We start from the raw sequence: 115,343 nt of genomic DNA, 5'->3' as shown, positions 1-115,343 counted from the left end.
CTTTTACTGGCACCCCGATCCACCAGCCAACCGCGCACTTCGACCCTGTCCTTAGGTCGTAATCGGATACGCGCAGCATCATCAAATCGTGCCAGCACCTTGGTATCGATACGCAGCACCACACGGTCGTCCAGTTCGACATACCAGGCACGGCGTCCTTTACTGACCTTGGTGATTTCACCATGCAGCAACGAAAAGCCGGTGTGTCCCGACGGTAGGGCCGATACGGCAACGGGCCCGCGCTGCCCGAACCAGATCCCGCGTTGTGCGTTACGAGCTCGATTTTCAGCCTGGCGCAAGCAGTCGCTCAGTTGGGTATTGGGTGGAATGGAAATAAAGAAGCCAAAGCCGCGTTCCAGCAATGCCTCTTCAACACTCTTGCCGCTGGAGAAATAGAGGTGAGCCAGCGTGCGACCGTAGCGATCACGTGGATCCCTACCCAGCTGCAGTTGTGTGATTTCACTGGCATGTTGAACAAGAAAAGCTGTCGCCTCTTCTGCTCCCGGTTCAGGCTTGCCGATGTCGTAGCGCATCTCGGGTGTATTTACACCGATTAGCCGCACCGACGTGCCGCTATAAAGGCGGACGGTGTCCCCGTCGAAGACTTTTTCCACCCGTACCGTCTTTACCTTGGTTGGTGGCGGGCATGCTGCCAGTACCGGCAACGCGCCCAAAAACAAAAAGGCACCCCAGAGGAGTGCCTTTTTTGAACTTGCTCGAAGCATCGATTACTTCTTGAGAGAGCGAGCACCGAAGCGCTTGTTGAAGCGGTCAACACGACCACCAGTAGTCGCTTCTTTCTGCTTACCAGTGTAGAACGGGTGGCAAGCGGAGCATACGTCCAGGTGCATGTCCTGACCCAGGGTAGAACGCGTTTTCACTACGTTACCGCAAGAGCAAGTTGCAGAAATATCTTTGTATTCTGGGTGGATACCAGCTTTCATTGTCAAAAACCTCAATTGGCGTGCCGCCACTTGGTCAACATTTGCCAAGCACCGCACCGGTTATTTTAGCGCAAACGTACAGCCTACGCCGAGAGTAGGCCGCGCATTATACGCACACTCAAGACCCTCCGCAATCATCCGCACCATTTATTCTTACCCCAAAAGCCCCTAGACTAAGCCGTCTATTCCAGCGCCTCCATTACCGGGAAAACTGATCCAATGGTCGTTCTCAGACTTGCCCTGCCTACCCCTATGCGCCGCCTGTTCGACTACCTGCCGCCGGCCGGTGTCGACTGCAACGCACTAAAGCCCGGCGTGCGATTACGGGTACCGTTTGGCAACCGTCAATTGGTTGGCCTGTTGATCGAGGTCAGCGATCACTCCGAGTTTCCCGAACACAAGCTCAAGGTAGCACTGGAACTGTTGGATCACACGCCACCCTTGCCACAACACCTGTTTGATCTGGCGCGCTGGGCGGCGAACTACTATCAACACCCAATAGGCGATGCGCTCGCCCAGGCCCTACCGGTGATGCTTCGGAAGGGCAACGCCTGCGAGTATCTGCACGAACACCTGTGGCGAGCCTGTGCAAACGTTGTTCCCGAAGATGCTGGCTCACGCGCCAAGAAACAGCAGGCTTTGCTGGCACTGTTAATCAAGCACCCCCACGGCATCAGCAACGATGCCATTCGCGCCGAGGGCTATAAGACGGAGTACTTGCGCCCACTGGAAGAGAAAGGCTTGGCCGAGCGTTTTACCCACCATCCCCATCGGGCGAATGCAGAGCGCACGGAAAACCTGTTGCACGAAGCGCCGCTGACTCTGAACGAACAACAGCAGGGCGCACTGGATGAGATCAACGACAGCATTGGCTTTGCGCCGATCCTGCTGGAAGGGATTACCGGTTCAGGCAAAACCGAGATCTACCTGCAGGCGATTGAGCGCCAACTGGGGATGGGCAATCAGGCCCTGGTCCTGGTACCCGAAATCGGCCTGACCCCACAGACAGTGACCCGCTTTAAGCAGCGTTTTAACGTGCCCGTGGTTGCTCTACACTCCAACATGACCGACCGCCAGCGCCTCGACGCCTGGCTGGACGCCCGCGAAGGCGAAGCACGCATCATCATCGGCACCCGCTCGGCAATTTTCACCCCGATGAAGGCACCAGGCATCATTATTGTGGATGAGGAGCATGACCCATCCTTCAAGCAACAGGACGGTTACCGTTATTCGGCGCGCGATCTGGCGGTCTTTCGTGCCCAGAAAGAGGATGTCGCAGTGGTACTGGGCAGCGCCACCCCCTCTCTGGAAACTTTGCACAACGCCCAACAGGGGCGCTATCAATGGATGCGGGTCACCCAACGTGCGGGCAACGCCAAGGCACCAACCTTCGAACTGCTCGACACCCGCAACATTCCAGTGCAGGCTGGTTTATCCACACCTCTGGTACAGCGTATTCGCCAAACCCTGGACCAGGGCACCCAGGTATTGGTATTTATCAACCGGCGCGGTTTTTCCCCAGCGCTAAGCTGTCATGATTGTGGCTGGATAGCCGACTGTAACCGCTGCGATGCTCATATGACGCTGCACCGTTCGCCACCGCATCTACACTGCCACCACTGCGACAAGCAGACACCGATTCCGGCCCGTTGTGGTCACTGCGGCAGCGACCAACTCAAGCCAGTGGGTGCGGGTACCGAGCGTACCGAAGACACCTTGCAGAAGCTGTTCCCGGACGTGCCGGTACTGCGTATCGACCGTGATACCACCCAGCGTAAGGACGCCATGGCGCAGATGATGCAGCAGATCCACACCGGCGAGCCCTGTATCCTGGTCGGCACCCAAATGCTTGCCAAGGGCCACCACTTCCCCAAAGTCACCCTTGTCGCAATTTTGAATGCGGACAGCGGCCTTTTTAGTGCAGACTTCAGAGGGATGGAGCGCACCGCGCAGTTGATTTTGCAGGTAGCAGGCCGGGCAGGCCGGGCGGATCATCCCGGCACGGTGATCATGCAGACCCACCATGCCGACCATCCGACCCTGCAACATCTGGTGCAGGTCGGCTATTACGCCTTTGCCCAGCAGGAGCTGATTCAACGCCAGCAAGCCCAGCTGCCACCGTTCACCCACTACGCCCTGGTACGGGCCGAGGCGAACGGCAACGGCCGTGCCGAAGCCTTTTTACGCGCTATTCGGGAACAACTGGAGAGTGACATCCTCCTGCCCGCTGGCGTACGCTGGCTAGGACCGTTTCCATCACCCATGGAAAAACGGGCAGGCATGCATCGGGCACAATTGCTGATCCAGGGTGACAATCGCCGTCACCTGCACCAACTGCTGGAAAGCCTGACCTATTATCTGGAACTATCGAAGGAAGCCCGTCAGGTACGCTGGTCCATCGACGTCGATCCGGTTGATACATTTTAATCATCCGGCGCTAAACCTTTCAGCCGATTGACCGATAGACCATAGATAGGGGTAAATCCTTAACGCTTTAGTTTACATTTTTGCAGAACTGTAACTATGCTTGGCTCTACCCAAAAGTAGAATAATAAATGACGAGGAAGACTATGAGGCTGAGTATTACCCAGAAAATCGCTCTGGGTTTCGCCGTAATGGTGCTGTTTATCGCCGTTGTTGGCAGTGGCGGGCTACTGAGCAACAACAACATCTATGAACGTCTACACAACGTCACGGACGAGGCATTGCCAACGTTGTCGGCCAGCTTTGAGCAGATGGTCAACCTGCAGGAAGCCAATCAAGCACTGTACAACGCCCTCGCCCAGCAAAGCGCGAAGCAGTTGAACAACCAGCGCAAGGTATTCGAAGAGCAGATGACGCGTTTCAACGAAGATCTTCATCAGATGCGTCCGATGATCGAACAGGATCCCGAACTGCGCAGCTCCTTCGAGCAGATTGAAGGGCTGAGCCAGGAATTCGCCCAGGTTGCGAGCAGCGTAATCAAAGAGCAGAAAGAACGCCTCATCCTTGATCGCCGCATCGTCGAAGCCCAGATCAAATTCCAGGGCCTGAGCGACGCACTGACCTCCTGGACCCAGCGTTACCTCAGCAAAAGCGATAACTTCGACGGCATGATTCAGGCACGTATGATGACCCGCGCACTGAGTGCCCATAAGTTCCAGTTGATCAACTACCAGCGTACCCGCGACCTGTCGGCCCTCAATACCGATCTGGAAGGCACCAAGGGCGATCTGCTGAAATCCCACGAGAAGTTTGTCTCCAAGGAACAGAAAGCCAGCCAGGTACAGACTCTGGTGGATGACTTGGATAAAAACCTCTACGGCGACAGCGGCCTGGTGGCCTTCTATCGTGATCGTGTTGCGGTGGGCAAACGCCTGGATCAGGATCTGATCCGCACCGCAGACCTGATCAATGAAACCCGTGGTGCGGTCGACAGCTTTATCCAGAATGCGCGCAGCCGCGCCGAAACTGCACGTAGCGATGCCAAGGACACTATCGCCTTCAGCCGTACACTGATTCTTGGTCTGATGGCCGGTTCCATTGTCGTCGCGGTTATGGTTGCCCTGTTTACCATCAACACACTACGTCGACCGTTGGACGAGATCCGCACCCGTCTGGCACAACTGCAGCAAGGAGACCTGCGCGTTAGCTTCGATCAGGAGCGCAAGGATGAATTTGGTGATCTGGGCACCTCGCTCAACGCGGTAACCCTGGGACTGAAAGAGATCCTCGAGCAGATATCTACCGGCTCCAAACGTTTGGCAGATGTAGCTCAGCAAAATGCGACCATCAGTCAACAGACCACTGCATCGATGAACAACCAGAGTTCCCAGCTGGATCTGACTGCAGCAGCGGCAACCGAGCTGGAAAGCAGCGTCTCTGAAGTGGCCGGTCACAGCAACACCACCCTGGAAGCCGTGCGTCAGTGTGAAGACCTGACCCGCAACGTCAACCTGCAGGTGTCCAATACGCTTACCAGCATCGAAACCCAGGCCAAAGGGATCGACCAAGCCAAGAGCGCCAGCAATGAATTGGCCGGATTCAGCAATGAGATCGAATCGATCCTGACCACCATCGAGAACATCGCCGAACGTACCAATCTGCTGGCACTGAACGCGGCGATCGAAGCCGCCCGTGCCGGAGAGCATGGCCGTGGTTTTGCCGTGGTCGCCGACGAGGTGCGCGAACTGGCCAGCCGCACCCAAAACTCGGTGCAGGAGATCCAGACCATGGTGGATAATATGCAGTCCAGCATCGGTCGTGTGGTCCATGTGATGAACGACAGTTATTCACAGGCCCAGAAGTGCGTTGAACACGCCAACACTTCGCAGGAAGCGCTGGATGCAATGAACAACGCCATCTCCTACATTCGCGAGCTGAACACCCAGATCGCCGAAGCAGCACAGCAACAAACCTCTGCCGTAGAGGAGGTGAGCCAGACACTCACCGAGATCAACACTGCCGCCGCAGAAACCGCACAGGGTGCGGATAAGGCCGCCAGCGGCAGCAGCGAACTGCTCAACTTCGCCCAGCAACAGCAGCAACTGCTGGGGCGTTTCTCCGTCTGAATCAGGCACCCGCGGGAGTGGTTGGCAATGACCACTCCCGCCCTTCTCCAAGGGCTTAACAATTCCCATCGATCCGGGGATAATGAGACCGCTTTGCACGTCCCGCATACACAATGCCAGTTTCCGTTGTCTCCGCTGTATGCAGGTTGTTCCTGTAACAATTAACCCGGTATCCTGACGCTCAATGAACACAGCGACCGCACCCCAGCACCTGCTCATCCACACTGCATCGGAGCAGGTATAACCCATGGCTGCACGCAAAGATTACGCGTCCAAAAAACGCAATGGGAAAACAGCCACCCGCAATACGTCAAAGAAACCGGCACCGCCGCGCAAAAAAGCGCCGGTAAAGGCGAAGAAACCGTTTCCAATTAAACTGCTGCTGGTGACCGTGCTGATGACCGGTGCACTCGGCTACCTGCTCTATAGCCTGGTTCAGGTAAAACCTGGCAGCGGCACGGTGACCACGGTCAGCAAACCGACCCCAAAACCGAAAGCCGAGGCTAAACCTGCTGCCCAAACACAGGAAAAAGCCAGACCTGCGAAGCAACCACAGCAAACCGCCAAAGACGAGAAACGTTTCGAATTTTACGAAATGCTGCCCAAGAGCGAGGTGACCACCTCCGACCCGACGGTGTATAAGTCCACGCCTAAAACCGCCGTGGCGCAGCAGCAATACCTGTTGCAGGCGGGCTCCTTCCGCAGTGCGCAGGATGCCGATCGCATGCGCGCGCAACTGATCCTGTTGGGTCTGCCCAATGTACGGAGCGAGAAGACCTCCAGCGGCAACGGTATCTGGTACCGTGTGCGCACCGGCCCGTTTAAGAACCGCACCGAACTGAGTGCCGCGACCAACAAGCTGGCCAAGCAGAATATTTTCCCGCTCAAGATCAAGGCCAACTGATCCCAACAGTCACAAAATACCCTGCATGCAACAAAGCGTGCAGGGTACCCCTTGAAAAAGTCCCAAGCGCATCCATATCTTAGGGAAGGTGCGAACACGTCCTGTTTGGCTCTGGCTTTCGGGAAGGTTCACAATCAAGGAAGCGTTTTGCAGTAATGTCTAGACCTTACAAAAAGCGCTGACACCGAGTGTGTATCTTCCCGAAAGCCCCAAAGGGCAAGCCCTTAAGCCTGCATCTGCGGTGTTGCAGTTTTTGCTAAGGGCTACGGCCATTACCTGCAAACTGCGCCTAGCATCTACAGGCTTAAGGACTTGCAGAGCAGTCACAGGACGTAATCGCACCTTCCTTATCATTCGAACATTAACCAAAAGGTTCAGCGCTTAATGACTACCATTGTTTCAGTACGCCGCGGTGACAAAGTTGTTGTCGGCGGTGATGGTCAGGTATCCCTGGGCAACACCGTAATGAAAGGCAGTGCCAAGAAAGTAAACCGCCTGCCCAAACACGATGTGGTAACCGGGTTTGCCGGTTCTACTGCCGACGCCATCACCCTGCGAGACCTGTTTGAGCAGCAGCTGGACAAACATCAGGGCAACATCGTGAATGCCGTGATCCACCTGGCACGCGAATGGCGTAGCGACCGCGTACTGCGCCGCCTGGAAGCACTGATGCTGGTGGCTAACAGTGAAAAAACTTACCTGATCTCCGGTAACGGCGATGTAATTGAACCGGAAGACGGCGTCATTGCTATAGGTTCCGGCGGTAACTTCGCCCTGGCTGCAGCCCGAGCACTGAACGACAACACCGAGCTGAGCGCCCGCGATATCGTAGAGAAAAGTCTGCACATCGCCGCTGGCATCTGTGTATTCACCAACGACAACCTGACCATCGAAGAACTGGATTCAGTAGCCTGATTCCAACGGGAGTTTTGAATGTCTGATATGACCCCTCGCGAAATCGTCCACGAACTGGATCGCCACATTGTCGGCCAGGATGACGCTAAACGCTCCGTTGCCAACGCCCTGCGTAACCGCTGGCGCCGTATGCAGCTGAACGAAGAGCTGCGTGTTGAAGTTACGCCAAAAAACATTCTGATGATCGGTCCAACCGGTGTCGGCAAAACCGAGATCGCCCGCCGTCTGGCAAAGCTGGCCAATGCGCCGTTCATCAAGGTCGAAGCGACCAAGTTCACCGAGGTGGGCTATGTGGGCCGCGATGTGGAAACCATCATCCGCGACCTGGTCGATATGGCGATCAAGATGCTGCGCGAAACCGAGATGGAGAAGGTCCGCTTCCGCGCTGAGGAAGCCGCAGAAGAACGTATTCTGGATGCCCTGCTGCCACCTGCCCGTGAAACCAGCATGGGATTCAGCAACGAACCGGCTGAACCATCCCGCACCGACAGCGCGACTCGCCAGATCTTCCGCAAGAAACTGCGTGAAGGCCAGCTGGACGATAAAGAGATCGATATCGAAGTGGCTGAGCCGCAGATGGGTGTCGAGATCATGGCACCTCCGGGCATGGAAGAGATGACCAGCCAGCTGCAGAACATGTTTGCCGGAATGGGCAACCAGCGTAAGCAGAGCCGTCGTCTGAAGGTGAAAGACGCTTTTAAGCTGCTGACCGACGAAGAAGCGGCCAGCATGATCAAAGAGGACGACCTGAAGCAAAAAGCCGTGGAAGCGGTGGAGCAGAACGGTATCGTGTTCCTGGATGAGATTGACAAGGTCTGCAAGCGCACCGAGAACACCGGCGGCGATGTGTCCCGCGAAGGGGTACAGCGTGACCTGCTACCGCTGATCGAAGGCTGTACCGTCAGCACCAAGTACGGCATGGTGAAAACCGACCACATCCTGTTTATCGCCTCTGGTGCGTTCCACCTGGCACGCCCATCCGACCTGATTCCGGAACTGCAGGGCCGTCTGCCGATCCGTGTAGAGCTGAATGCACTGACCCCGGAAGACTTCCGTCGCATCCTGACCGAGCCGAATGCCTCCCTGACCGAACAGTACCAGGCGCTGCTGAAGACCGAAGGGGTGGACCTGGAGTTTACCGAAGAGGGCATTGAGCGTATTGCCGAACTGGCGTTCCAGGTGAACGAGTCGACCGAAAACATCGGTGCCCGCCGTCTGCACACCATGATGGAACGCCTGCTGGAGGAACTCTCCTTCAACGCGGCCGACCTGAACGGTCAGACCATCACTGTGGATAAACCGTTTGTAAACAAATATCTGGATGAACTGAGCCAGGACGAAGACCTGAGCCACTATATCCTGTAACGGCAGATCCAAACTACTCAACGGGCGTATACTTTAGGTGTGGAATAACTCAGCACCCAAAGTTACGCCCGTTTGTTTTTCAGCCCCCATAACAAGGCAACGATCATGAGTCACACGCTTCCTTCAGACATCCGCCTGCACAAAAAGTCCCGTACCCTGGAGCTGGTCTACCCGGATGCCGCTTTTGAACTGACCGCCGAATTCCTGCGCGTACACTCTCCGTCAGCGGAAGTGCGCGGCCACGGTATCGGCAACGCGGTACTGCAGACCGGCAAGCAGTTCGTGGGGATCACGGGTGTGCAGCCATCAGGCAACTATGCGATCAAGATCATCTTTGATGACGGCCACGACAGTGGTTTGTACACCTGGGACTATCTGCGCGACCTGTGCCAGAACCACGACCAGTACTGGCAAACCTACCTGCAGAAGCTGCAGGAAGCGGGTGAAACCCGCAACAATGGCCTGCTCGCCCGGGGCTAAAGGGAGCCTCAGTTGGCGCACTGGAGTTACAAGACCCATTCTCACCGACCCGACTTGACGTCGGTTCGGGACAAACCCCGCAGGGGCCGGTACAATGCGTGCAATTTTATCGTTAAGCGATCTCCAGAATCATGACTGATCAGAATAAAGACCAGACCACCCATTTCGGCTACGAAACCGTTGACGTAAACGACAAGCAGAAGAAAGTAGCGGACGTTTTCCACAGCGTGGCGTCCAAGTACGATGTGATGAACGACCTGATGTCCGGTGGTATTCACCGCATCTGGAAACGTCTCACCATCGAGCAGAGCGGCGTGCGTGCCGGTGGCACCGTGCTGGATATCGCAGGCGGTACCGGTGACCTGACCATGCGTTTCTCCCGTCTGGTTGGCCCTACCGGCAAAGTGGTTCTGGCGGATATCAACGATTCCATGCTGAAAGTGGGTCGTGATCGTCTGTACGACCGTGGTGTTACCGGCAACGTTGAATTTGTGCAGGCCAACGCCCAGTCCCTGCCGTTCCCGGACAATACCTTCGACGTGATCACCATCGCCTTTGGTCTGCGTAACGTGACTTATAAAGACCAGGCACTGGCGTCCATGGCACGCGTACTGAAGCCAGGCGGCAAACTGATGGTGCTGGAGTTTTCCAAAACTGATAACCCGGTACTGACCAAACTGTACGACTTCTACTCCTTCAACATTCTGCCGCAGATGGGCCAGTTGATCGCAGGTGATGCCGAGAGCTACAAATACCTGGCAGAGTCGATCCGTATGCATCCGGATCAGGACACCCTGAAAGGCATGATGGAAGACGCAGGCCTGACCAACTGTAAGTATCAGAACATGACCGGCGGCATCGTTGCCCTGCACACCGGCATCAAACCTTAAAGATCACTCCCTTCAAGATCACTATAAGGACCCAGGCTGATGATCGAGCTGCTCAACGCCACTGCCTTCACCGTTGCTGAAGAAACCGTGAATACCCTGCTGCAGCGGGACCCGGTTACGCTGGGGCATCTGGAGCGCCTCAGCGGCAAGGTGATTGCCATCGAACTCAGCCTGCCTGCGATCTGTATCTACATTCTGCCCAACGCCACCGGTTTGCAGCTGCAGTCCCATATTGAGGATGACGCAGATGTGGTACTGAATGGCAGTCCAGCCGACTTCATCAAGCTGCTGACCAGCAAAGATGCGGCGGATGCGATGTTTGGTAAAGGCATCACGGTGACGGGTGACAGCGGTCTGGCGACCCGTTTCCAGGAGATCATGGCGGATACACGCATCGACTGGGAAGGCGCCCTGGGTGATATCGTGGGTGACCTGCCCGCCCACCAGTTAGCAAACTTCTTCAACTGGAAAGTAGACAGCACCAAACGCACCGGCAGCAGCTTTATCCACAATCTGGAAGAGTACCTCACCGAGGAAGCGCGTATGCTGCCAACCCGTCCGGAAGTGGATAACTTCCTACGCAACGTGGATCAGATACGTGATTCTGTGGACCGACTCGAAGCCCGTATCCAGCAGCTGCAGCATAAGCTGCACGCTTAAGTGATTCTCAGCTGATCATCGGCTCATCGCTAAAGGTGAGCCGCCCCTCTGACTCCAGCTCACGGGCTGCAGTCACAATGCGCGCCTGCGCATCCTCGACCTCCCGCTTTGGTACCGGTGCCATGTTTTTCAGCTCATCCAGCAATATCTGCGCCCGACGCTTGGAAATACCTGACAGCACGGTCTGCTTATCTCCATGAGAGAGTCCACGCATTGCCAACAGCAGATCGCGGTCGGTCAGTTGCCCAATCAACAGTGCCAATTGAACCTGTGGCAGTTTGAGAATCTGTTGGAAGGAGATCCGTTGTGCCATCAGCCAATCGGCCAGCGCCGGATCATCGCCGCGGATCTGTTCAATCATGCGTTCCGCAGCACGGGGAGTCATCCCGGCCAGCATTAGCGCCAAGCGCTGCCAGCCGGGTTTGGTCGATGGCGTGGTCATGGCCAGCTTAGAACGGCTTCACCACAACAAAGATCAGGATCGGGATAAAGATCAGCAGCGGCAGCTCATTAAAGAGGCGGAAGTACCGCCCGCTGCGATCCAGTGTGCCAGCCTGCATCTTGTTCAGGTAGAGCTTGCACCAGTAGTGGTAACCGATCAGCAACCCCACGAACGTCAGTTTGGCGTGCAACCAGGCACCGCTGAAGCCGTACCCCAGCCACAACCAAAGGCCCAATACCAGGGTAAACACCGCCATGATGGTCATAAATCCGAACAGCTTGCGCGCCATAATCTCCAGACGTGCCACATCCTGGCCGGCCTCACGACCTTCCACATAATGCACGAAGATGCGTGGCAGATAGAAGATTCCTGCCATCCAACTGGTCATCGCCAGAATATGAAAGGTTTTTACCCACAACATTGAATACGTTTCCTCACGTTCATCCTATCACCGGCCCTCCTGGGCACAGTTAATTACTTCGCGGTGGTCTCCACCGTCAGCAGGTCCACCAGCTCCACCTGTAGCTGGTCGCCCGGCTCCACCGGCCCAACACCGGCAGGGGTACCGGTCAGCACCACATCACCCGGTTCCAGGGTAAAGTAGGCACTGATATAACTGATCAGCGGCAGCACCTGATTCAGCATATGGCTGCTGTTACCGTCCTGGCGCAGCTCGCCGTTGACCCGTAAACGGATCTGCTGGTCCTGCAGATCGGCCACCAGGTCCGGTTTGACAAAGGCCGACAGCGGACAGGCACCATCAAATGCCTTGGCCTTCTCCCACGGGTGGCCTTTTGCTTTCAGCTTGTCCTGCACATCGCGCAGGGTCAGGTCCAGTCCCAGTCCAACACCTGCGATAGCAGCCTTGGCGGCACTCAGATCAGCGTGCTGCAGGCGCTCACCGATCAGGATCGACATCTCGGTTTCAAAGTGCACAGAGCCCAGTCCCTGCGGCACGACAAACGGCTGCTCCATCGGCACCACACTGCTGGCCGGTTTGATAAACAACATTGGCTCGGTGGGAATTGGGTTGTTGAGTTCAGCGGCATGGTCGGCATAGTTGCGCCCTACACAAACCACCTTACCTAAAGGCAGGTTGGTTTCGCTGTTGTCCTTAAATCGGTGTGTGTACTGCATGGTACCTCCGCTCTCTGTTCAGCTGCTGCGCCATCTTAGCTTGCAGCACGGTTGTGGAAAAGTCGGAAACGCAAAAAGGCCCGCTCGATCTGAATCGCAACGGGCCTGGATTAAATAGATGGGATCACGCAGGCTGTGCCTGTAAATGGCGCTTATCCTGTAGCAGCAACCAGAGTGACAAGCTCAAGGTTATCCCCAAGACGATAATCGACCCGGCCACTACACCAGACCACCCAGCCCATTGCCAGAACGGATCCAGGTAAAAACCGCCGCTACTGGCTCCCAGGTAATAAAACACCAGATACAGGGAATTGGCACTGGCTCGCGCATGAGGTGCAGCCCGGCTTACCCAGCCACTGGCCGACGAGTGCGCCAGGAAAAAGCCGAAACTGTTCAACAGGAAACCGGCAATGATGCCAATCAGACTTGGCAGCAAGGTCACCAGTGAGCCGCAGATCAGCACACAGATTCCTAGCGCAATCACCATCGGCTGCGGCATATGCTGTGCTATTTTGCCTGAAAACGCAGAGCCCAACGTGCCACTCAGGTAGGTCAGGAACAGCATTCCCAAAAGGGATGCGGGCAGGTTGTAGGGGGCATCAGACAACACAAAGGTGATATAGCTGTACTGGTTGATAAAGATAAAGAAATTAAAACCACCGATCAGGTACGCCGCCAGTAGCAGTGGATTGCGCAGGTGCCCGGCCAAATCGCGCCCCATCGCTATCGGGTGCAGCAACTTGGCTTTAAAGCGGCGTGATGGCGGTAACAGCAACGCAAACAACACCAGGCCCACCACGCTCAGTAGCGTCATCACTTCAAACGCCGCCGACCAGCCCAGCCAATCCCCTACAAACCCACCTATCAGACGACCGCTGATCCCTCCCAGCGTATTGCCGCTGATATAAACGCCCACTGCAATCATCAGCGCTTTTTTGCTGTACTCATCACCCATATACGCAATCGCAATGGCAGGCAGCCCCCCCATCAGAAAGCCTTGCAACCCCCGCAAAATGAGCAACGTGGTGTAATCATGGCTCTGGGAGAGCAGCAGAGTGATCAGAGCGGTGCCGCCGATGCTGAGGATCATCAAGCCGCGTCGGCCGATCGCATCCGACAACGGCCCGTATACAAGCAGCGATAATCCCAGCATCAGGGTAGAGACGGTAAAACTCCAACCCGCTTCCAGCGCGCTGACGTCAAATTCCTGTGCCAGCATCGGTAGCAGCGGCTGGGTCAGGTAGAGGTTAGCGAAGATAATGTAGGAGCCTATGCACAAGGCCAGTGTCGCGCGCCAGAACAGGCCGCTGCCGCTTTTGATCGCAGTGTCGTTTTGCTGTGACATATATCCTCCCAAGTTCTGGCGGAAAGATTAGCAACACCCTCTTCATCATAAAAATATATACTTCTTATCAATCTGATAACTTTTGTTGATGAACCATGGATATCAAACCGCTCCGTTACTTTCTGGCCATCGCCGAAGCCAACAGCTTTACTAAAGCGGCGGAAAAGCTGCATGTGGCGCAACCGGCCATCAGCATGGCGATCAAGAAACTGGAGGCGGAACTGGATCTCACGCTCTTCCACCGCCACGAACGCCAGATCAGCCTGACCGACGAAGGCCGGGTGCTGCTGCAGCACAGCCGCCGAATTCTGCAGGCGATCGACGATGCCCGCTTGGAGATGGAGGAACTGAAGGGCCTGACCAAGGGAGAGGTACGTGTGGGGATTCCCAGCATGCTGGGCTCCTACCACTTCCCACCGATCCTGATGGCGTTCCGCCACCGTTACCCGGATCTGGACCTGGTGGTCATCGAGGGGGGCACCTGGCAGCTGCAACAGATGCTGGAACGCGGCGAGCTGGACCTGGCGATCATCGTGGCGGAGTTTCTCCCCGAGGAGCTGCAGGCAATCACCTTCCTGCGCGAGCAGATGTTGGTCACGGTCGCCCGCGATCACCCCTTGGCGACCCAAGAGAGCGTCAGCTTCGGTGACTTTTTCAATGAAGAGCTGGTGATGTTCAAAGAGGGCTACTTCCACCGTAAAATCGTGGACCGAGTGGCGGCCACCGCCGGTCGCGAACCCAACATCAGTTTTGAAACCAACCTGATTCCGCTGATCAAGGCGATCGTAAAGCAGGGCTTTGGCATCAGCACCCTGCTGGGCATGGTGATCGAAGAGGACCCGGAGCTGGTCGGCCTGCCGTTCAGCGATCCGGTCTGGCTCGACCTCTCCATCGCCTGGCGCCGGGACGGTTACCTCTCCCGCGCCAACCAGGCCTTCGTCGATTTTCTGCTGGAACAGAGCCGGTAGCCGCTCTATTATGCTGGCCAGCATTATTAGAGGACGGAAGAAATGAACGTAAACGAATACTTCGACGGCAACGTCAAATCGATCGGTTTTGAGAACAGCGAAGGTCGCGTCACTGCAGGAGTCATGGCGCCGGGCGAATACGAGTTCGGCACCAGCGAAAACGAACTGATGAAAGTGGTCTCCGGCGAGCTGATCGTTAAGCTGCCAGGCGAAGAGGAATTCAAAGCGTACCCTACCGGTACCGAATTCAACGTCGCGGCTAACCAGAGCTTCCAGCTGAAGGTTGAACAGGCAACTGCGTACCTGTGCTTCTACGGCTGATCGGCCACTCGCTGATCACCGTCTATCAGGCCAGCGCTCTGCTGGCCTGATTACTATTTGAACCAATCCCTTCTCAGATTCCCGCCTGCAATTCAGGATTTCCTGTAGCTTATCTCACCTTATCTTGAATATTTTTCCAGCAAATCCAGACTTAGCCGCGACCTTTTCATGTAACGCTGTGCTAATATTACTGCCCTGATTTTTAGGCCGATTGACCCCGGCGGACGAAGCACTACAGCCACTCCGCCCACATACGAGAGTAAGCAGAAGATGAGCCCAATTACTTCTCTTGAAAAGAGCAAGATTAAAATTCTGCTGCTGGAAGGTGTGCACCAGTCTGCGGTTGATACCCTCAACGCGCAAGGCTACAGCAACATTGAATACCTGAAAGGCGCCCTGCCTGAAGAAGAACTGATCGAAAAGATCAAAGACGTTCACTTCATCGGTATTCGTTCCCGCAGTCAGCTGACAGAAAAAGTATTCGACGCAGCCGAAAAACTGGTTGCTGTGGGTTGTTTCTGCATTGGCACCAACCAGGTGAACCTGGCCGCAGCCACAGAGCGCGGTGTAGCAGTATTTAATGCCCCATACTCCAACACCCGTTCCGTAGCTGAGCTGGTACTAGCAGAAGCGATCCTGCTGCTGCGTGGCGTTGCCGAGAAGAACGCTAAAGCGCACCGTGGTGAGTGGCAGAAATCCGCTGTAAAATCCTACGAAATCCGTGGCAAAAAGCTGGGCATCGTGGGTTACGGCAGCATCGGTTCCCAGTTGAGTGTTCTGGCTGAATCCCTGGGGATGGAAGTTTTCTTCTACGATGTTGTTACCAAACTGCCTCTGGGTAACGCATCTCAGGTAGCGTCCATGCAGGAGCTGCTGAACATGTGTGACGTGATCTCTCTGCACGTCCCGGAAACAGCATCCACCAAGGACCTGATGGGCGCAGAAGAGTTCTCTCAGATGAAAGAGGGTTCTATCTTCCTGAACGCCGCTCGCGGTACCGTGGTAGACATCGACGCCCTGTGTGGCGCGCTTGCTTCCGGTCGCCTGCTGGGTGCAGCGGTTGACGTATTCCCGGTTGAGCCACGCACCAACAAGGATGAGTTCATCTCTCCTCTGCGTGAGTTCGACAACGTGATCCTGACCCCACACGTGGGTGGTTCCACTATGGAAGCTCAGGAAAACATCGGTTACGAAGTGGCAGAAAAGCTGGCGAAGTACAGCGACAACGGTACCTCCATCACTTCCGTGAACTTCCCGGAAGTGGCGCTGCCGGAGCACGCCAACGCGCACCGTCTGCTGCACGTCCACCGCAACGTACCGGGTGTACTGACTGCAATCAACACCATCTTCTCCGAGAACAACATCAACATCTCTGGTCAGTACCTGCAGACCAACGACAAGGTGGGTTATGTTGTTATCGACGTGGAAGCTGAACGCTCCCAGATCGCGATCGATAAGATCCGTGAGGTTGAAGGTACCATCCGCGTACGTCGCCTGTTCTGATCCGCTCCCCTATGAGCAGTCCGCCCGGGCTGCTCATGCTTCCTCCGTCCCGCACGACTATACTTTTCACAGGCATTCACTGTTCTCCGACGCCCAGTTGGACGCTCAGTTCGGGCCGACAGGTTCGTTACTGAAACTCCGTGATTAACCCTCCCCGTCATAGCAGGAGGTTTGTTATGAACAACACTTGGGTACTCGTGGCCGATAAAGGCCATGCTCGCTTCTTTTCCGTGGATGGCCCGACCAGTCCTTTGATCGAGGAAGAAGACCTGATCCATCAGCAAAGCAGGATGCGTGAACGCGAACTGATCAGCGACTCTCCCGGTAAGAGCTCCGGTGTCGCCGGAATGGGGCGCCACCCTATGACTAAAGAAAACGAAGCGCGCAATCAGGAGGCAATTCACTTTGCCCGCGAGATCAGCGATAAACTCGCCGATGCTCAGCAGCAAGGACTCAGAAAGCTGTATGTTGTCAGTGATCCGGGATTTCTCGGTACCCTCCGTCGGAAAATGCCTAGCCAGCTGCGCCGTCTGGTAACTGCAGAGATCGATAAAAACCTGGCAGGTCTGGCCACTGACGAAATCAGGCAACATCTGCCCCGATACTTATAAATAGAAACGGCAATTAAAAAGAAACTCGCCTGCGTCAGAGAACAGTGATCCCTATACGTTAGCCGGGCTTTCCAGCAAGCCCGACAATACCTGATTGATCACCGCAAACGCCTGAGCCCGGTATTCCGGACTTTCATTCACCAGATGGTGACGCGCGCCTTCGATCAGCTCCACTTTCAGTTGTGGATAAGCCTGCATCAGCACCCGCAGGTTGTGGTGCCAGTCCACCGTACCGTCGCTCATCCCCTGAATACAGGTCACTGCGCCCAAACGGGGCTGCGCAGATTCAATGTAATCCGCCCAGTTTTGCATCGCCGCGATCCAGCTCAGGGGAATCTCGCCATGTTGCATCGGATCACTTTTACGCAGAAAGCGCAGAAACGCGGCATCGTGGGAGTTGGCGGTATACCGTCGGGGCACCTGATTTAGAAAGTGCTTAAGCATATGAAACTGACGCCGGATCGCACGCCACAGGGCAGGCCGTACCAGCGGTGCCAGGAAAATGCGCTGATCGACCATGCGCTTGCTTTCAAGCAACCACTGATGGGCGCTGATCACGGCGGCGCCGGTACTCTGGCCAATCAGAATGAGCGGCAGGTCGCTATCCGGCACCCGTTGCAGCACCGCATCCAGTTGATGGGCATACACATCAAAGTTATCCACCGCTAAGGGTTCACCGCCCGAAAGCCCATGGCCGGCCAAATCGAAGATATACACCTCTACGTGCTGATCCACCAGGTGCCTGACCAGATGGCCATACAACCCCATGTGGTCCATATAACCGTGACACACAACGGCGGTTGCCAGCGCGCCCGACAACGGTCGATAGTGCTGCAAACAGAAGTCATAGCCGGGCATCAATACACGGCCGATACGGTGATACGTGTGGGCGAGTAGATCCTGCTGCTGATACTGGCGCAGATAGGTCAGGAGAAGGTCGTGAGGCACCGGCTTTTCTGCCGCCATCTCCCAGTGCGGGAGCCGGCTGATAAAGTATTCCCTGTTAAACATTTAGATACCTCCCTGAACGCAACACCTTCCTAAGTCTAGTCCACCCTACGTTTGGCACATTCCACCGCATTGAAAAAGCACGTATGTTGAAGTCCATAGAACTAACAGTGATTCACGGAGCACCACGATGTCAGAAATTCATGGAAACAAGATCTACAGCTGTCAGATTCCGGTACGCTGGGGCGATATGGACGCCTACGGCCATGTGAACAACGCCCTGTATATGCGTTATCTGGAGGAAGCCCGTGTGCAACTGCTGGCGGAACTGGGCGCCCGAATGGACGGTAACGGCATTGATCCGGTGGTGATCAATGTGGGCTGCACCTTCCTCAAACCGGTCACCTACCCGGATTCCCTGCGCATCGACTGCTATGTGGCGGATCCGGGCCGTTCCAGCTTCATGACCTACTATCAGCTGTTTTCCGAGCATGATCCGGAAACTCCGGTCAGCGAAGGCTACTCCAAGGTGGTATGGATGGACCATAACAGCGGCCGCTCCGTGCCCCTGCCAGACTATATCCGTAAACACCTGGATTAGGCTGACAGGCCCGCCACATCGGGCATACAGCCGGGTACGACTAAACTTCTATCTTTCTCATACTTTAGGTGGGAAAGGGGCGACAGCGCGACTTTTTTCCGTTACTGTTGCAATGCACAATGCTCACTGAGCAAATTATCCACACAATACGGTTCACGGCTGCCTCGCTCCGGGACCGATACATATACAATTGAGGCAATACATTATGAGTCAAAGGGTACAGACCGGTGGCCTTCAGGTCGCAGAGGATCTATACAACTTCATCAACAACGAAGCACTGCCTGAAACCGGCGTGGATGCAGACCAGTACTGGGCAGCATTCGATGCGATCGTTCACGACCTGGCACCGCGCAACCGCGAGCTGCTGGCGAAACGTGACGATATTCAGGCACAGATCGACAACTGGCACAAAGAACGTAAGGGCCAGGCGTTTGATCTGCAAGCATACAAAGCATTCCTGACCGAGATCGGCTACCTGTTGCCGGAAGGTCCGGACTTCACTGCAGAAACCAGCAACGTTGACCCGGAAATGGCTACCATGGCCGGTCCACAGCTGGTAGTACCAGTGATGAACGCACGTTTTGCACTGAACGCGGCAAACGCGCGCTGGGGCAGCCTGTATGATGCCCTGTACGGCACCGATGCAGTCTCCGAAGAGGGTGGCGCAGAGAAAACCGGCGGTTACAACCCTGCCCGTGGTGCCAAGGTAATTGAATTCGCGCGCAACTTCCTCGACGAAGCAGCGCCGCTGGCCAACGGTTCCCACAAGGATTCCGCAGGTTACAGTATCAAAGATGGCGCTCTGGTTGTTGCCATGCGCGACGGTGGTGAAACCACCCTGGCAGACAGCGACAAGCTGGTTGGCTACACCGGCAACGAAGCGTCTCCAACGTCCATCCTGTTCAAGAACAACGGACTGCATTTTGAACTGCAGATCGATCGCGACAGCCAGATCGGCAAAGACGATGCTGCGGGCGTGAAAGACATCCAGATGGAATCCGCGCTGACCACCATCATGGACTGCGAAGACTCCGTGGCAGCGGTAGACGCACCAGACAAGGTACTGGCGTACCGCAACTGGCTGGGCCTGATCAAGGGCACCCTGAGCGAAGAGGTCTCCAAAGGCGGCAAATCGTTCACCCGTACCATCAACGGTGACCGCGAATTTACCGCACTGGACGGTTCCGATCTGGCACTGAAAGGTCGCAGCCTGATGTTCGTGCGTAACGTTGGCCACCTGATGACCAACCCGGCGATCCTGGACAAAGACGGCAACGAAGTACCGGAAGGCATCATGGATGCGCTGGTAACCACGCTGATCTCGATCCACGATCTGAAGGGCAACGGCAAGTTCAGCAACACCACCACCGGTTCTGTGTACATCGTTAAGCCGAAGATGCACGGTCCGGAAGAAGTGGCGTTCGCCAACGAACTGTTCGGTCGCGTTGAAGACGGTCTGGGTCTGGAGCGCTTCACCGTGAAGCTGGGCATCATGGACGAAGAACGCCGTACCACCGTGAACCTGAAAGAGTGTATCCGCGCGGCTAAACAGCGTGTGGTATTCATCAACACCGGCTTCCTGGACCGTACCGGCGACGAGATCCACACCTCCATGGAAGCAGGCCCGATGATCCGCAAAGGCGACATGAAAGCCTCTGCCTGGATTGCAGCCTACGAGAACTGGAACGTGGACAACGGCCTGGCCTGTGGCCTGAGCGGTCGTGCCCAGATCGGTAAAGGTATGTGGCCAATCCCGGATCAGATGGCGAACATGCTGGAAGCTAAGATCGGTCACCCGATGTCCGGCGCCAACACCGCATGGGTTCCGTCTCCGACTGCCGCTACTCTGCACGCTCTGCACTACCACAAGGTAGACGTGTTTGCCCGTCAGGGTGAGATCAAGTCCCGCGACCGCGCGTCTCTGGACGACATCCTGACCATTCCGGTTGAGCCAAATCCAAGCTGGACTGCAGAAGAGATTCAGAACGAGTTGGACAACAATGCCCAGGGTATCCTGGGATACGTTGTACGCTGGGTAGACCAGGGTGTAGGTTGCTCCAAAGTGCCTGACATCAACGATGTAGGCCTGATGGAAGACCGTGCGACCCTGCGCATCTCCAGCCAGCACATCGCCAACTGGTTGCACCACGGCATCTGCTCTAAAGAGCAGGTGATGGAAACCATGCAGCGTATGGCGGCTGTGGTAGACCGTCAGAACGAAGGTGATGCACTGTACCGCCCAATGGCAGCAGACTTCGATGGCAGCGTGGCCTTCCAGGCTGCTTGCGAGCTGGTATTCGAAGGCTGTGCTCAGCCAAGCGGCTACACCGAACCGGTGCTGCACCGTCGCCGCTTGGAAGCAAAAGCCAAATTCGGAGCATAAAGAGTTCGGCGTTTAATCGCCAACCCCTCTTATAAACCGCGCTCCGGCGCGGTTTTTTATGCCCGTTAAAAACCAGCCCAATAGCCCCCTGAACTATGCTTGGAGTAGGCGTAACAACGTTTATGGCAATATGCTTAGCACATCAGACATGCTTGCCTGGCTACTGCAGGCAATGGAAGAAGCCGCAGCGCAGAAGCAGTTCTTGCAACTGGAGCCCCCTCTTTTTCTCTACCACCGCGGTGTTTACAGCAATGCCGCAAGCGTCTGGAGCCAAAACCCCAAAGCACTTCAGGCACAAACGGGCCGTTTTGATATCTGCGCCCAACTCAGCGAGAACCTTTGTCTCCTGATACTCAACAACCAGCAGTGGCAGGATCTGTGTCAGCACCTGGCGATCGACGTCAGCAATACAGCTAAAACCCTGAACCAATTGTGCGAGCTGCTCAACAACAGCAACCTGGAGATGCCAGCACAGCTACAGGGCCTTACCTGCAATACAGATAACTCAACAACAGCGCCGTTTATGCTGCTGTTCAAGCCTCTGCGGAATCTGCAGCTGTACGATATCCAGGACCTTTTACCTGACAGCTGATCGCCTGCTGGTTATCATGGACGCCATGAACAGCAACAAGCGCTCTGCCTCACTCGCCCAGTTTATCGAACAGCACCCACGCCTGTTTGTATTGACCGGTGCCGGTATCAGCACCGACTCCGGCATCCCGGACTACCGTGACAAAGAGGGCAACTGGAAGCGCAAGCAACCGGTGCAGCATAAGGCGTTTATGGACGAACACGCCGTCCGCCAGCGTTACTGGGCACGCAGCCTGATCGGCTGGCCGGTGATTCGTGATGCTCAACCGGGCAGCGCACACCATGCCCTGGTTCAAATGGAAAAGCGCGGACATATCCACCAATTGGTTACCCAGAACGTTGACCGCCTTCACCAAAACGCAGGCAGCCAACGGGTGATCGATCTGCACGGCCGCTCCGACCAAGTGCGCTGCATGAGCTGTGGCCAGCTTTCTCCCCGTGACGAGATCCATCAGCGCTCGGCTGAGGAAAACCCCCACTTCGCCACATTGACCGCCACCGCCGCACCGGATGGTGATGCCGACCTGGAGGATGTCGACTTTAGCCAGTTCCAGGTCCCGGACTGCCAAGCCTGTGGCGGCATCCTCAAACCCGATGTGGTGTTTTTTGGTGATAACGTCCCAAAGGAGCGGGTGCTGAGTGCCCTGGATAAACTCCGTCAATCCGACGGACTGCTGGTGATCGGCTCCTCCCTGATGGTCTATTCCGGCTTTCGCTTCTGCCGCCGTGCCGACGAATGGAACATCCCTATCTGCGCCCTCAACCAAGGCAAAACCCGCGCTGACGACCTGCTGAGCCTGAAGCTGGACCTGCCCATTGCCCCCACACTTAACGCATTGTTCTAAACCCACAGAAATCAAACCAGCTTAGCGGCAAGTTACCCAACAGCTCCTCAACCAATTCTGGTTATTCCCTGTACAACAGCCTGCTTTTTCGTCTACGCTAGCTAGGGGCTTTTGTCGGCAGTCTATTCCAGTTGGCAAATGGCAATGCGCATACAAGGGAGGAGATGTATGGCAGCCGATCGCAAGGGAGCATTGATGCTCCTGATTGTACCGGTACTCAGCAGCCTGCTCATTACGCTGGCCGTCGCTGCGGCGCTGTTCAGCTACGAGCTGGAGATACGCAAGGAGTTGCGCCGCACCGCATTGGCGCAAAAAGCGATCACACTCGCCGAACACCTCGATCAGAATTTTACCGACGTGAACTTCGCACTGATCGACAGCGCAAACCAACCCATAGAGTGCGACACGACCCAATTTCTCAACGCCCAGCGTACGCTGCTTACCCTTCCTCAGATCTCTGACCTGCGCTACGTTGACCGCTACAACAACGTTCGCTGCAACAGCTGGCACAGCTTTGATCCCCCGCTGAAACTGGACAGTCCCAGAAGCCATAAAGGCCTTAATTTTGTTGGCCCACTGCTCATCGACGAACATCCAGGCCCTGGCTTCCAGCTCTATCGCCACCACAAAGACGGCGGTAAGGTGCAGGCGATTATCCGGACTGCATGGCTGAAGAGCGAAATAAAGTTCTTCCTCAATCCGTTGGGCTTCATGGCTATTATCGACAGCGACAGCGGCGTGCCGTTGGTGATCAATGGCAAATACTCATTACCTCTCGCGTCCAACGCCATTCAGCTACCCATCAACGAATCCCAAAGCCACGAAGGTTTGCTCGACAACGGTCGCAATCATTTCACCTATGCCCAACCCCTACTGACACAACCTCAGCTCAGTGTGATTGTCAGCCAGGATTTGGAGAGCCTCTATCTGGGCATTTACGGTTTTAACACCGAATGGCTGGTCACCGGCTGCGCCGCTTTTGTCCTACTGGCTTTGATCAGCTTCCGCGTGCAGCGCCATATCGTTGACCCGATCCGTCAGATCAAATCGGCCCAGAAACGTAACGAGTTCTTTAACCTGTACCAGCCGTTGGTCTGCTCCAGCAGCGGTCGCACGGTGGGCTGTGAGGTACTGATGCGCTGGCGTCATCCATTTAAAGGCATGCTGCCTCCCATGACCTTTATCCCACTGGCCGAGCAATCCGGTTTGATTAAAGCGATGACGCTGCGCCAGATCGACCAGACGATCCGAGAGCTTGGACCGGTATTGAAACACGACCCTGACTTCAAGATCAGCTTCAACATCTGCGCCAGTCACCTGACTGACCACCGGACGATTGATGGCATTCTGGAGCGCGCTGCCTTTATCCCCGGTATGGTGCTGGAGATTACCGAGCATCAGGTGGTCGAACACAAGGACGAACAGATTCAGCAGGCCCTGCAACAGCTGCGCAGCGCCGGCATAAAAATCGCCATCGACGACTTCGGCACCGGTTATTGCGGGCTAAATTACCTGAGCAGCCTGCCGATCGATATTCTGAAGGCCGACCGCAGCTTTGTCGCTGCGCTTGGCACCGACTCCATCAATGCCGATGTACTGAGAACCATCTTCGATCTGACACGCAAACTGGGTATGTCTGCAATCGCCGAAGGTGTAGAGAAAGAGGAGCAGGCGCTCATCCTGAGCGAGATGGGGTTCGACCTGCAGCAGGGCTGGTTACACGGCTATCCAATGAACGGGCACGACTTTGTTCAGTGGTGCAGCAAGCTGAAATACTGTCCCAGCGAGCACCTACCGGCGGCAAACGTACACTGCGAACACAAATGCAGGCAACCTGCAGAAACAGAACCGGTTTAAACACCGCTGAACAACCACAAAAAAGGCAGCCCATGGGCTGCCTTTATTATTCGAAGAAACTAAACCGGGTTTAGTTCACTTTCGGATCCAGCGCACCGGACTCGTACTGAGTCGCCATGTTCTCCAGGGAGATCGCTTTGATCTTATCCGCATGACCTGCCGTACCAAACGCTTCGTAACGCGCGATACAGATCTCGCTCATCGCGTCGATGGTCTTCTTCAGGAATTTACGCGGATCGAACTCAGCTGGGTTCTCCGCCATGAAACGACGCACCGCACCGGTGGATGCCAGACGCAGGTCGGTATCGATGTTGACCTTACGCACACCGTGCTTGATGCCTTCCACGATCTGCTCAACCGGTACACCGTAGGTTTCTGGGATCTCACCGCCGAATTCGTTGATCACTGCCAGCCACTCCTGCGGCACGGAGGAGGAACCGTGCATTACCAGGTGGGTATTCGGAATGCGTTCGTGGATCTCTTTGATGCGGTTGATCGCCAGAATGTCACCGGTTGGTGGGCGGGTGAACTTGTATGCACCGTGAGAAGTACCGCAGGCGATCGCCAGGGCGTCTACGCCGGTCTTGGATACGAAGTCCGCCGCCTCTTCCGGATCAGTCAGCAGCTGATCTTCAGACAGGGTACCTTCAGCGCCGATACCGTCTTCTTCGCCCGCCTGTCCGGTTTCCAGGGAACCCAGAACACCCAGCTCACCCTCTACGGATACACCACACGCATGTGCCATCTCTACCACGCGACGGGTCACGTCAACGTTGTACTCGTAAGTGGATGGCGTCTTACCGTCTTCCATCAGGGAACCGTCCATCATTACGGAGGAGAAGCCCATGGCGATGGAACGCTGGTTTACCGCTGGAGAGGTACCGTGGTCCTGGTGCATGCAGATCGGAATGTGTGGGAACTCGTCGATGGCCGCCAGAATCATGTGACGCAGGAAGTTAGAACCGGCGTACTTACGTGCACCTGCAGATGCCTGAACAATAACCGGAGAGTTGGTTTTGTCCGCGGCTTCCATGATAGCGCGCATCTGTTCCAGGTTGTTTACGTTAAATGCTGGGATGCCGTAACCGTATTCGGCTGCGTGGTCCAGCAGCTGACGCATAGAGATCAAAGCCATTTTTTGAACCTCAAAAATTTTTTAGCTGTTGTTATATCACCCGCGTTTGACAGCAGCGTGACCTGCACACCACTGCCGGCGCATACGCGGGTTAGCAACGTAAATTACTGAGCTGCGCGCTCTTCCAGTACCGCCACTGCCGGCAGTTTCTTACCTTCCACGAATTCGAGGAATGCACCACCGCCGGTAGAGATGTAGGACACCTGCTCAGCGATATCGTATTTATCCACAGCTGCCAGCGTATCACCGCCACCCGCAATGGAGAAACCTTTGTTGTCAGCGATGGCCATGGACAAGGCCTTGGTACCTTCACCGAACTGGTCAAATTCGAATACGCCGACAGGGCCGTTCCAGATGATGGTGCCCGCATCTTTCAGCAGCTCCGCCAGAACCTTGGCAGACTCAGGACCGATATCCAGGATCATGTCATCTTCAGCCACGTCGTCTGCAGACTTGATCACTGCTTCTGCGTCTTCAGCAAACTCTTTCGCCACAACCACATCGGTTGGTACCGGCACGTTTACCTTTTCCATCAGCGCTTTCGCCTGTGGGATCAGGTCTTTTTCATACAGAGACTTACCGACTGGCTTGCCTGCAGCTGCCAGGAAGGTGTTGGCGATACCGCCACCCACGATCAGCTGATCAACTTTATCGGACAGCGCTTCCAGCACAGTCAGCTTGGTGGATACCTTGGAGCCACCTACGATCGCCGTCAGTGGCTTAGCCGGCGTTTCCAGCGCCTGTGCAAGAGCATCCAGTTCGCCTGCCAGCAGCGGACCTGCACACGCAACCGGGGCGAACTGCGCAACACCGTGCGTAGAGGCCTGGGCACGGTGAGCAGTACCAAACGCGTCCATCACGTAAACATCACACAACGCAGCCATCTGCTTGGACAGCGCTTCGTCGTTTTTCTTCTCACCCGCGTTGAAACGTACGTTCTCCAGCAGGACCAGTTCGCCTTCGGCCACGTCGAAACCGCCATCCAGCCAGTCTTTAACCAGTGGTACCGGACGCTCCAGCAACTTGGAGATGTAATCGGCAACGGGCGCCAGGGAGAATTCCTCCGCGTATTCACCTTCAGTAGGGCGGCCCAGGTGGGACATCACCATCACTTTTGCGCCGGCTTTCAGTGCCAGTTCAATGGTTGGCAGAGATGCGCGGATACGGGCATCAGAGGTTACCTGGCCATCCTTGACAGGGACATTGAGATCTTCACGGATCAGAACGCGTTTGCCGCTCAGATCCAGATCAGTCATCTTCAGTACGCTCATTGACGTGTCCTAACTCTTTCTAAATAAAGTAATTGAAATTAGCTTTTAAGCTGCAACCAATGCTGGCCCACATCCAGCATACGGTTGGCAAAGCCCCATTCGTTATCAAACCAGCACAGCATTTTCACCAGCGTACCGCCGGAAACCCGGGTCTGGGTGCCGTCGACGATGCCGGAACGCGGATCGCGGTTAAAGTCTACCGAAGCGTGCGGCTCATCGGTATAGCCCAAAAGTCCGTTTAGCTCGCCATGCGCCGCCAGCTTGAAGATCGCATTGATCTGCTCGCGCTCAGCCGGCCGCTTCAGGTTCAGCGACAGGTCCATCGCAGAGACATTGATCGTGGGCACCCGCAGGTGCAGACATTCGAAGCGCTCTGCCAGGTGAGGCAGCAAACGATCGATACCACGATTCAGCCCGGTATCCACCGGGATAATGGAGTGCAGCGCACTGCGCGTCAGGCGCAGGTCGGTCTGGTGATAGCTGTCGATCACCGGCTGGTCATTCATCGCCGAGTGGATGGTAGTGGTCACACCGTTCTCGATCCCAAAGGCCTTATCCAGCAGATACAACACCGGCACCACACAGTTGGTGGTACAGGATGCTGCCGATACAACCGTATGGTGTGCCTGCAACAGCTTCTCATTCAGGCCATACACGATGGTGGAATCCACCTCGTCGGTGGCGGGTTGAGAGAACAACAGCCGTTTAGCACCAGCCTGCAGATGGATCTCAGCAGTGGCACGATCCTTAAACGACCCGGAACACTCCAGTACCAGATCGATGCCCAGTTCATCCCAAGGCAGCTTGGCAGGATCGGATTCGTTCAGAACCAGAATCTGGTCACCGTTAACCTGCAGGTGGGTACCGTTATGGTCAACCGCCACCGGGAAACGTCCGTGGGTGGTATCGTAGCGGGTCAGATAGGTTACGGTATCAATGTCAGAGAGTTCATTGATCGCCACAACTTCCAGGATATCGCGATAGCCGTTCTCGTAGATGGCGCGCAGAACACACTGGCCGATACGGCCGTAACCATTGATAGCGACGCGGTAGGTCATCAACAGGGCTCAAAACAACAGGGGCAGGTTAATAAAGCTGCCCCTTTTTACGGATCAGAGCAGAGATTTAACAGTCTCTGCTACGTTTTCGGTGGTGAAACCGAAGTGCCTGAACAGGTCGCCTGCGGGTGCAGACTCACCGAAGGTGGTCATACCCACGATCTTGCCATTCAGGCCAACATACTTGTACCAGAAGTCAGCCTGCAGGGCTTCAACCGCTACACGCGCAGTCACTGCAGATGGCAGTACCGCTTCACGGTATTCCGCATCCTGCTGGTCGAACAAACGGGTTTCCGGCATGGAAACAACACGGACCTGCTTGCCTTCTGCCGCCAGCATTTCAGCCGCGTCCATTGCCAGAGAGACTTCGGATCCGGTTGCGATCAGGATCGCATCTGGCTGACCGTCGGTGTCACGCAGAATGTAACCACCACGTTTGATGTTGGCAATCTGCTCAGCTGTACGCGCCTGGTGTGGCAAACCCTGACGGGAGAATACCATTGCCGTCGGGCCGTCGTTACGCTCCAGTGCAGATTTCCATGCTACCGCGGATTCAACCGCGTCACATGGACGCCAGCAGCTCAGGTTCGGCGTGTGGCGCATGTTGGCTACCTGCTCAATTGGCTGGTGAGTCGGACCGTCTTCGCCCAGACCGATGGAATCGTGGGTGTAAACGTGGATTGCACGCTGCTTCATCAGTGCAGCCATACGCAGGGCGTTACGTGCGTACTCCATGAATACCAGGAAGGTCGCACCGTACGGTACGAAACCACCGTGCAGAGCGATCCCGTTCATCATCGCGCTCATACCGAATTCACGTACACCGTAGAACAGGTAGTTGCCGGATGCGTCGTCAGCGCTCACACCTTTAGCACCGGACCACAGAGTCAGGTTGGAGCCCGCCAGGTCAGCGGAACCACCCAGCAGTTCAGGCAGTAGAGGACCGTATGCGTTCAGTGCATTCTGGGATGCTTTACGGGACGCGATAGTTTCGCCTTTCTCAGCCACTTCAGCGATGTACGCTTCCGCCTGCTCGGAGAAGTCAGCTGGCAACTCACCGCTGATACGACGCAGCAGCTCTTCAGCCAGTTCAGGGTATGCTTCACGGTATGCAGACAGACGCTCGTTCCACTCGTTTTCAGCGTGGGTGCCAGCTTCTGCGGCATTCCAGTCAGCGTAGATCTCTTCCGGTACTTCGAATGGGCCGTGTGCCCAACCCAGACGCTCACGGGTCAGTGCAATCTCGTCGTCACCCAGTGGTGCGCCGTGGCAGTCCTCTTTACCTTCTTTGTTCGGGGAACCAAAACCGATGATGGTTTTGCAGCAGATCAGGGTTGGCTGATCGGTGTTCTCTTTCGCCTGCTCGATCGCTGCGCGGATCTGATCCGGATCGTGACCGTCAACACCCGGGATTACCTGCCAGCCGTAAGATTCGAAACGCTTCACGTTGTCGTCGGTGTACCAGCCTTCAACTTCACCGTCGATGGAGATACCGTTGTCATCCCAGAACGCGATCAGTTTGCCCAGCCCCAGCGTGCCTGCCAGGGAGCATGCTTCGTGGGAGATGCCCTCCATCATGCAGCCGTCACCCAGGAACACGTAAGTGTTGTGGTCAACGATGTCGTGGCCTTCGCGGTTGAACTGCGCCGCCAGGATCTTTTCTGCCGCTGCCATACCCACGGCGTTGGTAATGCCCTGACCCAGTGGACCGGTGGTGGTTTCTACACCCGGGCAGTAGCCGTATTCAGGGTGACCCGCTGTTTTGGAGTGCAGCTGACGGAAGCTCTTCAGATCATCAACAGAAACGTCGTAACCGCTCAGGTGCAACAGAGAGTAGATCAGCATAGAACCGTGGCCGTTAGACAGCACGAAACGGTCGCGATCAAACCACATTGGGTTGGTCGGGTTGTGCTTCAGAAAATCGTTCCACAGCACCTCGGCGATATCCGCCATACCCATTGGTGCACCCGGGTGACCGGATTTTGCTTTCTGAACCGCGTCCATGCTCAACGCGCGAATCGCGTTGGCCAGTTCTCTGCGAGAGGACATTCAATCTGCTCCTGGGGGTTGAACCCATTAAATTACGAAAGGATAGGACCCAAATAAGCCGCAATTTTCTCGCAGATAGAATTTTGCTTCAAATAGGAAATCACTGTTTTCAGAAAAAATGAGGCAATTTCATATGAAAATATGAAAATTTCATGAAAAACCCGAACCCGAATCATGCAAATTTGCCGACAGAGAGATAGAATATCGCGCAAATCACCTTTCAAACGAGTCTGCCCCCAGCCATAAAGTGGGAATCTGCGGCTCAGGTTTACCCTTAACTGATGAGGATACTTAGCTGAAATGAGCGAATACGGCTTGTTCACTTCCGAATCCGTGTCCGAAGGTCACCCGGATAAGATTGCGGATCAGATCTCCGATGCTGTGCTGGATGCGATTATCGCTGAAGATAAGTACGCACGCGTAGCTTGTGAAACCATGGTAAAAACCGGTGTTGCGATCATCTCTGGTGAGATCAGCACCTCTGCCTGGATCGACCTGGAAGAGCTGACCCGTAACGTGATCTGCGAGATCGGTTACAACTCCTCCGATGTAGGTTACGACGGCGAAACCTGTGGTGTAATCAACATCATTGGCAAACAGTCTGTGGATATCGCTCAGGGTGTTGACCGCTCCAAGCCTGAAGATCAGGGCGCAGGCGACCAGGGCCTGATGTTCGGTTACGCCTCCAACGAAACCGACGTTCTGATGCCAGCTCCGATCACCTACTCTCACCGTCTGGTTGAACGTCAGGCCGAAGCACGTAAATCCGGCCTGCTGCCATGGCTGCGTCCGGATGCAAAGTCCCAGCTGTCTTTCCGTTACGAAAACGGCAAGCCAGTGGGTATCGACGCGGTGGTACTGTCTACCCAGCACGATCCGGATGTGAAGCTGAGCGACCTGCGCGAAGCGGTTATGGAGCTGATCATCAAGCACACCCTGCCAGCAGAGTGGATCAACAAAGACACCAAGTTCCACATCAACCCAACCGGTAACTTCGTGATCGGCGGTCCTGTGGGCGACTGTGGTCTGACCGGCCGTAAGATCATCGTAGATACCTACGGTGGTATGGCCCGTCACGGTGGCGGTGCATTCTCCGGTAAGGACCCATCCAAGGTGGACCGTTCCGCAGCCTACGCGGGTCGTTACGTTGCGAAGAACATCGTTGCTGCAGGCCTGGCGGATCGTTGTGAGATTCAGGTGTCCTACGCCATTGGTGTAGCACAGCCGACCTCCGTATCCATCAACACCTTCGGTACCGGCAAGATCTCCGATGACAAGATCATCGAACTGGTGCGCGAGCACTTCGATCTGCGTCCTTACGCAATCACCAAGATGCTGGACCTGCTGCACCCGATGTACAAGGCAACTGCAGCCTACGGCCACTTCGGTCGCGACCCGTACGAGATGACTGTGGGTGATGACACCTTCACCGCATTCACCTGGGAACGCACCGACAAAGCAGACGCCCTGCGCGCGGCGGCTGGCCTGTAATTCAGGCCTACAGGAAAAAGCACCTTCGGGTGCTTTTTTTTTGGTCAAATCCCTTCAGAATTTGACACTTATAGCGCTAACCTATAGAAATCAATAAAACTTATTCTTCTCTGGCTAGCTATGCGCCTTAGCGACATCACGATACACCGCAAACTCTTTCTGCTGGTGCTGATACTGGTCTGTGGGACGCTGATCACAGCCGGCTTTGCCCTGAATTTTAATAAGTCCGATATCCTGGAAGGTCGCAAAGCGCGTATCCAGAGTGTTGTTCAAGCCGGCCTCAGCCAGATTCAGGCACTGAGCGCCCATCTCGACAAAGGCACTATCAGCCAGCAGCAATACGATCGCCAGTTGCTGGAGCTGATCCATGCCACCCGTTTCTCCGGCAGTGAATACCTCTACCTGTTCAATCTGGATGGCATCAACGTCGCTCATCCACTGATGCCCGAGCTGCGCGGCACCAACCAGATGGATATGCAGGATGAAGACGGCACCTATATCACCCGTGAAATGCTCGAAGGAGTCAAAGCCAACGGCTCTGTTTTCTGGCAATTCCGCTGGCCAAAACCCGAGGGGGGCCCTGCCGTATCAAAACTCGGTTACGCCGAACAGGTCCCGGGGACTGAGCTGGTGTTGGGTTCAGGCGTCTATCTGGATGACCTGGAAGCAATTTTCCAGGCCCGCACCAACACCTACCTGGGCATCACGCTGGCCGTGTTATTGGCGGCTTTGATTGGCACTTACTGTATAGCCCGCAACATCACAAAACCGGTGGGGCGCCTGGCGCGCCAGATGAATACCCTTGCGCAGGGTGAGCTGGACGTTGAGCTGATCGACACCACCCGTCGCGACGAAGTGGGCGATATCGCCTGCGCGGTACAGGTGTTCCGCGATCACCTGATTGAAAATCACCGCCTGCGACTGATTCAGGAACAGGTCATCTTTCTGGAAACCTTTGACCCGGTCACACGCCTGCACAACCGCCAGGCGCTCGGCGAAGCGATCAACAAAGAGATAGCGCGCCACGACCGCGATCACAAACAACTCGCCGTTATTGTCATCCGCCTAGATCTGCTACACGAGATCACTATCGAAAAAGGCAGCGAAACACGTGACGAGGTACTGATTGCACTGGCAGCCCGCATCCACGACAAACTGCACGCGGATGATATTCTGGCACGCCTGTCGGAAAATACCTTTGGCCTGCTGCTGCCTAACGTGGAAAGCCGCGAATCCCTGGAAAGCAATTGCCGTCAGCTGCTGGAAACCATCGCCCAACCGATCCCACTGGAGTCACACCATATTCAGCTCTCTGGCCGCCTCGGTATCAGCGTCTTCCCAGATGACGGCGGTTATGATTTCCAACTGATCGGCCGCGCCGAATCCACCGCATCCCTGGCTAAGCGCCAGGAGCGCGATCTGATGTTCTACGATCCCCGTGCCCTGAACGAAACCGATCACAGCATTGAACTGTGGCAAGAGATGCAAAAAGCTTTGGAGCAGGATCAGTTCTACCTGGTGTTCCAGCCGCTGTTTGATCTAAAGGACAACACCCTGATCTCCGCCGAGGTCCTGATCCGTTGGGAACACCCGGAAAAAGGCTTTATCTCCCCGGCCCAGTTCATCCCGTTGGCTGAGCAGAGCGGCCTGATCTCCCGATTGGACGCCTGGGTACTGGAAGCAGTCGCCAAGCAGATCCGCAACTGGCAGGACCGTCAGCTCACGCCTCCGCGTATTGCAGTCAACCTGTCAGGCATCAGCTTCCTGCGTCCTGACTTCATCGACACCCTGACCCGCATCTACGGCAGGTACAATGTGTCACTGGACCATCTGGAACTGGAGTTAACCGAAGGCGTACTGATCGACGACCTGGACCGTATCAGCGACCAGCTCAACAGCATCCGAGCCACCGGTGTCAGTATCTCCATCGATGACTTCGGTACCGGATACTCCTCACTGAGCCGTATCAAAAACCTGGCGATCGACAACGTGAAGATCGACCGCTCCTTTATCGACGATCTGGATAACTGCGCCCAGGACCTGAAGATCGTTGAAGCGATCATCCTCATGGCCCAGGGCCTCAACCTCAGTGTCATTGCCGAGGGTGTGGAAACCCAGGAGCAGCTCACCATCCTGCGCCAGCAGGGCTGCGATACGGTACAGGGCTTCTTCCTCAGCCGTCCGCTCAAGGTAGACGCGTTTGAAGAGTTGCTGGAGCAGGATCTGGTGATTGAAGTAGACTAGGGTCTGGTAACACTAAGGCTTCCGCTGAACTTCGAGAGATCCCATGCGCATCCCCCGCTTTTACGATGACCAGCCCCTGGCTGCCGAGCAAGTTGTTGAACTGAGTGACGCTGTTGTCCAGCATGTCTGCCGTGCCCTGCGCATGCGCGTGGGTGACCCGATCGTTCTGTTTAATGGTGACGGTAACGAGTACCACGCACAGCTGGAAAGCGTTGAAAAACGCCGTGCCAGCGTGCGCATCCTGAAGGTCACCCAGCCTGCCGTCGAATCGCCTCTGCAGATCCGTATCGGCCAGAGCCTCTCCCGCGGGGAGCGTATGGACTACGCAGTACAAAAGGCAACCGAGATGGGTATGCAGCGGATGTTCCCGCTGTTCTCTGAGCGCTGCGAAGTAAAACTGAACAACGAGCGCCAGGACAAGCGCATCCGACACTGGCAGCAGGTTGCAATCAGCGCCTGTGAACAAAGTGGTCGCTGCGCGGTCCCAACCATCAATGCACCACAAACGCTGGAGCAGTGGGTTCAGCAGGAAGATGCGGAGCTAAAACTGGTATTACACCACCATACCGCCACCCCACTCGGCGCTTTCACCCCACCACAATCCGTTGCCCTGCTGATCGGTCCTGAAGGCGGACTGACCGAGGAGGAGGTGGAGCTGGCGCGGGATCATGGCTTCCAGCCCGTTGCGTTCGGCCCACGCGTGATGCGTACCGAAACTGCGCCGGTAGCAGCCCTCGCCCTTTTGCAGCACCTGTGGGGCGACTGGCGATAAACTGCGCCAATACTTGAATTGTGCAGCAATGCCCGCATAAATGAGAACGGGCACAGCAGATTGCAGCCACCCCAAATTACGGACAGAGACGCACCCGCAGCGGCGTTGACTCGCAACCGATAGAGGTTTACAGCTTTTATGACGATCAAGATCGGCATCGTGATGGACCCGATTGAGGACATCACCTTCAAGAAAGACAGCTCTCTGGCCATGCTCTGGGCGGCACAGCAGAAAGGCTGGGAACTCTGGTATATGGAACAGCAGGACCTGTTTTCCCGCGACGGCAAGGTAAAGGCGATGATGGCGCCACTTAGCGTGAAGATGGACCCGGAAGACTGGTTCTACCGCGGCGAATACCAGGAACGCAACCTATCCGATCTGAACGTGATCCTGATGCGCAAGGACCCACCGTTCAACAACGAATTTATCTACAGCACCCACCTGCTGGAGATGGCCGAAAAAGAAGGCACACTGATCGTCAACAAACCGCAGGCATTGCGCGACTACAACGAGAAGCTGTTTGCCACCGAATTCCCTCAGTGCTGCCCACCGGTACTGGTGTCCCGTCGCGAAGACTTGCTGCGTGCGTTCCATGCCGAGCATAGCGACGTGATCTTTAAACCGCTGGATGGCATGGGCGGTTCCCAGATCTTCCGTATCCGTGAGGACGGCAACAACCTGGGGGTGATCATCGAGACGCTGACCAAGTACGGCACCGAAACCATCATGGCGCAGAAATACATCCCGGAGATCAAGGATGGCGACAAACGCATCCTGATTGTGGATGGTGAGCCGGTCCCTTACGCCCTGGCCCGCATCCCGATGGCAGGTGAGACCCGCGGCAACCTGGCTGCGGGCGGCACCGGCGAAGGCCGTCCTCTGTCCGAGCGTGACCGCTGGATCTGCGACCAGATCACCCCGGTATTGAAAGAGCGTGGCCTGATGTTTGTTGGCCTGGATGTCATCGGCGACTATCTCACCGAGATCAACGTCACCAGCCCAACCTGCATCCGCGAACTGGATACCCAGTTCAACCTGGATATAGGCATGCGCCTGATGGATGCGATTGAGCGCAAGCTCACTAGCAACTAAGGTCCTGACGGGTGGACAGTTCCCGACGTACCCAAGCGTTGCTTAGGCTACTGTTCACCCTGATTCTGGCTGCCGGCCTACACCTGGCGCTGTTTGCCACCCTGCCTCTTGATCCGGTTACCGCCCCACCAACAGGCAACACCCTGCACCTGACTCTCACTGCACAGCCCTCTGAGCCTGAGCCTGAGCCTGAGCCTGAGCCTGAGCCTGAGCCTGAGCCTGAGCCTGAGCAACAGGCTACGCCGGTGACGCCGGCAAGACCACACGTCTCGCCTGTTAAAACCAACGAACCGACGGTAAAGGCACCGGCAATCGAAAAAACCGCGGCACCCAAGGTTGCCCCCGCAGCACCCCGTGTGCGGACAAAGCCGAACGCAACATCAGCAAAACCGAAGGCATCAGCTCCAGTGGTTAAAGCCACGCCTAAACCCGCAGCGGCTCAGAAAACCCTCGAAAGTAATGTTCAGTCTCCAGCAGTTGCAAAGAGCGAACCCACACAGATACCCAACGCACCCACAGGCAGCTTGATCGCGCGCAGTCTCACACTGGCTCGTAGCAACAACCTGGGTGACTTTAGCGCTGCGCCGGTGGGTCAGCGCACCAAGCGGCTGGTCGCAGGTAAAAAAGCGTCCCTGGAAGAAAACAGCTACTTGCGTCACTGGCGCGAAAAGGTACAGCGTATAGGAGCCCGCAACTATCCAGAATCGGCCCGCAACGAGAAACTCAGCGGCAGCCTGCGCCTGCTGGTCACTCTGCGCTCGGACGGTTCACTGGAGGAAGCGGTCATACTTATCTCATCGGGCAACCGCGCGCTGGACAACGCAGCTGTTCGCATTGTTAAGCTGGCCGCGCCGTTCCGACCGTTCCCGGTGGAGATGAAAAAAAAGATCGACCGGCTGGAAATTGTCCGCACCTGGAAATTTGAGAACAATACTGTCGTATACTGAAGCAAGGCACCTGTTGGATCTGGAGTTCATGCGGGTTGCATAAAACACATGGACGCCCGGCGCATAATCATCTGACTAGCGGGAGTAGTAATGTCACAGACCACCGCCAACCTTCGCGGGCACTTTCTGATCTCCATGCCCCACATGCAGGACCGCTATTTTGCGCAGTCACTCATCTATCTATGTGAACACAGCGAATCCGGCTCCATGGGCCTGATTATCAACCGCGCCATCCCCATGGACCTGCAGGAGCTGTTCAGCCATCTTGAGATGCCCTGTACCGAAACCGTCCGCCAGGCCCCAGTCTTCTTTGGCGGCCCGGTGCAAACCGAACGCGGTTTTATTTTACACCCGGCTCTCTCCGGGCACTGGAACACCACCTGCGACATCGACTCGATCGCCTGCCTGACCACCTCCATCGACATCCTGGAAGACATTGCCGCGGGCAAAGGCCCGGACGAATGTATCGTGGCCCTAGGATATGCCGGATGGGGTGGCGGTCAGCTGGAGCAGGAGATCAGCGACAACGCCTGGTTAAGCTGTCCGGCGAATTCAGATATAATGTTCCGCACTCCGATCGAGGAACGCCTGAACGCAGCCGCCGCGCTGCTGGGTATCAACCTCGATCTCCTGACAGCAGACACCGGACACGCCTGAGCCGCCATGAGCGACGACTTTCAACAGGTGCTGGGGTTCGACTTCGGTACATCCCGCATGGGGATCGCCTATGGCCAGTCGATAACCGGCACAGCAACTGCACTGCCCCCACTGGCAGCCCGCGATGGTATTCCCGATTGGGACAAACTCTCCGCCGTAATTGACGAATGGAAACCCCAGGCCATCGTGGTGGGCATCCCGCTGAATATGGATGGCACCATCAGTGACATGGCGCGCCGTGCACGTAAGTTTGCCAACCGTCTGCACGAGCGTTACAAGGTACCGGTCTTCCTGATGGACGAACGTCTGAGTACGTCGGAAGCCAAAGAAATTCATTTTGCTGCAGGTGGCAGCAGTAACTTTCGCAAGGAATCCGTGGACGGAATCGCGGCACAGCTGATTCTGGAGAGCTGGTTTAACAGCGGCTCCCGTATTCCAAGCCATACCCGATTGGAGGACCTCTATGATGTCGGGCAGTCCTAGTGTTGACGCACTGCTGGATAAGATGGGTCAGGAGCTCAGCGCCCTGATCAGCCAGCGCAAAATCGACGATCCGTTAATGATCGGCATTCACACCGGTGGCGTGTGGCTGGCCGAGCGCCTGCACAAGCAACTGGGCCTGGAAGGTCCGATGGGCGTATTGGATATCTCTTTTTACCGTGATGACTTCACCAAGATGGGCCTCAACCCGAAGGTGAAACCGTCCCAGCTACCGACCTCCACTGAAGGTCGCCATATCCTGCTGGTTGATGACGTCATCATGTCCGGCCGCACCATCCGTGCCGCCATGAACGAACTGTTTGACTACGGCCGTCCGGCCTCCATCACTCTGATCACCCTGCTGGATCTGCAGCGCCGCGAGCTGCCGATCCAGGCAGATGTAGTTGGCGGCACCCTGACCCTGGGTGACAACCAGCTGATCAAGCTGACCGGCCCGGACCCACTGACCCTCGAAATCCGCGAACGTCCCTGAGACAGTATTTGAGCGAGCGCTATGTTTGAGCAAACCGATCCAAACCAGATCCAACTCAATTGCGAAGGACAGCTGAAGCACTACCTGACCACTGAAGGTCTGTCCCGTGAGATCCTCACCGAGATCCTCGATACCGCGGATTCCTTCGTGGATATGAGCGAACAGGAAGTTAAAAAGGTCCCGCTGCTGCGCGGTAAGACCGTGGTTAACCTGTTCTTCGAGTCCAGTACCCGCACCTTGTCTACCTTCGAGTTGGCAGCCAAGCGCCTGTCGGCGGACGTACTGAATCTGAACATCAGTACCTCCTCTACCTCCAAAGGCGAGACGCTGAAAGACACGCTGATGACCCTGGAAGCGATGCATTCCGACATGTTCGTAGTGCGTCATTCCGACAGCGGTGCGGCCCACTTCATCGCCGAGCACGTGACGCCGAAGGTGGCCGTGATCAACGCCGGTGACGGCCGTCACGCACACCCGACCCAGGCGATGCTGGATATGTTGACCATCCGCCGTCACAAGGGCGACTTTGCGCCACTGACCGTAGCGATTGTGGGCGACATCCTGCACAGCCGTGTGGCCCGCTCCCAGATCCACGCCCTGCGTACTCTGGGTGCAGCTGAGATCCGCGTAATCGCACCACAAACCCTGCTGCCACGTCACATCGAGGCACTGGGCGTCCGTGTATTTACCAACATGGAACAGGGCCTGAAAGACGTGGACGTGGTGATGATGCTGCGCCTGCAGAAAGAACGCATGAACAGCGCTCTGCTACCAAGCGAATCAGAGTTCTACAAGCTCTATGGTCTGAGTGAAGAGAAACTGGCACTGGCAAAACCAGATGCCGTGGTGATGCACCCAGGTCCGATCAACCGTGGTGTTGAAATCGCTTCCTCGGTAGCAGACGGCCCCCGCTCTCTGATCCTCAATCAGGTGACCAACGGTATCGCCGTACGTATGGCGGTGATGTCGATGTCCATGAGCGGACAGGCTACCGAGAAACAGAAGCAGGCAGCGAGCGGAGAGTAACGCAGATGAATATCAAAATTCAGGGTGGTCGCGTTATTGATCCGGCCCAGCAGATTGATCAGGTCACCGACCTCTACATCAGCGGTGGCGAAATCGCCGCGATTGGCGACAAACCAACCGGATTCAGCGCCGACCAGGTGATCGATGCCAGCGGCAAAGTGGTCAGCCCGGGCTTTATCGACATGTGCGCCCACGTACGTGAGCCGGGTTACACTATCAAAGGCACCATTGCCTCTGAAACCCAGGCGGCAGTCGCCGGTGGTATCACCACTATGATCACGCCACCGACCACCAAACCGGTAATCGACACCACTGCGGTGGCTGAGCTGATTCTGGAACGTTGTGAAGACCTGGGCAAAGCCAAGGTCCTGCCGATGGGTGCCCTCACCCAAGGCTTGGAAGGTCAGATGCTGGCGCCGATGCACGGCCTGGCCAGTTCCGGTTGTATCGCCTTCAGTAATGCGCGCGAGCCTATCGCCAGCTCGCTGATCCTGATGCGCTGCCTGGAATACGCCGCAACCCACGATCTGTTGGTACAGTTCCAGCCACAGGACGCATCCCTGACCGCCGGTGGTCACATGCACGAGGACACCACCTCCACCCGTCTGGGCCTGAACGGCATCCCGGAAGCAGCAGAAACCATCGAGGTGGCCCGCGCTCTGACGCTGATAGAACAGACCGGTGTCCGTGCACACTTCGGCCAGCTCTCCTGCGAACGCTCCGTGCGCATGGTGATGGACGCGCGCGAGCGCGGCCTGAACGTGAGCGCCGACGTTGCGATCCACCACCTGCTGCTGACCGACGAGAACGTAAACGGCTTCAACAGTGACTTCCACCTGATTCCGCCTCTACGCAGTCAGCTGGACCGCGCCGGCCTGCGGCAGGCGCTGATTGCTGACGGCATCCAGGCACTGTGTTCCGACCACCAGCCCCACGAAGCTGCCGCCAAGGATGCACCGTTTGCAGCTACCGAGCCGGGTATGACCGGCCTGGAAACCCTGCTACCACTGTCCCTGATGCTGGTTGACCAGGGCCTGCTGGAGCTACCGCAGCTGCTGGCAAAACTGACCAGCCTACCAGCGAAAATTCTGGGTCTGGACAACGGCAATCTGCAACCGGGTACGGTGGCGGATGTATGTATCTTTGATCCGGACGCCACCTGGAAACTGACCGAAGAGACCAGTTTCTCCAAGGGCAAGAACACCCCGTTCATGAACTTTGAGCTGAAGGGCCAGGTGACCCACACGCTGGTTAACGGCAAGCTGGTGTACAGCCGCGACTAAGCCTGAATCCACCGCCACAAAAAAGGCCGCATTCAGCGGCCTTTTTTATTCCACAAGCAAAGCTTACAACCTAACCGGCGTTAGGGTTTCTTACCCATATTCGGCATGATCGGATGACCACCCAGGTCGTCGATATAGTCGTCTTCGCCCTGCAGGGAGAACTCCGCCTCGTCGATCTTCTCCAGTTCCGGATTGGTTTTCGCGTCCAGCTTGATCATCAGGCGCAGGTCGTTGGCGGAGTCTGCATGGCTCAGCGCGACGTCATATTCGATCACGCCCCCCTTGTAGAGAGTAAACAGCGCCTGGTCGAAGGTCTGCATACCGAGGTTGGTGGACTTCTTCATCACCTCTTTAATCTCATGGACATTGCCCTTGCGGATCAGGTCCTGGATCAGCGGTGTATTGATCAGTACTTCAATCGCCGCACGGCGCCCCTTACCATCTTTGGTTGGCAGCAGTTGCTGCGCCACAATCGCTTTTAGGTTAAGGGAGAGATCCATCCACAACTGGTCGTGATGTTCCGGCGGGAAGAAACTGATGATGCGGTCCAATGCCTGGTTGGCGTTGTTGGCGTGCAGAGTCGCCAGACAGAGGTGACCGGTTTCAGCAAAGGTCAGGCCGTACTGCATGGTTTCCTTGGTCCGGATCTCACCCATCAGGATCACATCCGGCGCCTGACGCAGGGTATTTTTCAGCGCCACCTCGAACGAGTCGGTATCGATCCCCACTTCGCGTTGGGTCACGATGCATTGCTTGTGCGGATGCATAAACTCGATCGGGTCTTCAATGGTGATGATATGGCCGCGGCTGTTGCTGTTGCGGTAGTCGATCATCGATGCCAGAGAGGTGGATTTACCGGTGGAGGTACCGCCGACAAACAGGATCAAACCGCGTTTGGTCATCGACAGGGTTTTCAGCACTTCAGGCAGGTTCAGCTCGTCAAAGCTTGGGATATAGTCGTTGATACGACGCAACACCATACCCGGCACATCGCGCTGATAAAACGCGGACACACGAAAACGTCCCATAGTCGGAATAGAGATGGCAAAGTTGCACTCGCGGGTGCCTTCAAACTCCGACAGCTGCTTGTCGTTCATGGTGCTAAGCACCAGCGCACGCGACTGTTCGCCACTGATCGGTTCACGTGTCAGCGGCTTCAGCGTGCCATCCACCTTGATGGTGGGACGGGCATCGGCGGTTACAAAAAGGTCTGACGCATCCCTGTCGACCATCACTTTAAGTAGCTGAGTAAAATCCACAGCTTGCTCCTTACAGCATCATTAGAACGCAGTTGGGTTCTGCGCTTTCTCTCGAGCAGCTTCGCGGCCGATCAGGCCTTTCTGCAACAGTTCACCCAGGCTCTGGTCCAGCGTTTTCATCCCAAACGAGGCACCAGTCTGGATCGCGGAGTACATCTGCGCCACCTTGTCTTCCCGGATCAGGTTGCGTATCGCAGGCGTACCGATCATGATCTCATGAGCCGCCACTCGACCGCCACCACTCTTCTTCAGCAGCGTCTGCGCAATAACCCCCTGCAGGGATTCCGACAGCATGGAGCGCACCATCGCTTTCTCTGCCGCCGGGAATACGTCGATAATACGGTCGATGGTTTTGGCCGCCGAGGTGGTGTGCAGGGTGCCAAACACCAGGTGACCGGTTTCCGCAGCGGTCAACGCCAGCCGGATGGTCTCCAGGTCACGCATCTCCCCCACCAGGATAATATCCGGGTCTTCACGCAGGGCCGAGCGCAGAGCGTTGGCAAAGCCGTGGGTATCGCGGTGCACCTCGCGCTGGTTGATCAGCGACTTTTTGCTCTCGTGTACGAATTCTATCGGGTCCTCGATGGTGAGGATATGATCGGCGCGGGTTTCGTTGATGTAGTCGATCATCGCCGCCAGGGTGGTACTCTTACCGGAACCGGTCGGACCGGTCACCAGCACCAAGCCGCGGTTCTTTTCTGACAGGTCACGGAACACTCCTCCCATGCCCAGCTCTTCCATGCTCAGCACTTTACTAGGGATGGTTCGAAATACCGCTGCAGCACCGCGGTTCTGGTTAAAGGCGTTGACACGGAAACGCGCCAGCCCCGGCACCTCGAAGGAAAAATCCACTTCCAGGTTCTCTTCGTACTCTTTTCGCTGCTTGTCGTTCATAATCTCATAAACGAGCGAGTGAACCGCTTTGTGGTCCATCGCAGGCAGCTTGATGCGGCGAACATCGCCGTCAACACGGATCAGCGGCGGCATCCCAGCCGTCACATGAAGGTCAGATGCATTCTGCTGTACAGCAAAAGCCAAAAGTTCAGTAATATCCATCGTGTGTTGTGTTCCAATACCACTTCAACGTAGTGGTTAGTTCTAGCAGAATAGGCGCTGCAATCCAATCGGATAGGTTAGTTACCCCATGCCCTGTATCAACGATAACCTGAATAAGGTTCAGCAGCAGATAGATGAAGCTGCAAAATCGTCCGGCCGTGCAACATCGGACATCACCCTGCTGGCGGTCAGCAAGACCCGCAGTGCGGATGAGTTGCGTCTGGCCTACGACTGCGGTCAACGCCATTTCGGCGAAAACTATCTGCAGGAGAGTCTAGAAAAGATAGACGCTTTATCGACATTAGACGAGCTTTGTTGGCACTTTATCGGACCGATCCAATCCAATAAAACCCGTCCCATCGCAGAGAGTTTTCACTGGGTGCACAGTGTCGATCGCCTGAAGATTGCCCGGCGCCTTTCAGAGCAGCGCCCGGAGCATCTACCACCGCTGAACATCTGCCTGCAGGTCAACATCAGCCGTGAAGAGAGCAAGGCAGGTTGCCTACCGGAAGAGACCGCAGCCCTGGTAGATGAGATCGCAGCGCTGCCCCGCATCCAGCTACGCGGCCTGATGGCGATCCCAAAAGCCACCGACGATCCGGAAGAGCAACGCAACGCATTCCACCGCATGCAGCAACTGTTCAGTGATCTGCAACAGAAACACCCAACTCTGGACACCCTGTCGATGGGCATGTCCGGCGACATGGCAATGGCCATTGCCGAAGGCGCCACCATCGTGCGTATCGGCACCGCTATTTTCGGCCCGCGCGATTACAGCAATAAGAATTGAGGACAGAATTTTGAGTAAACAACCTACCCTGGCGTTTATCGGTGCCGGAAACATGGCCCGCGCAATCATCGGCGGTTTGATCAACAACGGTTACCCGGCTGAGCAGATCTGGGCCACCGAACCCAATGAAGCCGCACTGGCCGATCTGGCGATGCAGGGCCTGAAAACCTCCAGCGATAACAATGAAGCGGTCAGCCAGGCGGATATCGTGATCCTGGCCGTTAAACCCCAGATCCTGAAAACCGTATGCGAAGGCATTGTTGATGCAGTACAAACACAGCAGCCGCTGATCGTCTCGATTGCGGCGGGCATTATGTCCCCAACCCTGGACCACTGGTTGGGCACCAACAACGCCATCGTGCGCTGCATGCCAAACACCCCGGCCCTGGTACAAACCGGCGCCAGCGGCCTGTTTGCCAACGATTTTGTAAACGCTGACCAGCGCCAACAGGCCGAAGAGATTCTGGCCGCGATCGGTATCGCAGTCTGGGTTGACGAAGAAACCCAGTTGGATGCGGTTACCGCAGTGTCCGGTTCCGGCCCTGCGTATTACTTCCTGATGATGGAAAGCATGATTGAAGCGGGTAAAAAGCTGGGACTGAGCGAAGAAGTGGCCACCCAACTAACCCTGCAGACCGCATTGGGCGCAGCCAAAATGGCCAGCAGTAGCGACGTGGACCCTGCTGAACTGCGCCGTCGCGTAACCTCGCCAAACGGCACCACCGAGCAGGCGATCAAACGCTTTATCGAAGGCGGCCTGCCAGAGCTGGTCGATACCGCACTGCAGGCATGTAACGACCGCTCCGTCGAGCTGGCAAAAGAGCTGGATCAGTAAAAAACAACCTAGGTATCGCCTTACGCAAACAGCTTGTCGGTTCAACATACCCGCGTAAGGCTCTATACTTCCAGCAATTATGCGTTTAAACCCCATGCAGTAACTGCACTATTGCCGAAACAGGAAAAGAGATGGGACAGGATCCGATAACGCTCATAATCGCCACCGTGGGTGGGCTCTACTTCTTCATCGTGCTGCTGCGCTTCATGCTGCAACTGGCACGGGCCGACTACTACAACCCGATCTCCCAAGCGGTTGTAAGACTAACCAACAAGCCGCTGGCACCGCTGCAGAAGGCAATCCCCAGGGCAGGTCGTTTTGATTTCTCTGCGTTGCTGCTGGCCTTTATTGTCAAACTGGCGATCATCGCCCTGATCGTATACTTCAAAGGCGGCAATCTACCGATACCAACAATGCTGATTGTCTCAGCCGTGTCCGTGCTGGACAGCATTCTGGCGATCTACTTCTGGGCGGTATTGGGCTCTGTGATAATCAGCTGGATTGCGCCGGGCAGTTACCATCCGGGTCCGCAACTGATTCAACAGCTGGTTGAGCCGATCATGGAACTGGCACGCAAGGTGATCCCTCCGATTGGCGGCCTCGACCTGTCTCCGATTCTGATCTTTCTGGTCATCCAGATCGTTCGGGCGCAGCTGGCACCGTTTGCCATGTGATGTACTACCAATGGCAAAACAAGGATCTGATCCTAAGCTGTCACCTGCAACCCAAGGCAACGAAAGACGAAATCGTGGGCCTGCACGGTGACAGCCTGAAGATCCGCATTACGGCACCACCCATCGACGGGCGGGCCAACACCCATCTGATCAAGTTTCTGGCGAAAACCTTCGGCGTCACCAAGCGTGATATAACCATTCTCAGCGGTGAACTGGGACGCCAGAAGCGGATCAAAATAAAACAACCAACAAAGATTCCGGATATTCTGCAGATAGATCCCGAATGACCCTGTAACACCGGCATTCAGCTTCCTGCCCTATACTTGATGTAAAACGCCCAACATTCACTGTGCACTTTTCACGATATCCGAAGAGCGCTGTAAGAGATGGAAGGTCAATATCATGGAGCGTGTGGTAGTGAATAGTTAGCCGCACCACGGCAGGATTTTCCAGCGGTGGTCGGGAAAGGGTGGGACCGCAATCTATCGCATATCCCGATATGAGGCTAAGCAGGTTATGAAAACAGGTTACACACTTTTTACTCGCCTACTGAGTACTGCAGTATTCAGCGTTCTGTTCTTTGCACTGCCAGCACAGGCTGCCCAGTTCATCTCTTACGGTGATTACGAAATTCACTACAACGCCTTCAACAGCAGTTTCGTTGAACCCGACGTTGCCAAGACCTATGGCCTGCAACGTGGTAAGCGCCGCGCCATGGTAAACATCTCTGTCCTGAAGAAAGCGGAAGACGGCAGCAAAAAGCCGATCTCGGCCCTGATCTCCGGTTCTGCCGCCAACCTGCTGCAGCAAACTCAGGACCTGGACTTTAAGAAGATCGATGAAGGCAATGCGGTGTATTACATCGGTCAGTTTGGCTTTAGCGATGACATGCTGATGCGTATCTCTGTCAGCGTGCAGCCCGATCCCAACAAACCTTCTTACGACCTGCAGTTTGAGCAACGTTTTTACGCCGACTAACAGACTCACCCCACTTAACACCATGCGCGCCTGCCACTGTGGTAAGCGCGCATTTTATTTGTAGGACCTTTGCAGATGATCAACAAAATTGTTCTCGCCAGCGGTAACAAAGGCAAACTTCGCGAATTCAATCAGGTATTGGGCCGGATGGATGTGGAGGTGGTTCCGCAGTCCGACTTCAACGTCAGCGATGCAGATGAAACCGGCCTGAGCTTTGTCGAGAACGCCATCATCAAAGCACGCCACGCGGCACAGATCACCGGTCTGCCAGCACTGGCGGATGATTCCGGCCTGGAAGTGGATGCGCTGCAGGGTGCACCGGGTATCTACTCCGCCCGCTTTGCCGGCGACGGCGCGAATGACGCTGACAACAACGCCAAACTGCTGGACCTGCTCAAGGGCCTGCCGGAAGAGAAGCGCACCGCACGCTTCCGCTGCCTGCTGGTGTTTATGCGTCACGCTGAAGATCCAACGCCACTGATCTGCCAGGGTACCTGGGAAGGCCGCATTCTACTGGAAGCACGTGGTGACAACGGCTTTGGTTACGACCCGCTGTTCCTGGTGCCAGAGCTGGACCAAGCGTCTGCCGAGCTACCGCCCGAGCAGAAAAACAAGCTTAGCCACCGCGGTCAGGCCGTTGCAGAGCTGATCGAACGCATTAAACCCTACCTGCAGGTATAACCCACAGTGACACCCATCGCGCAGCCCCCTTTGAGCCTCTATATCCACATCCCCTGGTGTGTTCGTAAGTGCCCGTACTGCGATTTCAACTCGCATGCCGTGCGTGAGGAGATCCCGGAAGAAGCCTACGTGGCTGCGCTGTTGGCTGACCTTGAGCAGGAGCTGTCTGGCATTGAAGCACGACCGCTGCAGAGCATCTTTATCGGTGGTGGCACACCCAGCCTGTTTTCGGCAGCGATGATCAAGCACTTGCTGGCGGAGGTAGAGAGCCGGATAAGCTTTACACCGGATATTGAGATCACCATGGAAGCCAACCCCGGCACCTTTGAACAGGAGAAGTTCCGGGGCTACCGCGATGCGGGGGTAAACCGCCTCTCACTCGGTATTCAAAGCTTTGCCGACGAACAACTTAACGCGCTTGGACGTATCCATAGCGGTGACGAAGCGGTGAAAGCAGCAGGCCTGGCGCGCGAACTGTTTGACAATATGAACCTGGACCTGATGCACGGCTTGCCGGGTCAGAGCACAGCACAGGCACTGGCAGATCTGCGCATCGCCGCCGATCTAAAGCCGGACCACATCTCCTGGTACCAACTCACCATCGAGCCCAACACCGAGTTCCACTCACGCCCGCCGTCACTGCCCGTGGATGAAACATTGTGGGATATTCAGGAACAGGGTCAGCAGTTTCTGGCTGAAGCCGGTTACCGACAATACGAGATCTCCGCTTACGCCCAGCCGGGTAAACGTGCGCGCCATAACCTCAACTACTGGCAGTTCGGCGACTATATCGGCATCGGTGCCGGTGCCCACGGCAAGATCACCGGCGCTGACGGCACCATCCTGCGCCGTTGGAAGCAGAAGCAACCTAAAGCCTACATGAATCCGGAAAAACGTTTGGGAGCCTGTGAAGCGATCGAGGTGGACGCGTTACCGTTCGAGTTTATGCTAAATGCACTGCGCCTGACCGACGGCGTTGAAAACCGCTTGTTTGCCGACCGCACCGGCCTGAACCTGGACGTTATCCAGCCTCAGCTGGAGAGGGCACAAAAGATGGGGCTGCTGGAAACAGATCCAAAGAAACTGGCACCCACTCAGCAGGGACGCCTGTTTCTCAACAACCTGTTGGAGATGTTCCTGGAGGAGTAATCCTCCAGGGTATACTTATTCATCCGCAGCCAGCTGCCAGGCAACCAGTCGGTTATCCATCATCATAGGTGCGTACAGGTAGCGGCCGGAAACGGCAATATCGGCCAAGCCCGCGCCGGGTGCCATCACCTTACGTCGCTCTTTGCCCTGAAGCTTGAACAGCTCACCACTGATCCAGTCACTGATGTACAGTGCATCGCCACGCACCTCGACCCCGTCCAGGTTACCCAATTGATATCCCGACGCCACCGCGCTTAATGCTTTGCTCGACGGGTCAAGTCGGTACAGAGTTCCCGGGGTATCCGTAGAAAAATCGTTGTTCATTGATTTGCCCCAACCCGCGATAAGCAGATAGTTCTCATCCCAGTACAGCCCGTTCGGATGTGGCAGCTGCTCGGCACTAAACCAGCGTTCTATGGAATCGGCCGTTACACGGTAGATGCCGCCACCCATCATATCGGATACATACACTGAGCCATCCGGCGCAGCGGTCACATCGTTCAGCATCTTGGCGTCTGTCGCTTGGAACCGCTTAATGATCTTCCCACTGTTCAGATCAACAACATGCACCCGCTGCATATCCGCTACGTAGAGCCGATCTTCCACAACTGCCAGACCTTTGGGTGCATCCATCCCTTCGGCCCACACCTGCTTCAGCATCTTGCCATCCTTGCTGGCCATACTGATGTATCCTTTGCCATTCAACTCCAGCGGCGCACCGTTGATGTTGCTGATAAACAGTCGCCCGCTATTCGGATCAACAGCGACCGACTCAGGCTGGTCCAGATTCTCGATACTCCAGCGTTGATGGGGTGTCTCTTCAGCCTGCGCAGTCGCAGCAAGCAGCCCCGTCACCAGAGCAACGCTTGGCAATGAAAAAGAGACAAATGAACGCAACACATTTTTTCGGATCAACATAAGTAACTCCTTTTAATCAACAGGAGTAAAGTTATTATATTGATTCTTGTGATCAATTATTTTCCAATCAAGCATCATATTTCGATACTAAATTTCAAATCAGGGATCAGATCATGGAAAGCCAGCGCGAGCGTTCCAGCCTGTTTAGCACGCTGAAGCAAGTTCTCAAAACACAAGGTATCCAGTACAAGGAACTGGCTGAGATGATTGGCATGTCGGAGCCAACTGTGAAGCGCCTGTTTCAGGAGCAGGACTGTAAGCTAAGTCGCCTGCTCGAGATTTGCGACAAGATCGGCCTGAGTTTTTCACAACTGGTGGAGATCAACGGTAGCAATCCACCACCGCCGACCCTGTTACCGCTGGAGACGGAGCAAAAGATCGCAGCAGAACCCGGACTGTTCGCGTTTTTTATTCTGCTGATCAATCATTTTGAAGTGGATCAGATTGCGCACCAAAACAACCTGGATGAGGTGGATTGTTACCAGTATTTGCGGGTATTGGAGCAGCTGGATTTGATCAGACTGGGGCGGGGGAACACCGTGCACTTTTTAACCCCGCGCCCGATACGCTGGCGACTGGATGGCCCGTTGCACCAGATGCTGGTCACAGTGAACCGGGAGTTCATCGCGACCTCAATGGAGAACCATCACAAGCAAGGCCATTCGTTCTACTCAACTAGCCGCATGCTCAGCGAACCGAGTATCAAACAGCTGCAAGACGATATCGACGCGCTTTACCAAAACTTCCATAAGCAGGCGACACTGGACCAAATGCACTACGTACCCGACCAGTTGCAACCCTACAAACTGGTGCTGGCCGCCTCCCCGTTCGCACTAAACCGGTATTTCGCAGTACCCAAATTCAGCGTTCGCAGCGGCCAACGTAGCCGGGCAGGATCAGATGGTGGTGCGGTGCTTCGCCAGTTCGGCGATCTCCGCGATCGCTGACGGAATATCACTGAGACAGGTCACCGTGCGGGTCGCAGCAACCTGCTCGGTTTTTCCTTCCAAATTCACCCAGATCGACCAGATACCCACGTTGTTCGCACCCTCGACATCGTGCGCTGGGTTGTCTCCGATGTGGATAACCTGTTCCGGCCGCAGCCCGACGTGGTGCAGCATCTGCTCAAACATAAGCGGATGCGGCTTCTCCTGACCTACCTTATCGGCGCTGAACTGGAAATCGAACAGCTCACCCAAGCCCACACGCTGGATATCGGCATTGCCGTTGCTCAGTGCACCTAATTTATAGCCCTGGTTATGCAATGCCTTCAGCATGCCCATGGCATGTTCGAAGAAGGTCACCTGCTGACGCGCTTCCAGGAATACCTCGAACGCTTTCAGTGCTAACGCTTCGATCTCCGCCTCACCGTATCCGGCCGCCCGCAAACCATGTTCCAGCTGCTTGATACGGATCTGGGTGACGCTGTGTGAAATCTCCGGGTGCTTCGCCAGCACTTCGCTACGCAGGCGTGGGAAATCACGCACGGTATACAGCCGAGTAAACGCCTCAGCGTTTTGCTGCAACCACTCGTAAAGGGTGTGATTGGCCTGATCCACCACCGGGTTTACAGCCCAGAGGGTATCGTCCAGATCGAAGGTTATGCACTTAATCATCTTTTTTATGGGCTCTGGGATGCGCCTTTTCATACACATCCATCAAATGCTGAAAGTCTAAATGAGTATATATCTGGGTGGTGGAGATGTCTGAATGCCCCAGCAACTCCTGAACCGCCCGCAGGTCACCGCTGGATTCCAGCATATGACTGGCAAAACTATGACGCAAACGGTGCGGATACACTTGCCCCTCAACGCCAAGACGTTTGCCCCAGTACTCCATGCGCTGTTCGACACTGCGTACGCTGATGCGGTTACCCCGGTTGCTGACAAACAACGCGGACTCGATATAGGACGCCATCTGGTCGCGGTAGCGAAGCCAACGATCGAGAGCCTCCAGTGCTTTACCGCCAATTGGCAGCATACGGCTTTTGTTGCCCTTACCGGTAACCACCAAGGAGGCATCGTGATAATCCAGATCACTCAGATCCAGGCTAACCAACTCGGAAACACGCAGGCCGGAGGAATAGATCAACTCCATCATCGCCTTGTCCCGTGCCGAGATCGGATCGGTGACCGGAATCTCCATCAACCCGTCGATCTGGTCCACATCCAGGGTTTGTGGCAATTTACGCGGGGATTTGGGTGCCTGAACACCCAATGCGGGATTGTGTTCCACCAACTGCTCACGAGAGAGAAACTTATAGAAGGTTCGCACGGCGGATAGCGTCCGCTGAATGCTGGCACCGGATTGCCCCTTGCGGTGCTGACGCGCCGCAAACTGACGCACAGCAGCAGCGTCCAACGCACTCCAGGCATGGATATGGCTTTCATCCATAAACGTCTGCAGGGCATCGAGATCGCGCTGATAGTTTTTTTGGGTGTGAACGGAGAGCTGGCGTTCAGTGGCCAGGTAGCGAAAGAAATCTTCCAGCCAATGGCTTTCTGCATGATTCATCCGCGCTCTCCGTTAGAGACAGGCGTTAAGGTTCGAGATGGTGCAACACTCGGGACAGAACCAGGCTCAAGACTTCACCTACGTAGCTCAGGAACACGGTGCCCTGCCCACTGTGGAAGTATCCCGCTTCAAAACTGCCAATGGCCAGCAACCCCAACGCTTCGCCTTTCACCAGCGGCACCACGGCAGCTGACTGCACACGGATCGCCATTTCATCAAAGATGAAGGCGTTCTGTTCACGAGTCAGCTGACCACAGCTTGGCAGATTGCTATCTACCAACGGGGTGATCGGCCCCAACTGACGCGGATCGATAACCCGCAGGTTGTTGGCATCCACCTGCTGCTGACTGAACAGGAGCAACGCTGTAGTGTCTCCGTGGAAGTCATCACACAGGCTCTCTTTTATCGCGATGGCGATCTCGTCCAGAGTCATGCAATCCAGCAACGACAGCACCATGCGTTTGGTCTTCTCAAACTGCAGGTCGTTGTAACGCGCCGCTTCGATCAGATCAGACAGGTGCTCGTTGAGGCGCTCGTTCTTTTCGCGCAGCAGTGAAGTCTGGCGTTCCACCAAGGAGATCGCACGCCCACTTTCGTGGGGTACGTTCAGCTTCGCCAGCAAATTGCTGTGGCGACAGAAAAAGTCCGGGTTATGCGCCAGAAATTCGGCCACTTCCGTTTCGCTGAGGGTGTTACTCATTTCAACTACCGCCTCATCACTCATAGAAAGATCTGCCCTTCAAACACGGTGGTGGCAGGACCTGTCATAATGACCGGCGCATCGCCACCGGCCCAGTGAATCTCAAGATCACCACCCGGAAGCGTTACTTTGACCCGGTCATTCAGTACACCGCGCAGGATGCCGGCAACCACGGCAGCACAAGCACCGGTACCGCAGGCTTTGGTTTCGCCCGCGCCGCGTTCGTACACGCGCAGTCGCACCTCATCGCGGGAGACAACCTGCATAAAACCGATATTGGCTTTCTGCGGGAAACGCGCGTGAGGCTCCAGTTTAGGCCCCAGAGTTTCCACCGGTGCAGTATCTACGTCGTCCACCAGCAGTACACCGTGTGGATTGCCCATGGACACCGCTGAGATCTGGTACTCGTCACCGTCAACGTTGATCGGGTAGGTTGCGGCTTGTGCATCTGCATCGAACGGCACATCTGCCGGATCCAGGCGCGGTGCACCCATATCCACTTCCACCTGACGATCTTCACGGATCTTCAGTACAGCCCGGCCGTTGGCGGTTTCGACGGCGATCTCATCCTTGCCGGTCAAACGCTTGTCACGTACAAACTTGGCAAAGCAACGCGCACCGTTACCGCAGTTCTCCACTTCAGAACCGTCTGAATTGTAGATCCGGTAACGGAAGTCGACATCGGGTGAACCCGGTGGCTCTACGATCAGCAGCTGATCGAAGCCCACGCCAAAGTTACGGTCACCCAATTTTTTAACGATCTTCGGGGTCAACTTCAAGCGCTGAGTCACCAGATCCAGCACCATGAAGTCGTTACCCAGACCGTGCATTTTGGTAAAACGAACCAACATGACGGTCTCCTCAGCGATGATCGCGTGGAATCAGCTTCTCACCGTGCATCAGGTCCGCCAGGTTTTCGCGCTTGCGGATCACATGAAACTGATTGTCATCCACCATCACTTCAGCGGCACGGGGACGGCTGTTGTAGTTGGAGGCCATGGTGAAACCGTAAGCACCGGCAGAACATACCGCAAGGAGATCGCCCGCTTCGATGTTCAGCTCGCGGTCCTTACCCAGGAAGTCACCGGTTTCACATACCGGACCCACCAGATCCCACAGTTTCGCTTCGCCTTCTTCACGTACCTCAACCGGGATAATCTCCTGATAGGCGCTGTACAGGGATGGGCGAATCAGATCGTTCATTGCCGCATCAATGATGGCGAAGTTCTTATTCCCGGTTGGCTTCAGGAACTCAACCTCGGTTACCAGGATACCTGCGTTAGCCGCGATAGAGCGACCCGGCTCGAAAATCAACCCCAGCTCACGGTCACCCAGGCGCTCCAGGATCGCTGCAATATATTCCTGTGGCTGCGGTGGCTGCTCGTCGGTGTAGCACACCCCCAGACCACCACCCAGATCCAGGTGTTTGATCTGAATGCCTTCTTCCGCCAGACGGTCAACCTGGACCAGCAGACGGTCCAGCGCATCCAGGAACGGATCGATCTCGGTCAACTGGCTGCCGATGTGGCAGTCCATACCGATCACGTTCAGGTTTTCCATGGCGTTGGCTTTTTTGTAGATACGTACCGCTTCGTCGATATCTACACCGAACTTGTTCTCTTTCAGACCGGTGGAGATATACGGATGCGTACCTGCATCTACATCCGGATTCACACGCAGGGAGATCGGTGCCACTTTGCCCATCTCAGCCGCCACAGCGTTGATACGATCCAGCTCCGGCTCGGATTCCACGTTAAAGCAGTGAATACCCACTTCCAGTGCACGTTCGATCTCTTCCGGCTTTTTGCCCACCCCGGAGAACACGATCTTGCCAGGCTCGCCACCGGCTTTCAGCGCACGCTCCAGCTCACCGATCGATACGATGTCAAAACCGGCGCCGGAACGGGCCAGTACGTTCAGTACACCGATATTGGAGTTGGCTTTTACGGCGTAACACACCAGCGCATTACGGCCTTCCAGTGCCTGCGCATAGTTCTGGTATGAACGTTCCAGCGCGTCGCGGGAATAGATATAAACCGGAGTACCCAGTTCTTCGGCAATACGGCCTACCTGTACTTCTTCGCAGTGCAGGCGACCGTTACGGTATTCAAAGCTGTCCATCTACTGTCTCGTTAATTCTGCTGTGTCTGTTGTGAACCTTCTTCCGGCAGGTACAGAGGGCCTTTTTGCCCACAGCCTGTCAGCAACATCACGCTTACGAAGAATGCAAATCCAATCTTTTTCACGGTCATTTCCACAGCCAGGTCGGCACTCCGTGCGGAATTATGCAGATATCTGCTTGTAACAGAGCACCATGGTTAATTTATGGGCCAAGTATACCCTTCCACAGGAATGATGAGTACAGGCGTGAAGTCGGATATACTGCGGCCACATTTATCCGGATAACCTGTGGAGTCCACCTGTGACCGAAAGCGAATTTAATGACAAGGTTGATGCGACGCTGGAAGCGATCGAAGAGATGCTGGACGAAGCTGAAACCGACCTGGATTTCATGACCAGTGGCGGCGTTTTGACCGTGATCTGTGAAAATCAGACCCAGATCATCTTTACCCGTCAGGCACCGGTTAAACAGCTTTGGGTGGCAACCCGCAGTGGCGGCTTCCACTTCGACTTTGATGAAGCGCAGGATACCTGGGTACTGGACAGTGACCAGACCCCTATCTCCGTTTTTCTGAACCAGGCATTTGCAGAGCAGGCCGGCGAAAACTTCGATTTCGACCTGTAATTACTAAAGGTCAGTTATTTGGGCGCGCCCAGACAGATCGACTCTACCTGTTGGTACAGTCGCTCAAGTGCGCCCTGATTCTCCTTCACAAAGGCAGCGGCCGCTGTCCCGAGCTGCGCCGCCCGTTGAGGATCTTTCAGTACACTGAGGCTGTGCTGCTCAAGCTCATCCAACGAGCCGACCAACACCAGACCGCCCGCCTCTTTCAACGCTTCGCAGATCACCGCAAAGTTGAACACGTACTCGCCCATGATCACCGGTTTCGCCAATGCAGCAGGCTCCAATGGATTATGGCCGCCACGCTCTACAAGACTGCCTCCGACAAAGGCCAAATCGGCGGAAGCGTACAGCATCAACAGATCGCCCATGGTGTCTCCCACGTAGATCTGGGTTTCGGCATTGGGATCACCACCGCTGCGACGGGTGACTTTAAAGCCGCGTTTGGAGGTCAGTGTATTCACCCCATCGAAACGTTCCGGATGACGGGGCACCAATACCATCAGCAGATCGGGGATCTTGTCGAGCAGGCGGGCATACAGATCAAGCAGCATTGACTCTTCGCCCTCATGGGTACTGCCCGCGACGATCACAGGACGCTCGATTCCCCACTGCTTTCGAAGACCTGCAGCTTCCTTCTTGGCGCTCTCTGGTACCGAGATATCAAACTTCACACTACCGGTCACAACAAGCTTTTCCGGTGGCAGACCCAGTTCAACAAAGCGGTTACCGTCGGTCTGGTTTTGCGCAGCCACCCGCGACAGGCTTTTTAGCATCGGGCGCGTTAACGCAGAGAACTTCGCATATCCTTTTGCGGAACGTGCTGAAAGACGGGCATTGGCCAGCAGCACCGGTACATTGCGTGACCTGCAGGCTGCCACCACGTTAGGCCAGAGTTCGGTTTCCACCACAATCAACGCACGCGGGTTGATCCGCTGCATAAAACGACTTAACGCATGGGGGAGATCGTACGGACAGTAGAGGTGCTGCACCTGATCCCCAAACAGATCGCGTACGCGCTCGGCACCGGTGGGGGTCATCGTGGTCATCAGGATAGGCAATTCAGGCTGACGCTTCAGCAGCAGTTTGACTAACGGAGCGATAGCCACGGTTTCACCAACAGAGACAGAATGGATCCATAACGGCTTATCGTCTCGGACTGGCACCTTACCGAAGCGCTCCCCCACCCGCTCACCATAGGCAGGTGCTTTCTGTGCACGTTTGCGCAGTCGTCGCAGCACCAGTGGCAACGCCAGATACCAGACAGCGGAATAGAGCCATCGAGCCATGATACCAGTCTCCTAGATCGCTTATTCAGCCACGCGCTGATACTGCAGGCTGTGCAGCTGAGCGTAGATACCGTTTTTCGCCAACAGCTCATCATGACTGCCAACTTCCGCAATCTGCCCTTCGTCCAGCACAACAATTCGGTCCACATCCTCAATAGTGGACAGACGGTGTGCGATAATAAAGGTAGTGCGCCCCCGCATTACATTGTGCATCGCATCCTGAATATGACGCTCGGATTCAGAATCGAGCGCTGAAGTCGCTTCATCAAGGATCAGGATCGGCGCATCCTTAAGCAGTGCGCGGGCAATCGCCACACGCTGACGCTGACCACCAGACAGGCTGATACCCTCTGACCCGATTACTGTATCCAGGCCATCCGGCAGTTTGTCTGTAAATTCAACGACATGTGCCGCTTTAGCTGCCGCGCGAATCTCGTTAGGGCTTCGACCTGCCAACGCACCGTAGGCGATGTTGTCGGCTATGGTGCCGTCAAACAGCACCACATTTTGATTCACGATGGCGATCTGCTCACGCAGGGAATCCAGGGTGTATTCCTGCAGCGGCACGCCGTCCAAGAGGATTTCACCCGAGGTAGGCTCGTTAAAGCGGGGCAGCAAACTCACCAATGTAGATTTACCACTGCCGGAGCGGCCTACAAAGGCGATGGATTCTCCAGATCGAACATCTAAATCGATACCTTTGAGTACAACTTCACATGCTTCACCGTAACGGAACTGAACCTGGTTTAGCGCCACATGTCCTTTTGCAATAGACAGAGCTCTCGTACCGGTATCTTGTTCAGGCGTCTGATCCATAACCTCAAAGAGACTGGCGGCTGCCGCAATCCCTTTCTGGATAATGCCATTTATCTCGGTAAGCTGACGCAACGGTTTGGCAATCATGCCTGCCGCAGTAATAAAGGATATGAACTGGCCTGCTGTCATATGTGCCATCAACGACGGGTGCATTGCCACATACACAAGAAAAGCCAATGCGGATGCGACAATCAATTGAACCAGCGGTGTACTTACCGCTTCGGTCACCACCTGTTTCATAAACTGACGACGGTTGTTCTCGCTCGCCTCATGGAAACGCTCTTTCTCGCGTTCGCGCCCACCGAACACCCGAACCACATCTATACCGTCGATGGTTTCAGCTGCCACGTGGGCAACATCTCCGACACTTTGCTGTATGCGATTACTGATCTTGCGAAAGCGCTTCGCCGCGAAACTGACAACGATACCCACAATAGGCATAACAACCAGGAATATCATGGTCAGCTTCCAGTTCAGGTACAGCAGATAACCGAACAACCCGATAACAGTTAGACCCTCGCGTAGAATAATACGCAGTGCAATGGTGACCGAATCGGTAACCTGCTCAACATTGTAAGTGAAGCGCGATAACAGCTGCCCGGATGACTGGCTGTGAAAGTAACTGCTTGGCAGGATCACCATATGATCAAACAGGTCTATTCGCAGCTTGTTGACCACATGGCGGGCGGCGTAGGCAACACTATACATACCAAGGAAGCTACCGATTCCACGCACCACGAATAACCCAACCACCGACGTTGCCAGCCAGGTTCGCTGATCCAGCTGTCCTTCGCTGACACTATCAACCACAAACTCCAGCCACTTGGCAAAGCCTGCCTGTGTCGCAGCGTAAAGACCAAAGCCCAAGACACTGACTAAAAAAGCTAACCAATAGGGCTTCACGTAATTCAGCAAACGCAGATAAATAAGCCAGGCTGAGAACTGTTGAGCGGGTTTCGGGTCTGTCATTATCAAGATATGAGGGGGGGCAACCGATGGAGGGTGCAGTATAACGTTATTCATGGACACGGTCATATCCGCAGCACTGTCATGGAATTATTCTAGTGAGTACAATAACGACCGGTAATATTTGATGGAAAATAATGTGTCTGAGAATTCCTTCCTAGCACCTCGCTACTGGCCCACATGGCTGGGCATCCTGTCGTTGCGATTAATCTGCCTTTTGCCGATGAAGTTTCAGTATCTGCTTGGTCGTATGCTTGGACGCATTCTCTACAAAGCAGTAAAGAAACGGCGCCATATAGTTGAGGTAAACCTGTCTCTTTGTTTTCCGGAAAAATCGGAAACAGAACGCAAAACGATGGCCGTAGAGGTGTTTGAAAACAATGCCATTGGTATTTTTGAAACAGCAATGGCGTGGTGGTCTAAACCGGAACGTTTCGAAAACAGGTGCATTATCGAAGGTTTAGAGCACCTTCAACAAGCACAGGCGGACGGAAACGGAGTACTCCTTACCGGAGCCCACTACTCCACACTCGATCTAGGCGGCTTTCTACTCGGACAACACCTTAAGTTCGATACGGTTTACCGTCCCCACAACAACCCTCTGTTTGATAAGTTCATCTGCCAGGGGCGTTCGCGCTTTGTAGGAAAGCTCATCGATAACGAAAATAGTCGCGCCATTGTTAAAGAACTGCGTGGCGGTGGGATAGTGTGGTTTGCGCCCGATCAGGACATGGGCCCCAAACAGTCTGTCTACGTCCCGTTTTTTGGTGTCACTGCGGCAACTGTGCCGGCAACATCTAAGCTGGCCCGTTTGGGGAAAGCCAAAGTGATGATCTTTGGGCAATACAGGCTACCGCACGGAGGTTATAAACTAACCATCTCTCCTGCCCTTGAGCCTTTCCCAACCAAAGACGAAGAAAACGACACCGCTCACGTCAATTCAATGCTAGAAAAAGCGATCAGGGAATTCCCAACACAGTATATGTGGGTACATCGCCGCTTTAAAACGCACCCAGAACGGAAAGGCATTCTTTATGAAAAGAGCGGAAGTTAGACTCCCGCTCTTTCGACATCTCGCTTTTCGTAAAATACTGCGGCGATCGTGGCAGCAAACAAAAACCAACAAGCTTGAGCCCAATATGACGAGTAAAATGAAAGGTGAGAGTTCAGTGGCATTAACACTCCAACCACTGAAGCCAAGTATCCAAGTGCCAGAAGGTTTTTTCGTTCAGTTGCTTCCCGCGCAAGCCATACAAATATACCAAGTGCAATAATATACCCCACAAGACCAAGAATGCCCGTATCAGCCAACAACTCGATGACGATCTGATGCGCATGATAAGCACCAACCCCACCATCTACATAGCGATCGCCATCTGGTGCGTAATCTGGATAAGCATAACGAAACCCCCTAACTCCCACGCCATTGGTTGGATTGTCTGCGACAATCTTCACCGCAGTACTCCAGAGAGTTAGTCGACGCGATGTAGCTTTATCCCATGCTTCATACCCACCACCTTCAAGAACCGCGGTAGTTTTCTCAAATCGTTCAGCAACCTGCGGCACCTGAAAGGCACTTACGCAAGCAACAGCAACAACTCCGATTCCAATCAATAAATTTTTCAGCCTTACCCGGTGACCTAGAATAAAGCCAAATAATGCCAACGCTGACACAGCCCAAAAAACAGCAATAATTGCGCCTCGATCACCACTCAAAATGATCGCTATAAATACGACAACGGTGAACACCAGCGCTAAAGGCCGTCGAAATTGTTGCCAAAAATACAATGCAGATACAAATGCTATAGGTATAAGCATCCAACCAGAACGTGGTGAATCACCAAAGATACCAGGGATTCGCCCTTTTACGGGCGGTCTGCCAAAGAAGTCAAAACCAGTTACAGCCTGAAAAATATTGTCAACAGCCCAAAATAGAGCAATAAAGGCAATGCCCCCCACTATAGCTCTAATGCTTTCCGGTGTACCCAAGCGGGACAAGATAAAGATACCCGCCAAATAGAAGCGCAAGATCCCAAGCCATGTTGCAAACGACTTTTCAAAATGCACAGCATCCGGAAGAGAGAATAACGCGGGCAACCAAAAACAAAGAAACAGGGCGCTTAAGATTTTAAAAGAGCGCTGCATTCGTATCGAGCCAGTGTTTCTGATTACATCATGCAAACCAACCAAGGCCATCACTAGGACAGGCAGCTCAACTACACGGCCAAACGGCTGCAGAAAGATCGCAAGCAAGGCCAATACTACCGGCCAATAAAGTCTCAGGCTCACAGTTACACCAATCAATTCAGGATTTGAGGGCTATAAAACAAAAGCGTTAGCAACTGTCGCCCAGCTTTATCTTACGAACAAACTTCTTCATGGAGTCGTTACCGCTTACCATTATGCGCTTCAATCGGAATCTAGCATCCGCTCGATTCAAATCCGTACCGTAGTCCGTAGTACAAGCGTTTTTAAAACCTGCTCGTTCGACAGCAGATACGCATTCATCGTCGTAAAAACCGAAAGGGTAAGCAAAACTTGTGCATTGCACATCGTACAATCGCTCAATTTCTAACTTCGATGCCAAAATTTGTTCAAATGCTTCACTTCCTGACACGCAGGTCAGGCGGGCATGATCTAACGTATGCCCCCCTAATTCCACTAAACCACTATTAACCATTTCAATGACTTGCTCATGGGATAGCATATCCTGATCATTTAACTCCGCCGACTCTAGTGAAGTTGCACGATCAGTGGACCAGTTTCGCTCAAAACGATTGGTCACTAAATACACAGTCGCACTTACATTGTGTTTTTTCAGAATTGGGAAAGCGTGTAGATAGTTGTCTGCAAAACCATCATCAAACGTTAAAAACACAGAACGCTCTGGAAGGTCTTCACGAAGTACGTCAGACATAGTAAAGAAGCTAAAGCCGTTGTCTTTGAGCCAAATCACTTGTGCTTCGAAGGCTTCAGGTTCAACACGAAGGAAGTTTTTTACTTTTTGACCATCGCTGTAGTATCGCCGAGGCAATCTTTCAGCGATCATGTGGTACATCAGAATCCTTGGGGCTTGGTAGCATTCCTTAGCTCCTAGCCTCAATCCCGTTATCATGCGCGTCCAATTCAAAACAACTTCCTTGCAATCCGACTTTTCATATTCTCCAGGCTCTGAACGCAGCAAAGTTTGTAAATAAAGTGTTATTGACAGGAAATGAAACCAGACATCAAATCTCTAACCAGCAACACTATCTCATGACGTCACAGAACCGGTTAGCTATTATATAGCCGTTGCATTAATCATTCAGCTTCCGAGAGAACCATTATCTATACCTTCGACCGGTGACCAAATGAAAAATAATCATTCAAACTCTCTCCGCAATGCTCGCGACATAGAAGCTCTTAACATTCTGGCTATCGGCGACTGTAATACCTGCGGCATAGGCAACCAGAATGTACCAGACATGCTCAGCCAGCATCTACGCACCTATCGGAACATGGAAATTAATGTCACTAACCTCGGCGCAGCAATGCACACAAGCCGAGAAGGAATGGAAAGAGTTCAAGAAGCCACCAGCTCTGGCACAAGGCTACTTTTACTGAGTTTTGGATTGGTAGATGCCTGGATCACATCAATTCCCAAGCTCTACATCAGCTACTATCCGGATAATCCGATAAAACGCCAAGGGAGAAAGCTCCTCAAATCCCTAAAGAAAAAACTCCGCAGCCAAACACTACGAAAGCTAATACCTGTGGGCCCAGTTGTAGAAGAACATGAGTTCAGGGCAAATGTATCTCAGATTATTGAAGAACTGCTCACCACCACCCCCCAGCTTAAAATTTTAATTTGGGGAGCAGCTCCTACTCAGGACGAAGCGCGTAACGCTATATTAAACCGCTACGACGAGATTCTCAGAGACACCGCAACACGCTACAACGGACGGTATTTGGATACTAAAGAGATCGTAAAACCTTTCCCACGGGAGCGGATGTTCGACGACGCTGTCCATCTTTCAGAAGAAGCATGCCAACTTGTGGCAAAAGCAATGCTTCCACTTGCAGAAGAACTACTGAAGCAATAAATAACAAGGCTCTACTTGTCTCGCCCCTTCAACTCCAACTCATACAGCTTCGCTTCCTTCAAAAACGCATAAAACGCATTGATCATGCTGCCAATAAAGCCCCGACGACCGTTGTAACAGTTGCGCCGCAGGAAGTATGACTTCAGGAAGGTCACCGGCATTACCAACAACAATTTCGCCAAGCTGCTTTTCTTGCCCTTATCGAACTTATCCAGTGCTTTACCAGAAGAATAGCGATTGATCTTGTCGACCTTCACCTCAACCGACACTTCTCCGTAGTGGTTAATCGCTCCGTCCAGCTCGACGATGTTGCCCTTCACAATCGGGCTTTCATGGAAACGCTCTTTCCCGTATGCCCCCTGGCTCTGGCGGAAGAATCGAATGTGGCGATTCTTTTTGGTCTTGGCGTGGACCGCTTTGCCGATAAAGTGTTCCTGGATTGGGATGTTCGCGCCGCTCACATTCGCCTGCTTCGCAACCTCAAAGATCTGCGCACGCAATGTATCTGTCAGCTCTTCATCTGCATCCAGGTTCAGTACCCAATCGTGCTTACACAGACTCTTGGCGTACTCTTTCTGTTCCGCCATGCCGGCCCACTCGTGAAAAAAGAGGCGATCGGTGTAGTTAGCTGCCAGCTCCATGGTACGGTCGGTGCTGCCGCTATCCACAACGACAATATCGTCGAAGTCGCGCACACTTTTCAGCACGCGTTCAATATTGTGTTCTTCGTTTTTAACTACCAGATAAACACTGATCATACGCGGTAACGACCCCGGGTAATGGCTAGATGGAACTGAAGTGAGTTAGTACTCCCCAACACGGAAATACGCTTGATGCGGAACGGATCAGTGACCTGCTCGATCCCTTTTTTCACACTAACCGCGCTGCTTAGTCCAGCTTTCTTAACCTGTTCGACCGTCTCATCGTTAAATCGACCAAACGGGTAGGCGAAGGCTTTGCATGCGAGCCCTGTGAGCTGCTCAACGACTGCTTTTGACTCGTTAATCTCTGCAAACGCCACACCAGATTCAGCCTTATCCAGGTTCACATGGTGCATGGTGTGGGCGCCGAACTCCACCAATCCGGAGTCTCGCATATGGATAATCTGATGTTGGTCCAGACGCTCTATGCCCTCAATGTCAGGAGCAAGATAGATAGTTGCTTTTGCATTGTGACGCTTCAGGACCGGAAACATTTCGGTGAAGTTGTCCCGAAAGCCGTCGTCAAAGGTCAGTACAACGGCCTTGCCGGTGGACTTGGCTTCGAGCAGTTCTGAAATAGTGTAAAACTTATACCCGTTTTTATTCAGATACTGCAGCTGAGTCTCGAAAGCCTCTGGGCTAACCACCAGATCCGGAGCAATGCCCTCCACCGATCTGTTGATGCTGTGATACATCAGTACCCTCGGATAATTCTCATCTACTTTCGGTCGCCACCAGTTGTAATGCGCCGACAGGTAAAGAGCGATCAGCAGAAACGCGATGATCGCGATTGCAATCCACATCTGATTCAGTTCCTTTGCTCAGTCAAACGCGAGCGGTAATATTCAATATAACGGTCTGCAACCGAGGGCATCTCAAACTGACTTGCCTGTTCGCTCACAAACGCATTGTAACTGCCCTGCATCTGGTCATATTCAGCAGCCACTTGCTGCAGCTTATCAGCTAACTGCCCCTCTTTGACCAGCAGCGCATCCGGCAACAATTCGGGCGCGGCCCCCACCTCGGTAGAGATAAACAGATTTGCATAAAACAGCGCTTCCACCATCACCAAGCTGAAGCCTTCACTGCGCGAAGCGATCACAACCAGGTGCTTCTGCGTCATCCTTTGCGCCACATCACTTTGATGGCCCAATAGTTTGACCCTGTCTGCCAGATCCAGCTCTTTGATCAAGCCTTCCAACTCACCACGCTGCGGCCCATCACCAACAATATCAAGCGTACAATCGATACCAGACGCCGCAACCTCACGAATCAACCAGTCAAATCGCTTGATTGGATCCAACCGCCCCACCGCCAGTATCGACAGCGCACCGCCCTGTTTAACCGGCTTTAGCGTTGTATCACGCTGCACACCGTTATAAATCACAGTCGCCGGCTGCCTGATCGAATCAGCCACCTTGCCGGAAACGGCTGTCACATGAGCCAGACCGTTAAACACCTTCCCTTTACGTGAATTGTGCTTCGTCGCTACTTGCCGCAACGACGTCAATTTGGACAAGCGCAGAATGATCTTGGACGCCTTTGCTCCGTGGGAATGGACAACATCAGGCTGTTCAGACTTCACAATACTGCGCAGCTGTAGATACAACCGCGGATCGTACCACTCTTCACTGCTGGTCAGCTCTTGGATACGCACCTTCTCGGACAGGCGCTTCAGCCAGAGGCTGCCTCTAAACGCGGCGACGACAACATCAATTCCCTGCCTCGCCAGTTCGTTACTGAGATCAGCAACGACCTTTTCAGCCCCACCATCCAGGCTGGAGGCGATAAACATCATCACCTTCACGCGCACAGTTCCTCATACACAGCCAGGGTCTTGTCCAGCATGGTGGTTTTCAGGAACACTTGATTACCTTCCGGTCGCACTCCTGATTCCAGGACATCACTGACTGTTTGCACCAACCGATCCGCATCTTTCAGCGGCGTTTTTCCCTGAGGGTACAATGCGGTGAGGATCTCACCCACACCACCGTGATCATAACCCACCACCGGCACCCCCTGACCAATCGCTTCTGCCACCGTGCGACCAAAAGACTCCGGCTTAGTGGACAAGGACAGCACTAGGTCCGAAACGGAGTAGATATCACGGATATCCGAACGCGTACCGGTAAACGTAATGTGCTCGCTTAAGCCTTCGTCATTCACCCGGCTGTACAGTTCTTCTGCATACGCTTTGCGTTTCGCATCTTCACCACCTACGATCAGAGCGTGTACCGGCATTCCTTGGGCAACCAGCACCTTTATCAAATCGATCAGATCGTTGTGGCCTTTGAGGCGGGTCAGACGCCCAGCCAAGGTGATAACCTTTTTACCTTCAAGCTGCGGGAAGTCTGCACGCCATTGCGCTAACCACTCTTCCGAAGCCTGATAGCCCAGCGGGAACTCCTGTGGATCGATGCCACGGTACACTAACCGCACATTACCCATATCCGTTTCCGGATAGTTGTCGCGTATATAGGCTTCGACGGTTTTGGACACGGCGATCACCCGTTCTCCTTTGCACATGACACCGCTGTATTTGGAGACGGAATAAAGCCCATGTACAGTAGTTACCAAACGCGGTCGGTCGCTTGGATTCATTCCCCTCCAGGCAAACCAAGCCACCCAGGCAGGAAGGCGGGAACGCACGTGCAGGATGTCGGGCTTTTCCTGTTTCAGCCAACGGCGAAGCGACCAGATATGGCGGAAGGTCCAGAGCGATTTGGTACCCAAATCCCAGGTCACGTGACGGGATCCTTCGGCTTCCAGTTGCTCGACCATACGGCCACCTGCCGAGATCACGATTGACTCGTGGCCACGCCTCACCAGCGCTTGTGCGACCTCCAGCGTACCACGTTCAACGCCACCACCGTCCAGATCCGGCAATAACTGTACAACCTTCATGACAACAACCTCGTACGGACCAGTTCTGCGCAGCGCTCTGCTTCGTTAAATGGGATTTCAGGCAAAGGCAACGTGCGACTTTCCTGCCAGCGACTAAACGGCGTGACCTTGTGATCATCAATCAACAGCTGCAACCCGCGGGTAATACGATTGCTCGCCTTCGGTGGAAGTTCCAAAATGCCTACGGCAGATCCGGCGGTGAGCGATTCAAACACCATCGATACGCTATCCCCACTCACCCAACACTGCGCCATTTGAGGCAGATGCTCCCCCAACCAACCAGGACCGGTCTGTTCGAAGGGTACAACTTCCAGGTCCGGTAACCCTGCCTGCTGTAACAACGGTAAGAAACTCTCCGGCGTGCGGCGTGATGTGGTCAGTAACCAGGGCGTTGAGCCATCTACGACCACTTTGAGCTGATCCACCACACGCTGGTCATCCCAGCCAAAATGCTTGGATGGGCCACCAATCAGGATCATACCTTTAGCACCAGCACCGGACTGACGTTCGGCCAATGGCTGCATCCGGTTCAGCGCCCCATCGGTCAGCACCACATTTGTGCGTTCACCCGGCTCGTCGTGTTTCGGAATCAGACAGAGATCAAACCACCCCATCGGCAACGACGGCTTCATCATCAACACCGCAGGTGCACCCGTCGCACGCTTATAGGCCAGTAAACTCAGATGCGTGCTATGCCCCGCGCCTATCAACAGGTCGGGCTGACCATCCACACCACCCAGACACAGCAACTTTAGCGCTGCGGCTCGGCTCAATGCGGGTTTGGTTTCAATGTGCACATTGGGGATCTGGCGCTGCAGCGCCTCCGCCAGTCCGAGACTTTGGTTCAGATGTCCCGGTTTTCCATCACTGATAATCCAGATCTGTGTCAAAGCGGACCTGCTTGGCAAATAGTGGGGCTGGGATTGGTTACAGCGGCGCTGCGACCGTTTTCATTGCGGCAATCATACTAAAATCCCCACAAAACACCCAGTAATCGCACTGGACGTAACGATTTTCTGCATCTGGGAATTCCATTTTTTGCCAAGATGCTTAAAATCAACAGGCTTGGGCGAGAACCGCTAAGTTTCTCCCGTTCCGATTCATCTGGAACGTTTTCACCTAACCCGCTTTTAGTAGGACGCTTCACATGACAGCATTTGGTTCCGTGTTTATGCCAGAAATGGCAATTTCCTGGTTTGATGGCTCTAACTGGAGCGAGACCGAAGTCGTCTCCAGCGACAGCATCCAGTTGCACCCAGGCGCCCATGTGTTGCACTACTCCAGCACCTGCTTTGAAGGGCTGAAAGCGTTCCGCCATAAAGATGGTTCCATCAAGATCTTCCGGATGGACAAAAACGTTGAGCGTTTTGCCCAGAGTTCCCAGTTGCTGGGCCTGCCGGAGATCAACAAAGACGTCACGGCGAAGATGATCCGCGACATCGTAGCTCGCTTCACAGATGAAGTACCGGAAGCGCCGGGCTCCATGTACATCCGCCCGACCCACTTTGGCACTGAACCTGCAATCGGTAAAGCCGCGGTGCCTTCCCTGACGTCCTGCCAGTATGTTCTGCTGTCTCCGGTGGGCGACTACTTTGCCGGCGGCGATAAGGCCCTGCGCCTGCTGATCGAAGACCAGAACATGCGTTGCCCACCACACATGGGCATGGTTAAGAGCGGTGGTAACTACGCCGCAGCCCTGCAGCCAATCATGCACGCGCGCGCTGAAGTCCAGGCAGACCAGGTGCTGTTCTGCCCGAATGGCGACGTACAGGAAACCGGCGCAGCGAACTTCCTGCTGATCGACGGCAATGAATTGATCACTAAAGCACTGGATGCCAGCTTCCTACACGGTGTAACCCGTGACTCCATCCTGACCATCGCCCGTGATATGGGTATGGACGTGCAGGAGCGCGAGCTGACCGTAGACGAGCTGCTGGAACGCGCGAAGAAACCAGGCTGCGAAGCTGCATTGTCCGGTACCGCGGCAGTACTGGCACCGGTTGGCACCCTGATCCACCACGGACAGGAGATCGACGTAGGCAACGGCGGTATCGGCGAGACCACGGTAAAACTGCGTACCGCGCTGAACGCAATCCAGTGGGGCGAAGCCGAAGATACCCACGGCTGGCTGACCAGCGTTTAATTCCCTCAATTCAAACATTTTTGCCTGAACCCAAGGGCTGAGATATAAAAAAGCCAGACGTAAGTCTGGCTTTTTTGTTTTTGGAGAAGCACTACTGATCAGCCCAACAATCGGTCCCAGCTGGCCGCCACCAGTTCGCGGCTGTCGAGCAGTTCATCACCGCTGATCTCGTTGGAACGCCCCTGCAGCGTCAGACTGTGCCCCACAGAGCGGAACTCAATGTAAGCCTCGCGCAATTGTTGCGCCTCCTCGGCAGGCATCAGCCCACAGGTCTCCACACCTTCGAGGATCCGGATATTGTCGGTGAACTCGGTGAGGGACGGGTATTTATGGGCATTTGCCAACACGCAGTACTGGGTCATAAACTCGATATCGACAATGCCGCCGCGATCCTGCTTAAGGTGGAACACCGGATTCTCAGTATTCTCGGTGTTCTTGCTGCCCAGGTGGTCACGCATCTTCTGGCGCATTTCCACCACCTCTTTCTTCAGCTCGGTTCTGTCGCGCTCTGCCGATAGAATCTCAGCACGTACCGCTTCAAATTCCTGCTGCAGTTTAGGATCACCTGCCACCACACGGGCACGCACCAAAGCCTGATGCTCCCAGGTCCAGGCCTCTTTCTGCTGGTAGTCGGTAAACGCCTTCAGCGAACTGACCAGCAACCCGGAGTTACCGGACGGACGCAGGCGCATATCCACTTCGTACAACTGACCGGACGGTGTGAAGGTGTTGAGGATATGAATAATGCGCTGCCCCAGACGGGTGAAGAACACCGAGTTGGCAATCTGCTTGTCGCCGTCGGTGAACAGGTTCGGGTCGGCATTGTGGATAAACACCAGATCCAGGTCGGAGCCGTAGGAAAGCTCGATACCGCCCACTTTGCCGTAACCGATAATGATGAAGTTCGGATCGCACGGTACACCCTGCGATTGCATCGGTACGCCGTGCTTCTCAGACAGGTTACGCCAGGCGATGTCCAACACCACATTTAAGATGGCCTCTGCAGTCCAGGTGAGGTAGTCACTCACTTTCATCAGAGGCAATGCACCGGTGATCTCAGATGCGGCCACACGCAGGGTGACTGCATTCTTGAAGTAACGCAGCGCTTCCATCAACTGCTCGGTATCCTCCTCGGGGATGCGCAGCAGTTGCTGACGCAGTTCGTTACGGATCTGCTCCTTATCCGGTGGGGTATACAGGGTACGCTGATCAATCAGCTCGTCCAGCAGGATCGGCTGTTTTGCCAGTTGCTCGGAGAACCAGGCACTGGCCGAGCAAAGACGTACCAGCTGCCTCAGGGCCCCCGGATTCTCCGCCAACAACACCAGGTATGCGGAGCGGCGCAGAACGGCGCTTACCAGCTTCAATACACGGGCGAGGGTTTCAGAAGCGTTATCGGTGTGCGAGACCTGTTCCAGCAACGCCGGCAGTACGGCCCGCAGACGCTCCAGGCCAATTTGCTGCAACATCACTACAGTACGCGATTGACGCAGGTCCACCAGTTGTTTGTAGGCGGCGTCTGCGTCGTCGAAACCGGCTTCGCTCAGGTAAGACAGCGCTTGCTCATCCTCCAGCGTGCCGTCCCAGAGTTCAAGCCACTCGGCGGAGTGATCGTCTTCCTGTTCCTCATCTTGCTCGGCCGGGGCAACAACATCAGCAAAGTGACGACGCACATCGGCGCGGTGCATTTCCAGCCGGCTGTAGAAACTGTCCCAATCCTCAAAGCCCATGCTGAACGCCAGTCGCAACTGCTCCGTTGTATCCATTGGCAGTTCCTGAGTCTGGCGGTCCGCTACCGCCTGGATCGCATGCTCAGCATTACGCAGGAACTCGTACGCCCTCATCAAATCGTCAACGGCTTCCTCGGGCATTCCCACGGAATCGGGCAGTACTGGCAGGATGTTGCACAGTTCTCGCTGTTGCAGGCGGCTATCACGGCCACCACGGATCAGTTGGAACGCCTGAGCAATAAACTCCACCTCTCGGATACCGCCAGAGCCGAGTTTTACGTTCTGCTCACGGCCTTTGCGTCGCACTTCGCGATTGATCATCTCCTTCATATCGCGCAGGGACTCAAATGCACTGAAGTCGATGTATTTGCGGTATACAAATGGACGCAGGCGCGCCATGAGTTCAGCACCGGCCTCTTTATCACCGGCCACCACTCGCGCCTTGATCATGGCGTAACGCTCCCAGTCGCGCCCCTGCTCCTGATAGTAAAGTTCCATCGCGTCGAAGCTGGCCGCCAGCGGTGACGCTGAGCCAAACGGACGCAGGCGCATATCCACACGGAACACAAAACCGTCGACAGTCATGTTGTCCAACGCCTGAATCAGCTTTTTACCCAAGCGGATAAAGAAATCCTGATTCTCCAGGCACTTTTTCTCACCGTCGGTCTGACCGTTTTCCGGGAAACAGAAGATCAGATCGATATCTGAGCTGAGGTTCAGCTCGTACGCACCCAGCTTGCCCATCCCCAGCACGACCAGGCGCTGCGGTTCACGCTCGCCATTAGCACCAATGCCCTGTGGCGTACCAAAACGCTCACACGCGGAACCATAAAGCCAGTTCAGTGCACCATCGATACAGGCGTCAGCCATATTGGAAAGGTCACGGGTGGTTTCGCGCATATCCGCCCGTCGGGTCAGGTCACGCCAGATGATGCGCACCTGTTCACGGTTACGGAACTGACGCAACACGCGGTGCAGGGTATTCTCATCCTCCACCGCTGCCAGACGATTATTCAGTTCAGTGTGGTAGTAATCATCGTCATAACTGCGTAACAGATCGTCTCCGCTCAGCAGATCCTGCAGCAATACCGGAGAGCGACTCAGCTGATCCGTCACAAAATCACTGCCGACAACCACGCGCGCCAGATCGGCCAACAATTCCGGGGCGATCCCTTCAACCTCGTTTAATTTATCTCCGATTCTCTGCCAGTTCTGTTGCAATAGCGGGTGGAGGGGCTCGATAACCAGGTCGGTATTGGGTGTGTACATGTTCCGTGTGCTCTCCAGTATGGGCTCTATCAGGTCAACGCCCGGTGTCATCTGCAGATCCGGTGCTTAGAAAGGGTGCGCTGAACACACCGGATATGCACCCAGCCTACCAGAGTTCGACAGGCCGGGTCATGAGCTTCGTCATCAGTTTAGCGGCAGCTGTGCTCGCGCCTGATGCTCTTCGGTCCAGCGTTCGCGCCAGCTCAGCGAAACCAGTTGATGGGCTATTTTCAGAGCGATCTGCCCCAACCCTACCGTTTGCAACAACACCAACATACGGTCTTCGGCACGCTTCTGCGCTTCCGCCTGCCATGCCTTTCCGTTTCCGGCCATCAGGCCAGCGGTACGGTGCCAGGCATCCACATCACGCAGTTGGCGGATCAGTTTGGTGAGCAGCTGGTCCAGATCACCTTCTGGATCGGCGGGAATGATGTCACTGAAGCTCTCGTACAAACCGCCGATGTTGCGCAGGGATTCCAGCGCAGCGGTCACATATTTCCAGTCACGGGTGAACTGCCAGGCTTCCAGATACTGAGGCCACAACATCAGTTCGTGCTGCAACATCTGGCAAAACGCCAGCTCCATCGTCGCCTCGTCCATAAAGCTGATCTCTGGTTCACGCACCTGATAAGCTTCTGGATTGCAGAGACGGTAGCCTCGCTGTGCCTTGCTGATATCGGAGCTCAGCAGCGGTATCTGTTTGCCCAGTTCCAGGGCCACCTCAAACAATCGCGCCGGGTTGCCATCCATCAGCTCAAGCTCAAGTTCGCAGATATCATCGTGTCTGCGTTCATCACCCTCTCCTACCCAAGCCTGCCCCTGGTCCAGCGCGATCTCGATCAGCAGGCGTTCACCGGCCACATCCACACTGTCGTAGATCCAGGTGTTGCGTACAAAATCGGTGGCAAATACAGGCTTGATCTTCGCGTGCAGTTCAGGGCTGTTCAGAGACTCCGGCCACTCGGCCTGCTGAAGTAACTCGAAGTTCAGCTCGGGGGTATCCACATACCATTCCCACTCACCACGCTGGTGCAGCCCGCCTTCAGCAACGCCACTGGTTTTCAGGGTCTGAATGAAGCGTCCCTCTTTCTCGCGAATACGCAATGCGACCCGGGCCTGGGTCAGGTCCTGTTCTGGCGTATCAAAATAAATGTTCGTTAACGCCTTAGCGCCCTGATCAACCACCTGAGAAGATTTAAACAACGGTTGCTGCTTCAGGGATTCAATGTGGTGTCGGCTGACACTCAGTTTCAACTCAATTTCTTTCGCCATAACACTGCAGTTTCCTTCTACTTCAAACCACAGTCTAACCCAGCTCTCAGGGAAGGTGCGAATAAGACGCCGAAGCGGGCTGCCGCCTCTGAAGCGCAGATCCACAAATCACGGCCCGCAGTTAACCGCCATGTGCATGCACCAGCGACAACACAATAAATAGCGGGTTACGTAGATGCCGGTTAGTCACTTGAAGGATGCGACACATGTTCACGTGCGCCCCGGAAAAACCAGACACATGTCAGCCTAATGACTGAATGATGAATTTTTCGTGTATATACATTTACAAACTTATGACAGGCCACTTTATACTGCGCGCAAATTTTGACCCACACAGGTTTACTCATATGGTAACCAATAACCCTATCCTGCAGATGTTTGCGCGTTCTCCGTTTAAACCGATGCAGGAACACATTGCAAAAGCACAGGAGTGTGCGTCCGAACTGATCCCGTTCTTTGAAGCCGTGAATAATTCCGACTGGGAAGAAGCGGAAAAAGTACAGCACCGTATCGCGGTTCTGGAAGGCGAGGCTGATGCGATGAAAAAGGACGTGCGTCAACACCTGCCAAACAGCATCTTCCTGCCGGTACCACGCAGCGATCTGCTTGAACTACTGCGTATGCAGGACAAAATTGCTAACCGCGCCAAGGACATCGCAGGCCTGATGTTGGGCCGCAAGATGGAAATCCCGGCTCAGATCCAGACCCAGATGAATGACTTCGTTCGTGGTGCACTGAGCACCTCCGAGCAGGCACTGGTTGCCCTGAACGAACTGGACGAATTGCTGACAAGCGGTTTCAGCGGTCACGAAGTTGACCTGGTCGAGAAAATGATCGGTGAACTGGATGACCTGGAACACCACACCGACGAACTGCAGCGCAACATCCGTTTCGAGCTGTTCCAGATCGAAAAAGATCTGCCGCCAATCGACGCAATGTTCCTGTATCAGATTATTTACTGGATCGGCGATCTGGCCGATCGTGCCCAGCAGGTAGGCAGCCGACTGCAGCTGCTTATGGCTCGCTAATTCTTAAATTTATCGGAAGTAGTCCTCATGGAAATTCTCGCTCAGTACGGTGACACCATTGTCATCCTTGCGTGTATTTTTGGTTTCTTTATGGCCTGGGGTGTAGGTGCGAACGATGTCGCAAATGCCATGGGCACATCAGTAGGGTCCAAAGCGCTGACCCTGAAACAGGCGATCATCATCGCCATCGTATTCGAATTTGCCGGTGCATACCTGGCCGGTGGTGCGGTAACCGCAACCATCCGCAAAGGCATTATCGATCCCGCCCTGCTGTCCGGTACGCCGGAACTGCTGGTGTTCGGTATGATGGCTGCTCTGCTGGCTGCAGGAACCTGGCTGTTGATTGCGACTCACTTCGGCTGGCCGGTATCCACTACTCACTCTATCGTAGGTGCAATCGTAGGCTTCGCGGCAGTAGGTATCTCGGTTGACGCCGTCAACTGGGGCAAAGTAACCAAGATTGTTGCAAGCTGGGTGGTGTCGCCCGTCACGGCCGGTTTCATCGCCTTCTTCCTGTTCCGCAGCGTACAGAAGCTGATTCTGGATACCGAAGACCCGTTCAAAAACGCCAAGAAGTATATCCCTTACTACATCTTTATGGTGGGCTTCATCATCGCTATGGTGACCTTCACCAAGGGTCTGAAGCATGTGGGTCTGCACCTGAGCTGGGGGCAGAGCGCGATGATCTCCGTCGTGATCGGTTTCATCACCATGTTCATCGGCATCGTGATGCAGAAGAAAATCACTCCAAACCCGGATGCGGATCGCAACTACCACTTCTCCAGCGTTGAGAAACTATTCGGTATCCTGATGATGTTTACTGCCTGCGCGATGGCCTTTGCGCACGGCTCCAACGACGTTGCGAACGCCGTAGGTCCGCTGGCGGCGATTGTTGGCGTAGTAGCAGCGGGCGGCGAAGTCGTTCAGAAATCTGCGATGCCTGCCTGGATTCTGTTGCTGGGTGGCGGCGGTATTGTGCTGGGTCTGGTGACTTACGGTCACAAGGTAATCGCGACCGTGGGTAACAATATCACTGAACTGACCCCTAGCCGTGGTTTTGCTGCGACACTGGCGGCAGCGACGACCGTCGTCGTTGCATCCGGTACCGGTCTGCCAATCTCCACCACGCACACTCTGGTCGGTGCGGTTCTGGGTGTGGGTATCGCCCGAGGTATGGCAGCACTGAACCTGCGCGTTGTGGGTACCATCTTCGTATCCTGGATTGTGACACTGCCTGCAGGCGCCGGTCTGGCGATCATGTTCTTCTTTATGTTCAAGGGCATGTTCGGCTAAGGCTCTGCTGATCTCTGCGAGGGGTGCAATGCACCCCTCGTGCTTCTTCCCGCAGCCCCCTTCCTCTTTTAATATTTCTCCGCGTCCTTTCCACCTCTACAACTTTCCCTAGCCTGGCATAGACCCTTGTCGTCATTGGTAGCACAATAGAAAGATCATGCCGTGTGTGCTGTCGCGGTCCCGGTCATATAACAAGAAGAACGGAGACTCTATGACCTCCCCTACCTGCCCTGATATCGTCACCATGCTGGCCGAATTGATCGCCTCTCCTTCAGTCAGCTGCACCAACCCCAGCCTCGACCAAAGCAATCTGGACGTGATCGAAAAGCTGGAGAACTGGCTCTCAGACCTGGGCTTCAAAACGGAAGTCATGCCGATCCCCGGTGCCGAGAATAAAGCCAACCTGATTGCTACACTGGGCAGCGGCCCCGGCGGCCTGGTATTGTCCGGCCACACCGATACCGTGCCTTACAACGACGAACTCTGGGCAAGTGATCCGTTCCGCCTGACCGAACGGGACAACCGTTTCTACGGCCTCGGCACCTGCGACATGAAAGGCTTCTTCCCGCTGGCGATTGCCGCCGCGAAAAAGTTTATCGACCAGCCCCTGCAGCAACCGCTGATTATCCTGGCGACGGCGGATGAAGAGAGCTCCATGAACGGCGCACGCGCCCTGGCTGAAGCGGGCAAACCGAAAGCCCGTTACGCGGTGATTGGCGAGCCAACCGGCCTGCGGCCCGTCTATATGCACAAGGGTATGATGATGGAGTCGGTGCGGATCACCGGTAGCTCTGGCCACTCGTCTGATCCTTCCCTGGGCCACAACGCTCTGGAAGCGATGCACTCGGTTCTGGGGACTCTGATCGACTTCCGCAAAGAGCTGCAGTCCAGCTATCAGAACAGTGACTTTGCCGTGAGCGTGCCCACTCTCAACCTGGGTTGTATACACGGCGGCGACAACCCAAACCGCATCTGCGGCCAGTGTGAGCTGGAGTATGACCTGCGTCCATTACCCGGTATGAATATCGATAACCTGCGCGAAACCATAGCACAGCGGGTTAAACCACTGGAGGAACAGTTTGGCGTAAAGATCAGCGCCGAATCCCTGTTCCCGGGTATCCCGCCGTTCCAGAACGACGCCAGCTCGGAGCTGGTACAAACCGCCGAAAAGCTCACCGGTTACACCGCCCAGAGTGTCGCCTTTGGTACCGAAGCCCCGTTCCTGCAGGGCATGGGCATGGATACCATCGTTATGGGGCCGGGCTCCATCGATCAGGCACACCAGCCGGACGAGTATTTGGCTTTTGACCAGATTAAGCCTACAGTAGCGATATTAGAGCAAATGATTGCCAAGTACTGCCTGTGATAAACGATATAAAACAATACGTTAACTGGTTCCGTCACTCCTCTCCCTACATTAATGCGCACCGCGGAAAAGTGTTCGTACTGATGTTGGGAGGTGAAGCGGTTGCCGATCCCAATTTTGACTACATCGTGCACGACATCGCCCTGCTCAACAGCCTGGGTGTGCGCATGGTGCTGGTACATGGCTCCCGTCCCCAGATCGAAGCCCGTTTATCCCAGCAGAATCTGCAGCCCCGTCTGCATCATCACCGCCGTGTAACCGACGAGGAAACCCTGCGCTGCGTGATCGAAGCGGCGGCATCCGTGCGTACCGAGATCGAAGCCCGTCTGTCGATGGGTCTGTCCAATACACCGATGCACGGCGCCCAGATCCGAGTGGTCTCCGGCAACTTTATGACCGCGCGGCCAGTGGGTGTTCACGACGGTGTGGACCTGCGCTACACCGGCGAGGTACGCCGGATTGACTCCGAAGCAATCAACCACCACCTCAACAGTGGCAACATCGTATTGCTCTCCCATCTGGGGTATTCACCTACCGGAGAGATTTTTAACCTGGCGACCGAAGATGTCGCCACCCGGGCTGCAACGTCTCTCAACGCGGACAAACTGCTACTGTTTGGCGCCGACCGGGGGGTGTTTGACAGCAAAAATGAACTGCGTAGCGAACTGCTGACCCGCACTGCCGAGCGCCTGGTAAGCAACTACCTGGCCGGTCTCGACCAGACAGACGAACCACATACCGAACTGTCCCGCCATCTATACGCTGCGGTTCAGGCCTGTCGCGGCGGAGTAAACCGCTGCCACCTGATCAGCTATCAGGAAGACGGGGCGCTGCTGACTGAACTGTTCACCCGCGAGGGTTCCGGCACCATGGTGCTGCAGGAATCCTACGAACAGATCCGTCAGGCAACCATCGAGGATGTAGGCGGCTTGCTTGAAATGATCCAACCATTGGAGGAACAGGGTGTACTGGTGCGTCGTTCCCGCGAGCTGCTGGAAAGCGAGATTGATCGCTTTACCCTGATCGAACGCGACGGAGCCATCATTGGCTGTGCCGCCCTCTACCCGTTCAAGCAGGACAAAGTCGGTGAACTGGCCTGTGTGGTGATCGATCCTGAATACCGCGGTGGCGACCGTGGTGATATGTTGTTGCAGGCAGTGGAAGCGCAGGCACGCCAGATCGGACTGGAGCAGCTGTTTGTGCTCACCACCCGAACCGCCCACTGGTTTATGGAGCGTGGATTTAAGGAGCAGGCCGTTGATGCCCTGCCAACCGAGAAAAAATCGCTCTATAACCTGCAGCGCAACTCCAAGGTGTTTGCTAAGCCTCTATAATAATTTGGCGTGTCCGTTCGGGCACGCCCTTCCATGGCCACAGGAATCGGCCTAAAACCATGCTCAAGGATCCCAAGATATGACCGAGCCCGTTGATAACCACACCACACCAACCCCAATGGCCGCAGAGCCCAAACCGAATCCGGTGGACTTTCAGTTTCACGGTAAAGCGGGCGAATTCTTCCGTATCTGGATCGTCAATATCTGCCTGACCATCATCACCCTCGGCATTTACTCTGCCTGGGCGAAGGTACGTACCAACCAGTATTTTTACGGACACACTTCGCTCGGCGATTCCCGCTTTGAATACACCGCCCAGCCGATGCAGATCCTCAAGGGCCGCATCATTGCCTTTGGCGCCTTTATGCTCTATCAGCTTATCGTGAGCATTATGCCAATCCTGTCACTGCCGATCCTGCTTGCCTTTGCTCTGGTGATGCCGTGGATCATCGTACGCTCGATGATGTTCCGCCACTTCAACACCCGCTACCGTAACATCCGTCTTGGTTTTACCGGCAACTATGTGGATGCATTAATCGCCTATGTGGCCCTGCCTGTAGGCAGTGCCCTGACCTTGGGTTTGCTTTACCCTTATGCCGCCTGCCGTCAGCAGCGCTGGCTGGTGAACAACAGCCGTTTTGGCGAAACCCCATTTTCGGCGCAACTAAAAGCAGGCGCGTTCTATTCGATCTATCTGGCAGGTCTCTTCCTGCTGATCTCCACCGGTATCCTGTTCTTTATGGTGGAAGCTGCAGTACCAACCATGTTGCCGATTATTCCGCTGATCCTGATGCCGTTCTACTACCTGGTGTACGCCTACATCAAAGTTCATGTCACCAACTACACGGTGAACAACGCCCGGCTGGGCGATCACCGGTTCGAAAGCCGCATGAAAACCCTGCCCTATCTTTGGATCTTCTTCAGCAATGTGCTCGCGATTGTCCTGACCCTGGGACTGGCGACACCTTGGGCGATGATCCGTGTTGCGCGCTACCGCGCCGACTGCACCACAGCCCAGGTTGCCGGTGATCTGGACCAGTTCGTTCAGGTACAGCAGGATCAGCAGAACGCCCTGGGTGAAGAGCTGGGCGACGTGCTGGATCTGGAGTTTGGCGTGTGATGCAGCTGGAAGCCTACTTTTACGACGGTCAGACCTCCAGGCGTACACAGTGCGTGCTGGAGATCGATACGGCAGGACGTTTTGTCCTGCCCAAAGGCCTCAGCTGGAGCTGGCAGCAGGTGGAGGTCAGCGCCCGGATCGGTGATACCGCGCGCTTTCTCGACCTGCCGGACGGCTCCCGCCTGGAGTCGGGCCAGAACGATCTGATCGACCAATTGTGTACCCTATACCATCCTCAACCCCGCTCCCAAGGTATGCTTCATATCCTGGAAAGCCGCCTGCGCTACGTAGCGGTCGCCGTGGTAATTACCATATTGGCAATCTGGTGGTTTATTGCCGACGGCGTGCCAGCGCTGTCCAACCAGGTCGCGCAACGATTGCCGGCCGAGATCACCCAGGAACTGGGCGCGGAAACTCTCACCTTCTTTGAAAAAGCGCGTATCTTTGGCCCCAGCCAGCTATCGGACGAGCAACAAGCGACGATCCGTACCCGCTTCCAGACCCTGGTGGCGGAGCAGCCTTCCGGCTTTAAATACAAGCTTCATTTCCGGGACGCAGGACATACCATTGGCGCCAACGCTCTGGCACTGCCCTCGGGGGATATTCTGATCACCGATCAGTTAATTGAACTGGCCGAGCATCCCGACGCAATTCTGGGGGTTCTGGCCCATGAAGTAGGGCATGTGGAACACCGCCACAGCCTGCGCATGATTCTGCAAAGCAGCACGTACCCATTGATTGTCACGGCGGTAACCGGCGACACCAGCCTGGCCACCACCGTCCTGGCGGCATTACCTACCATGATGATCGAAGCGCACTACTCGCGGGATTTCGAGGAGGAGGCGGACCTTTTTGCCAAGGCTTATATGACCCGCCATGGTATCGACAGCACACATCTGGGGCGCTTGCTCGCCGCGATGGAATCTGCCGCAAACGGCAATGGCCAAGCGGGCTGGCTCAGCTCCCATCCGGCCACCGACGAACGGGTCAAACTGCTGGAACAGGCGCAGGAATAGAACTTTTTAACAGGTCTGGATCAGCTCATAGCGACGCTGCCACCCGGCAGCGTCACCTTAAACAGTGCACCACCCAGATCCGATTCTGCCACTTCCAGCTGTCCGTCGTAGGAGCTAATAATATCCACTGCAACCGACAGGCCGATCCCCTGCCCCTGGATCGATGTATCCAGACGTGCACCACGCTCCAGAATGATCTGGCGCGCTTCCGGACTCACGCCGGGGCCATCGTCGGCGATGTGGATTTGAAGGCTATCTCCCTTCAGAGTGGCATTGATAGCCACCTGAGAATCCCCATATTTGTAGGCGTTCTCCAACAGGTTACCCAGCACCTCCATCAGATCCCGCTCGTCACCGGCAAAACCCAGATCCGCACTGACTATAGCTTCGGAGCAAACACCTTTGTCACGATAGACCTTATCCAAGGCAGTGAGCATACGTTCCACCAGCGGTTTCACCACCACCGCCTGGGCCAGCACACGGCCCTGTGACTTCACTGCACGAGAGAGTTGGTACTGCACAATCTGATCCATACGCGCGACCTGCTCGTCGACCACATTGCCGTACTGTTCCAGTGTCTGCTGCTCTTCACGTGCGCCACGCATCACTGCCAACGGGGTTTTTAGGCTGTGGGCCAGATCACCCAGGGTATTGCGATAGCGTTCGCGTTGCTGACGTTCACTCTCAATCAGGCGATTGAGGTTGTCCGTGACCGGTTGCACCTCGGTCGGATACCGACCGGTGAGGCTTTCCGCTTCCCCCTGTTCAATCTGTTTCAGGTCCCGGGCCAGCCCTTTCAGCGGCTGGATCCCCCAGCGCATGATCAGCACCTGTGCCACCAACGCGATCACCAGTACCGCCATAAGCCACATGGCCAACTGGGTCGAGTACGCTGCCAGCGCTTTTTTTACCGCCTGATCGGACTCCATCACGGAAAAGGTCATCGCCTGCTCACGACCATTCTGCTCCCAGACCACACTGAAGCTATAGCGATACAAGCCGGCATCCGCGTGATGTAAAAACTGTGAGGCACCGGGCGTAAATACGCTGGGCAGAGGAGGGGCGTAGCGCAGCTGATCCTCGGGCAACAGACGGGAGGAGGGGGAGCGCCAGAGCAGCTTGCCGTTGGCATTGTGGATAACACCGTACAGACCGGAACCGATCTGTGCATAACGGGGTTCTTGTAACGACTGGGGCAGTACAGCAAGCTGTTCGCCTAACTCGATACTGCCCAACAACAGGTAGACCTGCAGCTGCAGCCGCTCGTTTACGGCCACCTCCTGGCTGCTGTGATAGGCATTCTTCAGAGCGATACCGGCCAGCAGCATCACCAGTGGCAGCACCAGCGCCGAGGCGACCAGCAGTCGCCCCTGGATCGAACGGAACAGTTTGGAGCGCAGAGACCGGAGTGCGATCATCCCTCTTTCTGTTCCGGTTTCAGATCAAAGCGGTAACCCATACCACGCACCGTGGTAATTGGTTGTAGATCCTGATCCGGATCCAGCTTCTGGCGCAAGCGACGGATAAAGACCTCCAGCACGTTACTGTCGCGGTCGTAGTCCTGATGGTAGAGGTGCTCGGTCAGTTCGGTCTTGGAAACCGTTTTACCCGCATGCAGCACCAGGTACTCAAAGGTTTTGTACTCGTAGCTGGTCAGGGACACCGGCTCGTCATGGCGATACACGACCCGCCCGCTGGTATCGATGCGCAACGGGCCAAACTCAAACACCGGCTTGGCGTGTCCGGCAGCACGGCGCAGCAGCGCGTTCAGGCGTGCCGCCAGCTCCTCCATATGGAAGGGTTTAACCACGTAATCGTCGGCACCGGCTTCCAGCCCTTCCACCTTGTCCTGCCAGTCTCCACGGGCAGTCAGGATAATGATTGGAAACTTCTTCTCCTCGGCACGCCAGCGCTTGATCACCTCCACACCGGATAACTTCGGCAAACCCAGATCGACAATCGCCAGGTCGTAGGGGTACTCGCGTCCGAGATAGAGCGCCTCTTCGCCGTCTTCACAATCCTCAACTGTGTAACCACGCCCCTCCATCGCCCGTACCAGTTGGCGACGCAGATCCGGTTCATCCTCAACAATCAGCAGTTTCATATCATGTCCTCAATCAGGCTATTCAGGGGCTCATCAGCTGTCCGCTGCTGGCATCCACCAGAAATTCACGGATTCGCCCGTCGTTCATCATACGAATCCGGTAGCCTGCTTTTCCTTTTATGCTGACGGGTTCTGCTTTTAATACCCGCCCGCCGTACTGTTTTTTCACCTGTGCGACCGCCTGCTGCAGGCTGACCGAACTGGCGGCGACTTCAATCTGGGTAACAGGGTTGGCTGCGGGCTGTGCGGATACCGCCGGACTGAACGCTAATGCTGCGCTCACACCCAACACTCCCAGCGCAGTCGCCGCTGAAAAACCAAACTGTCTGAACATTGCCAACCCCTCAAGCTGAAACTCAGTGGACGGGTGTTACGTCCACCCGTACTTTAATCCGCTTACCCGGATGTCGGTGTGTCCGGGTCTGGAACTCCTGACCGTGGTAGCGATAGGTCACATGGTATCCTGAAACCTGCTCATGATACTCCACATCATGGGTGACCGCGCAACGCTGCTCATCACGATAGCTTACATTGTAGCCGCCACCACGGGGACGGTTAATATCGTGTGCGATCGAAGCACCAATCGCCGCACCGATCACCGCCTGTACCTTCTTGTTAGTCTTATTGTGGCCAACCGCGTTCCCTATCGCACCGCCAATCAGCCCGCCGATCAGTTCATCGGTGTACGAATCGTTGCGATAATGACGCGGCTGTTCGTAGGCCACCCGTTCGCTCCAGCAACTCTCGCGTGGAATGCTACGTTCAACACGCTGGTAGATCGGTTCGACATGCACAACGCGGGCATAATCATAGTCCTTGTGATGTTTATGGTGTCCGTTTCCACGGTGACCGGCTTCGGCCTGGGTCACAAACAGCCCTGCGCTGAGCAGGGTGGTCAGTAGCAGCTTTTTCATAACGTCACTCCGCCCCTTCGGGATCGTTTTAAGAATGACCTCAGGGTACGTGGCACCGTCTGAATCTTTACTGAATCGAAAAAAAACGCCGCACGAACTGTGCAGCGTTTTTTAGAATCGGGAGAATTATCGTTTTGTCGTTAGCTATCGCAGCGTTTACAGGTACTGACACCCAACACTTTGTACAACGGGCACCAGCCAATCAAAGCAATCAGAATTACCGGTACGCCAATCCAACCCCAGGCAGTCTGTGGACCGACGAAAACCAGCGCAATCAGGACCAGTCCAACCAGGACACGGATAATTTTGTCGAGGTTACCAATATTCTTTTCCATGACGATCTCCTAACGTAATCTGCGGAATATCTGTTTGTTGAGATCAGTATCCCGCGACCGTCAGGCCTGTTCTGTGACTTTGGTTACATAAGAACGGTATCAGACCGAAAATTTTTTCAGTCCCTCAGGGTCCAACAGGATCACCCTGCCGCGCCCCAGCTCCAGCCATCCCTCCTGCGCCAATGTCTGTAGCTTGCGGCTCACCACTTCGCGTGCAGTACCTAGCTCATCAGCGATCAGTTGGTGCGACTCTTTTACAACACCACTTTCATCGGCTCTCTGCAGCAAGTGGCCGATAATGCGCTGCTCCACACTTTCAAAGGAGACCGCCTGTACCAGGTGGATCAATCCGGCCAGCCGTTCAGCATAGGAATCGAAAATAAAGGCACGCAAGGCGGGAGACTGGTCCAGCGCCTGCTGAAACACACTACGTGGCAGGAGGTAGGCGACCACGTCCGTTTCCGCGATCCCTTCCGCAGGATAGTGTTCGTTGCCCAGTAGGCAGGATGTGGTAAGCACGCAAGTGCCTTGATGGTTGATACGGTAGAGCAGGAGTTCACGACCGGCGGACGACCGCGCTACCACTTTGACGTGACCCGACACCAGCATCACAAAATGATCGCAGCGATCACCGTGCCGAAAGATTACCGTTTCCGCCGGCAACTCCACCCGATGGGCCTTAGCCAGCAGCGCCCGCCCCGCATCGTCGAGACCGGACAACTCCGGGTAACGTGAGGTCAGCATCTGATCGTTCATTTGTCGTCTTTTTCCTGCTGTTCTTTCAGCTGACGAACGGAGAGGATTACAAAACGCACGTTGTAGATCAGGCCCAGGGCCAGTGCAATAGAAGCGGTCACGATGAAGACCTGACCCAATGCAGGCTCTTTCAGCCACCAGCCCAACCACAGGCTGAGGACCGCCACGATAGCCACCGGAATACCGGTTTTCATCAGGCGCTGGATCCAGATATCGGAACGGATTTTTTTCTTATCAATCGAGGACATGGTGCTCTCCCAAGTTCAGGACCCCATAGCCTCCCCGATCGCCGGGGCGCAATCAAGCTTTGTGATTGCTGAGGATCTTCTCCATTGGTATGAGGGGCATCCCAAAGGCGTCAGCTACGCCCGGACAGGCGACCTGCCCCCGCTGGATATTCAGGCCGTTGGCCAGATGAGGATCATCCCACATCGCATTCATCCAGCCCTTCGAGGCCAGCGCCTGGGCATACGGCAGGGTGACGTTTTGCAAGGCCAGTGTAGAGGTGCGGGCGACCGCTCCCGGCATATTGGCAACACAATAATGTACTACGTGATTCACTTCGTAGATCGGATTCTGGTGGGTGGTCGGACGACTTGTTTCAAAGCAGCCGCCCTGATCAATCGCCACATCCACCATCACAGTACCCGGTTTCATCCGTTCTACCATATCGCGGGTTACCAGTTTGGGGGCTGCTGCACCGGGTATTAAGACCGCACCAACAATCAGGTCAGCGGAAAGCACCGCCGCTTCAATATTGTTCTGCGTGGAGTAAAGCGTCTGCAGACGGCCACCGAACTGGGCATCGAGCTGCTGCAGGCGTGGCACTGAACGGTCAACGATGGTGACCTGAGCCCCCAGCCCCAGTGCCATACGGGCGGCGTTTTCGCCCACGACTCCGCCGCCGATCACCAGCACTTTTGCCGGTGGCACACCGGGTACACCACCGAGCAACACGCCCTTACCACTCTGAGCTTTTTCCAAACAGTGCGCCCCGGCCTGGATCGACATACGCCCGGCGACCTCACTCATCGGTGCCAGCAACGGCAAACCGCCCCCGGGGCTGGTAACGGTTTCAAACGCGATGGCAGTGCAGCCGGATTTAATGAGGGCGTCGGTCTGCTGCCGGTCAGCAGCCAGGTGAAGGTAGGCAAAGAGGGTTTGCCCCTCGGAGAGCAGCTTACATTCGCGCGGCTGCGGTTCCTTCACCTTGATAATCATTTCGGCGTTAAGATAGAGCTCCTCGGCAGAGCCGGTGACCGAAGCGCCCGCGTTGGTGTAGTCTTCATCGAGATAACCAACACCCATACCGGCAAAGGACTCCACCAGTACCTGATGTCCCTGGCTGACTAATTCATGCACGCCCATGGGGGTCAGTCCCACCCGGTATTCATGCACTTTGATCTCTTTCGGGACACCAATCAGCATAACCAACCTCCACTCCATGAAATTAAGTCATTAGGGATACAGTCTTACAGTGTAGAACACTCAGGGCGGTCAGATATTCAACAGTTCTGGTATACTGGCGACCTCAATGACACAAGAAACAGCCTGAAGGATCTTTTCATGCCTCAATATCGCTCCAAGACCTCTACCGCAGGTCGCAACATGGCGGGTGCCCGCGCGCTGTGGCGTGCTACCGGTATGAAGGACGATGACTTCCACAAGCCGATCATCGCCGTTGCCAACTCTTTCACCCAGTTCGTTCCAGGTCACGTGCACCTGAAAGACATGGGTCAGTTGGTCGCTCGTGAAATCGAGAAAGCGGGCGGTGTAGCAAAAGAATTCAACACCATTGCGGTCGATGATGGCATCGCAATGGGTCACGACGGCATGCTTTACTCCTTGCCTTCCCGTGACATCATCGCGGACTCCGTCGAGTACATGGTAAATGCCCATTGTGCCGACGCGCTGGTCTGCATCTCCAACTGTGACAAAATCACACCGGGGATGCTGATGGCGGCGATGCGCCTCAATATCCCTGTTATCTTCGTTTCCGGCGGTCCGATGGAAGCGGGTAAGACCAAGCTGTCCGAGCACAAACTGGATCTGGTAGACGCCATGGTACTGGCAGCCGATCCAAACGCGTCTGACGAGCTGGTTGACGAAGTTGAACGTTCTGCATGCCCAACCTGTGGTTCCTGCTCCGGTATGTTTACCGCGAACTCCATGAACTGCCTGGCCGAAGCGCTGGGTCTGGCCCTGCCGGGTAACGGCACCGTGGTGGCAACGCACGCCGACCGCGAACAGCTGTTCCTGCGTGCCGGTCGCACCATCGTTGAAATGGCGAAGAAATACTACGAACAGGAAGACGAACGGGTTCTGCCACGCTCCGTTGGTTTCAAGGCGTTTGAAAACGCTATCACCCTGGATATCGCCATGGGCGGTTCCACCAACACCATTCTGCACCTGCTGGCGATTGCCCAGGAAGCCGAGATCGACTTCACCATGGATGACATCGACCGGATGTCCCGTGTGGTTCCTCAGCTGTGTAAAGTGGCGCCAAACACCCAGAAATACCACATTGAAGACGTACACCGTGCCGGTGGCATCATGGGTATACTGGGCGAGCTGGACCGTGCCGGTAAGTTGCACACCGACGTACCAACCGTACATGCGCCAACCATGAAAGACGCGCTGGACGAGTGGGATATCATGCGTAACCCATCCGAAGCCGTGATGGAGTTCTATAAAGCAGGTCCTGCTGGCATCCCGACTCAGGTTGCCTTCAGTCAGGCGACGCGCTGGCCTACTCTGGACGGTGACCGTGAAAACGGCTGCATCCGCTCCCTGGAACACGCGTTCTCCCTGGAAGGTGGTCTGGCGGTACTGCGCGGTAATATCGCGCTGGACGGGTGTGTGGTTAAGTCTGCCGGTGTGGACGAGTCCATCCTGGTGTTCGAAGGCCCTGCACACATCACCGAATCCCAGGACGAGGCGGTTGCCAACATCCTGGACGACAAGGTGAAAGCGGGCGACGTGGTGATCGTACGTTACGAAGGTCCACGCGGCGGCCCGGGTATGCAGGAGATGCTGTACCCAACCTCTTACATCAAGTCCAAAGGCCTGGGTAAAGAGTGTGCGCTGCTGACCGACGGCCGTTTCTCCGGCGGTACGTCCGGTCTGTCGATTGGCCACGTGTCTCCGGAAGCGGCGGCAGGTGGTGCGATCGGCCTGGTTCGCAACGGCGATATGATCCGTATCGACATCCCGAACCGCACCATCGACGTACTGCTGTCCGACGAAGAGCTGGCGGCACGCCGCGCCGAACAGGACAAGCTGGGCTGGAAACCGGTTGAAGACCGACCACGTAAGGTCTCTGCCGCACTGAAAGCCTACGCCAAGCTGGCCACCTCTGCCGACAAAGGTGCCGTACGCGACCTGAGCCAGCTGGACTGATCCGGCCCTTAGGGTTTACGCGTTCCCCATAAAAACACCGTGTTACGACCATGTTTGATTACATTTTCGTGACACGGTGTTTTTTGTCTTTGCATTCCTCACCGATAAGCTATGATCTTCAAGAAAAACAGTCAGTTAGCGCTTAAGGAGTTACACCTATGACTGAACTAGATAGTCTGAATGTTTTATTTATCTGCCGTCATAACGGGGTACGCTCGCAACTGGCTGAAGTCCTGGCAACCAAACTGGGCCAGGGGAAAGTGACCGCCAGCAGTGCCGGACCTGAACCGACGTCTGTACCCAACGTGATTCAGAGCTGGGCCAACGATGTGATGGGTAAGGACTATCCACTGGAATGCACGCCATTGCGGGAAAAGGAAGGTAAAAGTTTCGACCTGGTGGTAACCCTATGTGACAAATCCCACGCCTTCCCGGCATCACTGACCAGTGATTCGGAGCATATTCGCTGGGACTTTCCGCAGGTGAACAGCATCGATGACCTGCCGCATTTGGAAACAGAGATCGCTGACCGTGTCCGCCTGTTGCTGCTCAGCAAACACCTGATCTGATCCAACCGGATCCTATGCCAGATAGGCGCTGCCCGCCTGCCACAGCAGCCGCAGCGCCATCACACTCACCACCAGCCTGAACAAACGCTTGAACTGCTTGCCGGACACCTTGTTCAGCGCCTTCAATCCCAACCAGGTGCCCACCGCACCACTGGCCACCATCAGCAGCACCAATGGCAGCCACTGCCAGAAGGCAAACCCCACCGCACTGAACACCAGCATTTTCAGCACATGCTGAAACGTCATGCAGCCTGCAAACGTAGCGGTCAGCTGGAGCTTGTCGTAATCCTGCCGGTGCACAAAGCCCGCCACTAAGGGACCGGTCGCCCCCACAAACATCGAGACCAGTGTAGTCACCCCACCTGCCAGCACACGTCCACGCCGGGACAACTGACGCTTAGCGGGTTTCGGTCCCCAGACCAGGTAGAGAATAAACAGGGCCACGCTGAACTGAATGATCTGCAGCGGTAGCTGCACCACCACAAATGACGCCACAAAGGCGCCCAGCACAGCGCCAATAGCAAAGTATCGGAACATGACACGGTCCAGATGCTGGCGGGTCATCCAGGCTCGATTGCCGTTGGACCCCACCTGCACCAAACCATGCACCGGAATCAGCGCCGCCACCGGCAACACCGAGGCAAGAATCGCCAGCAGCAACACACCACCACCGATACCCACCGCAGCGGTCAGGAATGAGGTGAACCCCGCCGCCAACGTCAGCAGCAGAACAGTCCCGGGATCCAGAACACCCGCACCCACCATCTCAATCACAGGCTTCGCGTCCTCATTCAGCAGTATCGGCTACACACTCAATCGGCACCGGCAGCAGTGCTTTGAACTGATCCAAAGGCAATGGCCGACTGAACAGGTACCCCTGGCCGTATTCGCAGCTATGCTCCTCCAGGAACACCCGCTGTACTTCGGTTTCGATCCCCTCGGCCACTACACTCAGGTTAAGACGGTGCGCCATCGAGATAATCGCTGCGGTAATCTCCATATCGTCCACGTGATCTGGGATGTCTTTAATGAACTCACGGTCCACTTTAAGCACGTTGATCGGTAGGGTTTTTAAGTAGTTAAAGGAGGAGTAACCGATACCGAAGTCATCAATTGCCACCGTAATACCCAACGCCTGCAACTGCTCCAACGTGGCAATGGCTTGCTTCACATCGTGCATCAGCAGCGTTTCGGTGATCTCGATCTCCAGCAGCTGGGGGGACACCCCTGCGTCCGCCAGGATCTGGCTGATCATGCCGATCAGGTCCGGGTCACGGAACTGGCGTGCCGACAGGTTCACCGCGATCCGCATATGGCCCTGCCCTGCTACTTTCAATGCATGCAGGGCCCTACAAGCCTCCGCCACCACCCAGCGGCCCAATGGAATGATAAACCCGGTCTCTTCCGCTATGGAGATAAAGGCAGGTGGCGGCACTACCCCCAGTTCGGGATGCTGCCAGCGGATCAATGCCTCGGCGCCGATGATCTCGCCGGTTTTCAGGTCCACCTGCGGCTGGTAATGCAGCAGAAACTCGCCGTTCTCCAGCGCCATTGGCATCTCACGGGTGAAACGCATATAGGTTTGCAGCTGTTCATGCAGGGATTCGGTAAAGAAGCGACACTGATTACGCCCCATCTCCTTGGCCTGGTACATCGCCAGGTCGGCATGCTTGAGCAGGGCATCCGGCTCGGTACCGTCCTTCGGCACCAGGGCAATGCCCAAGCTCGTGGTGACCTGCAGTTCCGCGTCATCCAGGTTAAACGGACGGGTGACGGCCGTCAGGATACGCTCGGCGATGCTGAGCACCTGCTCTTCGTTTTCAACCGGGCTGATCAACAAGGCAAACTCATCGCCCCCCAGGCGTGCCGCCACATCCTCCTCGTGCAACGCATGGCGCAATCGGCGAGCCACGGCCTTTAGCAACTCATCCCCCACATGGTGACCACGGGTGTCGTTGATTGTCTTGAAGTAGTCCAGGTCGAGCAGCATCACTGCACCGGTTTTGCCCTGTTCCTTCTGCGCCGGCTCGTCCAGTTGATCCAGCAGATTACCCAGCTTACTGTAGAACAAGCGGCGGTTGGCCAGACCGGTCAACTCGTCGTACAACGCCAATTGTTCCATCTTGGCGTGGGCCTGTTTCAGCTCGGATACATCCTCCAGCACAATCACAAAATGGGTCAGCTCGCCAAATTCGTTCTTGATCGGCGAGATCGACACCAATGACCAGAAGGTGGTGCCATCCCGACGCAGACTCTGCAATTCACCGCGCCAGTTTTTGCCCGCCAGAATGGACTGCCACAGAACCTCATACTTGTTGGACGACATCCATTGCCGGCTGAGGATCTCCGGCTGCTGTCCCAGCAATTCGCCCAGTTGATAACCGGTGGCTTCGGTATATTTCGGGTTGACGTATTCGATGGTGCCGATGATGTCGGTAATCATCACCGACGAGCCACTATAGGTGATGGCGCTGGAGAGCTTACGCAGCGAGGACTCGATGTCCTTGCGCTCGGTCACGTCCTGACACGTACCAAAGCTGCGACCACTGTTTGGGTCATGCTGGCCAATCATATGCACAAACTTCAAACCGTTGGCCGTGTTAACGCGAAACTCCACGTCAAAGGAGCCTCCCTCCTCGGCAATATGATCGAAGTTGGTTTTTACGTTGCCCACATCGGCTGGATGGATATTGGCGAAGAAACCCTTGTAGTCTGCCAGGGCCCGCTCTGGGAGCTGCATGATCGGGTACATACTCTCGGAACACCAAAAGCGGTCGTCCCCGGCGTACCATTCCCAGCATCCCAGCAGGGCGACACGTTGGGAATCGTTCAGGCGCCGCTCGGCATTTTCACGTTCGATAATCTGCTGGCTCAGCTCTTCGTGCTTTTCCGCGATGGAGTCGCGCATCACCCGAAAGGCGTGAAAGAAGTCATCCAGGCCGCTACGTGGCGGATGGACCGGAATGGGCGAATAGAAATCCCCTTTGGCGATCTGCCGTGCGGTACCGGAGATGTGCTCGATCGGTTTCAACACCAGCTGCCGTTGCAGCCAAGCGATCAGCAGGACCGCGGTCAGCGACACCGCCAGCAGGATCAGCTCCAGCATACGCAGCCGGTCACGCTCGGCTTCCAGATAGGGCGTCAGATTGAGCGACAGGGCCAGCTGTGCCAGTACCTGCCCCTGAAAGCGCACCTCGGTCTTCAGAACATGAGATACCTCTGTGGCTTCGCTGGGGTACGTGAGGGGATAAAGCGGCAGACCGTCTTCGCGGGTCAGGGTGAGTTTTTGCCAGTGAGAACGCTCAGCGGGAAGTTGGTCAAGCAGCTCATATACGGTTGCCAGATCGCCGGTGATGACCGGTGTACGCAGCACCTTACCCAGCAGCTCCAGCGAGCTACGCTCCTCCGAGAGGCGTGTTTCAACTTCCTGTTGCTGCCAGTTCGGGAGCCAGTAAAACTCCACGATAGCCCCGATCAGGACCACCAGTACCACCAGCGGTAATACGAGTTTTGTCTGAAAACCGCGCATCAACGTTGTTCCTCGTAGTAGGCATCCAATCCTAACTGCAGCAGCGGCTGATAGTCGCTGAAGGATGCCGGACCCAGTTGATAAACCGGCACGTTCCTTAACAGTGTCTGGAATTTTTCAGTCTGAGCCAACGCCAGCATCACATCCTTCAGCGCCTGCCGTACCTCCAGTGGAACCCGCGGATGCACCACCACCGGATGGGAGGGCATCTCTCCCGTGCGGTGGATCACCTGCAATTGGTCCCGTATATGTTGCGGTTGCTGCGCCAGGGTTTTCTGCACACCGCCGCCCGCTGCAGTGACGCCCAGCGCCACATTGAGGTACACAGATGAATGGCTTTTTACATACCGCGGTTTAATGGAAAGCTGGAATTGCTCACGCAGGTCACGACGCAACATCATCGAAGCCCCCAGGGAGTTGGGCGAAGGAAAGGCCACTGACTGATGGTCGAGCTGAGCTACTTCGGAAACTCCGCCTTCACGCCGTGTAACCAGCACGCCGTTAATACGGCCTGAGCGGTCACTCAACAAGGGTTCGTATCCGCGGTTTTCGTGTAACCGCAGCAGGTGATAGGGGTTCACAAAAGCGAAGTCGAATTGCCCGTCTTCACAGAGATCTTCAAATGAGGAGATATCGGGAGCGGTCTCCAACGCCAGACGAAAAGGTAACGCGCCATTGAGCTGGCGAATAATCGGCTGCCATACCCGGAAGGTATCGCCCGCGCTGTACTGCGGCACAACTGCAAAACTGAAGACATCTTTCGCCACCCCCTGGGTGGGGACCAACAAGACTAAACACAGGACACCCCATAGCCAACGGAGGCTAAGGTACTTCGTGGTCTGCTCAGGTTTTATCATTTCGCTACAACATCAGTGGATTACCGATACGCCGGAAAACCTGCACCACAGCCAGAGAGCACACTGATCACTGTACAGGCACCTAATCTACGCATCATAACAATGAGACCGTAAACAGTTAAGATAGACCTGCCTCAGGCAACATTCAAACGCGTGTTTGCACCTAATATTCGTACTGTGTAGTAGGGTTTCAGCGGCTCTGTATAAAGCAGCACCAGGAGGCGCAAGAACCCGTGATTACTGGCCTGCTGCCGCCTATCACAACCCTGTACACACGCTTATACACAGAATTTGTGAATAAACTATTTATCCACTTTTCAAAAGTACCCGTCGAGACCTTCACCACACCCTTGTCCTCTTTTTGGCCAGGGCTGGGGTCACCAGGAAGATCCCCAACGTCACCAGGATCAGCGCCACAATAAACGGCGAGGTATACAGGGACACCGTAACACGTGCTGGGGTGGTATGTTCGAACACCCAGTAGATAAACAGAAATTCTCCGGTAAACTGCAAACCGGCCAGGATGCCCCACCATTCGGCACCATCCCAATCAAAGATCGTGATCCCCTTCCAACGCATCCACACGCACATTGCCACCTGCTCCCCCAGATCAATTACCCCTGCAACAAAGCCCATCACCAGCTCATCTAACGTTTTGTTTCCCATAGCGCTCCAATGAACAACTTATCAACCACTGTCACACTCAATTTCGCTTTCATATTTCATGTGGCGGGAATAACCAGGACGATACAAACAGGCGGGGATACTTATGAAATTTGTTACGTTTGTATAAAACAAAGACATATTTCACAAATGTGCGTAGAACGCGGGCTTCAGAGCGATGCCCCAAAGGACTCCACAGAGTTATACACAGATTTGCTGGATAAGATGAGATATACAACCGTGCACTATGAACAGCGAATAGCGATTTCACATCGCCCAGCTAAGCCATACAAACACCCCTGATTTTCACACAAAGCAGCCGCCGATCTATCTCCCCCGAAGCAACCTCCTAACCTGCAGTAATACGGGGATTTTTTAATCCAGTTGCGCTGCACTTCATTGCTGAAAACAGCCCGGAATCAAGTCTGAACATTGCATCCAAAGCGGTGAATCGACTAACGGCGATAACAGTGGATAACCTGCGGCCCGCCACACCCGCCTGAATTCAAGCCTTGTAGCAGCGGCGATTTTTATCCAACAGGCACACTACAGTTTATCCACACGCTTTTACACAGCGCTACCCTTAGCGAAACTATGGATTCTCTCAAACAGTTACCCACACCGTGATATGGAGGGCTTCAGCGCTAACAAACAAATATGACAGCTTTATGTCTCTATATGCCTTTAGAACCCTACCAATAAAAATCCCACGCTCAATCCCCTCGCCAGCCCCCGGGCTAAGGCCACCATAAGAATTTCTAAGGATTCCGCAAAGAAATGCTCCCTTTTTCTAATACCTGATGCCCACCAGAATGGCCGTCATCCGATCAACTGATTCAGACAACTTTTCAGACGACTTACGGGTACACACACCATGTCTGTTACATCACAACAGGCCAACGCTGAACTGACACCAGAGCAGGCTTCGCGCAAGCGCTGGATCGGCATCCTGGCCAAGGCAGAACTAAAAGATCTGCAGCAGCACTGGCAAGCACTGGTGCTGCCAGCGGCACCTGAATACCAATTCATCCGCAAGCCGGAAACCGGCCTGACCATGCTGCGAGGCCGCATCGGTGGTAGCGGTCAACCGTTCAACATGGGCGAAATGACCGTAACCCGCTGTGCCCTGCGCCTGGCCAGCGGCACGCTGGGCCTGAGCTACATCGCCGGTCGCAGCAAAGAGCATGCGATCACCGCGGCACTGGCAGATGCCCTGCTGCAGGAGGAGCGCACCGCCGAACTACTGGAAAGCGCGCTGATCAATCCATTGGATGAGATTCAGCAGGCAGCTCAAGCCGAGCGCATGCGCGAAGCAAGCAGTACCAAAGTGGACTTTTTCACCATGGTTCGAGGGGAAGACTGATGGCCGTACTTACTCCTACTGTGAATAGCAATGCCCTGATCGCCGGTTTTGACGATCCGGTTCAACACGGCCAGCAGGTGTTCCGCGCGCTGCTGAAAGCGATGAGCGAACCGGGCACCCTGATCGAGCTGGAATTGAACCTGGCCACTCCTGGCCTGCTGAACAACAGTACCTGGCAAACCCTGCTGAGCCTGCTCGACGCCGACACCCAGCTGTGGCTGAGTCCACGCCTGAACAGCGACGAGCGTGTGACCAGCAACCTGCGTTTCCACTGCCAGAGCCCGATCATTGACGGCAGCAAAGCGGCGGATTTTGCCGTGGCACTGGCCGACGAGCTGCCCGTTCTGCGTGATCTGAATTGGGGTACATCGGAATACCCGGATCGCTCCACCACCTTGATTGTGCAGGTACCGGCGCTGAGCGACGAACCGCACTGGGAACTGACCGGTCCGGGTATCGAGTCGCGCAAGACCGCACGTATTGCGGGCTTAAGTGAGGAGTTCCGTCTGGCGCTGATCAACAGCCGTAAACGCTTCCCACTGGGTGTGGATTGCATCTTCTGCTGCGGCAGCAAGCTGCTGGCCCTGCCCCGCTCCACCCAGATTCGTGAAATGCGTCCCGAAGAGGGAGAGGCCTGATATGTACGTTGCTGTTAAAGGTGGCGAGAAGGCCATCGACAACGCCCACGCGCTGATGCGCAAAACCCGTCGCGGCGATGAAAGCATCACCGAGCTGACGGTTGAGCAGATCCGCGAACAGCTGCCGTTGGCGGTGGATCGAGTGATGAACGAAGGTTCCGTGTACGACCCGGAGCTGGCGGCCCTGGCACTGAAACAGGCCAGTGGCGATGCCGTGGAAGCGATCTTCCTGCTGCGCGCATACCGCACCACCCTGCCACGGATCGGTTACAGCGAGCCGCTGGACACCGAAGCAATGCAGATCGAGCGCCGTATCTCCGGCACCTTTAAAGATCTGCCGGGCGGCCAGGTGCTGGGCTCCACCTACGACTACACCCACCGTCTGCTGGACTTCACCCTGTTGGCTGAAGGTGAAGCGCCGATCAGTGCACTTGATCCAGAAACAAGTGATGAAGAGACGTTAGACGCGTGCCCACGGGTACTGGAACTGCTGAACAAAGAAGGTCTGATCGAGCAGAGCCGCGAAGCGGACGAAGCCGATCATACTCCAGCAGACCTGACCCGTGAGCCGGTCAACTACCCGGCCGAACGTGCCGTGCGTTTGCAGAACCTGGTGCGTGGCGACGAAGGTTTCCTGCTCTCCCTGAGCTACGCCTCCATGCGTGGTTACGGTGACAGCCACCCGTTTGCCGGTGAGCTGCGCAGCGGCCGCGTCAATGTCGAGCTGGTACCGGAAGAGCTGGGTTTTGCCATCGAGATCGGCGACCTGTTCCTCACCGAGTGCGAGATGGTCAACCAATTCCACGGCAACAAGAACCAACCGCCGCAGTTCACCCGCGGTTACGGCCTTGCCTTTGGTCGCTCCGAACGCAAAGCGATGAGTGTGGCGCTGGTAGAGCGCTCCCTGCGCGCCGAGGAGCTGGGCGAAGAGGTGCTCTACCCGAACCAGGATCAGGAGTTTGTGCTGTCCCACAGCGACTGTGTCTCCGCCAACGGTTTCGTATCGCACCTGAAACTGCCGCACTACGTGGACTTCCAGTCCGAACTGGAGATGATCCGTCGCCTGCGCCGTGAAATCGCCGCAGCCACAGACGAGGAGAACAACAAATGAGTACTGCTACCGGCTATAACTTTGCTTACCTGGACGAGCAGTCCAAGCGCATGATCCGCCGCGCTATCCTCAAGGCCGTGGCGATCCCGGGCTACCAGGTACCGTTTGGTGGCCGTGAAATGCCCCTGCCACACGGTTGGGGGACCGGTGGTATGCAGGTGACCGCCAGTGTAATTGGCGAAGCCGACCGCCTGAAAGTGATCGACCAGGGTGCCGACGACACCACCAACGCGGTCAGCATCCGTCGTTTCTTTGCTACGACTGCAGGTGTAGAGACCACCGAGTCTACCGCCGCGGCGAGCCTGATCCAGACGCGCCACCGTATTCCGGAAACACCGCTGCAGGCAGATCAGATCCTGATCTATCAGGTGCCGATTCCTGAGCCGCTACGCTTTATCGAACCGCGCGAGACCGAGACCCGCAAGATGCACGCCCTGAGCGAGTACGGCGCGATGCAGGTGAAGCTGTATGAAGACGTGGCCCGCTTTGGCCATATCGCCACCAGTTACGACTACCCGGTGATGGTCAACAACCGTTACATGATGGACCCATCGCCGATCCCGAAATTCGACAACCCGAAGATGAACCGCATGCCTGCCCTGCAGTTGTTTGGTGCGGGTTTCGAAAAACGGATATACGCGGTACCGCCCTACACCGAGGTGAAGAGCCTCGATTTCGACGACTACCCGTTCGAGGTGCAGCGGTGGGACGAGAACTGCGCGATCTGCGGATCGGACCACAGCTTCCTGGATGAAGTGATCATCGACGACGCGGGCAGCAAGATGTTTGTCTGCTCCGATACCGACTATTGCCGCAGCCGTCAGACCAACGCTACCGAAAGCGCGACGGCGACCGAGGAGACTCTTTCATGAACAACAGGGTCATGAGCGACGCCAGCATAATGAATACCAGTGCATGGCAAGACTTGGCGCCGCTGCTGAGTGTACGCGACGTCAACAAATACTACGCACCGGGCAAAGGCTGCGGCCCGGTCAACTTCGACCTCTACCCGGGCGAAGTAATGGGCATCGTGGGTGAATCCGGCTCCGGTAAATCCACCCTGCTGAGCTGCCTGTCGGCACGCCAGACACCGGACAGCGGCCAGATCATCTACAACAGCGAACAGTTCGGCGAGATGGACCTGTACGCCGGTGACGAATCAGAACGCCGTGTGCTGATGCGCTCCGAGTGGGGCATCGTGCACCAGCACGCCCGCGACGGTCTGCGTATGAACGTCAGTGCCGGTGCCAACATCGGCGAACGCCTGATGGCCGTCGGCCAGCGCCACTACGGTGATATCCGCGCCAAAGCAGAAGAGTGGCTGGAAGCGGTGGAGATCGATGCCAACCGTATCGACGACCGCCCAAGCCAGTTCTCCGGCGGTATGCAACAGCGCCTGCAGATCGCCCGCAATCTGGTCACGCACCCACGCCTGATCTTTATGGACGAGCCAACCGGTGGTCTGGACGTATCCGTACAGGCACGTCTGCTCGACCTGTTGCGTAACCTGGTATCCCAGTTAGGGCTGAGTGTGATCATCGTTACCCATGACCTGGCTGTAGCCCGCCTGTTGGCCCACCGCCTGATGGTGATGCGCCGCGGGGAAGTGGTGGAATCCGGCCTCACCGACCAAGTATTGGACGACCCGCAGCACCCATACACCCAGTTGCTGGTTTCATCCATTCTGCAGAATTAAGGAGACACACCATGACAACCATGATCCGGGTTTCCGGTCTGCAAAAATCCTTCACCCTGCACAACCAGGGTGGCGCCAGCTTTGAAGTGCTTAACGGCGCCCAGCTGGAAGTCCAGCAGGGTGAATGTGTGGTCCTGCACGGCCAGTCCGGTGCCGGTAAAAGTACCTTCCTGAAGGCCCTGTACGCCAATTACTCCGTCGACGGCGGCGAGATCCTGCTGCGCGATGGCGACGAGATGTTGGACCTGACCCAGGCCCTGCCGCGTCGCATCATCAACCTGCGCCAGCACTGTCTGGGCTACGTCTCCCAGTTCCTGCGTGTGATTCCGCGTATCTCCACGCTGGACGTGGTAATGCAGCCGCTGCTGGATCTGGGTGTGGATAAAGCGATTTGCGAAGCTAAGGCCAAAGACCTGCTGAGCAAACTGAACGTACCGGAACGCCTCTGGCACCTGGCGCCCAGCACCTTCTCCGGCGGTGAACAGCAGCGCGTAAACATCGCCCGCGGTTTTATCGTCGACTACCCGATCCTGTTGCTGGACGAACCCACCGCCTCCCTGGATGCCACCAACCGTAAGGTGGTAGTGGAGCTGATTAACAACGCCAAAGCCCGTGGAGCTGCCATTGTGGGCATTTTCCACGATGAAGACGTACGTGAAGCCGTAGCCGACCGCCTGGTCGATATCCGCGCGATCTGATGACTGAGTAACGAAACCGTGAAAGAACAGATTCTTAGCAACGCCAAACTGATCCTGGCGGACGAAGTAGTTAACGGCAGCCTGGTGATCCGCGACGGCAAAATTGCCGACATCGACACCCACGACAGCCAGCTGTCCCAGGCCGATGACCTGAACGGCGACTACCTGATGCCGGGTATGGTCGAGCTGCACACCGACAACCAGGAAAAATACTTCACTCCACGCCCGAAGGTGGACTACCCAGGCCACCTGGCGATGGCCACCCACGACGCCCAGCTGATTGCCGCGGGCATCACCACCTCCTTCGACTCCGTGGCACTGGGCGACATCATCGGCGACAGCACCCGCGTCGAGAAACTGGACGCGATGATCAAGGCGATCGTGGCGTCTGAACAGAATGGCCTGAACCGTGCCAGCCACTTCCTGCACCTGCGTTGTGAAGTAAGCTTCCCGGGCCTGATGGAGTTCTTCGAACGTTACATCGGCGAGGATCTGGTGAAGCTGGTCTCCGTCATGGACCACGCACCGGGTCAGCGTCAGTTCCCACCTGAAAACATCCCTAAGTACCGCGAGTACTATCAGGGCAAGTACAACATGAGCGACTCGGAGATGGATGATTTCATCGCCATCCAGCAGGCCAACAGCGCCAAATACGCCGACCGTTTCCGTCGCACCATCTGTGAAGTGTGTAACGACCGTGGCATCGCCACCGCCAGCCACGATGACGCGACCCTGACACACGCACAGGAATCCGCCCAGTTGGGCATGCAAGTGGCGGAGTTCACCACCACCCTGGTAGCGGCCCGTGCCTCCCACGAACTGGGTCTGAAGGTACTGATGGGTGCACCCAACGTAGTGCGTGGTGGTTCCCATTCCGGCAACATCGCCGCCGCCGAGCTGGCACGTGACGGTGTGCTGGATATCCTCAGCTCCGACTACTACCCATCGGCACTGTTGCAGGCGGCGTTTATGGTTGCCGGGCAGGACAACGGTTATACCCTGGCGGATGCCATCGCCCTGGTCACCCGCAACCCGGCACAGGCGTCCAACCTGTTCGACCGCGGTGAGTTGAAAACCGGCCTGCGCGCCGACCTGGTTCAGGTGCACCCGCATGAAGTGATGCCGATGATCCAGCGTACCTGGCGTGAGGGACGGAGGGTCTTCTGATGAGTGGCACCCTGTTTTATCTGATCGGCGCCTCCGGTTCGGGCAAGGATTCCCTGCTGGCAGGCTGTCGTGCACGCCTGCGCCCAGAGCAACACTGCTGCGTGGCGCACCGCTATATCACCCGCGCCCCGGGCGTGGGGGGTGAGAACCACGTACACCTGTCCGCCGAAGAGTTCCAGATGCGCGACCAGTTTGGCCTGTTCGCCATGCAGTGGCAGTCCCACGGCTACCGCTACGGCATCGGCAGCGAGATCAACGGTTGGCTGGATCGTGGCCTCAACGTGCTGGTCAACGGCTCGCGCGAATACCTGCCGCAAGCGCTTGTCCAATACGACGAGCTGGTACCGGTGCTGATCGACGTCGATCCCGACCTGCTGCGCAACCGCTTGCTCAGCCGCGGCCGCGAGGGCGCTATCGAGATCGAACAAAGACTGGCACGCCACCAGCAGCTGGTGAATAATCTGAACTCTGACCTGGATTCCAACCTGATCAAAGTCGACAACAGCGGCGACCTGATGCACGGCATCAACGCGCTGCTGGAAGTGATCAAGCATCACAGTTGGCTGGGAGTTAGTAACTAAATGCAACTGACCCTGCTGGGCACCGGCGACGTGCGTCAGGTGCCGGTGTACGGCTGCGAATGCCGTGCCTGCCACAATGCTCGCCAGAACCCGGCGCTACGCCGCAAGCCTTGCAGCGCCCTGCTGGAGAGCGGTGACCTGCGTCTGCTGATCGACGGTGGCCTCACCGATCTGTGCGAGCGTTTCCAGCCCGGCCAGCTCAGCGGCATCCTGCTAACCCACTACCATATGGATCATATCCAGGGCCTGTTTCACCTGCGTTGGGGCATGAACGACCATATCCCGGTCTACGGCCCGGAAGACGGCGGTGCGGGAGACGACCTTAAAAAACACCCTGGTATTCTGGAGTTCCTGCCAGCACTCAACGCCTTTGAGCCGTTCTCACCAAAAGTTGGCTTGAGCATCACCCCGATCCCGATGCAGCACTCCAAGCCTACCTTTGGTTACCTGTTTGAGCAGGATGACAGGCGCATCGCCTACCTCACGGATACGGTTGGTTTGCCTGAAGCATCGGAAGGGTACCTGAAGCAGTTCGAACTGGATGTGGTGGTTATCGACACCAGCGTACCGCCACAACCGCAGCCGCCGCGCAATCACAACGATCTGAATCTGAGCATCGCAATCTTTGAGGCGTTGCAGCCGAAGAAGATGGTGCTGACCCATCTTGGGCATCAGATGGATGAGTGGTTATTGGATAATGAACTGCCGTATGGGGACATTGAGGTAGCCAGCGACGGGATGTGCTGCTAATCCAATGCCCGTTCGCCCTGGAGTTTCATTCCCTTAAACGGCACGAACGTTGACACAAAGATCCTCTAATCGCCCCCAAAAGTAGCATCGTCCCATTTCTAACTCGATATGAGAGAATTTATATCCAAGTTCGATCGTAAACCCTGAAAACGCCCGACGAGAACCACCGGCAAGGAGAAGCTCACTATGCGTCAGGTCCGTATAACATCGTTGGTGCTATCACTGTTTATTTTTCCCATAAGCGGATATGGCCAAACGCCATCAGCACTGATCGAAACTCTCTCACCCGAAATGAAGCTGTGGGTAAATTTTTCACGCCCAAAGCGGATGCGCCCTTCACAGTGGTCTACCTGCGTTCGCCGAGAAATTGCAGTAATTTCGGAAGGCTTACCAGATCTGTCAAAACTATCTCATGATGAGCGTAAATGGGTTTCACTCAGCTGTCCCTCGGCACTCACGCCAAGCCGTTACGTATCCTGTGTCAAACGTGAGCTCTCTGCACTGGAAGCGGGTATGCCGGATACGTCGGGCTTATCGGAGCAAGAAAAACGGTGGTTAAAGCAACTTTGTCCCTCTGCATTAAGCCCTAGCGAGTATCGATCCTGTGCCTCTAGCGAGATTCAGGGGTACCGCGACGAGACAAAGTGAACCGCAACAACACCACAATCCTCCAAATTCCCAGCCTCTTGTAAGCACGGGTAACAGCGCAACAACATTTCTACGACACCAATTCTCACAGCAGATAGGCTCTGTTGAAGCTCTCTACTTAGCAACGCTAAAAAAATCTCCAAAACGTCAGTGCAACTACAAAAATCCATACTAAAATTATGGATAATTTTTCAAGCACCTTTTAAATAACAAGAATAAAAGTACTGTAAAGGGACTTACGTTGATGCGCTGGTATGAATCCGCACCACGGGCTTCTCACGATGAGAGCCTGATACTGACGTTGTTTACCTCCTCCCCTGATCCATCGTTGATCATGCGTGAGGACAGGTTTATCGAGTGCAATCAGGCCGCGGTTGAAGTCTTGGGTTACAGCAGCAAAGACGAGCTGCTCCATGTGCATCCCTCGGATATATCCCCCCATATCAGGCTGACGGCACCAGCTCGATCGACAAATCCACGGCCTATATTCGCCAGGCGGAATACGAAGGCTCCGTCCAGTTCGAATGGATTCACCAACGTAAAAACGGCTCCCACTTCACCGTCAAAGTGACCTTGTCTGCGATGCACTCGAGCTCCGGCCCGATCATCTATGTCGCATGGCAAGACATCAGCGAAACCAAAGCGCTGCATCAGTCACTGCAACGAAGTGAAGCGCGCTTTCAGGAACTGTTTCAGTCGATGCCCAACGGGGTACTGGTCCTCCTACCACGCGAAAGCGCCGCAGAATTCGAAGTACAAAGCGCCAACCCCGCGTGTGAACAGATCTTCCAGCGCAGCAGCTATAGCTTAAAGGGGATCTCGTTAAGGGACCTGTTGCCATACAGCCGAAAGAAAGTCGACGATCTGTATGACTTGATCAAGAAGACATGGCAGGAAAACACACCCCACGCCCACACTTTCACGGTGTATAAGGGCCACCGTCTGCGGCTCTGGCTGGATATCCAGATCTACAAACTGTCCAGCGGCGAATTGGTAGCCATTCTTGATGACCGAACCGAAAAGGAACAGAACCGAGTACGGCTGGAGTTATATACCAACGTTTACCGGCAAAGTCGGCAGGCGGTACTGATCAGTGATCAAAACAACCAGATCATATCGGTCAATGAAGCTTTCACCGAACTGACCGGTTACAAGGAGGATGAAGTCCGAGGGCATAATCCCAGGATACTCGCCTCAGGCAAAGTGCCCACCGCCACCTACCAACGCATGTGGCATGCGCTTCAGGACAACGGTTGTTGGCAAGGCGAGTTATGGGACCGCACCAAGGACGGTCGGGTTTACCCAAAGTGGATCAACATCAATACCGTGCGCGACACTGCCGGCAAAATCAGCAATTACATCGCCAGCTTCAGTGATATCACCGAACAGAAAAACGCTGAAGAACAGATACAGCATCTCTCCTATCACGATCCGCTCACCCACCTGCTCAACCGCTTCAGCTTTGAAGAACGCCTCAGCCAGGCCATCTCCGTGTCCCAGCACGAACAACGGGAACTGGCCATTCTGTTTATCGATCTGGACCGTTTCAAAGATATCAATGACACCCTGGGGCACCGCGTTGGGGACGAATTGCTAAAGGCGGTGGCCAAGCGACTCAAGGGCAAAATTAAGGAGAGTGATCTGCTGGCCCGCTTGGGTGGCGACGAATTCACCATCGCGTTCACCCACTTTAGCAACCACAACCACCTGGCGCTCAAAACCAGCACCCTGTTGGAGTCCTTGTCTGAGCCCTATGAAATCAACGACCAGCCCATCTATATCACGCCCAGCATCGGCGTGAGCGTGTATCCCAACGATGGCGAGACCGTGCCGGAACTGATGAAACACGCAGATGCGGCGATGTACCACGCCAAGAGCCTGGGGCGTAAAAACTTCCAGTTCCACTGCAGCACCATATCGGAACAGACCCAGCAACGCCTCAACCTGGGCCAACAGCTAAATCAGGCGCTTCAGGACGCGCAGTTCGAGCTGTACTACCAACCGCAGATCGATACCGTCTGCGGCAACATCTGCGCACTGGAGGCCTTGATCCGCTGGCACCATCCAGAGCGGGGCATGGTCTCACCAGCCGAGTTTATCCCGGTCCTGGAGGATTCCGGTTTGATCGAACCGGTCGGGGAGTGGGTATTACGCACTGCCTGCCAGCAACTTGCCGATTGGCACCAGCAGGGATTCAAACACCTGCGTATGTCAGTGAACCTCTCCGCCCGTCAGCTGCGTTCAACCGGCCTGATCTCGCAGGTCACAGCAGCACTCGACCACTGCGGATTGTCTGCACGCGCACTTGAGTTGGAGATCACCGAATCACTGGCCATGGAGAACCCGGAACAGGCGATCGCCATCTTGGGACAGCTCAGTGACATGGGGATAAGCATTGCCATTGATGACTTCGGCACCGGCTACTCCTCGCTGGCATACCTGAAAAAACTCCCGATTCAGATTCTGAAACTGGATCGCGAATTTGTCAGCCATATTGAAACCGACAGCAACGATGCCGCCATCAGCGCAGCCACGATCTCACTGGCCCACAGTTTGGGACTGAAAGTAGTCGCCGAAGGGGTAGAGACCCAACAACAGCACGACTTTCTTCAGCAACAGGGCTGTGACTACCTGCAAGGTTACTTCCATGGCCGCCCCATGCCACCAACAGAGATTACAGCTGCACTGCTCGACAGCACTGAAAGCAAGAAAGTCATTGAGGAGGTAACGACCTGAAGTAAAACGCAAACGGACTTGCACTGGCGAAGGGAAGTCCTGTCTGACAGGAAATTGATACAGAAAGTTCATGTAAAAAGAAGAATAACACCCAATGAAACAGAATCTGCCCATCTCTCAGATAGAAGAAGACTACAGTAGCGATATCAACATCCTTTCAACCACCGATCTGAAAGGACAAATCACCTACGTAAACAAAGGATTTACCCAAGTCAGCGGATTTGAAGAACAGGAGCTGTTGGGGCAAAACCACAATATGGTTCGCCACCCCGATATGCCGCCTGCGGCCTTTGAAGGCCTGTGGACAACGGTTAAAGGCGGCTGTTCATGGATGGGCATTGTGAAAAACCGCTGCAAGAACGGTAATTACTACTGGGTCGATGCCTATGTGACCCCGATAGAAAAGAACGGCTTGATTGCGGAATACCAGTCGGTACGCCGCAAACCTCGCCGAGATTACGTCGAGCGCGCAGAACAGGTCTATCCGCCCCTGATGGCTGGGAAGGTCCCCACAGCCACCAAAGATGGCCTCGGCCTGCTCCACAAAACCCTACTGTGCATGTTACTGCCGCTTATTTCGGCGATTGCCATCTGCTTTGTCCTGCGGTTGGACTACCTCAGCTCGCTGGCACTCATGGGCGCCGCACTCACCGTAAGCACGCTTGGCCTCTTTTGGATTTTCAAGCCATTCCAGGCGTTGGTAAAGCAGTCGCAATCGACCGTCAACAACCCAGTCGCCCGCTATATCTATTCCGGGCGGCGCGATGACATCGGGCAACTGGCGCTGGCGTTAAAAATGCTGGAGTCGGAATCAGCCGCCCTGGTGGGCCGGATTTCGGATTCTGCAGAGCATCTGACCGGTGGCGTGTCAGAACTCAGCTCCGCCGTCTCCCAGTCCGAGAGTGGTGCCCGCCAGCAGTTTGCCGAAACCGATCAGGTCGCCGCAGCGGTACATGAGATGTCTGCCAGTATTCAGGAAGTTGCGGTCAATGCCCAAAGCAGCTCGACCGCGGCCATGGACAGCCTGACGCAAGCCCAAAGAGGCAAAAGCGTGGTGGATGAGAGTGTTCGGTCGATCCAGCAGCTGCAGCAACAGATCAGCCAGGCCACGGACGCCATCACTGACCTGAAGGAGAGCAGCACCGGTATCTCCGGTATTCTGGACGTTATCGGTGAGATTGCCGAACAAACCAACCTGCTGGCGCTGAATGCCGCGATTGAGGCAGCACGGGCGGGCGACGCCGGACGGGGCTTTTCCGTGGTCGCCGACGAAGTACGGACCCTGGCGAGCAAAACCAGAACCTCCACCGATCAGATCCGTACGATGATCGAGCAGCTGCAAGTCCGCGCCAACCGTGCGGTGGATGTGATGGAGTCCGGACAACGCCATACAGACCACTGCGTGGAACAAAGCAGTATTACCGCGTCGTCCCTGACCTCCATCTATCAATCGATTGAGCAGATCAACGATATGAATACCCAGATTGCCAGCGCCGTCGAGCAGCAAAGCGCAGTCGCTGATGAGATCAACAAAAGTATCTTTACGATTCGTGACATGTCAGAGAGGAACCTGAACGCTGCAACTTCAAGCAACCGCACAGGCCAGGATATGCTTTCCATTTCGCACGGTTTTTCAGAGCTTTCGGCGCAGTTCTGGGCAAAGCAGGTATAACAGCTAGTTACACCAGAGCCCGATACAGTCTTGCGTTAGTCACAACTCTAGAACGGGGGCAGAGACCTACAACCGGGCCTGTTACGTTTCATCGCCCCCATCCAAACGAAGCTCAAATACACTCAAATACTATTGATAACAAATCGCATTTGCATTACTAATTGCAAGACACTATTATCCTCCTCCAACTTATTACAGTTCAAACATCGGTTTAAACCTAGTATTGCAGGCAGGAAACCACCGCGTGTCTCAACAGGAAGCGTTCGCTACACAACGCCCATACCAACAAAGCTGGATACAGCGTTTAATCACTCCCTTACGCCGTCCCGGAAAACGCTGGCAGGGAGGGTTAAAACTCAAGGACTATAAGTCCCTGTCCAATGGACAACCTATCAAGCGGCATGCGCTGGCTAACTCAGTTCTGTCGGTACCTGTTGGTAACGGACGTACTTCCGCCACGCCTTGCGTAGCGGTTGGGCAACAGCTGAAAAAGGGGGATGTGATTGCTCATGGTGACCACTCCACGCCATGGGTACATGCCTCAACCTCCGGTAGGGTGACGGCCATCCAGACAGCCTACTTAGCAGATCGAGATTCAGAGGTCGTCTGCATACAAATTGAAGCGGACGGTCGCGATGAGTGGTGTAAGCTGCAACCAGGTAACCCTCCTCGCAATGCAGAGGAACTGTCGGTGTTTGCCATGCAAATGGGTCTGGTTGGCTTGGGTGGCGCGGGGTTCCCCACAGGCATTAAGATTTCCGGGGCTCAACAACCTGACATGTTGCTGATCAACGGCGCCGAGTGCGAACCATTTGTCACCTGCGACGACCGCCTTATGCGTGAGCGCGCCGACGACATTATTCGTGCCGCCGACTACCTTGCTTCAGCATTATCCATTCAGACCGCACGCATTGGCGTAGAACCCAATAAGCCGGAAGCGATTAAGGCGCTTCAGCACGCCATCAGACAACGAACCAGCACGGTCGAAGTCCACACTCTGCCGCATCGCTACCCCGCAGGCGGCCAACCGATGCTGATCCGCAGCTTAAGCGGACGCAAGCTGGCCACAGGGATGTTACCGGCGGAGGTAGGTGTGTTCGTCCTCAACGTCGCAACCCTCTATGCGTTGGGTAGAGCGGTCTTTCATGCCGAACCGCTGGTAACAAGGATCGTGACTCTGACTGGCCACGTACACAAGCCAGGAAACCTGGAGGTCCCCATTGGCACGCCGGTGGCGGACTTGCTGCGAGAGGCAGTTCCTCATGCCGACAACAATGGGGTACAGGTTGGCGGACCGATGATGGGGCATCTTCTGACACAACCCAAGGCCGTCACCAGCAAAACCTGCGGCTGCCTGATAGTGCGCTCAACCCAGTTTTTTCCTGCCCGCACCCAGGCAAGTGATTGCATCCGCTGTAACCGCTGTATAGATGTGTGCCCGATGGCACTTAAACCCCTCAAACTCTATGAGGCTTACCAACGGCAGGACGGGATGACTCTGCAACAGGAACAGCTCAATGCCTGCATTGAGTGCGGTGCATGCAGTGAGGTCTGCCCCAGCAATCTGCCATTACGCGATAGTTTCCGCGAAGCGAAAAAAATCGTTGTGGGGAGCGCCCGACAATGAACCTGAGACCAAAATCCACCCGTGGAATCATGCGGGCAGTAGTGGCCGCCATGGTACCTGGCACCCTATTCCATGCTTTGCAGTTCGGCCCGGTGGTGTGGCTGCAAACGGCTTGGTGCATCCTGTTTGCACTGCTGGTGGAATCTATATTCCTGTACGGCCGGAAACAGCCTGTAAGAGCAGGCCTGTCCAGCCTCAGCTGGCTTGTCTGCGGTATTCTGATGGCACGTGCCCTACCGCTAATGGTCCCTGTCTGGATGATGCTGCTGGCAACATTTACTGCGCTCGGATTGGTCAAGCACGCCAGCGGTGGACTAGGCTGCAACCGGCTTAACCCGGTGATGGCAGGCCTAGGGGTCGTTGCCATCTGTTTTTATCAACAGCTCTACCCGGCCCCCTTACCACAGGCCCCCTGGACGCTGGCATTGGATTACCAACAGATTTTGGAGCAACAATTGCTGCTCGCTCCACGTCTAAGCCTCGACAGTATTAGTGGTGCCACTCCGCTAACCGCCGGTTTCCTCAGCGACGCGGCCCCCTACACCTCCTGGCTTGGTTATCTCGCTGGCGGTTTGCTGCTCGCGTATATACAGGTGATCCGTTCTGAGATTCCTCTCGCCATACTGGTGAGTGCGGCTACGCTGTGTATTCTGTCAGGACATACCATTCAAGAAGCGTTACATAATCTGACACTGGGTGGTCTGATCTTCGCCGCCTTCTTTATAGCCACGGACCCTGTCACCAGTCCGGATAGTCGTGCGGGTCGGATACTTTATGGTGTAGTGATAGGGTTGATGACCGAACTGGTCAGGGAATTCGGCCTCTACGCCGACGGCATTTGCTTTGCGGTCTTAGCGGCCAATATGCTGGCCCCCCAATTAGATACCATCGCCCACTCCCTGTTTTACCCCTGGAACATGTCCAAACAAGGTTCGAACATCACACTACACAGGTAATGCCGCCCTTGTAGTACGTATAACATCAGCCATAGCTAGTCGTATGGTTTTAGTTATAAGGATTTATGGTGCGGGCAAAACCCAAAGAGAAGTGTGGGGACGGGTGATTCACATCACGACCGGTTACCGGTGAGAGCTGACAGGCAGGTATTCTAACCAACTGAACTACCGCTCCGCACAGGATGGCTCCTCGAGCTGGACTCGAACCAGCGACCAATAGATTAACAGTCTACTGCTCTACCAACTGAGCTATCGAGGAATATCCTGTAAATGGTGCCGGCACCAAGAGTCGAACTCGGGACCTACTGATTACAAGTCAGTTGCTCTACCAACTGAGCTATACCGGCATCGGGATACTGCAAACTTCCAAAAAATGGCGCGCCTGGAGGGATTCGAACCCCCGACCAACAGGATCGGAACCTGCTACTCTATCCAGCTGAGCTACAGGCGCCAGGAAGTGTTTGCAGGGCGCTAATGTTACGTATCTGCGGCCCGTTTGCCAAGTGTTTGTTGGGACTGGTAAAGAACGGTTACGGAATGACCTTTTGCTGTTTAACGCGCGTACAGCGTTGCTGGAGAAGGCGAGTAACCCAAGTCAAACATCGCGCAGAAAGTGGGCAGAATTTGCTGCTTGGCAGCGATTCCTCTTATACCTTTGCCAAAGCCCCGTTTCCGTTGTGCGTATTTACCGTTATAATGCCCGCCGATCAAGTTTTGCGCAGTGGAGTCTGCACACGCTCGTGAGGGGCATCCGGTAGGCCAGACTGCAAAATAATTTTAAATTTAGGATGATTGTGAGGTCGTAACTGTGAAGAAAATTGCTTCTATGCTGTGCGCTCTGGGGCTGGGCTTTGTGCTGGCCACTTCCGTTCAGGCGGCTACTGAAGAAGAAAAAATTATTGAGCGTATCAAAGCGGTAGGCTCTGTCTGCGTAGAAGGCGATGACACTTGCGGTGGCGCTCCTGCAGTCGCGGCATCCGGCGGTGCGCGTTCCGGTGCAGACGTATACAACACTAAGTGTGCTGCTTGTCACGGCACTGGTGTTGCTGGCGCGCCTAAATTCGGCACGTCCGAGTGGGCTGACCGTGCTGCGAAAGGCATGGAAACCCTGCTGGCGAACGCAATCAGCGGTATCAACGCAATGCCACCACGTGGTACTTGTGCTGACTGTTCTGACGACGAAATCCAGGGTGCGATTCAGCACATGGTCGACAGCGCTAAGTAAGATCGACTTAGTTCGCGTCAAAAAGAAGGCCGCAATCTAGCGGCCTTTTTTGTATCTGCAATTTCTACCCGATCAGTCGAAACTGTCGAGTAAACTGGAAAGGGTTGCACGTCCCTTGGCCCGGTTCCGCACCGGACAGGCTTCAGCGCCCCCCTCAATCGCCAGGTCTTCCTGTGGCAATTCGGCCAGAAAACGACTCGGTGCACAGTCCACCACTTCCCCATATTGCTTGCGCTGGCTCGCCAGAGTCATGGTCAGGGTCTGACGGGCCCGGGTGATCCCTACATAAGCGAGGCGACGCTCCTCCTCAATGTTGTCGGTCTCAATGCTGTTACGGTGCGGCAGCAACTCCTCCTCCATCCCCATCAGGAATACATGGGGAAACTCCAACCCCTTGGAGGCGTGCAAAGTCATCAGCTGTACACGGTTGTCATCTTCGTCCTCCTGCTGCTGATCCAGCATATCCAGCAGCAACAGACGGGCGATGGTTTCCTTCAGACCGGCATCCGGATCGTCTTCCTGCAGGCGCTCCAGCGTATTGCGCAGGGAGTCGACCAGGAACCAGACGTTCTGGATGCGCTTGTCTCCCATCGCGTCGCTGGAACTGTTCTGGCGGATCCAGCCTTCGTAGTCGATATCCTTGATAAGCTCGCGCACCGCTTCGATCGGGTCACCCTGCTCGCTCTTGCGGTAGATATAGTTCATCCATTTGCAGAAACGTCGCAGACGATCCACTGCCGCCGCCGGCAGCACCTGTTCCAGACCCAACTCTTCACAGGCAGCGAACATACCGATCTGGCGCTCAACCGAGTACTGCCCAAGCTTTTGTAGCGTGCTCGGGCCGATCTCACGGCGCGGCAGGTTGATAATCCGCAGGAACGCGTTGTCGTCGTCCGGGTTCACCAGCACCTTGAGGTAGGCCATCAGGTCCTTGATCTCGGCACGGGCGAAGAAGGAGGTACCGCCGCTCAACTTGTATGGCACCTGGTAGGACTGCAGCTTCATCTCCATCAGACGCGCCTGGAAGTTGCCGCGATAAAGCACGGCAAAGTCCTTAAACGGATACTTCTTACGCAGGTGCTGGTCGAGAATTTCGGTGGCGATCCGCTCACACTCGGCATCTTCGTTGCGGGTGTGGATAACCCGCAACTCATCCCCCACGCCCATCTCACTCCACAGGGTTTTCTCAAACACGTGGGGGTTGTTGGCGATCAGGGTGTTGGCCGCTTTCAGGATACGGCTGGTCGAGCGGTAGTTCTGCTCCAGCTTCACCACCTTCAGCGACGGGAAGTCTTCATTCAGCTGCACCAGGTTTTCCGGACGCGCACCACGCCAGGCGTAGATCGACTGGTCGTCGTCACCTACCACGGTCAGCGCACCGCGGTGGCCCACGATCTGGCGCACCAGACGGTACTGGGACAGGTTGGTGTCCTGATACTCGTCCACCAGCAGGTAGCGGATCTTATTCTGCCAGCGCTCAAGCACGTCCGGGTGGTTGGCAAACAGTTTTACCGGAATCAGGATCAGGTCATCGAAATCCACGGCGTTGTAGGCACGCAGGTGGCTGTTGTAAGCCTCGTAGGCCCGTGCCGCCAGAATATCGTTGGGCAGTTGCGCGGTGGACAGTGCCTGCTCCGGCTCCACCATGTCGTTCTTCCAGTTGGAGATCTGGTGCAGCACCGCGTCCACCTGATCGGTGTCTTCGCCGTTGTGCAGCATCAGGTCCTTCAGCAGCGCCTTGCTATCCTGGTCGTCAAAGATCGAAAAACCCGGCTTAAAGCCCAGCACCTTGTGCTCTTTGCGGATAATATTAAGGCCCAGGTTGTGGAAGGTGGAGACGGTCAGCCCCTTGGATGGCTTACCCACCAGCAACGCCGACACACGCTCCTTCATCTCGCGTGCGGCTTTGTTGGTAAAGGTTACCGCCGCCACGTTGTGCGCCGCGTAACCACACTCTTTGATCAGGTACGCAATCTTCCGGGTGATTACACTGGTCTTGCCCGAACCTGCGCCGGCCAGTACCAGCAACGGTCCGCTGATGTAGTTAACTGCCTCTTGCTGGCGGGGGTTTAATCGAGCCATTTACACAGCGCTCCGGAAATTAAGTAAAAACAAGTACTTGATTATCGATTCAAAAAAGGTAACTTCTGATGGTCGTTTAAACAGAAACTGACACATAACACACTGAGAAAAAACAAAATAAAACGTACGTTTGAAATCCTGTTCAAGAACAATATATGATGCAGCTATCGCCGGATCGCAATTATGACATGTTCGCATTGCTACGGCATGGCTCCGTTTAGCCCATAACCCTAGGCGTAAAGGGGGAAACGCCCGATGTTATCGGCACCCAAACAGCTTAAAAGCACCCAGCCTCGGTTACTGCTGATCGATGGCAACAGAGGTTGCTGCACCCGACTGCAAGAGACTCTGGGCCTGACCGCCCAGCATCTGCACTGCTTCAGCACACAGGAGGCTTTAACCGCCGAACCGCTGAACGCAGACGATATTGTTCTGTTAGGTCTGGAGCACTTCGACAACAGCGCTTTCCAGACCCTGCGTGTGCTTACTACCCTGCTGCCAACGCAGCCGATCATTGTACTGGCTCCAGCCATCAACGGCGACCAGGGCGACGCACTGATCCGTCAGGGTGCGAGTGATTTTATTTCACTTGACCAGGCCAGCCCAGAGACGGTTCTGCGCGCCTTCCGGTATGCCCGTGACGCACACAAAGATAAAGCCGAGATCAATCGGCTGCGCAACTCCGATCCCCTGACCGGCCTTGGCAACCGCCGCAGCTTCTATCAGAGCATCATACAGCTGATCAGCCAGGTTCAGGACAGCAAACTGCAGATCGCCTTGCTGACCGTCGATCTGGACGGTTTCAGCAAATTTAACGGTCAGTGCGGCCCCAAAGCCGCGGACGAAGTGATTATCCAACTACGCGACCGCCTGCAGAGCGCCGTTTCCAACGCACACAGTATTCACCGCCTGGGCAACGACGAGTTTGCGATCACGCTGACCTGTGCACCGGATGAAAATCTACACCAACTCACCCGCGAGCAACTGAAAAGCCTGCTGCCGCAAACCAATATGCCGTTCCGTACAGCCAACCGCAGTTCCATACTGCCCGGCAGTATCGGTGTCGCCTATTGCCAACCGGGGGCGACGGTGGAGCTGGATGAACTGATCCGACGTGCCGCCATGGCACGTCACCAAGCCAAGCAGGAACGCCCCGGCACCTACCGCATTTATGATCCAACGTTTGATCAGCAGGAGGCCGGAACCAGCGAGCTGGAGCCGGAACTGGCCTTTGCCCTGCGCGCGAATCAGTTTGAACTGTTCTTTCAGCCACAAGTCGACCTAAAGACCGGCAAGATTGCCGGGGCCGAAGCGCTGATCCGCTGGCGCCACCCACGGCGGGGCCTGATTATGCCGGGCGAATTTATTTCGCTGGCGGAACGTAACGGCATGATCATTCCAATCGGCTACTGGGCGATCCACCAGGCGGGCATGAAACTGAAAGCGCTGCAGCTGGAAGGCTACGACAACTGCCGCATCAGCGTGAACCTGTCGTTCCGCCAGTTCCAAGACAGTAACCTGCCACACACGATTCACCGCATTATCAGCCAGAACGAGATCAATAGCGCCTTTCTGGAGTTTGAACTGACCGAATCGGCGTTGATCAGCGACGAGCAGCATGTGGGTTACTGCCTGCAGGAGTTGTCCAACCTGAGCATCGATTTTGCCCTGGACGACTTTGGCACCGGCTACTCCTCCTTCGCCCTGCTGCAGAAACTGCCGATCAGCACCCTGAAGATCGACCGCTCCTTTATCCGCAACGTGGCGGACAATCCCAACGACGCCGAGATTGTGCGCGCCATCATCAACCTGGCCCACAGCCTGGATAAGAAGGTGGTCGCCGAAGGCGTGGAAAACACCGCCCAGCTGGATTGGCTGATGCAGAACGGCTGTGACCAGGTGCAGGGTTACCTGTACGGCCCGCCGGTACCGTTCAAGGAATTTATGCGGATGCTTGAGAAGGCATAAGCCCGCGTCGGTAGCTCAGTGCTTCCAGCAGGTGGGCGGTTTCCACCTGCTCAGCCCCCGTCAGATCCGCAATGGTGCGCGCCACCCGCAGAATCCGATGAAAGGCACGGGCTGAGAGCTGCATCTTCTCCAGTGCATTCACCAGCAGTAGCTTGTCGTTTTCACTGATGGCACACACCTGCTCCAGTTCCGGGCCATCCAGCGCCTGATTGCAGCAACCCTGGCGTTCGATCTGGAGCTGCCGCGCCGCCACAACCCGTTCGCGCACTTGCGCGCTGCTTTCATTGCTGCCGGTGTGTTCTAACATCTCCGCTTTGGAGATCGCATTCACCCACAACTGCATATCGATCCGGTCCAGCAACGGACCGGAGATTTTGTCCTGATAACGGCGCACCATATCGGGGCTGCACCGACAACGGTCACTGCCGTCGTTGAAATATCCACAGGGACAGGGGTTCATCGCTGCCACCATCTGGAAGCGTGCGGGAAAGCTGCACTGACGCGCGGCCCGTGAGATCAGGATCTCGCCCGATTCCATCGGTTCGCGCAGCACCTCCAGCACCTTGCGGTTAAACTCGGGCAGCTCATCCAAGAACAAAACACCTTGATGGGCCAGGGAGATCTCCCCCGGCCGCGGACTGCTGCCACCACCCACCAGCGCCACGGCTGAAGCGGTATGATGCGGGGCCCGAAACGGGCGTCGTCCGCTGATTACATCGCCGCCGGCACCCGCCACCGAATACACGGCAGCCACATCCAGCCGCTCCTGCTCCTCCATTAAGGGCAGCAAGCCCGGCAGGCGGTTGGCGAGCATACTTTTTCCACTCCCAGGAGGACCGGCAAGAATCAGGTTGTGTTGGCCAGCCGCCGCGATCTCCAGCATGCGCTTGGCCTTACTCTGACCTTTTACATCACGCACGTCGGGATAATTCGGCGCGCTGTTTATCCCTTTCTGGTTAGCCGAATACCGCGCCACCGGTTCGCTGCCCATCAGGTGCGCCACCAGCTGCAGCAGGTGGTTGACCGGGTAGATCGCCAGGTTACGCACAATGCCCGCTTCCTGTGCATTCTCTTCCGCCAGGATCAGGCTATGCTCCTGTGCATCACACCGGATCGCCGCCGGTAGCACACCCCGTACCGGCCGTACTTGTCCGGATAACGCCAGCTCCCCCAGAAACTCGCGCTGCTCCAGCGCTTCCATCGGGATCTGCTGGCTGGCGGCCAGGATGCCGATGGCGATTGCGAGGTCATAACGGCCCCCTTCTTTGGGTAGGTCGGCCGGGGCCAGGTTGATGGTGATGCGGCGCTGGGGGAAGGTAAAACCAGAGTTGATCAGGGCACTGCGCACCCGTTCACGGCTTTCACTCACCGCCTTCTCAGGCAGGCCCACGATAGAGAGGGCAGGTAATCCGCCGGACAGGTGTACTTCAACGGTGACTTCAGGGGCTTGCACACCCACCTGGGCGCGGGTACGAACTACGGCAAGAGACATAAAACATCCTTCCTTGGAGAAACAATGTAGGCAGTACCGGTGGCGACAGAATCCGTTAGCGCCATACCGGTACTGTGTAGATCAATCGATCAGGCGTCGCGCTCAGACAGCTTCTGTTCCATTTCGGTCACCAGTGCTTCCAGCTGTTCGACCTTTTCACGGGTGCGCATCAGTACTGCCTTCTGCGCATCGAACTCATCACGGGTGACCAGATCCAGGCGATTAAAGGTCCCTTGCAGGATTGCACTTACCTGCTCTTTCATCATCTCCTCACCCGGCAGGTTCGCCTTCCCGGACATCAGTTGGGAAAACTGTTCACTCAACCCATCGATCAGTTTCTGGTTAATCATATTGTGCCTCAAAAAATACGCATTTCTCAGACCCCGACTATAGCAGGTTACGACGCACTATTGGGGAGCGCACCACCTTGGTGCACGCACCCCGATTGTGCACTGCCTGCACACAGGCCTGTGCCCCCAAACCGGGCCTCAACACCCACTAAACGGCCTAATAAATTCTCAACACCATGTTTTAGAAGGTTTTTTCAAAACATGGCACAACCCTCGCAATACACAGAGCAAATCAATTGATTCATTTGGGCTGCGACATCAGCTCGCAGCATAAACAGAGTATCGGGGGATAACACAAATGAAATTGGTATCTGCGGTTATCAAGCCGTTCAAATTGGACGACATCAGGGAAGCGCTTTCAGAGATCGGCATCGCCGGCATCACCGTGAGCGAAGTAAAAGGTTTTGGCCGTCAGAAAGGTCACACCGAACTGTACCGAGGCGCAGAGTACGTTGTGGACTTTCTGCCAAAAGTGCGCGTAGACGCTGCTGTCGCTGACGACCTGGTAGACCAGGTGGTAGAAGCGATCAGCAAAGCTGCTCAGACCGGCAAGATCGGCGACGGCAAGATTTT

110 protein-coding genes, 3 tRNA genes and 1 pseudogene (2 of these 114 cut by a window edge) are annotated in these 115,343 nt (G+C 55.5%); 64 read left to right on the top strand and 50 right to left on the bottom strand.

Translation table 11 applies throughout. The features are described 5' to 3' along the window. Together QKW35_RS09900 and rpmE are read right to left on the bottom strand one after the other, a co-directional pair. A protein-coding gene (locus tag QKW35_RS09900) for a thermonuclease family protein (protein WP_282352731.1) crosses the window boundary here: on the bottom strand, positions 1-725 show its 5' portion. 76 nt of this gene lie to the left of the window's left edge; 725 of the gene's 801 nt are visible here — the first part of the coding sequence; it begins with the start codon at positions 723-725; its stop codon lies off the left edge, out of view. Positions 726-728: 3 nt separating this feature from the next. After that, complete coding sequence (gene rpmE / locus QKW35_RS09895; protein ID WP_282352730.1) at positions 729-944, bottom strand: 50S ribosomal protein L31; 216 nt, start codon at positions 942-944, stop codon at positions 729-731. Positions 945-1,163: 219 nt separating this feature from the next. On the opposite strand from rpmE, the gene QKW35_RS09890 reads away from it, so the two are divergent. The 8 genes from QKW35_RS09890 to QKW35_RS09855 all read left to right on the top strand — a co-directional run bounded on the left by QKW35_RS09890 (position 1,164) and on the right by QKW35_RS09855 (position 10,708). Then, positions 1,164-3,371, top strand: coding sequence for a primosomal protein N' (locus tag QKW35_RS09890; RefSeq protein ID WP_282352729.1), 2,208 nt, complete (start codon positions 1,164-1,166; stop codon positions 3,369-3,371). A gap of 143 nt (positions 3,372-3,514) precedes the next feature. Further along, positions 3,515-5,494: a methyl-accepting chemotaxis protein gene (locus tag QKW35_RS09885; protein ID WP_282352728.1), complete on the top strand. Its 1,980-nt coding sequence runs from the start codon at positions 3,515-3,517 to the stop codon at positions 5,492-5,494. 247 nt (positions 5,495-5,741) lie between these two features. Further along, positions 5,742-6,398 (top strand): SPOR domain-containing protein, encoded by a 657-nt coding sequence (locus QKW35_RS09880; protein ID WP_282352727.1) that lies wholly within the window; start codon positions 5,742-5,744, stop codon positions 6,396-6,398. A gap of 384 nt (positions 6,399-6,782) precedes the next feature. Next, the gene (gene hslV / locus QKW35_RS09875) at positions 6,783-7,313 is read left to right on the top strand and encodes an ATP-dependent protease subunit HslV (RefSeq protein WP_282352726.1); all 531 of its coding nucleotides are present in this window, start codon (positions 6,783-6,785) and stop codon (positions 7,311-7,313) included. A gap of 18 nt (positions 7,314-7,331) precedes the next feature. Beyond that, positions 7,332-8,678, top strand: coding sequence for an ATP-dependent protease ATPase subunit HslU (hslU, locus tag QKW35_RS09870; RefSeq protein ID WP_282352725.1), 1,347 nt, complete (start codon positions 7,332-7,334; stop codon positions 8,676-8,678). A 105-nt stretch (positions 8,679-8,783) separates the two neighbouring features. Then, complete coding sequence (locus tag QKW35_RS09865) at positions 8,784-9,158, top strand: gamma-butyrobetaine hydroxylase family protein (protein WP_282352723.1); 375 nt, start codon at positions 8,784-8,786, stop codon at positions 9,156-9,158. Between the two features lie 131 nt (positions 9,159-9,289). Next, positions 9,290-10,048: a bifunctional demethylmenaquinone methyltransferase/2-methoxy-6-polyprenyl-1,4-benzoquinol methylase UbiE gene (gene ubiE / locus QKW35_RS09860; RefSeq protein ID WP_282352721.1), complete on the top strand. Its 759-nt coding sequence runs from the start codon at positions 9,290-9,292 to the stop codon at positions 10,046-10,048. 39 nt (positions 10,049-10,087) lie between these two features. Next, positions 10,088-10,708: a ubiquinone biosynthesis accessory factor UbiJ gene (locus tag QKW35_RS09855; RefSeq protein WP_282352720.1), complete on the top strand. Its 621-nt coding sequence runs from the start codon at positions 10,088-10,090 to the stop codon at positions 10,706-10,708. Between the two features lie 7 nt (positions 10,709-10,715). Here QKW35_RS09855 and QKW35_RS09850 read toward each other — a convergent pair whose 3' ends face one another. The 4 genes from QKW35_RS09850 to QKW35_RS09835 form a co-directional block, all read right to left on the bottom strand. Next, the gene (locus tag QKW35_RS09850) at positions 10,716-11,150 is read right to left on the bottom strand and encodes a FliG C-terminal domain-containing protein (protein ID WP_282352719.1); all 435 of its coding nucleotides are present in this window, start codon (positions 11,148-11,150) and stop codon (positions 10,716-10,718) included. Positions 11,151-11,157: 7 nt separating this feature from the next. Then, on the bottom strand, positions 11,158-11,571 hold the full coding sequence (locus QKW35_RS09845) for a CopD family protein (RefSeq protein ID WP_282352718.1): 414 nt from the start codon (positions 11,569-11,571) through the stop codon (positions 11,158-11,160). 53 nt (positions 11,572-11,624) lie between these two features. Continuing rightward, positions 11,625-12,287, bottom strand: a complete 663-nt coding sequence (locus QKW35_RS09840; protein ID WP_282352717.1) for a fumarylacetoacetate hydrolase family protein — start codon at positions 12,285-12,287, stop codon at positions 11,625-11,627. A gap of 124 nt (positions 12,288-12,411) precedes the next feature. After that, positions 12,412-13,632, bottom strand: coding sequence for an MFS transporter (locus QKW35_RS09835; protein ID WP_282352716.1), 1,221 nt, complete (start codon positions 13,630-13,632; stop codon positions 12,412-12,414). A gap of 95 nt (positions 13,633-13,727) precedes the next feature. Between QKW35_RS09835 and QKW35_RS09830 the strand changes: the two genes are divergently transcribed. The 4 genes from QKW35_RS09830 to QKW35_RS09815 all read left to right on the top strand — a co-directional run bounded on the left by QKW35_RS09830 (position 13,728) and on the right by QKW35_RS09815 (position 17,035). Then, complete coding sequence (locus tag QKW35_RS09830) at positions 13,728-14,600, top strand: LysR family transcriptional regulator (RefSeq protein ID WP_282352714.1); 873 nt, start codon at positions 13,728-13,730, stop codon at positions 14,598-14,600. A gap of 42 nt (positions 14,601-14,642) precedes the next feature. Next, on the top strand, positions 14,643-14,921 hold the full coding sequence (ppnP, locus tag QKW35_RS09825; protein ID WP_282352713.1) for a pyrimidine/purine nucleoside phosphorylase: 279 nt from the start codon (positions 14,643-14,645) through the stop codon (positions 14,919-14,921). 270 nt (positions 14,922-15,191) lie between these two features. Next, positions 15,192-16,424: a phosphoglycerate dehydrogenase gene (gene serA, locus QKW35_RS09820; protein ID WP_282352712.1), complete on the top strand. Its 1,233-nt coding sequence runs from the start codon at positions 15,192-15,194 to the stop codon at positions 16,422-16,424. Between the two features lie 176 nt (positions 16,425-16,600). Continuing rightward, positions 16,601-17,035: a host attachment protein gene (locus tag QKW35_RS09815; RefSeq protein WP_282352711.1), complete on the top strand. Its 435-nt coding sequence runs from the start codon at positions 16,601-16,603 to the stop codon at positions 17,033-17,035. A gap of 51 nt (positions 17,036-17,086) precedes the next feature. Here the strand turns inward: QKW35_RS09815 and QKW35_RS09810 are convergent, their stop codons facing one another. Next, positions 17,087-18,046 (bottom strand): alpha/beta hydrolase, encoded by a 960-nt coding sequence (locus QKW35_RS09810; protein WP_282352710.1) that lies wholly within the window; start codon positions 18,044-18,046, stop codon positions 17,087-17,089. Positions 18,047-18,173: 127 nt separating this feature from the next. On the opposite strand from QKW35_RS09810, the gene QKW35_RS09805 reads away from it, so the two are divergent. From QKW35_RS09805 to QKW35_RS09785, 5 genes are all read left to right on the top strand, one after another. Next, entirely contained in the window at positions 18,174-18,584 is a 411-nt protein-coding gene (locus QKW35_RS09805) for an acyl-CoA thioesterase (protein ID WP_282352709.1), read from the top strand. Positions 18,585-18,789: 205 nt separating this feature from the next. Then, the gene (locus tag QKW35_RS09800) at positions 18,790-20,967 is read left to right on the top strand and encodes a malate synthase G (RefSeq protein ID WP_282352708.1); all 2,178 of its coding nucleotides are present in this window, start codon (positions 18,790-18,792) and stop codon (positions 20,965-20,967) included. A gap of 148 nt (positions 20,968-21,115) precedes the next feature. Continuing rightward, positions 21,116-21,559 carry a hypothetical protein gene (locus tag QKW35_RS09795; protein WP_282352707.1) on the top strand — a complete coding sequence of 148 codons (444 nt, stop codon included), beginning with the start codon at positions 21,116-21,118 and terminating at the stop codon, positions 21,557-21,559. A 16-nt stretch (positions 21,560-21,575) separates the two neighbouring features. Beyond that, positions 21,576-22,403: an NAD-dependent protein deacetylase gene (locus QKW35_RS09790; RefSeq protein ID WP_282352706.1), complete on the top strand. Its 828-nt coding sequence runs from the start codon at positions 21,576-21,578 to the stop codon at positions 22,401-22,403. Positions 22,404-22,571: 168 nt separating this feature from the next. Continuing rightward, entirely contained in the window at positions 22,572-24,260 is a 1,689-nt protein-coding gene (locus tag QKW35_RS09785; protein ID WP_282352705.1) for an EAL domain-containing protein, read from the top strand. A gap of 70 nt (positions 24,261-24,330) precedes the next feature. On the opposite strand, the gene fba is transcribed toward QKW35_RS09785, so the two are convergent. The 4 genes from fba to tkt form a co-directional block, all read right to left on the bottom strand. Next, entirely contained in the window at positions 24,331-25,395 is a 1,065-nt protein-coding gene (fba, locus tag QKW35_RS09780) for a class II fructose-bisphosphate aldolase (RefSeq protein WP_282352704.1), read from the bottom strand. A gap of 104 nt (positions 25,396-25,499) precedes the next feature. Further along, positions 25,500-26,666: a phosphoglycerate kinase gene (locus QKW35_RS09775; protein WP_282352703.1), complete on the bottom strand. Its 1,167-nt coding sequence runs from the start codon at positions 26,664-26,666 to the stop codon at positions 25,500-25,502. Between the two features lie 38 nt (positions 26,667-26,704). Then, on the bottom strand, positions 26,705-27,724 hold the full coding sequence (locus QKW35_RS09770; protein ID WP_282352701.1) for a type I glyceraldehyde-3-phosphate dehydrogenase: 1,020 nt from the start codon (positions 27,722-27,724) through the stop codon (positions 26,705-26,707). Positions 27,725-27,778: 54 nt separating this feature from the next. After that, positions 27,779-29,773, bottom strand: a complete 1,995-nt coding sequence (gene tkt / locus QKW35_RS09765; RefSeq protein ID WP_282352700.1) for a transketolase — start codon at positions 29,771-29,773, stop codon at positions 27,779-27,781. Positions 29,774-30,073: 300 nt separating this feature from the next. On the opposite strand from tkt, the gene metK reads away from it, so the two are divergent. The 10 genes from metK (at position 30,074) to QKW35_RS09715 (ending at position 40,258) form a co-directional block, all read left to right on the top strand. Continuing rightward, on the top strand, positions 30,074-31,264 hold the full coding sequence (gene metK, locus QKW35_RS09760) for a methionine adenosyltransferase (protein WP_282352697.1): 1,191 nt from the start codon (positions 30,074-30,076) through the stop codon (positions 31,262-31,264). Between the two features lie 120 nt (positions 31,265-31,384). Continuing rightward, positions 31,385-33,508 carry an EAL domain-containing protein gene (locus QKW35_RS09755; protein ID WP_282352696.1) on the top strand — a complete coding sequence of 708 codons (2,124 nt, stop codon included), beginning with the start codon at positions 31,385-31,387 and terminating at the stop codon, positions 33,506-33,508. 43 nt (positions 33,509-33,551) lie between these two features. Next, positions 33,552-34,280: a 16S rRNA (uracil(1498)-N(3))-methyltransferase gene (locus QKW35_RS09750; RefSeq protein ID WP_282352695.1), complete on the top strand. Its 729-nt coding sequence runs from the start codon at positions 33,552-33,554 to the stop codon at positions 34,278-34,280. A 138-nt stretch (positions 34,281-34,418) separates the two neighbouring features. Next, positions 34,419-35,372 carry a glutathione synthase gene (gshB, locus tag QKW35_RS09745; protein WP_282352693.1) on the top strand — a complete coding sequence of 318 codons (954 nt, stop codon included), beginning with the start codon at positions 34,419-34,421 and terminating at the stop codon, positions 35,370-35,372. A gap of 11 nt (positions 35,373-35,383) precedes the next feature. Beyond that, entirely contained in the window at positions 35,384-36,319 is a 936-nt protein-coding gene (locus QKW35_RS09740) for an energy transducer TonB family protein (RefSeq protein ID WP_282352691.1), read from the top strand. Between the two features lie 90 nt (positions 36,320-36,409). After that, the gene (locus tag QKW35_RS09735; protein ID WP_282352689.1) at positions 36,410-36,976 is read left to right on the top strand and encodes a YqgE/AlgH family protein; all 567 of its coding nucleotides are present in this window, start codon (positions 36,410-36,412) and stop codon (positions 36,974-36,976) included. Positions 36,977-36,982: 6 nt separating this feature from the next. Further along, positions 36,983-37,459 carry a Holliday junction resolvase RuvX gene (gene ruvX / locus QKW35_RS09730; RefSeq protein ID WP_282352688.1) on the top strand — a complete coding sequence of 159 codons (477 nt, stop codon included), beginning with the start codon at positions 36,983-36,985 and terminating at the stop codon, positions 37,457-37,459. After that, positions 37,440-37,949, top strand: a complete 510-nt coding sequence (pyrR, locus tag QKW35_RS09725) for a bifunctional pyr operon transcriptional regulator/uracil phosphoribosyltransferase PyrR (RefSeq protein WP_282352687.1) — start codon at positions 37,440-37,442, stop codon at positions 37,947-37,949. The genes ruvX and pyrR overlap by 20 nt, the downstream gene beginning before the upstream one ends. A gap of 21 nt (positions 37,950-37,970) precedes the next feature. Then, positions 37,971-38,975: an aspartate carbamoyltransferase catalytic subunit gene (locus QKW35_RS09720; RefSeq protein ID WP_282352685.1), complete on the top strand. Its 1,005-nt coding sequence runs from the start codon at positions 37,971-37,973 to the stop codon at positions 38,973-38,975. A 5-nt stretch (positions 38,976-38,980) separates the two neighbouring features. Then, positions 38,981-40,258, top strand: a complete 1,278-nt coding sequence (locus tag QKW35_RS09715; RefSeq protein ID WP_282352684.1) for a dihydroorotase — start codon at positions 38,981-38,983, stop codon at positions 40,256-40,258. An 80-nt stretch (positions 40,259-40,338) separates the two neighbouring features. Here the strand turns inward: QKW35_RS09715 and QKW35_RS09710 are convergent, their stop codons facing one another. Beyond that, positions 40,339-41,517 (bottom strand): PilT/PilU family type 4a pilus ATPase, encoded by a 1,179-nt coding sequence (locus tag QKW35_RS09710; RefSeq protein WP_282352683.1) that lies wholly within the window; start codon positions 41,515-41,517, stop codon positions 40,339-40,341. Between the two features lie 21 nt (positions 41,518-41,538). After that, positions 41,539-42,573: a type IV pilus twitching motility protein PilT gene (locus tag QKW35_RS09705; RefSeq protein ID WP_282352682.1), complete on the bottom strand. Its 1,035-nt coding sequence runs from the start codon at positions 42,571-42,573 to the stop codon at positions 41,539-41,541. Between the two features lie 88 nt (positions 42,574-42,661). On the opposite strand from QKW35_RS09705, the gene QKW35_RS09700 reads away from it, so the two are divergent. The 7 genes from QKW35_RS09700 (at position 42,662) to hemW (ending at position 47,680) form a co-directional block, all read left to right on the top strand. Then, positions 42,662-43,363: a YggS family pyridoxal phosphate-dependent enzyme gene (locus QKW35_RS09700; RefSeq protein WP_282352681.1), complete on the top strand. Its 702-nt coding sequence runs from the start codon at positions 42,662-42,664 to the stop codon at positions 43,361-43,363. A 10-nt stretch (positions 43,364-43,373) separates the two neighbouring features. Continuing rightward, positions 43,374-44,198 carry a pyrroline-5-carboxylate reductase gene (proC, locus tag QKW35_RS09695; RefSeq protein WP_282352680.1) on the top strand — a complete coding sequence of 275 codons (825 nt, stop codon included), beginning with the start codon at positions 43,374-43,376 and terminating at the stop codon, positions 44,196-44,198. A gap of 131 nt (positions 44,199-44,329) precedes the next feature. Next, positions 44,330-44,872, top strand: a complete 543-nt coding sequence (locus QKW35_RS09690) for a YggT family protein (RefSeq protein ID WP_282352679.1) — start codon at positions 44,330-44,332, stop codon at positions 44,870-44,872. Beyond that, positions 44,872-45,159 carry a DUF167 family protein gene (locus QKW35_RS09685; protein WP_282352833.1) on the top strand — a complete coding sequence of 96 codons (288 nt, stop codon included), beginning with the start codon at positions 44,872-44,874 and terminating at the stop codon, positions 45,157-45,159. Before QKW35_RS09690 ends, QKW35_RS09685 begins: the two co-directional genes overlap by 1 nt. A 229-nt stretch (positions 45,160-45,388) precedes the next feature. Next, positions 45,389-45,850, top strand: coding sequence for a DUF4426 domain-containing protein (locus QKW35_RS09680; protein ID WP_282352678.1), 462 nt, complete (start codon positions 45,389-45,391; stop codon positions 45,848-45,850). A 75-nt stretch (positions 45,851-45,925) separates the two neighbouring features. Then, entirely contained in the window at positions 45,926-46,531 is a 606-nt protein-coding gene (locus tag QKW35_RS09675) for an XTP/dITP diphosphatase (protein ID WP_282352677.1), read from the top strand. Between the two features lie 6 nt (positions 46,532-46,537). After that, on the top strand, positions 46,538-47,680 hold the full coding sequence (hemW, locus tag QKW35_RS09670) for a radical SAM family heme chaperone HemW (RefSeq protein WP_282352675.1): 1,143 nt from the start codon (positions 46,538-46,540) through the stop codon (positions 47,678-47,680). A gap of 15 nt (positions 47,681-47,695) precedes the next feature. Here the strand turns inward: hemW and QKW35_RS09665 are convergent, their stop codons facing one another. Beyond that, a complete protein-coding gene (locus tag QKW35_RS09665; RefSeq protein WP_282352674.1) occupies positions 47,696-48,598 on the bottom strand; it encodes an SMP-30/gluconolactonase/LRE family protein in 903 nt (300 codons plus the stop codon). Between the two features lie 113 nt (positions 48,599-48,711). Here QKW35_RS09665 and QKW35_RS09660 point away from each other — a divergent pair, with 113 nt between their 5' ends. Continuing rightward, positions 48,712-49,545: a helix-turn-helix domain-containing protein gene (locus tag QKW35_RS09660; RefSeq protein ID WP_282352672.1), complete on the top strand. Its 834-nt coding sequence runs from the start codon at positions 48,712-48,714 to the stop codon at positions 49,543-49,545. On the opposite strand, the gene QKW35_RS09655 is transcribed toward QKW35_RS09660, so the two are convergent. From QKW35_RS09655 to lptM, 6 genes are read right to left on the bottom strand one after another with little or no spacing between them, the layout of a single operon-like run. Next, positions 49,495-50,214 (bottom strand): HAD family hydrolase, encoded by a 720-nt coding sequence (locus QKW35_RS09655; RefSeq protein ID WP_282352670.1) that lies wholly within the window; start codon positions 50,212-50,214, stop codon positions 49,495-49,497. The two genes, QKW35_RS09660 and QKW35_RS09655, sit on opposite strands and share 51 nt — an antisense overlap. After that, positions 50,207-51,112, bottom strand: coding sequence for a tyrosine recombinase XerC (gene xerC, locus QKW35_RS09650; RefSeq protein WP_282352667.1), 906 nt, complete (start codon positions 51,110-51,112; stop codon positions 50,207-50,209). Before xerC ends, QKW35_RS09655 begins: the two co-directional genes overlap by 8 nt. A gap of 25 nt (positions 51,113-51,137) precedes the next feature. Beyond that, positions 51,138-51,812 (bottom strand): DUF484 family protein, encoded by a 675-nt coding sequence (locus tag QKW35_RS09645; protein WP_282352666.1) that lies wholly within the window; start codon positions 51,810-51,812, stop codon positions 51,138-51,140. Between the two features lie 20 nt (positions 51,813-51,832). Further along, a complete protein-coding gene (gene dapF / locus QKW35_RS09640) occupies positions 51,833-52,663 on the bottom strand; it encodes a diaminopimelate epimerase (RefSeq protein WP_282352665.1) in 831 nt (276 codons plus the stop codon). Positions 52,664-52,673: 10 nt separating this feature from the next. Next, on the bottom strand, positions 52,674-53,933 hold the full coding sequence (lysA, locus tag QKW35_RS09635) for a diaminopimelate decarboxylase (protein ID WP_282352664.1): 1,260 nt from the start codon (positions 53,931-53,933) through the stop codon (positions 52,674-52,676). 11 nt (positions 53,934-53,944) lie between these two features. Then, entirely contained in the window at positions 53,945-54,049 is a 105-nt protein-coding gene (lptM, locus tag QKW35_RS09630; protein WP_425608000.1) for an LPS translocon maturation chaperone LptM, read from the bottom strand. A 185-nt stretch (positions 54,050-54,234) separates the two neighbouring features. Here lptM and cyaY point away from each other — a divergent pair, with 185 nt between their 5' ends. Continuing rightward, entirely contained in the window at positions 54,235-54,558 is a 324-nt protein-coding gene (cyaY, locus tag QKW35_RS09625; protein ID WP_282352661.1) for an iron donor protein CyaY, read from the top strand. Between the two features lie 14 nt (positions 54,559-54,572). Here the strand turns inward: cyaY and waaA are convergent, their stop codons facing one another. Both waaA and msbA read right to left on the bottom strand, forming a co-directional pair. After that, the gene (waaA, locus tag QKW35_RS09620; RefSeq protein ID WP_282352659.1) at positions 54,573-55,844 is read right to left on the bottom strand and encodes a lipid IV(A) 3-deoxy-D-manno-octulosonic acid transferase; all 1,272 of its coding nucleotides are present in this window, start codon (positions 55,842-55,844) and stop codon (positions 54,573-54,575) included. A gap of 21 nt (positions 55,845-55,865) precedes the next feature. Further along, the gene (msbA, locus tag QKW35_RS09615; RefSeq protein WP_282352831.1) at positions 55,866-57,629 is read right to left on the bottom strand and encodes a lipid A export permease/ATP-binding protein MsbA; all 1,764 of its coding nucleotides are present in this window, start codon (positions 57,627-57,629) and stop codon (positions 55,866-55,868) included. A gap of 124 nt (positions 57,630-57,753) precedes the next feature. On the opposite strand from msbA, the gene lpxL reads away from it, so the two are divergent. Further along, entirely contained in the window at positions 57,754-58,680 is a 927-nt protein-coding gene (lpxL, locus tag QKW35_RS09610; protein ID WP_282352656.1) for an LpxL/LpxP family Kdo(2)-lipid IV(A) lauroyl/palmitoleoyl acyltransferase, read from the top strand. Here lpxL and QKW35_RS09605 read toward each other — a convergent pair. Both QKW35_RS09605 and QKW35_RS09600 read right to left on the bottom strand, forming a co-directional pair. Then, positions 58,677-59,915: an O-antigen ligase family protein gene (locus QKW35_RS09605; protein WP_282352653.1), complete on the bottom strand. Its 1,239-nt coding sequence runs from the start codon at positions 59,913-59,915 to the stop codon at positions 58,677-58,679. The genes lpxL and QKW35_RS09605 overlap by 4 nt on opposite strands. A 46-nt stretch (positions 59,916-59,961) precedes the next feature. Further along, positions 59,962-60,675: a polysaccharide deacetylase family protein gene (locus QKW35_RS09600; protein ID WP_282352650.1), complete on the bottom strand. Its 714-nt coding sequence runs from the start codon at positions 60,673-60,675 to the stop codon at positions 59,962-59,964. 301 nt (positions 60,676-60,976) lie between these two features. Here QKW35_RS09600 and QKW35_RS09595 point away from each other — a divergent pair, with 301 nt between their 5' ends. Beyond that, complete coding sequence (locus tag QKW35_RS09595) at positions 60,977-61,708, top strand: SGNH/GDSL hydrolase family protein (RefSeq protein WP_282352647.1); 732 nt, start codon at positions 60,977-60,979, stop codon at positions 61,706-61,708. An 11-nt stretch (positions 61,709-61,719) separates the two neighbouring features. Here the strand turns inward: QKW35_RS09595 and QKW35_RS09590 are convergent, their stop codons facing one another. The 5 genes from QKW35_RS09590 to QKW35_RS09570 are packed head-to-tail and all read right to left on the bottom strand — an operon-like array spanning position 61,720 to position 66,203. Then, positions 61,720-62,466, bottom strand: a complete 747-nt coding sequence (locus tag QKW35_RS09590) for a glycosyltransferase family 2 protein (protein WP_282352644.1) — start codon at positions 62,464-62,466, stop codon at positions 61,720-61,722. Continuing rightward, positions 62,463-63,212: a polysaccharide deacetylase family protein gene (locus QKW35_RS09585; protein WP_282352641.1), complete on the bottom strand. Its 750-nt coding sequence runs from the start codon at positions 63,210-63,212 to the stop codon at positions 62,463-62,465. Before QKW35_RS09585 ends, QKW35_RS09590 begins: the two co-directional genes overlap by 4 nt. A 5-nt stretch (positions 63,213-63,217) precedes the next feature. After that, positions 63,218-64,207 (bottom strand): glycosyltransferase, encoded by a 990-nt coding sequence (locus QKW35_RS09580; RefSeq protein WP_282352829.1) that lies wholly within the window; start codon positions 64,205-64,207, stop codon positions 63,218-63,220. Positions 64,208-64,212: 5 nt separating this feature from the next. Beyond that, positions 64,213-65,313 carry a glycosyltransferase family 4 protein gene (locus QKW35_RS09575; protein ID WP_282352639.1) on the bottom strand — a complete coding sequence of 367 codons (1,101 nt, stop codon included), beginning with the start codon at positions 65,311-65,313 and terminating at the stop codon, positions 64,213-64,215. Further along, positions 65,310-66,203: a mitochondrial fission ELM1 family protein gene (locus QKW35_RS09570; RefSeq protein ID WP_282352636.1), complete on the bottom strand. Its 894-nt coding sequence runs from the start codon at positions 66,201-66,203 to the stop codon at positions 65,310-65,312. Before QKW35_RS09570 ends, QKW35_RS09575 begins: the two co-directional genes overlap by 4 nt. A 257-nt stretch (positions 66,204-66,460) precedes the next feature. Between QKW35_RS09570 and QKW35_RS09565 the strand changes: the two genes are divergently transcribed. Beyond that, on the top strand, positions 66,461-67,456 hold the full coding sequence (locus QKW35_RS09565) for a branched-chain amino acid aminotransferase (protein ID WP_282352632.1): 996 nt from the start codon (positions 66,461-66,463) through the stop codon (positions 67,454-67,456). Between the two features lie 98 nt (positions 67,457-67,554). Here the strand turns inward: QKW35_RS09565 and glnE are convergent, their stop codons facing one another. Beyond that, entirely contained in the window at positions 67,555-70,455 is a 2,901-nt protein-coding gene (glnE, locus tag QKW35_RS09560; protein ID WP_282352828.1) for a bifunctional [glutamate--ammonia ligase]-adenylyl-L-tyrosine phosphorylase/[glutamate--ammonia-ligase] adenylyltransferase, read from the bottom strand. A 144-nt stretch (positions 70,456-70,599) separates the two neighbouring features. Next, positions 70,600-71,727, bottom strand: a complete 1,128-nt coding sequence (locus tag QKW35_RS09555; RefSeq protein WP_282352630.1) for a CYTH domain-containing protein — start codon at positions 71,725-71,727, stop codon at positions 70,600-70,602. A 347-nt stretch (positions 71,728-72,074) separates the two neighbouring features. Here QKW35_RS09555 and QKW35_RS09550 point away from each other — a divergent pair, with 347 nt between their 5' ends. The 6 genes from QKW35_RS09550 (at position 72,075) to QKW35_RS09525 (ending at position 78,884) form a co-directional block, all read left to right on the top strand. Beyond that, a complete protein-coding gene (locus tag QKW35_RS09550; RefSeq protein WP_282352628.1) occupies positions 72,075-72,755 on the top strand; it encodes a TIGR00153 family protein in 681 nt (226 codons plus the stop codon). 27 nt (positions 72,756-72,782) lie between these two features. Then, positions 72,783-74,048, top strand: a complete 1,266-nt coding sequence (locus QKW35_RS09545) for an inorganic phosphate transporter (protein WP_282352626.1) — start codon at positions 72,783-72,785, stop codon at positions 74,046-74,048. A 211-nt stretch (positions 74,049-74,259) separates the two neighbouring features. After that, positions 74,260-75,414 carry an acetylornithine deacetylase gene (gene argE / locus QKW35_RS09540; RefSeq protein ID WP_282352624.1) on the top strand — a complete coding sequence of 385 codons (1,155 nt, stop codon included), beginning with the start codon at positions 74,260-74,262 and terminating at the stop codon, positions 75,412-75,414. Then, positions 75,411-76,748 (top strand): amino-acid N-acetyltransferase, encoded by a 1,338-nt coding sequence (gene argA, locus QKW35_RS09535; RefSeq protein ID WP_282352623.1) that lies wholly within the window; start codon positions 75,411-75,413, stop codon positions 76,746-76,748. Before argE ends, argA begins: the two co-directional genes overlap by 4 nt. Positions 76,749-76,827: 79 nt before the next feature. Further along, the gene (locus QKW35_RS09530) at positions 76,828-77,868 is read left to right on the top strand and encodes a YjgN family protein (protein WP_282352622.1); all 1,041 of its coding nucleotides are present in this window, start codon (positions 76,828-76,830) and stop codon (positions 77,866-77,868) included. After that, positions 77,868-78,884: a M48 family metallopeptidase gene (locus tag QKW35_RS09525; RefSeq protein WP_282352826.1), complete on the top strand. Its 1,017-nt coding sequence runs from the start codon at positions 77,868-77,870 to the stop codon at positions 78,882-78,884. The genes QKW35_RS09530 and QKW35_RS09525 overlap by 1 nt, the downstream gene beginning before the upstream one ends. A 20-nt stretch (positions 78,885-78,904) precedes the next feature. Here QKW35_RS09525 and QKW35_RS09520 read toward each other — a convergent pair whose 3' ends face one another. The 8 genes from QKW35_RS09520 to ald form a co-directional block, all read right to left on the bottom strand. After that, positions 78,905-80,302 carry an ATP-binding protein gene (locus QKW35_RS09520; RefSeq protein WP_282352621.1) on the bottom strand — a complete coding sequence of 466 codons (1,398 nt, stop codon included), beginning with the start codon at positions 80,300-80,302 and terminating at the stop codon, positions 78,905-78,907. After that, positions 80,299-80,988, bottom strand: a complete 690-nt coding sequence (locus QKW35_RS09515; protein WP_282352619.1) for a response regulator transcription factor — start codon at positions 80,986-80,988, stop codon at positions 80,299-80,301. Before QKW35_RS09515 ends, QKW35_RS09520 begins: the two co-directional genes overlap by 4 nt. A 22-nt stretch (positions 80,989-81,010) precedes the next feature. After that, positions 81,011-81,322, bottom strand: a complete 312-nt coding sequence (locus QKW35_RS09510) for a PepSY domain-containing protein (RefSeq protein ID WP_282352616.1) — start codon at positions 81,320-81,322, stop codon at positions 81,011-81,013. Between the two features lie 22 nt (positions 81,323-81,344). Continuing rightward, a complete protein-coding gene (locus QKW35_RS09505) occupies positions 81,345-81,902 on the bottom strand; it encodes a glycine zipper 2TM domain-containing protein (protein ID WP_282352615.1) in 558 nt (185 codons plus the stop codon). Between the two features lie 140 nt (positions 81,903-82,042). Then, on the bottom strand, positions 82,043-82,237 hold the full coding sequence (locus QKW35_RS09500) for a YgaP family membrane protein (RefSeq protein WP_282352614.1): 195 nt from the start codon (positions 82,235-82,237) through the stop codon (positions 82,043-82,045). Positions 82,238-82,336: 99 nt separating this feature from the next. Then, positions 82,337-82,993: a Crp/Fnr family transcriptional regulator gene (locus tag QKW35_RS09495; protein WP_282352612.1), complete on the bottom strand. Its 657-nt coding sequence runs from the start codon at positions 82,991-82,993 to the stop codon at positions 82,337-82,339. After that, complete coding sequence (locus QKW35_RS09490; RefSeq protein WP_282352610.1) at positions 82,990-83,241, bottom strand: hypothetical protein; 252 nt, start codon at positions 83,239-83,241, stop codon at positions 82,990-82,992. Before QKW35_RS09490 ends, QKW35_RS09495 begins: the two co-directional genes overlap by 4 nt. Positions 83,242-83,293: 52 nt before the next feature. Then, positions 83,294-84,421 (bottom strand): alanine dehydrogenase, encoded by a 1,128-nt coding sequence (gene ald, locus QKW35_RS09485; RefSeq protein ID WP_282352607.1) that lies wholly within the window; start codon positions 84,419-84,421, stop codon positions 83,294-83,296. Between the two features lie 138 nt (positions 84,422-84,559). Between ald and ilvD the strand changes: the two genes are divergently transcribed. Then, positions 84,560-86,392, top strand: coding sequence for a dihydroxy-acid dehydratase (gene ilvD, locus QKW35_RS09480; RefSeq protein WP_282352605.1), 1,833 nt, complete (start codon positions 84,560-84,562; stop codon positions 86,390-86,392). A gap of 158 nt (positions 86,393-86,550) precedes the next feature. Then, positions 86,551-86,961 carry an arsenate reductase/protein-tyrosine-phosphatase family protein gene (locus QKW35_RS09475; RefSeq protein WP_282352603.1) on the top strand — a complete coding sequence of 137 codons (411 nt, stop codon included), beginning with the start codon at positions 86,551-86,553 and terminating at the stop codon, positions 86,959-86,961. 12 nt (positions 86,962-86,973) lie between these two features. On the opposite strand, the gene QKW35_RS09470 is transcribed toward QKW35_RS09475, so the two are convergent. The 4 genes from QKW35_RS09470 to QKW35_RS09455 all read right to left on the bottom strand — a co-directional run bounded on the left by QKW35_RS09470 (position 86,974) and on the right by QKW35_RS09455 (position 92,013). Next, positions 86,974-87,726 carry a sulfite exporter TauE/SafE family protein gene (locus tag QKW35_RS09470; RefSeq protein ID WP_282352824.1) on the bottom strand — a complete coding sequence of 251 codons (753 nt, stop codon included), beginning with the start codon at positions 87,724-87,726 and terminating at the stop codon, positions 86,974-86,976. 22 nt (positions 87,727-87,748) lie between these two features. Beyond that, a complete protein-coding gene (locus QKW35_RS09465; protein ID WP_282352602.1) occupies positions 87,749-90,490 on the bottom strand; it encodes an EAL domain-containing protein in 2,742 nt (913 codons plus the stop codon). After that, positions 90,490-91,278 (bottom strand): phosphate/phosphite/phosphonate ABC transporter substrate-binding protein, encoded by a 789-nt coding sequence (locus QKW35_RS09460; RefSeq protein ID WP_282352599.1) that lies wholly within the window; start codon positions 91,276-91,278, stop codon positions 90,490-90,492. The genes QKW35_RS09465 and QKW35_RS09460 overlap by 1 nt, the downstream gene beginning before the upstream one ends. A 408-nt stretch (positions 91,279-91,686) precedes the next feature. Next, positions 91,687-92,013 carry a hypothetical protein gene (locus tag QKW35_RS09455; protein ID WP_282352597.1) on the bottom strand — a complete coding sequence of 109 codons (327 nt, stop codon included), beginning with the start codon at positions 92,011-92,013 and terminating at the stop codon, positions 91,687-91,689. Between the two features lie 871 nt (positions 92,014-92,884). On the opposite strand from QKW35_RS09455, the gene phnG reads away from it, so the two are divergent. From phnG to QKW35_RS21320, 10 genes and pseudogenes are all read left to right on the top strand, one after another. Next, entirely contained in the window at positions 92,885-93,373 is a 489-nt protein-coding gene (phnG, locus tag QKW35_RS09450; protein WP_282352595.1) for a phosphonate C-P lyase system protein PhnG, read from the top strand. Then, the gene (phnH, locus tag QKW35_RS09445) at positions 93,373-94,011 is read left to right on the top strand and encodes a phosphonate C-P lyase system protein PhnH (RefSeq protein WP_282352593.1); all 639 of its coding nucleotides are present in this window, start codon (positions 93,373-93,375) and stop codon (positions 94,009-94,011) included. Before phnG ends, phnH begins: the two co-directional genes overlap by 1 nt. A gap of 1 nt (position 94,012) precedes the next feature. Next, complete coding sequence (locus tag QKW35_RS09440; protein WP_282352592.1) at positions 94,013-95,122, top strand: carbon-phosphorus lyase complex subunit; 1,110 nt, start codon at positions 94,013-94,015, stop codon at positions 95,120-95,122. Beyond that, positions 95,119-95,994, top strand: a complete 876-nt coding sequence (locus QKW35_RS09435) for an alpha-D-ribose 1-methylphosphonate 5-phosphate C-P-lyase PhnJ (RefSeq protein WP_282352590.1) — start codon at positions 95,119-95,121, stop codon at positions 95,992-95,994. Before QKW35_RS09440 ends, QKW35_RS09435 begins: the two co-directional genes overlap by 4 nt. Next, positions 95,991-96,818, top strand: coding sequence for a phosphonate C-P lyase system protein PhnK (gene phnK / locus QKW35_RS09430; protein WP_345774490.1), 828 nt, complete (start codon positions 95,991-95,993; stop codon positions 96,816-96,818). The genes QKW35_RS09435 and phnK overlap by 4 nt, the downstream gene beginning before the upstream one ends. A gap of 11 nt (positions 96,819-96,829) precedes the next feature. Next, on the top strand, positions 96,830-97,516 hold the full coding sequence (phnL, locus tag QKW35_RS09425; RefSeq protein WP_282352588.1) for a phosphonate C-P lyase system protein PhnL: 687 nt from the start codon (positions 96,830-96,832) through the stop codon (positions 97,514-97,516). Positions 97,517-97,534: 18 nt separating this feature from the next. After that, positions 97,535-98,683, top strand: a complete 1,149-nt coding sequence (locus QKW35_RS09420; protein ID WP_282352584.1) for an alpha-D-ribose 1-methylphosphonate 5-triphosphate diphosphatase — start codon at positions 97,535-97,537, stop codon at positions 98,681-98,683. Next, positions 98,683-99,264 carry a phosphonate metabolism protein/1,5-bisphosphokinase (PRPP-forming) PhnN gene (gene phnN / locus QKW35_RS09415; protein ID WP_282352581.1) on the top strand — a complete coding sequence of 194 codons (582 nt, stop codon included), beginning with the start codon at positions 98,683-98,685 and terminating at the stop codon, positions 99,262-99,264. The genes QKW35_RS09420 and phnN overlap by 1 nt, the downstream gene beginning before the upstream one ends. Beyond that, entirely contained in the window at positions 99,265-100,014 is a 750-nt protein-coding gene (gene phnP, locus QKW35_RS09410; protein WP_282352580.1) for a phosphonate metabolism protein PhnP, read from the top strand. Positions 100,015-100,906: 892 nt separating this feature from the next. After that, a pseudogene (locus tag QKW35_RS21320) lies at positions 100,907-101,047 on the top strand (hypothetical protein); the annotation flags it as partial. 2 nt (positions 101,048-101,049) lie between these two features. Here the strand turns inward: QKW35_RS21320 and QKW35_RS09405 are convergent. Then, positions 101,050-101,250, bottom strand: coding sequence for a hypothetical protein (locus QKW35_RS09405; RefSeq protein ID WP_282352578.1), 201 nt, complete (start codon positions 101,248-101,250; stop codon positions 101,050-101,052). On the opposite strand from QKW35_RS09405, the gene QKW35_RS09400 reads away from it, so the two are divergent. The 4 genes from QKW35_RS09400 to QKW35_RS09385 all read left to right on the top strand — a co-directional run bounded on the left by QKW35_RS09400 (position 101,230) and on the right by QKW35_RS09385 (position 107,653). Continuing rightward, positions 101,230-103,398 carry a putative bifunctional diguanylate cyclase/phosphodiesterase gene (locus QKW35_RS09400; protein WP_425607997.1) on the top strand — a complete coding sequence of 723 codons (2,169 nt, stop codon included), beginning with the start codon at positions 101,230-101,232 and terminating at the stop codon, positions 103,396-103,398. The genes QKW35_RS09405 and QKW35_RS09400 overlap by 21 nt on opposite strands. Before the next feature lie 94 nt (positions 103,399-103,492). After that, the gene (locus QKW35_RS09395; protein ID WP_282352574.1) at positions 103,493-105,070 is read left to right on the top strand and encodes a methyl-accepting chemotaxis protein; all 1,578 of its coding nucleotides are present in this window, start codon (positions 103,493-103,495) and stop codon (positions 105,068-105,070) included. A 244-nt stretch (positions 105,071-105,314) separates the two neighbouring features. Continuing rightward, on the top strand, positions 105,315-106,697 hold the full coding sequence (gene rsxC / locus QKW35_RS09390) for an electron transport complex subunit RsxC (RefSeq protein WP_282352573.1): 1,383 nt from the start codon (positions 105,315-105,317) through the stop codon (positions 106,695-106,697). Then, positions 106,694-107,653 (top strand): RnfABCDGE type electron transport complex subunit D, encoded by a 960-nt coding sequence (locus QKW35_RS09385; RefSeq protein WP_282352572.1) that lies wholly within the window; start codon positions 106,694-106,696, stop codon positions 107,651-107,653. Before rsxC ends, QKW35_RS09385 begins: the two co-directional genes overlap by 4 nt. Before the next feature lie 183 nt (positions 107,654-107,836). On the opposite strand, the gene QKW35_RS09380 is transcribed toward QKW35_RS09385, so the two are convergent. The 3 genes from QKW35_RS09380 to QKW35_RS09370 all read right to left on the bottom strand — a co-directional run bounded on the left by QKW35_RS09380 (position 107,837) and on the right by QKW35_RS09370 (position 108,104). Beyond that, a tRNA-Asn gene (locus tag QKW35_RS09380) sits at positions 107,837-107,912 on the bottom strand. Between the two features lie 12 nt (positions 107,913-107,924). After that, a tRNA-Thr gene (locus QKW35_RS09375) sits at positions 107,925-108,000 on the bottom strand. A gap of 27 nt (positions 108,001-108,027) precedes the next feature. Further along, positions 108,028-108,104 (bottom strand) — tRNA-Arg (locus QKW35_RS09370). 375 nt (positions 108,105-108,479) lie between these two features. On the opposite strand from QKW35_RS09370, the gene QKW35_RS09365 reads away from it, so the two are divergent. Beyond that, positions 108,480-108,878 (top strand): c-type cytochrome, encoded by a 399-nt coding sequence (locus QKW35_RS09365; protein ID WP_425607999.1) that lies wholly within the window; start codon positions 108,480-108,482, stop codon positions 108,876-108,878. 72 nt (positions 108,879-108,950) lie between these two features. On the opposite strand, the gene rep is transcribed toward QKW35_RS09365, so the two are convergent. Then, positions 108,951-110,960, bottom strand: coding sequence for a DNA helicase Rep (gene rep / locus QKW35_RS09360; protein WP_282352570.1), 2,010 nt, complete (start codon positions 110,958-110,960; stop codon positions 108,951-108,953). A gap of 255 nt (positions 110,961-111,215) precedes the next feature. Between rep and QKW35_RS09355 the strand changes: the two genes are divergently transcribed. Beyond that, a complete protein-coding gene (locus QKW35_RS09355) occupies positions 111,216-112,928 on the top strand; it encodes an EAL domain-containing protein (protein ID WP_282352568.1) in 1,713 nt (570 codons plus the stop codon). On the opposite strand, the gene QKW35_RS09350 is transcribed toward QKW35_RS09355, so the two are convergent. After that, the gene (locus QKW35_RS09350) at positions 112,903-114,420 is read right to left on the bottom strand and encodes a YifB family Mg chelatase-like AAA ATPase (protein ID WP_282352567.1); all 1,518 of its coding nucleotides are present in this window, start codon (positions 114,418-114,420) and stop codon (positions 112,903-112,905) included. The two genes, QKW35_RS09355 and QKW35_RS09350, sit on opposite strands and share 26 nt — an antisense overlap. A gap of 89 nt (positions 114,421-114,509) precedes the next feature. Continuing rightward, positions 114,510-114,770 carry an accessory factor UbiK family protein gene (locus QKW35_RS09345; RefSeq protein ID WP_282352566.1) on the bottom strand — a complete coding sequence of 87 codons (261 nt, stop codon included), beginning with the start codon at positions 114,768-114,770 and terminating at the stop codon, positions 114,510-114,512. Positions 114,771-115,068: 298 nt separating this feature from the next. On the opposite strand from QKW35_RS09345, the gene glnK reads away from it, so the two are divergent. Then, positions 115,069-115,343, top strand: partial view of a P-II family nitrogen regulator gene (gene glnK / locus QKW35_RS09340; protein WP_282352565.1) — the 5' portion only. 64 nt of this gene lie beyond the right edge of the window; the window shows 275 of its 339 coding nt (coding positions 1-275); its start codon is at positions 115,069-115,071; the stop codon falls past the right edge of the window.

This window comes from Pontibacterium granulatum, from assembly GCF_029961155.1.
GTDB lineage: Bacteria > Pseudomonadota > Gammaproteobacteria > Pseudomonadales > Balneatricaceae > Pontibacterium > Pontibacterium granulatum.
This window is presented reverse-complemented; position numbering and strand designations above follow the sequence as displayed.

What these genes read in the sequence shown, in the direction of transcription:
- serA (WP_282352712.1), top strand. Translation starts at nt 15,192, where the DNA reads ATGAGCCCAATTACTTCTCTTGAAAAGAGCAAGATTAAAATTCTGCTG.
- QKW35_RS09590 (WP_282352644.1), bottom strand. Translation starts at nt 62,466, where the DNA reads ATGATCAGTGTTTATCTGGTAGTTAAAAACGAAGAACACAATATTGAA.
- tkt (WP_282352700.1), bottom strand. Translation starts at nt 29,773, where the DNA reads ATGTCCTCTCGCAGAGAACTGGCCAACGCGATTCGCGCGTTGAGCATG.
- pyrR (WP_282352687.1), top strand. Translation starts at nt 37,440, where the DNA reads ATGATGTCGGGCAGTCCTAGTGTTGACGCACTGCTGGATAAGATGGGT.
- QKW35_RS09520 (WP_282352621.1), bottom strand. Translation starts at nt 80,302, where the DNA reads ATGATCGCACTCCGGTCTCTGCGCTCCAAACTGTTCCGTTCGATCCAG.
- QKW35_RS09550 (WP_282352628.1), top strand. Translation starts at nt 72,075, where the DNA reads ATGGTAACCAATAACCCTATCCTGCAGATGTTTGCGCGTTCTCCGTTT.
- ruvX (WP_282352688.1), top strand. Translation starts at nt 36,983, where the DNA reads ATGAGCGACGACTTTCAACAGGTGCTGGGGTTCGACTTCGGTACATCC.
- QKW35_RS09810 (WP_282352710.1), bottom strand. Translation starts at nt 18,046, where the DNA reads ATGTTTAACAGGGAATACTTTATCAGCCGGCTCCCGCACTGGGAGATG.
- QKW35_RS09505 (WP_282352615.1), bottom strand. Translation starts at nt 81,902, where the DNA reads ATGAAAAAGCTGCTACTGACCACCCTGCTCAGCGCAGGGCTGTTTGTG.
- QKW35_RS09595 (WP_282352647.1), top strand. Translation starts at nt 60,977, where the DNA reads ATGAAAAATAATCATTCAAACTCTCTCCGCAATGCTCGCGACATAGAA.
- QKW35_RS09530 (WP_282352622.1), top strand. Translation starts at nt 76,828, where the DNA reads ATGACCGAGCCCGTTGATAACCACACCACACCAACCCCAATGGCCGCA.
- ppnP (WP_282352713.1), top strand. Translation starts at nt 14,643, where the DNA reads ATGAACGTAAACGAATACTTCGACGGCAACGTCAAATCGATCGGTTTT.
- QKW35_RS09850 (WP_282352719.1), bottom strand. Translation starts at nt 11,150, where the DNA reads ATGACCACGCCATCGACCAAACCCGGCTGGCAGCGCTTGGCGCTAATG.
- phnK (WP_345774490.1), top strand. Translation starts at nt 95,991, where the DNA reads ATGAACAACAGGGTCATGAGCGACGCCAGCATAATGAATACCAGTGCA.
- QKW35_RS09575 (WP_282352639.1), bottom strand. Translation starts at nt 65,313, where the DNA reads ATGAAGGTTGTACAGTTATTGCCGGATCTGGACGGTGGTGGCGTTGAA.
- QKW35_RS09660 (WP_282352672.1), top strand. Translation starts at nt 48,712, where the DNA reads ATGGAAAGCCAGCGCGAGCGTTCCAGCCTGTTTAGCACGCTGAAGCAA.
- QKW35_RS09880 (WP_282352727.1), top strand. Translation starts at nt 5,742, where the DNA reads ATGGCTGCACGCAAAGATTACGCGTCCAAAAAACGCAATGGGAAAACA.
- QKW35_RS09545 (WP_282352626.1), top strand. Translation starts at nt 72,783, where the DNA reads ATGGAAATTCTCGCTCAGTACGGTGACACCATTGTCATCCTTGCGTGT.
- QKW35_RS09600 (WP_282352650.1), bottom strand. Translation starts at nt 60,675, where the DNA reads ATGATCGCTGAAAGATTGCCTCGGCGATACTACAGCGATGGTCAAAAA.
- QKW35_RS09885 (WP_282352728.1), top strand. Translation starts at nt 3,515, where the DNA reads ATGAGGCTGAGTATTACCCAGAAAATCGCTCTGGGTTTCGCCGTAATG.
- QKW35_RS09495 (WP_282352612.1), bottom strand. Translation starts at nt 82,993, where the DNA reads ATGAACGATCAGATGCTGACCTCACGTTACCCGGAGTTGTCCGGTCTC.
- phnG (WP_282352595.1), top strand. Translation starts at nt 92,885, where the DNA reads ATGTCTGTTACATCACAACAGGCCAACGCTGAACTGACACCAGAGCAG.
- waaA (WP_282352659.1), bottom strand. Translation starts at nt 55,844, where the DNA reads ATGGCTCGATGGCTCTATTCCGCTGTCTGGTATCTGGCGTTGCCACTG.
- hslU (WP_282352725.1), top strand. Translation starts at nt 7,332, where the DNA reads ATGTCTGATATGACCCCTCGCGAAATCGTCCACGAACTGGATCGCCAC.
- QKW35_RS09795 (WP_282352707.1), top strand. Translation starts at nt 21,116, where the DNA reads ATGCTTGCCTGGCTACTGCAGGCAATGGAAGAAGCCGCAGCGCAGAAG.
- phnN (WP_282352581.1), top strand. Translation starts at nt 98,683, where the DNA reads ATGAGTGGCACCCTGTTTTATCTGATCGGCGCCTCCGGTTCGGGCAAG.
- QKW35_RS09515 (WP_282352619.1), bottom strand. Translation starts at nt 80,988, where the DNA reads ATGAAACTGCTGATTGTTGAGGATGAACCGGATCTGCGTCGCCAACTG.
- QKW35_RS09865 (WP_282352723.1), top strand. Translation starts at nt 8,784, where the DNA reads ATGAGTCACACGCTTCCTTCAGACATCCGCCTGCACAAAAAGTCCCGT.
- QKW35_RS09395 (WP_282352574.1), top strand. Translation starts at nt 103,493, where the DNA reads ATGAAACAGAATCTGCCCATCTCTCAGATAGAAGAAGACTACAGTAGC.
- dapF (WP_282352665.1), bottom strand. Translation starts at nt 52,663, where the DNA reads ATGTTGGTTCGTTTTACCAAAATGCACGGTCTGGGTAACGACTTCATG.
- lysA (WP_282352664.1), bottom strand. Translation starts at nt 53,933, where the DNA reads ATGGACAGCTTTGAATACCGTAACGGTCGCCTGCACTGCGAAGAAGTA.
- QKW35_RS09345 (WP_282352566.1), bottom strand. Translation starts at nt 114,770, where the DNA reads ATGATTAACCAGAAACTGATCGATGGGTTGAGTGAACAGTTTTCCCAA.
- QKW35_RS09855 (WP_282352720.1), top strand. Translation starts at nt 10,088, where the DNA reads ATGATCGAGCTGCTCAACGCCACTGCCTTCACCGTTGCTGAAGAAACC.
- QKW35_RS09775 (WP_282352703.1), bottom strand. Translation starts at nt 26,666, where the DNA reads ATGAGCGTACTGAAGATGACTGATCTGGATCTGAGCGGCAAACGCGTT.
- QKW35_RS09350 (WP_282352567.1), bottom strand. Translation starts at nt 114,420, where the DNA reads ATGTCTCTTGCCGTAGTTCGTACCCGCGCCCAGGTGGGTGTGCAAGCC.
- phnH (WP_282352593.1), top strand. Translation starts at nt 93,373, where the DNA reads ATGGCCGTACTTACTCCTACTGTGAATAGCAATGCCCTGATCGCCGGT.
- QKW35_RS09565 (WP_282352632.1), top strand. Translation starts at nt 66,461, where the DNA reads ATGACAGCATTTGGTTCCGTGTTTATGCCAGAAATGGCAATTTCCTGG.
- QKW35_RS09435 (WP_282352590.1), top strand. Translation starts at nt 95,119, where the DNA reads ATGAGTACTGCTACCGGCTATAACTTTGCTTACCTGGACGAGCAGTCC.
- QKW35_RS09700 (WP_282352681.1), top strand. Translation starts at nt 42,662, where the DNA reads ATGCCCTGTATCAACGATAACCTGAATAAGGTTCAGCAGCAGATAGAT.
- glnE (WP_282352828.1), bottom strand. Translation starts at nt 70,455, where the DNA reads ATGTACACACCCAATACCGACCTGGTTATCGAGCCCCTCCACCCGCTA.
- QKW35_RS09470 (WP_282352824.1), bottom strand. Translation starts at nt 87,726, where the DNA reads ATGGTGGGTGCGGGTGTTCTGGATCCCGGGACTGTTCTGCTGCTGACG.
- QKW35_RS09735 (WP_282352689.1), top strand. Translation starts at nt 36,410, where the DNA reads ATGTCACAGACCACCGCCAACCTTCGCGGGCACTTTCTGATCTCCATG.
- QKW35_RS09490 (WP_282352610.1), bottom strand. Translation starts at nt 83,241, where the DNA reads ATGTCCTCGATTGATAAGAAAAAAATCCGTTCCGATATCTGGATCCAG.
- QKW35_RS09840 (WP_282352717.1), bottom strand. Translation starts at nt 12,287, where the DNA reads ATGCAGTACACACACCGATTTAAGGACAACAGCGAAACCAACCTGCCT.
- QKW35_RS09690 (WP_282352679.1), top strand. Translation starts at nt 44,330, where the DNA reads ATGGGACAGGATCCGATAACGCTCATAATCGCCACCGTGGGTGGGCTC.
- QKW35_RS09720 (WP_282352685.1), top strand. Translation starts at nt 37,971, where the DNA reads ATGTTTGAGCAAACCGATCCAAACCAGATCCAACTCAATTGCGAAGGA.
- QKW35_RS09815 (WP_282352711.1), top strand. Translation starts at nt 16,601, where the DNA reads ATGAACAACACTTGGGTACTCGTGGCCGATAAAGGCCATGCTCGCTTC.
- phnP (WP_282352580.1), top strand. Translation starts at nt 99,265, where the DNA reads ATGCAACTGACCCTGCTGGGCACCGGCGACGTGCGTCAGGTGCCGGTG.
- QKW35_RS09365 (WP_425607999.1), top strand. Translation starts at nt 108,480, where the DNA reads ATGCTGTGCGCTCTGGGGCTGGGCTTTGTGCTGGCCACTTCCGTTCAG.
- QKW35_RS09680 (WP_282352678.1), top strand. Translation starts at nt 45,389, where the DNA reads ATGAAAACAGGTTACACACTTTTTACTCGCCTACTGAGTACTGCAGTA.
- QKW35_RS09475 (WP_282352603.1), top strand. Translation starts at nt 86,551, where the DNA reads ATGACTGAACTAGATAGTCTGAATGTTTTATTTATCTGCCGTCATAAC.
- QKW35_RS09500 (WP_282352614.1), bottom strand. Translation starts at nt 82,237, where the DNA reads ATGGAAAAGAATATTGGTAACCTCGACAAAATTATCCGTGTCCTGGTT.
- QKW35_RS09830 (WP_282352714.1), top strand. Translation starts at nt 13,728, where the DNA reads ATGGATATCAAACCGCTCCGTTACTTTCTGGCCATCGCCGAAGCCAAC.
- ald (WP_282352607.1), bottom strand. Translation starts at nt 84,421, where the DNA reads ATGCTGATTGGTGTCCCGAAAGAGATCAAAGTGCATGAATACCGGGTG.
- argE (WP_282352624.1), top strand. Translation starts at nt 74,260, where the DNA reads ATGACCTCCCCTACCTGCCCTGATATCGTCACCATGCTGGCCGAATTG.
- fba (WP_282352704.1), bottom strand. Translation starts at nt 25,395, where the DNA reads ATGGCTTTGATCTCTATGCGTCAGCTGCTGGACCACGCAGCCGAATAC.
- QKW35_RS09770 (WP_282352701.1), bottom strand. Translation starts at nt 27,724, where the DNA reads ATGACCTACCGCGTCGCTATCAATGGTTACGGCCGTATCGGCCAGTGT.
- QKW35_RS09645 (WP_282352666.1), bottom strand. Translation starts at nt 51,812, where the DNA reads ATGAGTAACACCCTCAGCGAAACGGAAGTGGCCGAATTTCTGGCGCAT.
- QKW35_RS09845 (WP_282352718.1), bottom strand. Translation starts at nt 11,571, where the DNA reads ATGTTGTGGGTAAAAACCTTTCATATTCTGGCGATGACCAGTTGGATG.
- QKW35_RS09805 (WP_282352709.1), top strand. Translation starts at nt 18,174, where the DNA reads ATGTCAGAAATTCATGGAAACAAGATCTACAGCTGTCAGATTCCGGTA.
- rep (WP_282352570.1), bottom strand. Translation starts at nt 110,960, where the DNA reads ATGGCTCGATTAAACCCCCGCCAGCAAGAGGCAGTTAACTACATCAGC.
- QKW35_RS09355 (WP_282352568.1), top strand. Translation starts at nt 111,216, where the DNA reads ATGTTATCGGCACCCAAACAGCTTAAAAGCACCCAGCCTCGGTTACTG.
- QKW35_RS09455 (WP_282352597.1), bottom strand. Translation starts at nt 92,013, where the DNA reads ATGGGAAACAAAACGTTAGATGAGCTGGTGATGGGCTTTGTTGCAGGG.
- ilvD (WP_282352605.1), top strand. Translation starts at nt 84,560, where the DNA reads ATGCCTCAATATCGCTCCAAGACCTCTACCGCAGGTCGCAACATGGCG.
- QKW35_RS09800 (WP_282352708.1), top strand. Translation starts at nt 18,790, where the DNA reads ATGAGTCAAAGGGTACAGACCGGTGGCCTTCAGGTCGCAGAGGATCTA.
- QKW35_RS09790 (WP_282352706.1), top strand. Translation starts at nt 21,576, where the DNA reads ATGGACGCCATGAACAGCAACAAGCGCTCTGCCTCACTCGCCCAGTTT.
- QKW35_RS09385 (WP_282352572.1), top strand. Translation starts at nt 106,694, where the DNA reads ATGAACCTGAGACCAAAATCCACCCGTGGAATCATGCGGGCAGTAGTG.
- QKW35_RS09465 (WP_282352602.1), bottom strand. Translation starts at nt 90,490, where the DNA reads ATGCGCGGTTTTCAGACAAAACTCGTATTACCGCTGGTGGTACTGGTG.
- QKW35_RS09525 (WP_282352826.1), top strand. Translation starts at nt 77,868, where the DNA reads ATGCAGCTGGAAGCCTACTTTTACGACGGTCAGACCTCCAGGCGTACA.
- QKW35_RS09440 (WP_282352592.1), top strand. Translation starts at nt 94,013, where the DNA reads ATGTACGTTGCTGTTAAAGGTGGCGAGAAGGCCATCGACAACGCCCAC.
- QKW35_RS09785 (WP_282352705.1), top strand. Translation starts at nt 22,572, where the DNA reads ATGGCAGCCGATCGCAAGGGAGCATTGATGCTCCTGATTGTACCGGTA.
- hslV (WP_282352726.1), top strand. Translation starts at nt 6,783, where the DNA reads ATGACTACCATTGTTTCAGTACGCCGCGGTGACAAAGTTGTTGTCGGC.
- xerC (WP_282352667.1), bottom strand. Translation starts at nt 51,112, where the DNA reads ATGAATCATGCAGAAAGCCATTGGCTGGAAGATTTCTTTCGCTACCTG.
- metK (WP_282352697.1), top strand. Translation starts at nt 30,074, where the DNA reads ATGAGCGAATACGGCTTGTTCACTTCCGAATCCGTGTCCGAAGGTCAC.
- QKW35_RS09755 (WP_282352696.1), top strand. Translation starts at nt 31,385, where the DNA reads ATGCGCCTTAGCGACATCACGATACACCGCAAACTCTTTCTGCTGGTG.
- gshB (WP_282352693.1), top strand. Translation starts at nt 34,419, where the DNA reads ATGACGATCAAGATCGGCATCGTGATGGACCCGATTGAGGACATCACC.
- QKW35_RS09555 (WP_282352630.1), bottom strand. Translation starts at nt 71,727, where the DNA reads ATGGCGAAAGAAATTGAGTTGAAACTGAGTGTCAGCCGACACCACATT.
- phnL (WP_282352588.1), top strand. Translation starts at nt 96,830, where the DNA reads ATGACAACCATGATCCGGGTTTCCGGTCTGCAAAAATCCTTCACCCTG.
- QKW35_RS09715 (WP_282352684.1), top strand. Translation starts at nt 38,981, where the DNA reads ATGAATATCAAAATTCAGGGTGGTCGCGTTATTGATCCGGCCCAGCAG.
- QKW35_RS09665 (WP_282352674.1), bottom strand. Translation starts at nt 48,598, where the DNA reads ATGTTGATCCGAAAAAATGTGTTGCGTTCATTTGTCTCTTTTTCATTG.
- QKW35_RS09675 (WP_282352677.1), top strand. Translation starts at nt 45,926, where the DNA reads ATGATCAACAAAATTGTTCTCGCCAGCGGTAACAAAGGCAAACTTCGC.
- QKW35_RS09585 (WP_282352641.1), bottom strand. Translation starts at nt 63,212, where the DNA reads ATGTGGATTGCAATCGCGATCATCGCGTTTCTGCTGATCGCTCTTTAC.
- QKW35_RS09890 (WP_282352729.1), top strand. Translation starts at nt 1,164, where the DNA reads ATGGTCGTTCTCAGACTTGCCCTGCCTACCCCTATGCGCCGCCTGTTC.
- ubiE (WP_282352721.1), top strand. Translation starts at nt 9,290, where the DNA reads ATGACTGATCAGAATAAAGACCAGACCACCCATTTCGGCTACGAAACC.
- QKW35_RS09510 (WP_282352616.1), bottom strand. Translation starts at nt 81,322, where the DNA reads ATGTTCAGACAGTTTGGTTTTTCAGCGGCGACTGCGCTGGGAGTGTTG.
- rpmE (WP_282352730.1), bottom strand. Translation starts at nt 944, where the DNA reads ATGAAAGCTGGTATCCACCCAGAATACAAAGATATTTCTGCAACTTGC.
- QKW35_RS09835 (WP_282352716.1), bottom strand. Translation starts at nt 13,632, where the DNA reads ATGTCACAGCAAAACGACACTGCGATCAAAAGCGGCAGCGGCCTGTTC.
- lpxL (WP_282352656.1), top strand. Translation starts at nt 57,754, where the DNA reads ATGGAAAATAATGTGTCTGAGAATTCCTTCCTAGCACCTCGCTACTGG.
- msbA (WP_282352831.1), bottom strand. Translation starts at nt 57,629, where the DNA reads ATGACAGACCCGAAACCCGCTCAACAGTTCTCAGCCTGGCTTATTTAT.
- QKW35_RS09685 (WP_282352833.1), top strand. Translation starts at nt 44,872, where the DNA reads ATGTACTACCAATGGCAAAACAAGGATCTGATCCTAAGCTGTCACCTG.
- QKW35_RS09580 (WP_282352829.1), bottom strand. Translation starts at nt 64,207, where the DNA reads ATGATGTTTATCGCCTCCAGCCTGGATGGTGGGGCTGAAAAGGTCGTT.
- QKW35_RS09750 (WP_282352695.1), top strand. Translation starts at nt 33,552, where the DNA reads ATGCGCATCCCCCGCTTTTACGATGACCAGCCCCTGGCTGCCGAGCAA.
- QKW35_RS09705 (WP_282352682.1), bottom strand. Translation starts at nt 42,573, where the DNA reads ATGGATATTACTGAACTTTTGGCTTTTGCTGTACAGCAGAATGCATCT.
- QKW35_RS09655 (WP_282352670.1), bottom strand. Translation starts at nt 50,214, where the DNA reads ATGATTAAGTGCATAACCTTCGATCTGGACGATACCCTCTGGGCTGTA.